The organism is Saccharopolyspora cebuensis, from assembly GCF_039542665.1.
Classification (GTDB): domain Bacteria; phylum Actinomycetota; class Actinomycetes; order Mycobacteriales; family Pseudonocardiaceae; genus Saccharopolyspora; species Saccharopolyspora cebuensis.
Genome location: NZ_BAABII010000002.1, coordinates 168,846 through 279,797 on the forward strand (window position 1 = coordinate 168,846; position 110,952 = coordinate 279,797).

At 73.7% G+C, this 110,952-nt stretch carries 115 protein-coding genes, 1 pseudogene and 1 riboswitch (2 of these 117 running past the window's edge); of the genes and pseudogenes, 67 read left to right on the forward strand and 49 right to left on the reverse strand.

Features of this window, described 5'->3' with window-relative positions:
• Positions 1–35: the beginning of a class II fumarate hydratase gene (locus ABD976_RS02040; RefSeq protein ID WP_345356115.1), read on the reverse strand. It extends 1,360 nt beyond the left edge of the window; 35 of the gene's 1,395 nt are visible here — the first part of the coding sequence; the start codon lies at positions 33–35; its stop codon lies off the left edge, out of view.
• A gap of 181 nt (positions 36–216) precedes the next feature.
• A complete protein-coding gene (locus ABD976_RS02045) occupies positions 217–990 on the reverse strand; it encodes a S1 family peptidase (protein ID WP_345356118.1) in 774 nt (257 codons plus the stop codon).
• 175 nt (positions 991–1,165) lie between these two features.
• On the opposite strand from ABD976_RS02045, the gene ABD976_RS02050 reads away from it, so the two are divergent.
• A complete protein-coding gene (locus tag ABD976_RS02050; protein WP_345356121.1) occupies positions 1,166–2,140 on the forward strand; it encodes an NAD(P)/FAD-dependent oxidoreductase in 975 nt (324 codons plus the stop codon).
• A 244-nt stretch (positions 2,141–2,384) separates the two neighbouring features.
• Complete coding sequence (locus ABD976_RS02055; protein WP_345356124.1) at positions 2,385–3,635, forward strand: bifunctional class I SAM-dependent methyltransferase/N-acetyltransferase; 1,251 nt, start codon at positions 2,385–2,387, stop codon at positions 3,633–3,635.
• Positions 3,636–3,987: 352 nt separating this feature from the next.
• Here the strand turns inward: ABD976_RS02055 and ABD976_RS02060 are convergent, their stop codons facing one another.
• Positions 3,988–4,734: a S1 family peptidase gene (locus ABD976_RS02060; RefSeq protein WP_345356127.1), complete on the reverse strand. Its 747-nt coding sequence runs from the start codon at positions 4,732–4,734 to the stop codon at positions 3,988–3,990.
• A gap of 317 nt (positions 4,735–5,051) precedes the next feature.
• Positions 5,052–6,095, reverse strand: a complete 1,044-nt coding sequence (gene glpX, locus ABD976_RS02065) for a class II fructose-bisphosphatase (RefSeq protein WP_345356130.1) — start codon at positions 6,093–6,095, stop codon at positions 5,052–5,054.
• A 166-nt stretch (positions 6,096–6,261) separates the two neighbouring features.
• On the opposite strand from glpX, the gene ABD976_RS02070 reads away from it, so the two are divergent.
• The gene (locus ABD976_RS02070) at positions 6,262–6,855 is read left to right on the forward strand and encodes a DUF4245 domain-containing protein (RefSeq protein ID WP_345356133.1); all 594 of its coding nucleotides are present in this window, start codon (positions 6,262–6,264) and stop codon (positions 6,853–6,855) included.
• An 11-nt stretch (positions 6,856–6,866) separates the two neighbouring features.
• Here the strand turns inward: ABD976_RS02070 and ABD976_RS02075 are convergent, their stop codons facing one another.
• The 4 genes from ABD976_RS02075 to ABD976_RS02090 all read right to left on the reverse strand — a co-directional run bounded on the left by ABD976_RS02075 (position 6,867) and on the right by ABD976_RS02090 (position 9,440).
• A complete protein-coding gene (locus ABD976_RS02075; RefSeq protein WP_345356486.1) occupies positions 6,867–7,109 on the reverse strand; it encodes an exodeoxyribonuclease VII small subunit in 243 nt (80 codons plus the stop codon).
• Between the two features lie 41 nt (positions 7,110–7,150).
• Positions 7,151–7,594, reverse strand: coding sequence for a hypothetical protein (locus ABD976_RS02080; RefSeq protein WP_345356136.1), 444 nt, complete (start codon positions 7,592–7,594; stop codon positions 7,151–7,153).
• 129 nt (positions 7,595–7,723) lie between these two features.
• A complete protein-coding gene (xseA, locus tag ABD976_RS02085) occupies positions 7,724–8,953 on the reverse strand; it encodes an exodeoxyribonuclease VII large subunit (RefSeq protein WP_345356489.1) in 1,230 nt (409 codons plus the stop codon).
• 28 nt (positions 8,954–8,981) lie between these two features.
• The gene (locus ABD976_RS02090) at positions 8,982–9,440 is read right to left on the reverse strand and encodes a lipid droplet-associated protein (protein WP_345356139.1); all 459 of its coding nucleotides are present in this window, start codon (positions 9,438–9,440) and stop codon (positions 8,982–8,984) included.
• A gap of 218 nt (positions 9,441–9,658) precedes the next feature.
• On the opposite strand from ABD976_RS02090, the gene ABD976_RS02095 reads away from it, so the two are divergent.
• Positions 9,659–10,675 carry a 4-hydroxy-3-methylbut-2-enyl diphosphate reductase gene (locus ABD976_RS02095; protein ID WP_345356142.1) on the forward strand — a complete coding sequence of 339 codons (1,017 nt, stop codon included), beginning with the start codon at positions 9,659–9,661 and terminating at the stop codon, positions 10,673–10,675.
• 71 nt (positions 10,676–10,746) lie between these two features.
• On the opposite strand, the gene ABD976_RS02100 is transcribed toward ABD976_RS02095, so the two are convergent.
• The gene (locus ABD976_RS02100) at positions 10,747–11,637 is read right to left on the reverse strand and encodes a DUF6542 domain-containing protein (protein WP_345356145.1); all 891 of its coding nucleotides are present in this window, start codon (positions 11,635–11,637) and stop codon (positions 10,747–10,749) included.
• Positions 11,638–11,958: 321 nt separating this feature from the next.
• Here ABD976_RS02100 and ABD976_RS02105 point away from each other — a divergent pair, with 321 nt between their 5' ends.
• The 4 genes from ABD976_RS02105 (at position 11,959) to ABD976_RS02120 (ending at position 18,358) form a co-directional block, all read left to right on the forward strand.
• On the forward strand, positions 11,959–13,524 hold the full coding sequence (locus ABD976_RS02105; RefSeq protein ID WP_345356147.1) for a sugar ABC transporter ATP-binding protein: 1,566 nt from the start codon (positions 11,959–11,961) through the stop codon (positions 13,522–13,524).
• On the forward strand, positions 13,521–14,549 hold the full coding sequence (locus ABD976_RS02110) for an ABC transporter permease (RefSeq protein WP_345356149.1): 1,029 nt from the start codon (positions 13,521–13,523) through the stop codon (positions 14,547–14,549). Before ABD976_RS02105 ends, ABD976_RS02110 begins: the two co-directional genes overlap by 4 nt.
• Before the next feature lie 20 nt (positions 14,550–14,569).
• A complete protein-coding gene (locus ABD976_RS02115; protein ID WP_345356151.1) occupies positions 14,570–15,574 on the forward strand; it encodes a substrate-binding domain-containing protein in 1,005 nt (334 codons plus the stop codon).
• Between the two features lie 336 nt (positions 15,575–15,910).
• Positions 15,911–18,358, forward strand: coding sequence for a glycoside hydrolase family 172 protein (locus ABD976_RS02120; RefSeq protein WP_345356154.1), 2,448 nt, complete (start codon positions 15,911–15,913; stop codon positions 18,356–18,358).
• Positions 18,359–18,392: 34 nt separating this feature from the next.
• Here ABD976_RS02120 and ABD976_RS02125 read toward each other — a convergent pair whose 3' ends face one another.
• Positions 18,393–19,385, reverse strand: a complete 993-nt coding sequence (locus ABD976_RS02125; RefSeq protein WP_345356157.1) for a LacI family DNA-binding transcriptional regulator — start codon at positions 19,383–19,385, stop codon at positions 18,393–18,395.
• 194 nt (positions 19,386–19,579) lie between these two features.
• On the opposite strand from ABD976_RS02125, the gene ABD976_RS02130 reads away from it, so the two are divergent.
• From ABD976_RS02130 to ABD976_RS02140, 3 genes are all read left to right on the forward strand, one after another.
• Positions 19,580–20,995: an L-fucose/L-arabinose isomerase family protein gene (locus ABD976_RS02130; RefSeq protein ID WP_345356160.1), complete on the forward strand. Its 1,416-nt coding sequence runs from the start codon at positions 19,580–19,582 to the stop codon at positions 20,993–20,995.
• 36 nt (positions 20,996–21,031) lie between these two features.
• Positions 21,032–22,519, forward strand: a complete 1,488-nt coding sequence (locus ABD976_RS02135; RefSeq protein WP_345356163.1) for an FGGY-family carbohydrate kinase — start codon at positions 21,032–21,034, stop codon at positions 22,517–22,519.
• A 229-nt stretch (positions 22,520–22,748) separates the two neighbouring features.
• Positions 22,749–23,678, forward strand: coding sequence for an alpha/beta hydrolase fold domain-containing protein (locus ABD976_RS02140; protein WP_345356166.1), 930 nt, complete (start codon positions 22,749–22,751; stop codon positions 23,676–23,678).
• Positions 23,679–23,942: 264 nt separating this feature from the next.
• Here ABD976_RS02140 and ABD976_RS02145 read toward each other — a convergent pair whose 3' ends face one another.
• The gene (locus ABD976_RS02145; RefSeq protein ID WP_345356169.1) at positions 23,943–24,872 is read right to left on the reverse strand and encodes a DNA recombination protein RmuC; all 930 of its coding nucleotides are present in this window, start codon (positions 24,870–24,872) and stop codon (positions 23,943–23,945) included.
• Positions 24,873–25,011: 139 nt separating this feature from the next.
• On the opposite strand from ABD976_RS02145, the gene ABD976_RS02150 reads away from it, so the two are divergent.
• From ABD976_RS02150 to ABD976_RS02160, 3 genes are all read left to right on the forward strand, one after another.
• On the forward strand, positions 25,012–26,190 hold the full coding sequence (locus ABD976_RS02150; RefSeq protein WP_345356172.1) for an exonuclease SbcCD subunit D: 1,179 nt from the start codon (positions 25,012–25,014) through the stop codon (positions 26,188–26,190).
• Positions 26,187–29,129: an AAA family ATPase gene (locus ABD976_RS02155; protein WP_345356175.1), complete on the forward strand. Its 2,943-nt coding sequence runs from the start codon at positions 26,187–26,189 to the stop codon at positions 29,127–29,129. Before ABD976_RS02150 ends, ABD976_RS02155 begins: the two co-directional genes overlap by 4 nt.
• 235 nt (positions 29,130–29,364) lie before the next feature.
• On the forward strand, positions 29,365–29,727 hold the full coding sequence (locus ABD976_RS02160; protein WP_345356178.1) for a nuclear transport factor 2 family protein: 363 nt from the start codon (positions 29,365–29,367) through the stop codon (positions 29,725–29,727).
• 39 nt (positions 29,728–29,766) lie between these two features.
• Here the strand turns inward: ABD976_RS02160 and ABD976_RS02165 are convergent, their stop codons facing one another.
• Positions 29,767–30,270 carry a methylated-DNA--[protein]-cysteine S-methyltransferase gene (locus ABD976_RS02165; protein ID WP_345356182.1) on the reverse strand — a complete coding sequence of 168 codons (504 nt, stop codon included), beginning with the start codon at positions 30,268–30,270 and terminating at the stop codon, positions 29,767–29,769.
• Positions 30,267–31,730: an AlkA N-terminal domain-containing protein gene (locus ABD976_RS02170; RefSeq protein ID WP_345356492.1), complete on the reverse strand. Its 1,464-nt coding sequence runs from the start codon at positions 31,728–31,730 to the stop codon at positions 30,267–30,269. The genes ABD976_RS02165 and ABD976_RS02170 overlap by 4 nt, the downstream gene beginning before the upstream one ends.
• Before the next feature lie 108 nt (positions 31,731–31,838).
• On the opposite strand from ABD976_RS02170, the gene ABD976_RS02175 reads away from it, so the two are divergent.
• Both ABD976_RS02175 and ychF read left to right on the forward strand, forming a co-directional pair.
• Positions 31,839–32,099: a hypothetical protein gene (locus tag ABD976_RS02175; protein ID WP_345356185.1), complete on the forward strand. Its 261-nt coding sequence runs from the start codon at positions 31,839–31,841 to the stop codon at positions 32,097–32,099.
• Positions 32,100–32,218: 119 nt separating this feature from the next.
• A complete protein-coding gene (gene ychF, locus ABD976_RS02180; protein ID WP_345356188.1) occupies positions 32,219–33,298 on the forward strand; it encodes a redox-regulated ATPase YchF in 1,080 nt (359 codons plus the stop codon).
• Positions 33,299–33,555: 257 nt separating this feature from the next.
• On the opposite strand, the gene ABD976_RS02185 is transcribed toward ychF, so the two are convergent.
• Positions 33,556–33,792 carry a hypothetical protein gene (locus ABD976_RS02185; RefSeq protein WP_345356191.1) on the reverse strand — a complete coding sequence of 79 codons (237 nt, stop codon included), beginning with the start codon at positions 33,790–33,792 and terminating at the stop codon, positions 33,556–33,558.
• Between the two features lie 130 nt (positions 33,793–33,922).
• Here ABD976_RS02185 and ABD976_RS02190 point away from each other — a divergent pair, with 130 nt between their 5' ends.
• The 4 genes from ABD976_RS02190 to ABD976_RS02205 all read left to right on the forward strand — a co-directional run bounded on the left by ABD976_RS02190 (position 33,923) and on the right by ABD976_RS02205 (position 35,846).
• Positions 33,923–34,396, forward strand: coding sequence for an RrF2 family transcriptional regulator (locus ABD976_RS02190; protein WP_345356194.1), 474 nt, complete (start codon positions 33,923–33,925; stop codon positions 34,394–34,396).
• Positions 34,397–34,489: 93 nt separating this feature from the next.
• Entirely contained in the window at positions 34,490–35,206 is a 717-nt protein-coding gene (locus tag ABD976_RS02195) for an SDR family oxidoreductase (RefSeq protein ID WP_345356197.1), read from the forward strand.
• An 85-nt stretch (positions 35,207–35,291) separates the two neighbouring features.
• Positions 35,292–35,549: a type II toxin-antitoxin system prevent-host-death family antitoxin gene (locus ABD976_RS02200; RefSeq protein WP_345356200.1), complete on the forward strand. Its 258-nt coding sequence runs from the start codon at positions 35,292–35,294 to the stop codon at positions 35,547–35,549.
• A 6-nt stretch (positions 35,550–35,555) separates the two neighbouring features.
• Positions 35,556–35,846: a type II toxin-antitoxin system RelE family toxin gene (locus ABD976_RS02205; protein WP_345356203.1), complete on the forward strand. Its 291-nt coding sequence runs from the start codon at positions 35,556–35,558 to the stop codon at positions 35,844–35,846.
• Between the two features lie 242 nt (positions 35,847–36,088).
• Here the strand turns inward: ABD976_RS02205 and ABD976_RS02210 are convergent, their stop codons facing one another.
• Positions 36,089–37,537 carry a glycosyltransferase family 39 protein gene (locus tag ABD976_RS02210; protein WP_345356206.1) on the reverse strand — a complete coding sequence of 483 codons (1,449 nt, stop codon included), beginning with the start codon at positions 37,535–37,537 and terminating at the stop codon, positions 36,089–36,091.
• A 125-nt stretch (positions 37,538–37,662) separates the two neighbouring features.
• Here ABD976_RS02210 and ABD976_RS02215 point away from each other — a divergent pair, with 125 nt between their 5' ends.
• Entirely contained in the window at positions 37,663–37,944 is a 282-nt protein-coding gene (locus ABD976_RS02215; protein WP_345356208.1) for an AbrB/MazE/SpoVT family DNA-binding domain-containing protein, read from the forward strand.
• A gap of 98 nt (positions 37,945–38,042) precedes the next feature.
• On the opposite strand, the gene ABD976_RS02220 is transcribed toward ABD976_RS02215, so the two are convergent.
• From ABD976_RS02220 to ABD976_RS02230, 3 genes are all read right to left on the reverse strand, one after another.
• Positions 38,043–38,186 (reverse strand): hypothetical protein, encoded by a 144-nt coding sequence (locus ABD976_RS02220; RefSeq protein ID WP_345356211.1) that lies wholly within the window; start codon positions 38,184–38,186, stop codon positions 38,043–38,045.
• A gap of 71 nt (positions 38,187–38,257) precedes the next feature.
• A complete protein-coding gene (locus ABD976_RS02225; protein ID WP_345356214.1) occupies positions 38,258–38,827 on the reverse strand; it encodes a Uma2 family endonuclease in 570 nt (189 codons plus the stop codon).
• 46 nt (positions 38,828–38,873) lie between these two features.
• The gene (locus ABD976_RS02230) at positions 38,874–39,275 is read right to left on the reverse strand and encodes a hypothetical protein (protein WP_345356217.1); all 402 of its coding nucleotides are present in this window, start codon (positions 39,273–39,275) and stop codon (positions 38,874–38,876) included.
• 159 nt (positions 39,276–39,434) lie between these two features.
• Here ABD976_RS02230 and ABD976_RS02235 point away from each other — a divergent pair, with 159 nt between their 5' ends.
• Positions 39,435–40,811: a helix-turn-helix domain-containing protein gene (locus ABD976_RS02235; protein WP_345356220.1), complete on the forward strand. Its 1,377-nt coding sequence runs from the start codon at positions 39,435–39,437 to the stop codon at positions 40,809–40,811.
• A 17-nt stretch (positions 40,812–40,828) separates the two neighbouring features.
• Positions 40,829–41,197, forward strand: coding sequence for a hypothetical protein (locus ABD976_RS02240; protein WP_345356223.1), 369 nt, complete (start codon positions 40,829–40,831; stop codon positions 41,195–41,197).
• Here ABD976_RS02240 and ABD976_RS02245 read toward each other — a convergent pair.
• Positions 41,178–41,927, reverse strand: a complete 750-nt coding sequence (locus ABD976_RS02245) for a pyrimidine reductase family protein (protein WP_345356226.1) — start codon at positions 41,925–41,927, stop codon at positions 41,178–41,180. The two genes, ABD976_RS02240 and ABD976_RS02245, sit on opposite strands and share 20 nt — an antisense overlap.
• A 135-nt stretch (positions 41,928–42,062) precedes the next feature.
• Here ABD976_RS02245 and ABD976_RS02250 point away from each other — a divergent pair, with 135 nt between their 5' ends.
• Positions 42,063–43,019, forward strand: a complete 957-nt coding sequence (locus ABD976_RS02250) for an FAD-dependent oxidoreductase (protein ID WP_345356229.1) — start codon at positions 42,063–42,065, stop codon at positions 43,017–43,019.
• Between the two features lie 250 nt (positions 43,020–43,269).
• Here the strand turns inward: ABD976_RS02250 and ABD976_RS02255 are convergent, their stop codons facing one another.
• Entirely contained in the window at positions 43,270–43,563 is a 294-nt protein-coding gene (locus ABD976_RS02255) for a 4a-hydroxytetrahydrobiopterin dehydratase (RefSeq protein ID WP_345356232.1), read from the reverse strand.
• Between the two features lie 81 nt (positions 43,564–43,644).
• Positions 43,645–43,754, forward strand: a riboswitch (TPP riboswitch).
• Positions 43,755–43,782: 28 nt separating this feature from the next.
• On the opposite strand from ABD976_RS02255, the gene ABD976_RS02260 reads away from it, so the two are divergent.
• The 3 genes from ABD976_RS02260 (at position 43,783) to ABD976_RS02270 (ending at position 47,542) form a co-directional block, all read left to right on the forward strand.
• The gene (locus ABD976_RS02260; RefSeq protein ID WP_345356234.1) at positions 43,783–44,817 is read left to right on the forward strand and encodes a thiamine ABC transporter substrate-binding protein; all 1,035 of its coding nucleotides are present in this window, start codon (positions 43,783–43,785) and stop codon (positions 44,815–44,817) included.
• Positions 44,817–46,400, forward strand: coding sequence for an ABC transporter permease (locus tag ABD976_RS02265; protein ID WP_345356236.1), 1,584 nt, complete (start codon positions 44,817–44,819; stop codon positions 46,398–46,400). The genes ABD976_RS02260 and ABD976_RS02265 overlap by 1 nt, the downstream gene beginning before the upstream one ends.
• A 128-nt stretch (positions 46,401–46,528) precedes the next feature.
• Positions 46,529–47,542: an ABC transporter ATP-binding protein gene (locus ABD976_RS02270; RefSeq protein ID WP_345356495.1), complete on the forward strand. Its 1,014-nt coding sequence runs from the start codon at positions 46,529–46,531 to the stop codon at positions 47,540–47,542.
• A gap of 112 nt (positions 47,543–47,654) precedes the next feature.
• On the opposite strand, the gene ABD976_RS02275 is transcribed toward ABD976_RS02270, so the two are convergent.
• From ABD976_RS02275 to ABD976_RS02285, 3 genes are all read right to left on the reverse strand, one after another.
• Positions 47,655–48,122: a hypothetical protein gene (locus ABD976_RS02275; protein WP_345356239.1), complete on the reverse strand. Its 468-nt coding sequence runs from the start codon at positions 48,120–48,122 to the stop codon at positions 47,655–47,657.
• Positions 48,119–48,421, reverse strand: coding sequence for an HC3 family zinc finger protein (locus ABD976_RS02280; RefSeq protein WP_345356241.1), 303 nt, complete (start codon positions 48,419–48,421; stop codon positions 48,119–48,121). The genes ABD976_RS02275 and ABD976_RS02280 overlap by 4 nt, the downstream gene beginning before the upstream one ends.
• 179 nt (positions 48,422–48,600) lie before the next feature.
• A complete protein-coding gene (locus tag ABD976_RS02285; RefSeq protein ID WP_345356244.1) occupies positions 48,601–49,809 on the reverse strand; it encodes a helix-turn-helix domain-containing protein in 1,209 nt (402 codons plus the stop codon).
• A 194-nt stretch (positions 49,810–50,003) separates the two neighbouring features.
• On the opposite strand from ABD976_RS02285, the gene ABD976_RS02290 reads away from it, so the two are divergent.
• Positions 50,004–50,429, forward strand: a complete 426-nt coding sequence (locus tag ABD976_RS02290) for a hypothetical protein (RefSeq protein WP_345356247.1) — start codon at positions 50,004–50,006, stop codon at positions 50,427–50,429.
• 145 nt (positions 50,430–50,574) lie between these two features.
• Here the strand turns inward: ABD976_RS02290 and ABD976_RS02295 are convergent, their stop codons facing one another.
• Positions 50,575–51,975, reverse strand: coding sequence for a sulfatase family protein (locus tag ABD976_RS02295; protein WP_345356250.1), 1,401 nt, complete (start codon positions 51,973–51,975; stop codon positions 50,575–50,577).
• Between the two features lie 87 nt (positions 51,976–52,062).
• Complete coding sequence (locus ABD976_RS02300; RefSeq protein ID WP_345356253.1) at positions 52,063–53,580, reverse strand: arylsulfotransferase family protein; 1,518 nt, start codon at positions 53,578–53,580, stop codon at positions 52,063–52,065.
• 248 nt (positions 53,581–53,828) lie between these two features.
• Between ABD976_RS02300 and ABD976_RS02305 the strand changes: the two genes are divergently transcribed.
• Positions 53,829–55,385: a trypsin-like serine protease gene (locus tag ABD976_RS02305; RefSeq protein ID WP_345356256.1), complete on the forward strand. Its 1,557-nt coding sequence runs from the start codon at positions 53,829–53,831 to the stop codon at positions 55,383–55,385.
• 288 nt (positions 55,386–55,673) lie between these two features.
• Complete coding sequence (locus ABD976_RS02310) at positions 55,674–57,218, forward strand: GMC family oxidoreductase (protein WP_345356259.1); 1,545 nt, start codon at positions 55,674–55,676, stop codon at positions 57,216–57,218.
• Between the two features lie 21 nt (positions 57,219–57,239).
• Here the strand turns inward: ABD976_RS02310 and ABD976_RS02315 are convergent, their stop codons facing one another.
• Positions 57,240–57,863 (reverse strand): alpha/beta hydrolase family protein, encoded by a 624-nt coding sequence (locus ABD976_RS02315; RefSeq protein WP_345356262.1) that lies wholly within the window; start codon positions 57,861–57,863, stop codon positions 57,240–57,242.
• Between the two features lie 47 nt (positions 57,864–57,910).
• Between ABD976_RS02315 and ABD976_RS02320 the strand changes: the two are divergent.
• From ABD976_RS02320 to ABD976_RS02330, 3 genes and pseudogenes are all read left to right on the forward strand, one after another.
• A pseudogene (locus ABD976_RS02320) lies at positions 57,911–58,048 on the forward strand (TetR family transcriptional regulator); the annotation flags it as partial.
• 104 nt (positions 58,049–58,152) lie between these two features.
• Entirely contained in the window at positions 58,153–58,992 is an 840-nt protein-coding gene (locus tag ABD976_RS02325; RefSeq protein ID WP_345356265.1) for an NUDIX domain-containing protein, read from the forward strand.
• A 355-nt stretch (positions 58,993–59,347) separates the two neighbouring features.
• Positions 59,348–59,668 (forward strand): YciI family protein, encoded by a 321-nt coding sequence (locus tag ABD976_RS02330; RefSeq protein ID WP_345356268.1) that lies wholly within the window; start codon positions 59,348–59,350, stop codon positions 59,666–59,668.
• Positions 59,669–59,880: 212 nt separating this feature from the next.
• On the opposite strand, the gene ABD976_RS02335 is transcribed toward ABD976_RS02330, so the two are convergent.
• On the reverse strand, positions 59,881–60,078 hold the full coding sequence (locus ABD976_RS02335) for a hypothetical protein (RefSeq protein ID WP_345356271.1): 198 nt from the start codon (positions 60,076–60,078) through the stop codon (positions 59,881–59,883).
• Between the two features lie 281 nt (positions 60,079–60,359).
• Between ABD976_RS02335 and typA the strand changes: the two genes are divergently transcribed.
• From typA to dapC, 7 genes are all read left to right on the forward strand, one after another.
• Positions 60,360–62,276 (forward strand): translational GTPase TypA, encoded by a 1,917-nt coding sequence (gene typA, locus ABD976_RS02340; protein WP_345356274.1) that lies wholly within the window; start codon positions 60,360–60,362, stop codon positions 62,274–62,276.
• A gap of 417 nt (positions 62,277–62,693) precedes the next feature.
• Positions 62,694–64,442 (forward strand): ABC transporter family substrate-binding protein, encoded by a 1,749-nt coding sequence (locus ABD976_RS02345; protein ID WP_345356277.1) that lies wholly within the window; start codon positions 62,694–62,696, stop codon positions 64,440–64,442.
• 302 nt (positions 64,443–64,744) lie between these two features.
• Positions 64,745–65,656 carry an N-acetyl-1-D-myo-inositol-2-amino-2-deoxy-alpha-D-glucopyranoside deacetylase gene (gene mshB, locus ABD976_RS02350; protein ID WP_345356280.1) on the forward strand — a complete coding sequence of 304 codons (912 nt, stop codon included), beginning with the start codon at positions 64,745–64,747 and terminating at the stop codon, positions 65,654–65,656.
• A complete protein-coding gene (locus tag ABD976_RS02355; RefSeq protein ID WP_345356283.1) occupies positions 65,653–66,018 on the forward strand; it encodes a hypothetical protein in 366 nt (121 codons plus the stop codon). The genes mshB and ABD976_RS02355 overlap by 4 nt, the downstream gene beginning before the upstream one ends.
• A 4-nt stretch (positions 66,019–66,022) precedes the next feature.
• A complete protein-coding gene (locus ABD976_RS02360; RefSeq protein WP_345356286.1) occupies positions 66,023–66,790 on the forward strand; it encodes a hypothetical protein in 768 nt (255 codons plus the stop codon).
• Between the two features lie 139 nt (positions 66,791–66,929).
• Positions 66,930–67,250 carry a ferredoxin gene (fdxA, locus tag ABD976_RS02365; RefSeq protein WP_345356289.1) on the forward strand — a complete coding sequence of 107 codons (321 nt, stop codon included), beginning with the start codon at positions 66,930–66,932 and terminating at the stop codon, positions 67,248–67,250.
• Positions 67,247–68,362, forward strand: coding sequence for a succinyldiaminopimelate transaminase (gene dapC, locus ABD976_RS02370; RefSeq protein ID WP_345356292.1), 1,116 nt, complete (start codon positions 67,247–67,249; stop codon positions 68,360–68,362). The genes fdxA and dapC overlap by 4 nt, the downstream gene beginning before the upstream one ends.
• Before the next feature lie 21 nt (positions 68,363–68,383).
• Here dapC and ABD976_RS02375 read toward each other — a convergent pair whose 3' ends face one another.
• The 7 genes from ABD976_RS02375 to ABD976_RS02405 form a co-directional block, all read right to left on the reverse strand.
• A complete protein-coding gene (locus ABD976_RS02375) occupies positions 68,384–69,436 on the reverse strand; it encodes a hypothetical protein (RefSeq protein WP_345356295.1) in 1,053 nt (350 codons plus the stop codon).
• A gap of 87 nt (positions 69,437–69,523) precedes the next feature.
• Positions 69,524–69,742 carry a hypothetical protein gene (locus ABD976_RS02380; protein WP_345356298.1) on the reverse strand — a complete coding sequence of 73 codons (219 nt, stop codon included), beginning with the start codon at positions 69,740–69,742 and terminating at the stop codon, positions 69,524–69,526.
• A gap of 213 nt (positions 69,743–69,955) precedes the next feature.
• The gene (gene dapD, locus ABD976_RS02385; RefSeq protein WP_345356300.1) at positions 69,956–70,945 is read right to left on the reverse strand and encodes a 2,3,4,5-tetrahydropyridine-2,6-dicarboxylate N-succinyltransferase; all 990 of its coding nucleotides are present in this window, start codon (positions 70,943–70,945) and stop codon (positions 69,956–69,958) included.
• Positions 70,946–70,989: 44 nt separating this feature from the next.
• Positions 70,990–71,313, reverse strand: coding sequence for a hypothetical protein (locus ABD976_RS02390; RefSeq protein WP_345356303.1), 324 nt, complete (start codon positions 71,311–71,313; stop codon positions 70,990–70,992).
• Entirely contained in the window at positions 71,310–71,765 is a 456-nt protein-coding gene (locus ABD976_RS02395) for an LppA family lipoprotein (RefSeq protein WP_345356305.1), read from the reverse strand. Before ABD976_RS02395 ends, ABD976_RS02390 begins: the two co-directional genes overlap by 4 nt.
• Entirely contained in the window at positions 71,762–73,447 is a 1,686-nt protein-coding gene (locus ABD976_RS02400) for an alpha/beta hydrolase (protein WP_345356308.1), read from the reverse strand. Before ABD976_RS02400 ends, ABD976_RS02395 begins: the two co-directional genes overlap by 4 nt.
• Positions 73,448–73,450: 3 nt before the next feature.
• Positions 73,451–73,762 carry a hypothetical protein gene (locus ABD976_RS02405; RefSeq protein ID WP_345356310.1) on the reverse strand — a complete coding sequence of 104 codons (312 nt, stop codon included), beginning with the start codon at positions 73,760–73,762 and terminating at the stop codon, positions 73,451–73,453.
• Between the two features lie 99 nt (positions 73,763–73,861).
• Here ABD976_RS02405 and dapE point away from each other — a divergent pair, with 99 nt between their 5' ends.
• From dapE to ABD976_RS02420, 3 genes are all read left to right on the forward strand, one after another.
• On the forward strand, positions 73,862–74,938 hold the full coding sequence (dapE, locus tag ABD976_RS02410; protein ID WP_345356313.1) for a succinyl-diaminopimelate desuccinylase: 1,077 nt from the start codon (positions 73,862–73,864) through the stop codon (positions 74,936–74,938).
• A gap of 237 nt (positions 74,939–75,175) precedes the next feature.
• A complete protein-coding gene (locus ABD976_RS02415; RefSeq protein WP_345356316.1) occupies positions 75,176–75,961 on the forward strand; it encodes an LOG family protein in 786 nt (261 codons plus the stop codon).
• Positions 75,958–76,515 (forward strand): LOG family protein, encoded by a 558-nt coding sequence (locus tag ABD976_RS02420; protein WP_345356319.1) that lies wholly within the window; start codon positions 75,958–75,960, stop codon positions 76,513–76,515. Before ABD976_RS02415 ends, ABD976_RS02420 begins: the two co-directional genes overlap by 4 nt.
• Before the next feature lie 15 nt (positions 76,516–76,530).
• Here the strand turns inward: ABD976_RS02420 and ABD976_RS02425 are convergent, their stop codons facing one another.
• A complete protein-coding gene (locus tag ABD976_RS02425; protein ID WP_345356322.1) occupies positions 76,531–76,815 on the reverse strand; it encodes a hypothetical protein in 285 nt (94 codons plus the stop codon).
• 229 nt (positions 76,816–77,044) lie between these two features.
• Here ABD976_RS02425 and ABD976_RS02430 point away from each other — a divergent pair, with 229 nt between their 5' ends.
• From ABD976_RS02430 to ABD976_RS02445, 4 genes are all read left to right on the forward strand, one after another.
• Positions 77,045–77,377: a PadR family transcriptional regulator gene (locus ABD976_RS02430; RefSeq protein ID WP_345356325.1), complete on the forward strand. Its 333-nt coding sequence runs from the start codon at positions 77,045–77,047 to the stop codon at positions 77,375–77,377.
• A 266-nt stretch (positions 77,378–77,643) separates the two neighbouring features.
• The gene (locus tag ABD976_RS02435; protein ID WP_345356328.1) at positions 77,644–77,976 is read left to right on the forward strand and encodes a DivIVA domain-containing protein; all 333 of its coding nucleotides are present in this window, start codon (positions 77,644–77,646) and stop codon (positions 77,974–77,976) included.
• 36 nt (positions 77,977–78,012) lie between these two features.
• The gene (locus ABD976_RS02440; RefSeq protein ID WP_345356331.1) at positions 78,013–78,462 is read left to right on the forward strand and encodes an SRPBCC family protein; all 450 of its coding nucleotides are present in this window, start codon (positions 78,013–78,015) and stop codon (positions 78,460–78,462) included.
• Positions 78,455–79,033, forward strand: coding sequence for a DNA-3-methyladenine glycosylase I (locus ABD976_RS02445; RefSeq protein WP_345356334.1), 579 nt, complete (start codon positions 78,455–78,457; stop codon positions 79,031–79,033). The genes ABD976_RS02440 and ABD976_RS02445 overlap by 8 nt, the downstream gene beginning before the upstream one ends.
• Here the strand turns inward: ABD976_RS02445 and ABD976_RS02450 are convergent.
• Positions 79,027–79,815, reverse strand: a complete 789-nt coding sequence (locus ABD976_RS02450; RefSeq protein WP_345356337.1) for an enoyl-CoA hydratase-related protein — start codon at positions 79,813–79,815, stop codon at positions 79,027–79,029. The genes ABD976_RS02445 and ABD976_RS02450 overlap by 7 nt on opposite strands.
• A 383-nt stretch (positions 79,816–80,198) precedes the next feature.
• On the opposite strand from ABD976_RS02450, the gene ABD976_RS02455 reads away from it, so the two are divergent.
• Positions 80,199–80,366, forward strand: a complete 168-nt coding sequence (locus ABD976_RS02455) for a DUF3117 domain-containing protein (protein ID WP_345356340.1) — start codon at positions 80,199–80,201, stop codon at positions 80,364–80,366.
• A 237-nt stretch (positions 80,367–80,603) separates the two neighbouring features.
• Positions 80,604–82,118: a leucyl aminopeptidase family protein gene (locus ABD976_RS02460; protein ID WP_345356343.1), complete on the forward strand. Its 1,515-nt coding sequence runs from the start codon at positions 80,604–80,606 to the stop codon at positions 82,116–82,118.
• Here the strand turns inward: ABD976_RS02460 and ABD976_RS02465 are convergent.
• Positions 82,108–83,028 carry a LysR family transcriptional regulator gene (locus ABD976_RS02465; RefSeq protein WP_345356346.1) on the reverse strand — a complete coding sequence of 307 codons (921 nt, stop codon included), beginning with the start codon at positions 83,026–83,028 and terminating at the stop codon, positions 82,108–82,110. The genes ABD976_RS02460 and ABD976_RS02465 overlap by 11 nt on opposite strands.
• A gap of 95 nt (positions 83,029–83,123) precedes the next feature.
• On the opposite strand from ABD976_RS02465, the gene ABD976_RS02470 reads away from it, so the two are divergent.
• Positions 83,124–84,338 carry an MFS transporter gene (locus ABD976_RS02470; RefSeq protein ID WP_345356349.1) on the forward strand — a complete coding sequence of 405 codons (1,215 nt, stop codon included), beginning with the start codon at positions 83,124–83,126 and terminating at the stop codon, positions 84,336–84,338.
• Here ABD976_RS02470 and tatB read toward each other — a convergent pair.
• The 4 genes from tatB to sigE form a co-directional block, all read right to left on the reverse strand.
• Positions 84,259–84,636, reverse strand: coding sequence for a Sec-independent protein translocase protein TatB (gene tatB, locus ABD976_RS02475; RefSeq protein ID WP_345356351.1), 378 nt, complete (start codon positions 84,634–84,636; stop codon positions 84,259–84,261). The two genes, ABD976_RS02470 and tatB, sit on opposite strands and share 80 nt — an antisense overlap.
• Positions 84,637–84,902: 266 nt before the next feature.
• A complete protein-coding gene (locus ABD976_RS02480) occupies positions 84,903–86,555 on the reverse strand; it encodes a trypsin-like peptidase domain-containing protein (RefSeq protein WP_345356354.1) in 1,653 nt (550 codons plus the stop codon).
• A gap of 128 nt (positions 86,556–86,683) precedes the next feature.
• A complete protein-coding gene (locus ABD976_RS02485; RefSeq protein ID WP_345356357.1) occupies positions 86,684–87,466 on the reverse strand; it encodes a zf-HC2 domain-containing protein in 783 nt (260 codons plus the stop codon).
• Positions 87,463–88,044, reverse strand: coding sequence for an RNA polymerase sigma factor SigE (gene sigE, locus ABD976_RS02490; RefSeq protein ID WP_345356498.1), 582 nt, complete (start codon positions 88,042–88,044; stop codon positions 87,463–87,465). The genes ABD976_RS02485 and sigE overlap by 4 nt, the downstream gene beginning before the upstream one ends.
• 394 nt (positions 88,045–88,438) lie before the next feature.
• Here sigE and ABD976_RS02495 point away from each other — a divergent pair, with 394 nt between their 5' ends.
• Complete coding sequence (locus ABD976_RS02495) at positions 88,439–89,038, forward strand: O-methyltransferase (RefSeq protein ID WP_345356360.1); 600 nt, start codon at positions 88,439–88,441, stop codon at positions 89,036–89,038.
• Between the two features lie 127 nt (positions 89,039–89,165).
• On the opposite strand, the gene ABD976_RS02500 is transcribed toward ABD976_RS02495, so the two are convergent.
• A complete protein-coding gene (locus tag ABD976_RS02500; protein WP_345356363.1) occupies positions 89,166–90,305 on the reverse strand; it encodes an Mrp/NBP35 family ATP-binding protein in 1,140 nt (379 codons plus the stop codon).
• Positions 90,306–90,446: 141 nt separating this feature from the next.
• On the opposite strand from ABD976_RS02500, the gene ABD976_RS02505 reads away from it, so the two are divergent.
• The 10 genes from ABD976_RS02505 (at position 90,447) to ABD976_RS02550 (ending at position 101,604) form a co-directional block, all read left to right on the forward strand.
• Positions 90,447–90,935: a MarR family winged helix-turn-helix transcriptional regulator gene (locus ABD976_RS02505; protein WP_345356366.1), complete on the forward strand. Its 489-nt coding sequence runs from the start codon at positions 90,447–90,449 to the stop codon at positions 90,933–90,935.
• 4 nt (positions 90,936–90,939) lie between these two features.
• Positions 90,940–91,326 carry an NUDIX hydrolase gene (locus ABD976_RS02510; RefSeq protein WP_345356369.1) on the forward strand — a complete coding sequence of 129 codons (387 nt, stop codon included), beginning with the start codon at positions 90,940–90,942 and terminating at the stop codon, positions 91,324–91,326.
• A 98-nt stretch (positions 91,327–91,424) separates the two neighbouring features.
• Entirely contained in the window at positions 91,425–92,381 is a 957-nt protein-coding gene (locus ABD976_RS02515) for an HpcH/HpaI aldolase/citrate lyase family protein (RefSeq protein ID WP_345356501.1), read from the forward strand.
• 146 nt (positions 92,382–92,527) lie between these two features.
• A complete protein-coding gene (locus tag ABD976_RS02520) occupies positions 92,528–95,950 on the forward strand; it encodes a patatin-like protein (protein ID WP_345356372.1) in 3,423 nt (1,140 codons plus the stop codon).
• 153 nt (positions 95,951–96,103) lie between these two features.
• Entirely contained in the window at positions 96,104–96,232 is a 129-nt protein-coding gene (locus ABD976_RS02525) for a hypothetical protein (protein ID WP_345356375.1), read from the forward strand.
• A 319-nt stretch (positions 96,233–96,551) separates the two neighbouring features.
• Complete coding sequence (locus ABD976_RS02530) at positions 96,552–97,064, forward strand: YflT domain-containing protein (RefSeq protein WP_345356378.1); 513 nt, start codon at positions 96,552–96,554, stop codon at positions 97,062–97,064.
• Between the two features lie 388 nt (positions 97,065–97,452).
• A complete protein-coding gene (locus ABD976_RS02535) occupies positions 97,453–98,697 on the forward strand; it encodes an ABC transporter substrate-binding protein (protein WP_345356381.1) in 1,245 nt (414 codons plus the stop codon).
• The gene (locus ABD976_RS02540) at positions 98,697–99,590 is read left to right on the forward strand and encodes a carbohydrate ABC transporter permease (RefSeq protein ID WP_345356384.1); all 894 of its coding nucleotides are present in this window, start codon (positions 98,697–98,699) and stop codon (positions 99,588–99,590) included. Before ABD976_RS02535 ends, ABD976_RS02540 begins: the two co-directional genes overlap by 1 nt.
• Positions 99,590–100,435, forward strand: coding sequence for a carbohydrate ABC transporter permease (locus tag ABD976_RS02545; RefSeq protein WP_345356387.1), 846 nt, complete (start codon positions 99,590–99,592; stop codon positions 100,433–100,435). The genes ABD976_RS02540 and ABD976_RS02545 overlap by 1 nt, the downstream gene beginning before the upstream one ends.
• Before the next feature lie 5 nt (positions 100,436–100,440).
• A complete protein-coding gene (locus ABD976_RS02550; RefSeq protein WP_345356390.1) occupies positions 100,441–101,604 on the forward strand; it encodes an ABC transporter ATP-binding protein in 1,164 nt (387 codons plus the stop codon).
• Here the strand turns inward: ABD976_RS02550 and ABD976_RS02555 are convergent.
• The 3 genes from ABD976_RS02555 to ABD976_RS02565 are packed head-to-tail and all read right to left on the reverse strand — an operon-like array spanning position 101,597 to position 103,422.
• Entirely contained in the window at positions 101,597–102,595 is a 999-nt protein-coding gene (locus ABD976_RS02555; protein ID WP_345356393.1) for a M56 family metallopeptidase, read from the reverse strand. The two genes, ABD976_RS02550 and ABD976_RS02555, sit on opposite strands and share 8 nt — an antisense overlap.
• Positions 102,595–102,957, reverse strand: a complete 363-nt coding sequence (locus ABD976_RS02560) for a BlaI/MecI/CopY family transcriptional regulator (RefSeq protein WP_345356396.1) — start codon at positions 102,955–102,957, stop codon at positions 102,595–102,597. The genes ABD976_RS02555 and ABD976_RS02560 overlap by 1 nt, the downstream gene beginning before the upstream one ends.
• Before the next feature lie 30 nt (positions 102,958–102,987).
• Positions 102,988–103,422 carry a hypothetical protein gene (locus ABD976_RS02565; RefSeq protein ID WP_345356399.1) on the reverse strand — a complete coding sequence of 145 codons (435 nt, stop codon included), beginning with the start codon at positions 103,420–103,422 and terminating at the stop codon, positions 102,988–102,990.
• Positions 103,423–103,528: 106 nt separating this feature from the next.
• Here ABD976_RS02565 and ABD976_RS02570 point away from each other — a divergent pair, with 106 nt between their 5' ends.
• Positions 103,529–104,566 (forward strand): C40 family peptidase, encoded by a 1,038-nt coding sequence (locus ABD976_RS02570; RefSeq protein WP_345356402.1) that lies wholly within the window; start codon positions 103,529–103,531, stop codon positions 104,564–104,566.
• Positions 104,567–104,801: 235 nt separating this feature from the next.
• Here the strand turns inward: ABD976_RS02570 and ABD976_RS02575 are convergent, their stop codons facing one another.
• The 3 genes from ABD976_RS02575 to ABD976_RS02585 form a co-directional block, all read right to left on the reverse strand.
• A complete protein-coding gene (locus tag ABD976_RS02575; RefSeq protein ID WP_345356405.1) occupies positions 104,802–104,987 on the reverse strand; it encodes a hypothetical protein in 186 nt (61 codons plus the stop codon).
• A gap of 164 nt (positions 104,988–105,151) precedes the next feature.
• Positions 105,152–106,228, reverse strand: a complete 1,077-nt coding sequence (corA, locus tag ABD976_RS02580; protein WP_345356408.1) for a magnesium/cobalt transporter CorA — start codon at positions 106,226–106,228, stop codon at positions 105,152–105,154.
• Between the two features lie 371 nt (positions 106,229–106,599).
• Entirely contained in the window at positions 106,600–107,028 is a 429-nt protein-coding gene (locus ABD976_RS02585) for an NUDIX domain-containing protein (protein WP_345356411.1), read from the reverse strand.
• A gap of 145 nt (positions 107,029–107,173) precedes the next feature.
• Between ABD976_RS02585 and ABD976_RS02590 the strand changes: the two genes are divergently transcribed.
• The 5 genes from ABD976_RS02590 (at position 107,174) to ABD976_RS02610 (ending at position 110,249) form a co-directional block, all read left to right on the forward strand.
• Complete coding sequence (locus ABD976_RS02590; protein ID WP_345356414.1) at positions 107,174–107,335, forward strand: hypothetical protein; 162 nt, start codon at positions 107,174–107,176, stop codon at positions 107,333–107,335.
• A gap of 26 nt (positions 107,336–107,361) precedes the next feature.
• Positions 107,362–107,931, forward strand: a complete 570-nt coding sequence (locus tag ABD976_RS02595; protein WP_345356417.1) for a PH domain-containing protein — start codon at positions 107,362–107,364, stop codon at positions 107,929–107,931.
• A 65-nt stretch (positions 107,932–107,996) separates the two neighbouring features.
• Positions 107,997–108,878 carry a PHP domain-containing protein gene (locus ABD976_RS02600; protein ID WP_369775723.1) on the forward strand — a complete coding sequence of 294 codons (882 nt, stop codon included), beginning with the start codon at positions 107,997–107,999 and terminating at the stop codon, positions 108,876–108,878.
• Between the two features lie 55 nt (positions 108,879–108,933).
• Positions 108,934–109,767, forward strand: a complete 834-nt coding sequence (locus ABD976_RS02605) for a RecB family exonuclease (protein WP_345356423.1) — start codon at positions 108,934–108,936, stop codon at positions 109,765–109,767.
• 35 nt (positions 109,768–109,802) lie between these two features.
• Positions 109,803–110,249 (forward strand): hypothetical protein, encoded by a 447-nt coding sequence (locus ABD976_RS02610; protein WP_345356426.1) that lies wholly within the window; start codon positions 109,803–109,805, stop codon positions 110,247–110,249.
• Positions 110,250–110,260: 11 nt separating this feature from the next.
• Here ABD976_RS02610 and ABD976_RS02615 read toward each other — a convergent pair whose 3' ends face one another.
• Positions 110,261–110,952, reverse strand: partial view of an Rv3212 family protein gene (locus ABD976_RS02615; RefSeq protein ID WP_345356429.1) — the 3' portion only. Its footprint extends 532 nt past the window's final position; 692 of the gene's 1,224 nt are visible here — the last part of the coding sequence; its start codon lies off the right edge, out of view; its stop codon occupies positions 110,261–110,263.

Genomic DNA, 110,952 nt, shown 5'->3' on the forward strand with positions numbered 1-110,952 from the left:
GTGTCGTGTTCGATCCGGTAGTCCTGTTCAGCCATGGCAGAAGTGTCCCGCTTCGGCGGCGGGCGGGTCAGTATGGGCCGCCCCACTCGTCGGGCGCTGGATCGATGAAGACCGCTGTCGCGTGGCGGAACCGCAGCGGCTGCCCGGGCACCGGATCCGGGAAGAACGCGCGGCCGCCCCGCTCGCGGGGAGCGGGGCGGCCGCGTCGACGCGGGGTCAGCCCGTGTGCTGCTGGATCCAGTCGGCGTAGGCGGTGGCGTCGGTGTAGATCGACGGCGCCGTGCCGCAGGCCGGGACCAGGCTGCCGAGCCTGCTGGTGACGCCGGTCAGCCGCCAGTCGCCCGGGGTGCCCTCCAACTGCGGGCCGCCGGAGTCGCCGAAGCAGGCGTTGGCCAGCAGCCCGCCGCCGGTGCAGATCTCGGTGCCGCCGTCGACGAAGCCCAGCGTGCACATGCTGTCCGGGACCACCTGGGTGTCGAGCTCCTGGAGCTGCACCGGGGGCTGCCCGCAACCGCGCACCGGGCAGGTCAGGCCCCAGCCGATGATCCGCGAGGCGGTGCCCGGCTCACCCGAGGTCTCGGCGAGCTCGATCGGCTCGTTCGGCACGGCCCGGTCCAGCTCCAGCAGCGCGATGTCGCCGCTCGGGGCGCCGGTGGCGTAGTCCGGGTGGACGACCACGGTGGCCACCCCCGCCTCGGTGCCGCCGGTGGTGTGGTCCGGGCTGCCGATGCGCAGGCCGAGCGCGGCGGGATCGGCCCCGTCCACGCAGTGCGCGGCGGTCAGCACCCAGCGCTCGTCGATCAGCGAGCCGCCGCAGCTGTGCTGCCCGGACTGCTGCAAGGAGGCCATCCAGTCGTACTGCTCGGTGGCGTCGTGGCCGCCGACGATGAGCGCGCCCGGGTCGTCGGCGGCCTGGGCCGCCCCCGTCGTCGCGGTCGCGCCGAGCAGCAGCGCCGCGGCGGCGCCGACGATCGCGGCTCGTTTTCTCACTGCATCCCCTCTCCCCGAACTGCGTTGCGGCGACGGTAGGAGCGCCCATCGGGGACCGGTACCGCCGTCTGCGGCGGCGGACTGGGTGAACCGGCGCAGCGTTCGGGCGATTCGCGGCCGGTTCGCCCGACTAGCCTGGTATGCGTCCACGGGCGCCGAGACGAGGTGGTGGACGATGACGTCGCACGAGGTGGACCTGCTGATCGTGGGGGCCGGACCGACCGGGCTGTTCGCCACCTACTACGCGGGATTCCGGGGCATGTCGGTGGCCGTCGTCGACGCGCTGCCCGAACCCGGCGGGCAGATCACCGCGATGTACCCGGAGAAGATGATCCTCGACGTCGCCGGATTCCCCGCCGTGCGCGGCCGGGACCTGGTGGGCGGGCTGGTGGAGCAGGCGGAGCGCTACGAGCCGCACTACCTGCTCGGCCGCGCCGCGGCGGAGCTGTCCGAACAGGACGGCGGCTTCCGGGTCGGCATCGGCGCGGCGGAATCGGTGCGCTGCCGGGCGGTCCTGGTGACCGCGGGGATCGGGGAGTTCACCCCGCGACCGCTGCCCGCGGGCGCGGAATGGCTCGATCGGGGAGTGGTGCACTTCATCCCGGAGCTGTCCGTCCACAGCGGTCAGGACGTGGTGGTGGTCGGCGGCGGGGACTCGGCGTTCGACTGGGCCGCCGCCCTGCACCCGGTGGCGCGCAGCGTGACCCTGGTGCACCGGCGCTCGCGGTTCCGGGCGCACGCCGGGCTGGTGTCCGAAGTGGCCGGTCTGGGCGTGCCGTTGATCACCCCGGCGGAGGTCGTCGAGGTCCGCGGCGACGAGCGCGGCGTGCGGGAGGTGGAGATCGAGGTCGACGAGCAGCGGCGGGTGCTGCCCGCGCAGGCGGTGGTGGCCGCGCTCGGCTTCACCGCCGACCTCGGGCCGATCGAGGACTGGGGGCTCGGCGTGGCGAAGCGGTCGATCCCGGTGGACAGCACGATGCGCACCGGCCGCCCCGGCGTGTACGCCGCGGGCGACGTGGCGTCCTACCCGGGGAAGGTGAAGCTGATCGCCACCGGGTTCGGCGAGGCGGCCACCGCGGTGAACAACATCGCCGTCGCGCTCGACCCCGGCGCCCACCTGTTCCCCGGCCACTCGTCCGACGCGGGCTGACCCGGCGGCAGGTCGCGCCGAAAAAACCGCGCGACCCGGCCGCGGCGCCGGTGCTAGCCTGGTGGGGCGCCTCACGTCGGGGCGCGATGTGCTGCGGAGGTGGGTTGATGACTGCGCGGAGTGCCGCCGTGCTCGGCGACCGTTTCGTCCCCACCTGCCCGTCCCTGGTCTGACCCGGCACCGCCGCGAGCGGTGCTCCCTCGGCTGATCAGGGCCCTCACCTCGAAGGGTGACCTCCTCAGCGATGACCGACGACGTCTTCGAATCCCTCTTCGCGCTCGGCCGCGACCTGCCCAGGCAGGGGCCCGGTTCCGACGCGACCACCCGGCGGCTGCTGGAGCTGGCCGGACCGCTCCCGGCGCGCCCGCGCGCGCTCGACCTCGGCTGCGGCCCCGGCCGGGCGTCGCTGGTGCTCGCCGACGCCGGGGCCGACGTGCTCGCCCTCGACGTGCACCGGCCGTTCCTCGACCGGCTCGCCGAGGCCGCCGCGGCGCGCGGCCTGCCGGTCCGCACCACCTGCCGCAGCATGGCGGACCTGCCCCACCCGGACGCCTCCTTCGACCTGCTGTGGGCGGAGGGTTCGGCCTACCTGATCGGGTTCGCCGAGGCGCTGCGGCAGTGGCGCCGGCTGCTCGCCCCGGGCGGCGCGCTGGTCGTCACCGAAGCGGAGTGGGCCGCCGCCGAGCCCTCGGCGGCGGCGCGGGAGTTCTGGGCGCAGCACGGCGGGCTGCGCACCGCGGCCGGGACGGTCGCGGCGGCGCGGACCGCGGGCTACGACGTGGAAGCCGCGCTGCCGCTGCCCGACCGCGACTGGTTCGACGAGTACTACGGACCGCTCGCCGAGCGGGTCGGGAACGCGGACCTGGACCGCCCCGGGATGCCGGAGGCGGTGGCGCGCACCAGCGCCGAGATCCGGCTCCGGCGCGAACACCCGGAGGACTACCGCTACACCGGGTACGTGCTCCGCCCGACCGCGCCGCGGCCCGGTCCACCGTGGACGGCGCGGGCCGAGGTCGACGCCGACCGGCCGCGGGTCCGGGCGGTGAACCTCACCGCGTTCCCCGGGGCGGCGGAGGCCGACCTGGTGGACGCGCTGCGCGCCGATCCGGACGCCTGGATCCCGGGGCTGTCCTGGGTGGCGACCTCGGCCGACGGCCGGATCGCCGGGCACGCGCTGCTGACCCGGTGCCAGGTCGGCGGGGCGCCCGCGCTGGCGCTCGCGCCGTGCGCGGTGCGGCCGGAGCACCAGCGGCGGGGCGCCGGGTCGGCGGCGATCCGCGGGGCGCTGGACGCCGCCCGGCGGCTCGGCGAGAACCTCGTCGTCGTCCTCGGGCACGCCGACTACTACCCGCGGTTCGGGTTCACCCCGGCCGCCGGGTTCGGCATCCGGGCGGGGTTCGAGGTGCCGGAGGAGAGCCTGATGGCGCTGGCCCTGGACCCGTCGCGCCCGGTGCCGACCGGCACGATCCGCTACCCGGCGGCCTTCGGCGTCTAACGCCTCAGGACCGCTTGCGCCCATGGCCTGCGCGGTGGAACCCCAGTGGCCTCCTCGCTGCGCCGATCGCCTCCTGATGTACCCACGGTCGGCCCTGTCCTCGCGAGGGGACCGCGGAGCGGTCACGTCCGAGCACGGGCCGCGGTGCGAGCTGCGTGCCCCACCGCATGCGGCTCCGCCGCGTCCTGGAAGGACCGAAGTGAGTGAGGGGCACCCTTGCCCGAGTTACTTGGACAAGGGTGCCCCTCACCTGGCGCACGCTCGGGTGAGACATCCCCCGGTCGGGTGCGGAGTGAGGGGCACCTGCATCCGGCTATGTCGGACAAGGGTGCCCCTCACTCCGCGATCGCGGTCAGGCGGCGGTGCGGATCCAGTCGGCGTAGGCGACGACGTCGGCGTAGATCGACGGACCGGTGGCGCAGGTCGGGTTCTCGTTGCCCGCGCGGCTCGTGGCGCCGATCAGCTCCCAGTTCCCCGGGGTGCCCTTGATCTGCGGGCCGCCGGAGTCGCCGTAGCAGGCGCCGGAGTCGCCGCCGGGGTTGTCGGTGCAGATCTCGTTGGCCCCGTCGATGCCGAGGCAGTCGGCGTCGGGGACGACCTGGGTGTCGAGTTCCTGCAGCGTGCGCGGGGCGGGACCGCAGCCGGGCTCGGCGCAGGTCTGGCCCCAGCCGATGATCCGGGTCGCGGTGCCGGGGTCGCCGGAGTCGTCGGCGATCGGGATCGGGGTGGCCGACACCGGGCGGTCCAGGGTCAGCACGGCGATGTCGCCGGTCGGGTGGGTCCGGATCGAGGCGACCCCGGCCTCCTCGCCGCCCGAGGTGTGGTCGTTGCTGCCGACCCGGACGGTGTACCCGGAGCCGCCGACGCAGTGCGCGGCGGTGACCACGCGGTCCTCGGCGATGAGCGAGCCGCCGCAGGCGTGCTGCCCCTGCTGCTGGAGCGACACCACGAACGAGTACTCCTCGGTGGCGTCGTGGCCGCCGACGATGAGCGGGCTCACCTCGGGCGGCGGCGCCGCGACCGCCGGGGCGGCGAGGCCGGGCAGGACGAACGCGCCGACCGCCGCGGCCGTCGCGAGCAGAACCGATCGCTTCCGCACGTCGAACTCCCTCCGTGTGGGTCGGCTCCGACGGCCGACCGGTACGGAAGGTAACCGTGATCACTCGAAAGGCGTACCCACGAAAGCATGAGCACGAGTGCGGTGCGCGCCACGCCGGGCGGAAAACCGCAGCGCGCTGGGGCCGTTCCGGCCGTGCCACCGGTTTTTCCCGGAATTCCCCCGCGAACCCGGTGACCCCGCCCCGGTCCGCCCCGCGCAACAGCACCCGGACGGGTGCGGAGTGCGGGGCACCTTCACCCGGCCATGTCGGATGAAGGTGCCCCGCACCAGGCTTGGACGGGGGTCTGGCGGTGGGGTCAGGGGAGCAGGCCGTGGCGGGGGCTGTCCGGCTCGCCGAAGTCCACATCGGAGTACTCGCGCAGCTTGGCCAGCCGGTGCGAGCCGTCGACCACCCGGACCGTGCCCGACTTCGACCGCATCACGATGGACTGCGTCGAGCACCGGTTCGCCCGGTAGTGCACGCCCTTGAGCAGCGCGCCGTCGGTGATGCCGGTGGCGCAGAAGAAGACGTTGTCCCCGCGCACCAGGTCGCCGGTGGTGAGCACCCGCGCCGGGTCGTGCCCCGCCTCGCGCAGCCGGGCGCGCTCCTCGTCGTCGCGCGGCCACAGCCGGGTCTGGATCTCGCCGTCCAGGCACTTCATCGCGGAGGCGGTGATGATCCCCTCCGGGGTGCCGCCGATGCCCAGCAGCATGTCGACGCCGCTGCTCGGGCGGGCCGCGGCGATGGCGCCCGCGACGTCGCCGTCGGAGATGAACTGGATCCGGGCGCCGGCGTCGCGCACCTCGGTGACGATCCGCTCGTGGCGCGGCCGGTCCAGGATGCACACCGTCACGTCCGAGACGTCGATCCGCTTGGCCCGGGCGACCCGGCGGATGTTCTCGGCGATCGGGGCGTCGAGGTCCACGCTGCCCGCCGCCTCCGGGCCGACGGCCATCTTCTCCATGTAGAACACCGCGGAGGGGTCGAACATGGTGCCCCGCTCGGCCACCGCGAGCACCGCCAGCGAGTTCGGCATCCCCTTGCTCAGCAACGTGGTCCCGTCGATCGGGTCCACCGCCACGTCGACCTCGGGGCCCTCGCCGTTGCCCACCTCCTCGCCGTTGTAGAGCATCGGCGCCTCGTCCTTCTCGCCCTCGCCGATGACCACCACGCCGCGCATCGAGACGCTGCCGATCAGCCTGCGCATGGCGTCCACCGCGGCCCCGTCGCCGGAGTTCTTGTCGCCGCGCCCGACCCAGCGCCCGGCGGCCATCGCCGCCGCTTCGGTCACCCGGACGAGCTCCATCGCGAGGTTGCGGTCCGGCGCCTCGTGCTGCTGGTCGGTGGTGGACGTGCTCATCGCGCCTCCCGGTAGTGGGCCTCGTCGCCCGAGTCCGGCGGAGCGGGTCCGCGCTCGGGGCTCGTCGGCCCGATCTTCGCATCCCGATGGTGCGTTCGGCGGTCCCACGTGGGGCAGCCCACTGCACCCCGGCCGCCCGCGCCGCTCTCCCGGTGCTGGTGAGAGCATGGGAGTCGTGGCCGAACCGCGCAACCAGCTACCGGAACAGCTCCGCAAGCGGACCCCGTCGGCGATGGTGTTCGCCATCCTGCCGATGGTGCTGGTCGCCCTCGGTGCGGCCGGGCTCATCTCGCAGTGGTCGTTCAGCCCCGGCGGGCCCTCGGTGGACGGCGCCTCGGTGCCGACCGTCGACGTGGCCGCCGAACTCGACCAGGCGGCCGATCGCGCCGGGTTCCCGGTCGTGGACCCCGCGCTGCCGCCCGAGTGGCGGGCGAACTCGGCGAACGTGACGACGCTGGCGTCCAAGGCGCAGGTCGTGCGGGTCGGCTGGTTGACCGGTGAGGCGCACTACCTGCGGTTGGCCCAGTCGACCGCCGCCGAGGCGGAGCTGGTCGCCGCCGAGACCCGGCGGGAGCCCGCGGCGCAGGGCGTCGTGCGGGCCGCCGGGCTGGACTGGGTGGTCTACCGCAGCGTGCGCGACGAGCGGGCGTGGGTCGGCGAGCGGGCCGGCGTCCGGCTGCTGATCACCGGCAACGGCACCGAGGCGGAGTTCCGCACGCTCGCCGAGGCCGCCGTCGCCGCGCCCCTGGTCCGGCCGTAGGGAGCGGAACCTCAGTCGCCGTCGGTTTCCCCGTCCTCGGCGTCGTCCTCGACGGCGGCCAGCGCGCGCTCGACGCGTTCCCGGGCCCCGGCGAGGTGGCCCTCGCAGACCGCCGCGAGCGCTTCGCCGCGTTCCCACAGCGCCAGCGAGTCCTCCAGCGACAACCCGCCCGCTTCGAGCCGCTTGACCACCGAGGCCAGCTCGTCGCGGGCCTGCTCGTAGCCGAGCTCGGCCACGTCGGGGTGGTCGGCCACCGGGTCGAAGTGCTCGTCGGAACCGGTCCGGTCGCTCGTGGTCACGGGGTGGGACTCTCCAGCCGTTCTCGTTCGGGAGCGCTGCGCACCGACACCACGGCGGTCGCCAGCGCCTGGTCGTAGCCGACGAACGCCTCGGCGAACTCGGCACCGTCGCCCTCGCGCACCGCGTCGTTGATGCGGAGCTGGGCTTCGGTGACCCTACGCCGGTGCGCCGACCCGCCGCCGAGCCACCAGGTGCGGCCGGTGTAGCAGGAGGCGGCCTCGGCCAGCGCCCGCAGCCGGGACGGCAGCTCCGCGCGCTCGGCCGGGTGGCAGCCGCCGAGCAGCGCGGCCCAGCAGCCCGCCGCGGCGGTGTCGGCGGCCTCGGCGCACCGCCGGACCTCCCCCGCGCGGGCGCGTCCGGGATCCTCGGGCGCGGACGCCGCCGTCCGCGACACGCCGATCGTCAGCGGGAGGAACGCGGGTTCCGGCGTCGGGTGCACTGCCTCAGTCCTTTCGGGAAGCGGCGGGGCCGCTCGCGGTGGGCGCTCGGCTGCACCGCCGCCGGGGTCGTCGCCTCGCGAGGGCGCCGGAGCGTCCGAGGTACCCGCGCGTCCGCGCCGGGGCGGTCCTCAGTCCTCGTCGGCCTGCCCGGGGACGACCACGTGGACGGCGCCGTCGGCGACCCGCACCCGCAGCCGGGTGCCCGGGGGCGCGTCGTCGACCGACCGGAGCACGCCGTCCACCCCGTCGACGCGCTGCACGATCGCGTAGCCACGGGCCAGCGTGGCCGCCGGGCCCAAGGTCGTCAAGCGCGATCTGGTCGCCGCCAGGGATTGCTGCTCGGCGGTGAGCACCGCGGTGATCGCCCGGCGGGACCGGTCGCGGAGCAGTTCGACCTGCTCAGCGCGCTGGTCCAGGGGGCCGTGCGGGTCGGCGAGGACGGGCCTGCTGCGCAGCGCGTCGAGCAGCCTGCGCTCCCGGTCCACCCAGCCGTGCAGGGCCCGCCGCGCCCGGTCCCGGAGCTGGTGGACGCGCTGGGTTTCCTCGGCCACGTCCGGCACGATCCGCTTGCCCGCCCCGGTGGGCGTCGAGCAGCGCACGTCGGCCACGTGGTCGACGACCGGGCTGTCCGGTTCGTGGCCGATGGCGCTGACCACCGGCGTCCGGCAGCGCGACACCGCCCGGCACAGCGCCTCGTCGGAGAACGGCAGCAGGTCCTCGACGCTGCCGCCGCCGCGCGCGAGCACGATCACGTCGACCTCGGGGTCGCGGTCCAGCTCGTCCAGCGCGCCGAGGATCTGCGGCACCGCGGAGGCGCCCTGCACGGCGACGTTGCGCACCTCGAACCGGACCGCGGGCCAGCGCAGCCGCGCGTTGGTCAGCACGTCGTGCTCGGCGGCCGAGGCCCGCCCGGTGATCAGCCCCACCCGGTTCGGCAGGAACGGCAGCGGGCGCTTGCGCGCGGCGTCGAACAGCCCTTCGGCGGCGAGCAGCTTGCGGAGCCGCTCGATCCGGGCCAGCAGCTCGCCGATGCCCACCGCGCGGATCTCGTCGACGCGCAGGCTCAGCGTGCCCCGGTTGACGAAGTACGAGAACTTGCCGTGCACCACGACCCGGCTGCCGTCGGCCAGCGGCGGGTCCATCCGGCGCAGCATCGCCGCCGAGCAGGTCAGCGTCAGCGACACGTCGGCGGAGGGATCGCGCAGGGTGAGGAAGGCGGTGGCGGCGCCGGGGCGCAGCGAGATCTGGGTGATCTGGCCCTCCACCCACAGCGCGCCGAGCCGGTTGATCCACTCGGCGATCTTGCGCGCGACCGTGCGTACCGGCCACGGCTCCTCGGGACTGGTGGGGGAACTCAGCTCGACTCCTCGATTCGGTCCGGCGGGATCACCGCGAGCGTAGGCGCTCCAGCCGGTTGGACAGCATCCGGACGAACTCGGGGCGCCGGCCGTGCGCCTGCTCGTGGGCGAGCAGCCGCTCCAGCTCGTCGGGGCCGAAGGCGCGCAGCTTCCCCCGGAGCTGGGGCAGCGTGAGGTCGTCGTACTCCGGCAGCACGTCGAGCTCCGAGGAGAGCACCTCGGGCTCCTCCGCCGGCTCCTCGGTCTCGTCCTCGTCGAAGGTCGCCCAGGACGGCTGTTCCTCGGCGCGCCGGAACCCGGCCAGCGCGGTGTCGCCCTTGATCGCCAGCTCGGTCACCTGCTGCTGGATCCGCATCGAGAGCTGGAGCGCCTCGCTGGCCATCGTGACGGGCAGTCCGACCAGGTGCCCGGGCAGGGCCCGGGCCTGCTCGACCGCGGTGGCCGCGACACCCGCGGCGACCCGGACCGGGAGGGGGAGCGATCGCATGGCCCCAGCCTGCCGCACGCGGGGGTCACCTGCCCAGGGCATGTCCGGAAGCAGCCCGGCCGTCCGGGACGGGGAAGTCTTCCCGCCGTCCGCGTGAACCGGCGGTGACCCCCGGTCGACGGGGTCCGACCGCTGCGCGGCGACCAGTGCTGACGTGCCGCAGGACCGCCGGTACGCCTGGGCTGACCGGAACCGGCGTGGTCCGTACCCTGGATGCCATGACGACCTCGCCCCAGGCCACCGACGCCGATCAGGGAACCCAGCCGACCAAGCGGGTCCTGCTGGCCAAGCCGCGCGGGTACTGCGCTGGTGTCGATCGCGCGGTGATCACCGTGGAGAAGGCCCTGGAGACCTACGGCGCACCGATCTACGTGCGCAAGGAGATCGTGCACAACAAGCACGTCGTCGAGACGCTGCGCGAGCGCGGCGTGATCTTCGTGGACGAGACCGACGAGGTGCCGGAGGGCGCGATGGTCGTCTTCTCCGCGCACGGGGTCTCGCCCGCGGTGCACGAGGAGGCGCAGCGGCGCAACCTGCGCACCATCGACGCGACCTGCCCGCTGGTGACCAAGGTCCACAAGGAGGTCAACCGGTTCGCCCGGGACGACTACGACATCCTGCTGATCGGCCACGAGGGCCACGAGGAGGTCGAGGGCACCGCGGGCGAGGCGCCGGAGCGGGTGCAGCTCGTCGACAAGCCCGAGGACGTCGACAAGGTCGAGGTCCGCGACCCGAACAAGGTCGTGTGGCTGTCCCAGACCACGCTCAGCGTGGACGAGACGATGGAGCGGGTGGACCAGCTCAAGGGCCGGTTCCCCGACTTGCAGGCGCCGCCCAGCGACGACATCTGCTACGCCACCTCGAACCGGCAGGACGCGGTCAAGGCGATGGCCGCCGAGTGCGACCTGGTGATCGTGGTCGGCTCGCAGAACTCGTCGAACTCCAAGCGGCTGGTGGAGGTGGCGCTGCAGGCGGGCGCGACGGCCTCGTACCTGGTCGACTACGCCGACCAGGTCGACCCGGCGTGGCTCGACGGCGTCGGCACCGTCGGGGTGACCAGCGGCGCGTCGGTGCCGGACGTGCTGGTGTTCCAGGTGCTCGACTTCCTCGCCGAGCGCGGCTGGGAGCACGTGGACGAGGTCACCACGGCCAACGAGAAGGTCACCTTCGCGCTGCCCCGCGAGCTGCGCAAGGACCTGGACGAGAACCCGCGCAACCCCAAGGGCGTGCGCTGACGCCGAGCTCGCCGCGAGACGTCGACGGCCCCGCGACCGGCTGCGGTCGCGGGGCCGTTCGTCGTCCCGGGTCAGCCTTGCGGGCCGTCGCGGCGCGGTCGGCGGGGCTGGCGCGGGTCCGATTCGGGCGGGCGGGGGCGGCCGGGCGTCTGCCTCGGCGGCGCGCCGCGTCCCGGGGCGGGCCTGCCGCGCTCGGGCTGGGGGCGTTCGGGGCGACCGCGTTCCGGTTGCGCGCGCTCCGGCTTGCCGCGCTCGGGCTGCCCGCGACCGGGCTGGGCGCGGCGCGGGCGCTCCTCGGCGGCGCGGGACTCGCCGCGCGAGCGCCCCTGCGGGGAGCGCCCGCGCTCGGCCTCGGCCGGGCGGGCGCGTTCCCGGGAGGACCGGTCCGGCTTGGCGGCGCGCTCGCCTTTGGCGGGCCGCTCGCCTTTGGCCGACCGCTCGCCCCGCTGCGGGCGTTCGGCGCGGGCCTTGGCGGGTCGGGCGTCCGGGTCGCGCCGGCGCGGGCTTTCCTCGCCGCTGTCGTCGCGGCGCTTCGCGGGCTTGCGCCGCTTCTTGGTCTCCGCGTCGCTTTCGGCGATCTCGGCGGGTTCGCGCGCGGACTCCCGCTCTGTAACGAACATGCGAACGAGTCCGATACCCAGGGCGATGGCGGTGGTGCTGGCCATGATCGGGAAACTGCTGATGAGCGGGTTCACCACCGCCAGCGCCATCCCGGTCAGCCCGCCGCTTCCGCCCGAGCCGACCAGCAGCATGACGATCGGCATCACCAGCACGAGCACCAGCGGCGCCTGCACCATCGGCCCGAACACGCCCCGGCGCCGCACCATCGCGACCGCGGTGAGGCTCCCCACGACGAACAGGGTGTTGAACAGCAGCCCGGGCTTGGACCAGATCAGGACGTCCAGCAGCGTCCCGAGGGCGGTCGCTCCGACGGGGACGAGCACGGCCCCCCACAGCGGCATTCCTCTGGTGCCGAAGGCGGAGCGTGCCGACCAGCGGGGCGCGCCGTGGCCGGGGTGAGGGGCGCTTCGGCTCTCGCGGGTAGCGGTCACAGGTTCCCACGGTAACGGTCTGGACCGGAGGCCGAGCCACCTCTCCGGAACTTCGGCGTCCGGAGCGGGTGAATTCCGGGCACTTCGGGCGACGGCGGATCGCCCCTTCGATTGGTGCGGCCGGCCGGATGCCGCTTCACTGGAGCCCGGGATGTGAGCCTTGACACAGGACGGCCACCCGTCCTAGCGTCCGGGCAATCGTTTTCTCGCGGCAGCGGGACGGGAGGCCTGATGAGCGCACTGGTCGAGATGGGCGGCATCACCAAGCGCTACGGCGGCGTCCTGGCCTGCGACGACGTGGACCTCTCGGTGGCGTCCGGCGAGGTGCACGCGCTGCTCGGCGAGAACGGCGCGGGCAAGTCGACCCTGATGAAGGTCCTCTCGGGGGACGTCACCGACCACTCCGGGACGATCACCGTCGGCGGCCGCCCGGTCTCCTTCGCCAAGCCGGTCGACGCGCAGCGCGCCGGGATCGCGATGATCCACCAGGAGCTCGACCTCGTCCCCGGGCTCACCGTCGCCGAGAACCTCTACCTCGGCCGCGAGCCGCGCACCGGCTACGGGGTGGTGGACCGCAGGCTGATGGCCGCGCGCACCCGGGAGCTGCTGCGGCGCACCGGCATCGACATCGACCCGCAGCGCCCGGTCGGCGGTCTGCGCGTCGGCGAGCAGCAGCTGGTCACCATCGCCCGCGCGCTCGCCCTGGACGCCCGGGTGCTCATCATGGACGAGCCGACCTCCGCGCTGTCCAACGCCGAGGTGACCCGGTTGTTCGGGGTGATCGCCGAACTGCGGCGCGCGGGCACCGGCATCGTCTACATCTCGCACCGGATGGACGAGATCGGCCGGGTCGCCGACCGGGCCACGGTGCTGCGCAACGGCCGGGTGGTCGCCGAGTTCGCCGCCCGGGAGCTGACCGCCGCCCAGGCCGCCGAGGCGATGGTCGGGCGCTCGGTGCCGGCCCTGCTGGAGGCCGAGCACCCGGAGCCGGGGCCGGTGCTGCTGGAGCTGGCCGGGTTCGGGATCACCCCGCGCCGCCCGCGGGTCGGCCGCCGCGAACCGGCGGGGGTCGACCTGACCGTGCGCGCCGGGGAGATCGTCGGGCTCTGCGGTCTGCTCGGCAGCGGGCGCACCGAGCTGCTCGAAGCGCTGTTCGGCGCCGGTCCGCCCGGGCGGTGGCACGGGACGGCGACCCTGTCGGGACGTCCGGTGCGGTCTGGGGGTCCGCGCCGGGCGTTGCGCCAGGGCATCGCCTTCGTGCCCGAGGACCGCCGGACCTCCGGGCTGGTGCTGGGCCATTCGGTGCGGGCCAACGCGGTGCTGTCGATCCTCGGCGAGCTGGGGATGGCCGGGCTGGTCCGGCGCCGCGCCGAGGTGGAAGCCACCGAGCGGACCGTGCGGCGGCTCAAGGTCAAGCTCGGCCACATCGCCGATCCGGTGGGCACGCTGTCCGGCGGGAACCAGCAGAAGGTCGTGTTCGGCCGGATGCTGCTCACCGAACCCGGGCTGCTGCTGCTCGACGATCCGACGCGCGGCGTGGACATCGGTGCCAAGGCGGAGATCTACGAGCTGCTCCGGGAGATCGCGGCGCGCGGCATCGGCGTGCTGCTGGCCTCCTCCGAGCTGCCCGAGCTCGTCGGCCTCTGCCGGCGCGTGGTGGTGCTGCGCGCCGGGCGCAGCGTCGCGGAGTTCGACACCGCCGAGGTCGGCGAGGCCGACCTGCTGGCGGCGGCGATGGGGGAGCCGGTGCACCCGGACGATCCGGGCCCGGTGGTCGGGAGCGGAGGTGCGCCATGAGCGACGTCGTCGAAGAACCCCGCACCGGGGGCCCACCGAGGCGGCCGGGCGTCGCCGAGACGCTGTTCCGGTTCCAGAGCTTCTTCGGGCTGGTGGCGGTCTTCCTGGCCGCGATCGTGTTCTCGCCGCGCGGCGACGAGGGGCAGGTCCTGTTCCTCACCAGCGACAACCTGTTCAACATCGTGCGCGCGGTCTCGGAGATCGGGATCATCGCGATCGGCCTGACCTTCGTGATCCTGATCGGCGGCATCGACCTGTCGGTGGGCTCGGTGCTCGGGCTGGCCGCGGTCGGCTCGGCGGTGCTCATGGTCCACGACGGCGTCGGCGTGTTCGGCGCGGTGGTGCTGGTGCTGGCGGTCGGGATCGTGTTCGGGCTGTTGCAGGGCACCGCGGTCGCGCTGCTGGGGGTGCAGGCGTTCATCGTCACGCTGGCCGGGCTGCAGATCGCCCGGGGGCTGGCCCGGATGTGGTCCGGCGGCGAGACGGTGCAGATCTCCTACGGCGAGGGTCCGGGGCAGGCGCCGATGCTGTTCTCGCTGCTGGGCGAGCGCACCTTCGGCGGGGTGGTGCCGATCCCGGCGCTGATCTTCCTGGCCGTCGCGGTGGCCGCGGTGCTGTTCCTGCGGGGCAGCGCGTTCTCCCGGCACCTGTACGCCATCGGCGGCAACGAGAAGGCGGCGCGGCTGTCCGGCGTGCCGGTGAACCGGACGAAGATCATCGCGTTCGGCATCGCCGGGTTCTGCGCCGCGCTGGCGGGGATCGTGCACGCCGGGCAGCTCAACGCGGGCAGCCCCAACGACGGGATCGCCTACGAGCTCGACGGCATCGCCGCCGTCGTGGTCGGCGGGACGAGCCTGGCGGGCGGCCGGGGATCGGTGATCGGCACCATCGCCGGGGCGCTGCTGCTGGGCATCCTCAACAACATCCTGAGCCTCAACAGCGTGAACACCGATCTGCAACTGCTCATCAAGGGGCTGGTGATCGTCGCGGCGGCGGCGCTGCAGCGGTTGCGGCCCGCGCCGTAGCGACTGGGAAGGGATGCACCATGCGCAAGACGACGAGGTCATTGTTCGCCATCGGGTGCGCCGTCGCGGCTCTCGGCGCGGCCGGGTGCGGCACGACCAGCGAGAACACCGGGCAGGCGCAGCCGCAGGACCAGTCCGCGCACTGCGGGGGTCCGGACCGGCAGTACACCATCGGCATGAGCCAGGCCAACCTCGCCGAGCCGTACCGGGTGCGGATGGACGAGGACATCCGGAAGGCGGCGGCGGAGGTCCCGCAGTTCGAAGTGGAATTCGCCGACGCGGCCAAGGACAACTCCAAGCAGGTCACGGACGTGGAGAACTTCCTGACCAAGCAGGTGGACCTGCTGATGATCTCGCCCAACGAGGCCGCGCCGCTGACCGATGTGGTCACCAAGGCCTACAACCGGGGCGTGCCGGTGATCCTGCTGGACCGCAAGATCGAAGGTGACGCCTACACCACCTACATCGGAGCCGACAACGTCGCGATCGGGAGGCAGGCCGGTGAGCACTTCGCCCGGACGTTGCTGCCGGAAGGCGGGAAGATCCTCGAAATCCAGGGACTTTCCGGATCCACTCCGGCCAAGGAGCGCGCCGACGGCTTCCGGCGGGGAATCCAGGGCTCCGGAATCGAGATCGTCGCCACCGCGGACGGGGAGTGGGAGCGCTCGGTGGCGCAGGAGAAGGCGGACGCGCTGCTGAAGTCCCACCCCGACGTGCGGGCGGTGTACGCGCACAACGACCCGATGGCCGAAGGTGCCTTCCTGGCGGCGCAGGCGGCGGGCCGCGACGACCTGATGTTCGTCGGCATCGACGGGCTGCCGATCCCCTCCGGCGGCATCAAGGCCGTGGAGGCCGGCCGGCTGGACGCGACGAACCTGTACCCGACCGGCGGTGAGGAAGCGGTCGCCGCCGCGAAGGCGCTGCTGATCGACTGCACCGAGGTGCCCAAGACGCAGACCCTGCCCACCGAGCTGATCACGAAGGACAACGCCGCGGCGGTCTACGCCCGGCTGAACGAGGGCTGATCCGGACGACGCGGGCGGCCCCGGCATTCCGGCCGGGGCCGCCCGCACCGCTGCGCGCGAATAATCCGAAGTGGACTCGAGTGCCACCGCAACGCCACCTGGATGGGGGTAGTCGAGGCCGGGAATTTCGGTGACCATCTGATCAGGTGAACCCGTCAAATCGCACGACACGCCCGAACGGCTCGGAGTGCCGACTCTTCACATTTTCGCCTGCGAACATCGAGTCGGTTTCTCCACGCGATGTGATCGCGAAATCGGAATTGTAATCGTGAACCGCTGTCGGAATGAATTCCCCGACCGCAGCGGCGAGTGGTGTGCGCAGGGAGGCGAGCATCGATGCTCAGGAATGGTGATCGGCGCGGTCCATCGCACCGGAGACGCCGAATTCCGTGGCGCCGGTTCGGCGCGGGAGCGGGGGTCGCGGCGCTCGCCGTCGGCCTCATCACCGCGGGTCCGGCCCACGGGCAGCCCGCCGAACCGCCGGGCGACGTCGCGGCCGAACGCGCCCGCGGCCCGGTCGGCTGGGAGACCTACCGGGACCTCGACGGCCTGGCCCGGTCGCGCACCGGTGAGGAGTCGTTGCAGTTCTCCAGCTACGACCGCACCGGCGGCAACGACGACGGCTTCAACGGCACCTACTCGTGCCTGCGGCAGTCCGGCCAGGGCTGCGTGATCGCCGAGCACACCGGGGCCGGGGAGATCTCGTCGATCTGGTTCACCCGCGAACCGCTCGGCGACGTCACCGCGACCGGCAACATCATCATCGAGCTGGACGGCCGGGTCGTGCTGGACGCACCGCTGGTCGACGTGGTCAGCGGTCGGCTCGGGGCGCCGTTCGCCTGGCCGCTGGTCGGCAACGCCGACGACACCGCGGGCGGCGCGGTGATCAAGGTGCCGATGCCCTACCGCGAGTCCATGCGGGTGACCGTGCAGAACAACCCGTACTTCTACCACGTCGGCTACCGGACCTTCCCGGACGCCAGCGGCGTGCAGACCTTCGACCCGGGCGATCCGGCGCGCGACGTGCTCGACCGGCTGCGCGCCTTCGGCGTCTCGGACCCGAAGCCGGCGGCCCCGGGGTCCGTGCCGGTCCGGCGCGACTTCGACCTCGCGCCCGGTGCCTCGACCACCGTCGCCGAGCTGACCGGGCCCGCCGCGATCGACCAGCTCCGGGTGCGGCTGCCGCAGGTGGTGGCCAGCCCGCAGGTCGTCGACGACGGCTACGCCTACGGCCCCGGCGGCGGCAGCTCGTTCCGGATGCGGGTGGACCCGGCCAACGACGGCATCCGGCTGATCCGCCGCTTCGACCCGCAGGTCGCCAACCAGGTCGCGGACGTGCGGGTGGACGGCGTGCACGTCGGCCAGTGGCGCAGCGGCGCGGCGGCCCCGGGCCGCTGGGGCGTGGAGATCATCGAGGTGCCCGGCACGATCACCGCGGGCAAGTCCGAGGTGACCATCGACAACCGGTTCGTCTCGGCGGCGGTGGACGTCAACGAGTTCCGCTACGACGTGCACAGCCGGGTCGGCGGCGAGTGGGAGCGCACCGACGTGCTCGACCTCGGCCCCTCGCACCCCGGTGAGCAGGCCGCGCACGGCTACCGGATCGACAACCGGGTGTTCGAGCGCACCAAGCTGGTCGGGCGCTACCCGACCGCGCAGCGCGACGTCACCGCCTCCGACGCGGTGCTCGAAGGCGCCCGGCTGCGGATCAGCTTCGACGGCCGCACGACCGTGGACGCGCCGATCGGGGAGTTCTTCGGTTCCGGGCTCGGCGAGCACGACGTGCGCAGCCTGATGAGCTCCATCGACCCCGGCATGGACGGCTGGTACACCTCCTGGTGGCCGATGCCGTTCCGCCAGGGCGCGACCGTCGAGATCGTCAACGGCAGCGATGTTCCGATCCAGGGCGCCACCGTCGAGGTCACCAGCGCGCCGACGCAGGTCGGCCCGGACACCGGCTACTTCCACGCCACGCACCACCACGGCCGGACCGTGCCCGGGCAGGACTGGAACTTCCTGGACGCCACCGGGGCGGGCACCTTCTACGGGGTCACGCACAGCATGCGCGGGCTGATCCCGCCGAACGCCACCGCCCAGACGAGCCAGCCGCTGTCGGACGAGCGGCCCGGTGCGCTCGCGCAGCCCCGCGCCGCCAACCAGCGCAACTACCTGGAGGGCGACGAGCGGTTCTACGTCGACGGCGCGTCCGAGCCGGCCTGGCACGGCACCGGCACCGAGGACTTCTACGAGTCGGGCTGGTACTTCCGGTTCGGCACCACGTTCTCGATGCCGCTGATCGGCAACCCGTCGCACGAGATGGCCAACGACGGCTGCCAGTACGACTGCACCGGCACCTACCGGCTGCTGGTCAACGACGCCGTGCCGTTCCGCACCGCGCTGCGGGCGGGCATCGAGCACGGGCCGGGCAACGACGAGCCGGGGATCTACAGCTCCACGGCCTACTGGTACGGCGGGTTCCCGGCGCAGCGGGTGCCGGACCCCGCGCCGCCCGCACCGGAGTCGCCGATCCCGCCGCAGGCCCCGTCGGAGCCGGTCCCCTCGGGGCAGGTCCCGCCGGAGCAGCGCCCGTCGGAGCCGGTGCCATCTGGCCAGGTCCCGTCCGAGCCGGTGCCGTCGGAGCAGGGGTCCTCGACCGAGCGGCCGGCGGCCGAGCCGCAGTCCGGTACCGCGCCGACCCCGGGTCCGGGGCCGCAGGTGCCGGAGGACGCCGACCGGTGGATGCCGGAGGCGATCCGCGAGCAGCTCGGGTGGCGCGATCGCTGACCGCCTGATCGCGGGGGTGGGCGCCGACCGGCGCTCACCCCCGCGTGCTGCTCCCGCGCGGCACCAGGTGCGCGGACAGCGTGCTGGTGGAGACCTCGCCGCGGGCGCCCGCGATCCGGTCCAGCAGCAGCCGGGCGGCCAGCGCGCCCATGTCGTAGGCGGGCTGGGCCACGACGGTCAGCGGCGGGTCGATCAGCGTGGTCCACGGCGCGTCGTCGAAGGCGACCACGCCGACGTCGCGTCCCGGCCGCCGACCCAGCTCGGCCAGCGCCGCCAGCACGCCCACGGCCATCGCGTTGTTGGCCACCAGCAGCGCGTCCGGCGCCGCCTCGGCCAGCAGCGAGCGGGCCGCGGCCTCGGCTCCGGTCGCCCGGAACTCCGAACGCCGCACCAGTTCGTCGGACCCGCCCAGCCCGGCGGCGCGCAGCCCGTCCCGGTAACCGGCGAGCCGGTCGTCGGCGGTGAGCACGCCGCGCGGACCGGTGAGGCAGCCGATCCGGCGGTAGCCCTGCTCGGCCAGGTGCAGCACGGCCTGCTCGGCGGCCCGCCTGCTGTCCACCAGCACCGCGTCCCCCGTCGAGTCGGGCAGCGGCCGGTCCACGGCGACCACCGGCAGCGCGTACCGGGCGAGCAGCTCGGCGCTGTCGGCGTCCCCGGTCGGGGTGAGCAGGATGCCCGCCACCCGCTCCTGGAGCGCCACGTCGATGTACTCGCGCTCCTTGGCCGGCTCGTCGTCGGAGTTGCACAGCACCAGCGAGTACCCGGCGGCGTGCGCGACGTCCTCCACGCCCCGCGCGACCGCGGTGAAGAACGGGTTCTCCACGTCGGAGATGATCAGCGCGAGCACCGCGGTGGCCTGCTTGCGCAGGTTGCGGGCCGGTCCGTTGGGGCGGTAGCCGAGCTCGGCCGCGGCGGACTGCACCCGCGCCGCCAGTTCCGGGTCCACCGTGCTCTTGCCGTTGAGCGCGCGGGACACGGTCGCGGTCGACACCCCCGCGCGGTGCGCGACATCGCTGATGGTGGCCACGTTGTCCTCCTCCGCTGGCCGCGTGATCGCGGCCCGCCCGCCTTGACACTCCACGCCAGACCAGAATAGCGTCCGGGAAAACGATTGCTCATACTCCCGTCGTGGCGTCTCCACGACTGCGGCGAGCCGGCCTCGAGCACGCCGCGGACGTCCCCAGCAGCCAACGCCGTCTGTCGCAGATCCAGGGAGGAACCGTGGCCCGCATCGGTGTCATCAGCATTTCCGACGGTCGAGACCACGTGCACGCGCGCAACGCGTCCTTCATCCAGTCCAAGCAGGACGGACTCGTGGCCTCGCTGCGGTCCGCCGGGCACGACGTGGTGGTGGGCCGCGAACTGGTCGCCACCAACGACCTGGCGACCTCGGTGGCGCGGGAGGTCGCCGCCGCCGACGTGGACGTCACCGTCCTGTACTACGCGGTCTGGGCGTTCCCGCACTTCACCATGCTCGCCGCCGACGCCACCCGGAGCCCGCTGGTGCTGGTGGCCTCCACCGACCCCACCGAACCCGGGCTGGTCGGGATGCTGGCCGCGGGCGGCGCGCTGGACCAGATCGGGCGCAGCCACGTCCGCGCCTGGGGCGCCCCCGACGACGCCGAGCTGGCCCGGCGGATCGGGGCGCGGGCCACCGCGGCCGCGGCCGTCTCGGCGCTGCGCGGGTCCACCTTCGGGCGCTTCGGCGGTCGCCCGATGGGCATGAACACCGCCGTGGCCAACACCGACCAGTGGATGCGCACCTTCGGCATCGACGTCGAGGAGATCGACCAGTACGAACTGGTGCTGCGCGCCGAGAAGGCCGACGCCGCGGAGGCCCGGGCGGCCCGCGAGTGGATCGAGCGGCACGCCGCCGGGGTGCACTACGACGGCGCGAAGCTCACCCCGGAGCTGCTGGAGCGCCAGATCCGCTCCTACCTGGCGATCCGGGACATCATCGCGGAGCGGAACCTGGACTTCTCCGGGATCAAGGCGCAGCCCGAGCTCACCGAGAACTTCGCGACGATGGACGTCACCGAGGCGTTCCTCAACGACCCCTACGACTGGAACGGCCCGAAGGAACCGCACGTCTGCGCCACCGAGGCCGACATGGACGGCGCGCTGACCATGCAGCTGTTCAAGTCGGTGGCGCGCACCCCGGTGCTGTTCGCCGACGTCCGGCACTACCACGCCGACCGCGACATCTGGGACCTGTGCAACTCCGGCCAGCACGCCACCTGGTACGCCGCGCGCAGCGACGACCCGGCGGAGAACCTGGCGAAGGTCAACTTCTACCCGGAGGTGTTCTTCTTCCCGGCGGGCGGTGCCTCGGTGCAGCACATCGCCGCGCCCGGGCGGATGACGCTGGGACGGCTCACCCGCGAGGACGGGCGCTACCGGCTCCAGCTCATGCTCGGCGACTTCGAGAGCTACGACGCGGCGACCAACCAGGAGCTCGTCGACCAGTCCACCCCGGAGTGGCCGCACGCGTTCGCCCGGCTGGACGCACCCGGCGAGCTGTTCCTGTCGAAGTTCGGCGCGAACCACATCCACGCCGTGCCGGGCGATCACCGCGAGGCGCTGCGGGCGGTCGCGGATCTGCTCGACATCCGCCTCGACGAGTGGACCCGGGGCTGAAAAGCTGTCCGCGACGACGACGAGGAGGCGGGGCGGATGGACCAGGTGCTGCTCGGCATCGACATCGGGACGTCGAGCTCGAAGGGGGTGCTGGTCGCCGCGGACGGCCGGATCATCGCCCGGGCGAGCCGACCGCACGAGACCTCCTACCCGCATCCCGGCTGGGTCGAGCACGACGCCGAGTCGGTGTGGTGGGCGGATTTCGTCGCGCTGGTGCGGGAACTGCTGCCCGCCGCGGAGGGCCGGCAGCTGGCCGGGCTGGGCGTCAGCGGCATCGGCCCGGTGCTGCTGCCCGCCGACGGCGCGGGGAACCCGCTGCGGCCGGCCGTCCTCTACGGGGTGGACACCCGCGCCACCGCCCAGATCGACGCGCTGAACGAGGAGCTCGGCGCCGAGGAGATCCTGCGGCGCGGTGGTTCGGCGCTGACCAGCCAGGCCGTCGGCCCGAAGATCCGCTGGCTGGCCGAGCGCGAGCCGGACGTCTACCGGCGCACCGAGATGCTGCTGATGTGCAGCTCCTACCTGGTGCACCGGCTCACCGGCCGGTACGTGCTGGACCACCACTCGGCCAGCCAGTGCGATCCGCTCTACGACCTGCACGAGCGGACCTGGTCGGCGAAGTGGGCGCCGGAGGTCGCCCCCGACCTGCCGCTGCCGGAGCTGGTCTGGTCCACGGAGGTGGTCGGCCGGGTCGGTGCCGAGGCGGCGGCCGAGACCGGGCTGCCGGAGGGGCTGCCGGTCACCGCGGGCACCATCGACGCCTGGGCCGAGGCCACCAGCGTCGGCGTCCGGGCGCCCGGCGACGTGATGCTGATGTACGGCACCACGATGTTCTTCGTCCAGGTGCTCACCGATCCCCGGCCGCACCCGGCGCTGTGGGGCACCTGCGGGGCGTTCCCGGACACCTACACGCTGGCCGCCGGGATGGCCACCTCCGGCGCGGTCACCGAGTGGCTGCGCGGGTTGTTCGACGGCGACTTCGCGCGGCTCGTCGCCGATGCGGGCGAGGTTCCGGCGGGCAGCCGCGGGCTCCTGCTGCTGCCGTACTTCGCCGGGGAGCGGACGCCGATCTTCGACCCGGACGCCCGCGGCGTGCTGGCCGGGCTGACCACCGCGCACGGCCGGGCCGAGCTGTACCGGGCGGCGCTGGAGGGCATCGGCTTCGGCGTCCGGCACAACCTGGAGGCGATGGCCGAGGCGGGCGGCGCGGCGGAACGGCTGGTCGCCGTCGGCGGCGGCACCCAGGGCGGCCTGTGGACGCAGATCGTCACCGACATCGCCGGGCGGGAGCAGCAGATCCCGGCGGAGACGGTCGGTGCCGCCTACGGCGACGCGCTGCTGGCCGGGGTCGCCACCGGCAGCGCCATCGACCCGGACGGCTGGAACCCGGTGACCTCGGTGGTGCGCCCCGACCCGGAGCGCAGCGAGCGCTACGAGCGGTTCTACGAGCACTACCGCGACCTCTACGAGGCCACCGCCAGGACGGCGCACTTCCTGGCAGCCGAACAACACGCCGCAGACTGACGCCCCTCAGTCGTTTCAGACGGCGTTGACGAGGTGAGGGGCACCCTTGCCCAAGTTACTTGGACAAGGGTGCCCCTCACTCAGTTCACGGACGGGTGACGGGAGCGTCGGGCCTCCGCGCTTCGCCGGTCGGCCCGCTGCGGGCGGGCGTGCCGAAACCGTGCCGGGGCTGATCCTGATCTTGTTAAGCTCACTTGATCGGGTGAAGTTCGGGTCGGGGAGTGCTGTGGTGCTGAGGCGGTTGGTGGCGCTGTGCGCCGGGCTGGCCGTGCTGGTCGCCACCGGGTGCTCCCGCGCGTCGAGCGCCGACGTCCCGGCCCCGCGCACCGCCGCCGCGGACCTCGGTGCCGCCGAGGTCGTGCGCGGTGCCGTCTACGCCGAGCGCGACTCCGGTCCGCTGGCGCTGGACCTCTTCCTGCCCGAGGCGAGCGGCGAACCGGTGCCGCTGGTGGTCTACGCGCACGGCGGCGGCTGGGACGCGGGCGAGCGCACCCTCGACGCCGATCGGCGCACCGCCGAGGCGCTGGCCGCCGAACAGTTGCTGGCGCGCGGGTACGCGGTGGCCACCGTGGACTACCGGCTGACCACGGTCGCCCCCGCCCCGGCGCAGGTGGTCGACGTCAGCGATGCGGTGCGCTGGTTGCAGCGCAACGCCGACCGGTGGGGGCTGGACCCGGACCGGGTGGCGCTGTGGGGCGCGTCGGCGGGCGGTCACCTCGTCGCGCAGCTCGGGGTGGCGACCGATGATCCGGCGGCGCCGGGCGGCGGGCTGACCGGGATCCGCGCGGTGCTGGACTGGTTCGGGCCGACCGACCTCAGCGCCGAGGCGCAGGCGAAGTACACCGAGCTGACGCCCTACGCCGAGAAGGTGATCGTGCGGCTGCTCGGCTGCCTGCCCGCGGAATGCCCCGAGCGCGCGGCGGCGGCCAGCCCGATCGAGGGCGTCTCCGGTGCCGAGCCGCCGTTCCTGATCCAGCAGGGCACCGCCGATTCCCTGGTGCCGCTGGAGCAGAGCCTCGACTTCGCCGCCGAACTCCGCCGCCGCGGCACCACCGTCCAGCTCCACCCCTACGAGGGCGTCGACCACGGATTCGGCCGCGGACGCCAGGCCGAACTCGCGGTGGACGCCCTCATCGCCTTCGTCGAAACCCACGTCTGACCGGCCACCCGAACCAAAGCGCCGAAGCGGCGAAGCCGCTTCCAGCCCACGCACGCGCCACCCGCAACCGCCGTCAGGCAAGCGGCGAAGCCGCTTCCGCCTTGCCCCACCTAAGCAGCTTGCACCGCCGCGGGTTCTCAGCGGTCTTCTCGCGAGGACGCCCTGACGCTGTGTACGTGGTTGGTACATGAGGAAGGGCGCCCGGAGCGAGAAGGCCGCTGAGGTTCCGCTACCGGCACCGCCACGCAACATGACCACGACTACTTAAGACTGCTGAGGCTCCGGAAGCGCTGCGTCGTCTTCTCTTCTTACTGCCCCCACCGACCCACTCCCCGCCGTCTCGGCCAGCGGCTGCACCGCGTTGCGGAACGTCTCCAGCGCGTCGAGTTCGCGCCGCCGGGCGGAGACGAAGCGCTGGAGGTGGGTGCTGGAGAGGTTCACCGCCTCCACCGCGCCCCCGGCCGCGCGCTGGGCCCGCACCGCCTGCGCCCGGACCTGCTCGATGTCCTCGGCCAGGGTGCGCTCGGTGGCGGCGAACAGGGCCGCCGAGGCCAGCACCGCGAATCCGGTGGGGCCGCACAGGAAGACGCGCTTGTCCAGCAGCCAGGACAGCAGTTGCGGGTCGGTGTCCAAGGCGGAGACGACGGCGGCGTCGGAGGGCACGAACATGATCGTCCCGTAGATCGCGTCGGCCCACCGCTGGTAGCCCTTGCCCGCGAGCTCGGTCGCGCGGGAGCGGATGTTGCGCACGTGGACGCGCAGCGCGTCGGCGCGCTCGGCGGGGTCGTCGGTCTCGACCGCCTCGGCCCACACCGCCAGGCTCGCCTTGGCGTCGACCGGCACCTGCCGCCCGCCGCCGACCGACAGCACCAGGTCCGGTCGGGCCGCCCCGCCGCCCGCGAGGTCGGTCTGGAGCGTGAAGTGGACGCCTTCGCGCAGCCCCAGCGACCGCGCGGTCTCCACCAGCACCTGCTCGCCGAGCTCACCGCGCCCGGTGATCGAGGCGAACGCGACTTCGTAGCGGCGCAGCGCGGCCTGCTGCGCGGCGCCGCGGGAGCGCTCGGCCTCCACCATGCGCAGCGCGTCGTCGGCGCGTCGCGCGCTGTCGGTGTAGAGCCGCCAGAGCAGCAGCAGCGCTCCGGCGCACAGCAGCACGAGCACGACGACGACGGCGATCAGCAGCCCGGTACCCACCGCACCATGATGGCCGATCCGCTGCGGCGCGGGGGAATCCGGTACTGCCCGTGATCGCGCGGCGCACCGCGCGTGATCGCCGCGCCCGACACGCGGGGGGTCGACCTGGTGATCTCCGGTCCTCGCTAGCGTGACCGGAATGCGGGTGCTGCACACCTCCGACTGGCACGTGGGCCGGACCTTCCACGGACGTGACCTGCTCGGAGATCAGGAGGCAGTCCTGACCGGGCTGGCCGACCTGGTCGTCGAGGAGCGCGTCGACGTGGTGGTCGTGGCCGGGGACCTCTACGACCGCGCGGTGCCCTCCGGGGAAGCGGTGCAGACCTGCGTGCGGGTGCTCTCGGCGATCCGCCGGGCCGGGGCGCGGCTGGTGATCACCTCGGGCAACCACGACTCGGCGGCGCGGGTCGGCGCCTTCGGCGAGTTCGCGGCGGCGGGCGGCCTGCACCTGCGCACCAGCCCCACCGAGCTGCACGAACCGGTGCTGCTCGACGACGAGCACGGTCCGGTGGCCTTCTACGGCATCCCGTACCTGGAACCCGATCCGGCCCGCCAGGCGTTGCGGGCCCGCACCGACGTGCCCGGCGCCTGCGCGGAGGTCCCGCGCGGGCACACCGGCGTGCTCACCGAGGCGATGAACCGGGTGCGCGCCGACCTCGCCACCCGACCCGGCGCGCGGTCCGTGGTGCTCGCGCACGCCTTCGTCACCGGTGGGACGGGCAGCGATTCGGAGCGCACCATCGCCGTCGGCGGGGTGGAGCAGGTGCCCGGCGCGGTGTTCGACGGCGTCGACTACGCGGCGCTGGGTCACCTGCACGGGGCGCAGCGGCTCGCCGAGCACCTGCGCTACTCCGGCAGCCCGCTGGCCTACTCGTTCTCCGAGGCGGCGCACCGGAAATCGGTCTGGCTGGTGGACCTCGACGCCGACGGGCTCGCCGAGGTGCGGCGCCGCGAGCTGCCGGTGCCGCGCCCGCTGGCCGCGATCGAGGGCGAGCTGGCGGCGCTGCTCGACGCGCCCGAGCACGACGCGGTGACCGACCACTACCTGTCGGTGACGCTGACCGACGAGGTCCGCCCGCTGGACCCGATGCGCCGCCTGCAGGAGCGCTTCCCGCACGCGGTGCACCTGGAGTGGAAGCCGGCGGGCGGCCGGGCCACCGCCGAACTCCGCTACGCCGAGATCACCCGGGGCCGGGACGACCACGAGCTCGCGGCGGGTTTCGTCGCGGACTGCCGGGGCAGCGATCCTGGCGACGGGGAACGCGCGCTGCTCGCCGAGGCGCTGCGCACCGCGAGCAGCGCGGAGGTGGCCCGATGAGGCTGCACTCGCTGCGCCTGAGCGGCTTCGGCCCGTATCCCGACGAGCAGGTGGTGGACTTCGACGCGCTGGGCGCCGACGGGTTGTTCCTGCTGCACGGCGACACCGGCGCGGGCAAGACCACGCTGCTCGACGCCATCGCGTTCGCCCTCTACGGCCAGGTGCCCGGGGTCCGCGACGACGCCAAGCGGTTGCGCTGCGACACCGCCGATCCCGGCACGCCCACCGAGGTCGAGCTGGAGCTCACGGTGCAGGGCCAGCGCCTGCGGCTGGTGCGCAGCCCCGAGTACCAGCGGCCGAAGAAGCGCGGCGAAGGCTTCACCACCCAGCAGGCCAAGGCGTCGTTGACCTGGGTCTCGGGGGCGCCGACCGGCGAGTCCCCGGACGGGCTCACCCGCATCGACGAGGTGGCCCGCACGGTCGAGCGCCTGCTCGGGATGACCGCGGTGCAGTTCACCCAGGTCGTCATGCTGCCGCAGGGCGATTTCGCGAAGTTCCTCCGGGCCGACACCGGGGAGCGGGAGAAGCTGCTGGAGAAGCTGTTCGGCACCCAGCGCTTCGGCGAGGTGGAGCGCTGGTTCGTCGAGCGCCGCCGGGAACGCCACCGCGAGCTGGAGCAGCAGTCGTTGCGGGTGCGGGACCTGCGGGCGCGGCTGGCGCAGGTCGTCGGGCACGAGCCGGTGGACGACGACGACCGCAACTGGCTGGAATCGGCGCAGAAGCAGGCGGTCCGCGAGCTGGAGGACGCCCGCGCCGAGCACTCCCGGCTGCGCCGCGAACGCGACGCGGCCGAGGCGGTGCTGGCCGAGCGCCGCGGGCTCGCCGACAAGGTGCGCCGGGTGCGGGACGCCCGCGCGGTGCTGTCCGAAGTGGACGACCAGGCGGCGGACGTCGAGGCGCGCCGGGCCGAGCAGGACGCCGCGCACCGCGCGGAACCGGTGCTCGCGGCGCGAACGGCGTTGCGGCGCGCCGAATCCCGGTTCGAGGAGGCCGCCGGAGGGCTCCGCGAGGCCGCCGCGCGGTGCACCGGCCCCGACGACCCGGTGGCGGAGCTGCGCGAGCGGGCCGGGCACGCCCGCGAGCGCGCCGGGGCGCTCGCCCAGCTCCTCCCCGAGGCGCGGCAGCAGGAATCCGACCGCGCCGCGCTGGCCGCGCTGGAGCGCGGCTCCACCGAGGACGAGAAGACCGAAGCCGGACTCCTCGACCGGCAGGCCGCGCTCCCGGAGCGGATCACCGCCGCCCGCGCCGCCGTCGACGAGGCCAGGCAGGCGCAGCCGAAGCTGGACCCGCTGGCCACCCGGCTGGTCGAGCTGGACGCGCTGCTGCGGACCGCGCGGGAACTCCCGGCCGCGCGGCGGGCGTTGCGCACCGCCGAGGACCGCGCGCAGCAGGCCGTGGACGAGCACCAGCGGGCCCGCGACCGGGCGCAGGAACTCCGGGAGCGGCGGCTCGCCGGGATGGCCGCCGAACTCGCCGCGGGGCTGGCCGACGGGCCGTGCCCGGTGTGCGGGGCGGCCGAGCACCCGGCCCCCGCCGAACCGGTCGCCGATGCCGTCGGCGCCGAGGACGAGGACCGCGCGCGGCAGGCCGAGCAGCGCGCCGCCGCGCACCGCGACGAGCTGGCCACCGCGCTGCACCAGGCCCGCCAGCACCACGACCGGCTCGCCGAACGCCTCGGCGAGCACACCGAGGAGCGGCTGGCCGCCGAGGTCGACGAGCGCACCGCCGAGCACGCCGCGCTGCGCGACCTGGTCGCCGCGCTGCCGGAGCGGGAGCGCGCGCTGGCCGACCTCGAAGCCGAGTCCGAACGGCTCACCGGCGAGCTCGGCGAGCTGCGCACCCGGCTGGCGCGGCGCCGCGCCGAGCGGGACGCCCTGAGCGCGACCATCGCCGACCGCGAGGAACGGCTGCGCGCGGCGCGCGGCGAGCACGACGGCATCGAGCAGCACCGCGCGGCGCTGCTGGACACCGCCGCCGCGCTGGACGGGCTGGTCACCGCCCGCACCGCCCACGCCGAGGCCGAGCAGCGGGTCGCCGAGCAGCGCGACGCGCTCACCGCCGCCGCTACCGCGGCCGGGTTCGACGACGTGGACACCGCGCTGGCCGCGCGCCGCGACGAGGACCGGATGGCCGCGCTCGCCGAGTTCCTCGACGGGGTGGCCGAGCGCGCCGCCGGGGCCCGCGCCGCCCTGGCCGATCCGGAGCTGTTCGGGGTCGAGGCCGACACCGAGGTCGACGTGGACGGCGCCGCCGGGACCGCGGCCACCGCGCGCACCGCCGCCGAGGACGCCGCGGCCCGGGCCCACCGCGCCGAGCAGCAGCACGCCGACATCACCCGGCTCGGCGAGCTGCTGCGCGAGGCGTGGACCCGGCTCGAACCCGTCGAGACCGCCTACCGCGAGCTCGACGCGCTCACCGACGTGGTCAACGGGCGCGGCCAGAACCGGCGCCGGATGTCGCTGCGCTCCTACGTGCTGGCCGCGCGGCTGGAGGAGGTCGCCATCACCGCGACCCGCCGGTTGCAGCGGATGAGCGGCGGGCGCTACTCGTTCGTGCACTCGGACGCGGCCGGGGCGCGCGGCACCCGGGGCGGGCTCGGCCTCGACGTGCTCGACGACTACTCCGGCAAGGTCCGCCCGGCCAAGACGCTCTCCGGCGGCGAGTCGTTCCTGGCCTCGCTGTCGCTGGCGCTGGGACTGGCCGACGTGGTAGCGGCCGAATCCGGTGGCGTGCTGCTGGACACGCTGTTCATCGACGAGGGCTTCGGCACCCTCGACGCCGACACCCTCGACCTGGTGATGGACACCCTCGACGAGCTGCGCGCCGGAGGCCGCGTCGTCGGCCTCGTCTCGCACGTCGAGGAGATGCGCCAGCGCATCGGCGTCCGCCTCCGGGTCCGCAAGTCCCGCACCGGATCCACCCTCGAACTCCAGACCTGAGCGCCCTCCCCGACCGCCCAGGCGACGAGCCACCCGAACGGGAACTGAGTGAGGGGCACCCTTGTCCGAGTATGTTGGGCAAGGGTGCCCCTCACTCACGTCCCGTACGGGTGACGACGCGGTGTGGACGCCGGGCGTGAGGCGTCCTCGGCATCGGCGGCGCTTCCGGTACCACCACGTCGCGGCGGCCGAAAATCCCGCGCCGATCGGGAGTTCCGCGTGCTACCACTGCGGGATGGACCCCGTGCTCGCCGAACTCGCCGAACTGGAGCCGCTGTTCCACCGGGGCACGACGCTGCCCGAGGTGGAGGCGATGATCGCGCCGGACTTCCGGGAGATCGGCGCCTCCGGCCGGACGTACTCCCGGGAGCACGTGATCGCGGTGCTGGCCGAGCGGTTCCGGAACCCGGTGCCGGAGCGCTGGGAGACCGACGACTTCCGCCGCCGCGAACTGGCGCCGGGCCTGCACCTGCTCACCTACGCGCTGCGCCAGGGCGACCGGCTCACCCAGCGGGCGACCCTCTGGCAGCGGACCCCCGACGGCTGGCAGGTCCGCTTCCACCAAGGCACCGTCGTCACCCGAACGGGAACTGAGTGAGGGGCACCCTTGTCCAAGTATGTTGGGCAAGGGTGCCCCTCACTCACGTCCCGGATGGGTCTCGTGGGCGAGGAGCCAGCGCTTGACGTCGAGGCCCCAGCGGAAGCCGCCGAGCGAACCGTCGGTGCGCAGCACCCGGTGGCAGGGCACGAACAGCGCGGCGGCGTTGCGGGCGCAGGCCGACGCGGCGGCCCGCACGGCGGCCGGACGTCCGGCCAGCGCGGCGAATTCGGCGTAGCTGACCGGCTCCCCGGCGCGCACCTCGCGCAGCACGTCCCAGGCGTGCTCCAGGAACGCGCCGGAGCGCTGCCGGACCGGGACTCCGTCGACCGCCCCGATCTCGCCGTCGTGGTAGGCGTGCACGGCGCGGGTCACCGGACCGAGGTCGGCGACCTCGGTGCAGTCCCCGCGCAGCGCGGGGGAGACCTGCGGCAGCAGGGCGTCGAGCCGGTCGGTCCAGCCGGAGGCCAGCACCGCCCCGTCGCCGTCGACGACGGCGGTGAACGGCCCCGCGGGGGTTCCGGTGGTGGACCAGGTGATCATGTCGTTCCTCCGATTCGTGGCGCGGTCGCCGTCCACAGCAGCATCCCGGCGTAGGAGCGCCAGGGCCGCCACCGCCGGGCGCGGTCGCCGAGGGCGGCGGGTTCGTCCGGGAGCCCCAGCGCCGCGGCGCCGCGACGCAGCGCGAGGTCGCCGTCGAGCAGCACGTCGGGTGCTCCGAGCACCCGCAGCAGGACGTAGTCGGCGGTCCACGGCCCGACCCCGGGCAGCGCCAGCAGGTCCCGGCGCAGCTCGTCGTGATCGCGACCCGGGTGCACCGCGAGCCCGCCGCCGAGGGCTTCGCCGATCGCGCGGACCGCCTCGGCCCGGCGGCGCGGACCGGGCAGTACGTCGCGGGCGTGCTCGGCCAGCGCCGCCGGGGTGGGGAACAGGGCGGTCACCGCCCCGTCCGGTTCGGCGAGCGGTTCGCCGAGCGCGGCGACCAGCCGTTCGGTGATGGTGCGCGCGGCGGCGACCGAGACCTGCTGGCCGAGCACCGCCCGGACCAGCATCTCGGTCGGGTCGACGCTGCCCGGCACCCGCACCCCGGGATGCCGGGCGAGCTGCGGGGCCAGCAGCGGATCGGCGCCGAGCACCTCGGCCACCGCCACCGGGTCGGCGTCCAGGTCCAGCAGCCCGCGCAGCCGGGACACCGCGCTGCCGAGGTCGCGCAGGTCGGACAGCCGCAGCGTGCAGGACACGTGGTCGGCCTCGGGCCGCAGCGTCGCGGTGCCGGTGCCGTGCGGGAGCCGCAGCGCCCGCGCGTAGTGCCCGGGCCCGACGTCCTCCAGCCCGGCGACGGCGCGCGCCCCGAGGAACGCCAGCACACCGGCGGCGTCGTAGGGCGCCCGGAACGGCAGCCGCAGCCGGATCGCGCCGGGAGCGGGCGGTGGGCCGCCGCGGCGTTGCGCGCGGGCCCGCATCAGGGTGGGCGTGGTGGCGAAGACCTCGCGGATCGTCTCGTTGAACTGCCGCAGGCTGGCGAACCCGGCGGCGAACGCGACGTCGCCGAACGGCACCGGCGTGGTCTCGATCAGGACGCGGGCGGAGTGCGCCCGGTGCGCGCGGGCCAGGCCGAGCGGTCCGGCGCCGAGTTCGGCGGTCAGCACCCGGGTGAGGTGGCGCGGCGAGTAGCCCAGCGCGGCGGCGAGCCCGGCCACGCCGTCCCGGTCGACCGCGCCGTCGTCGATCAGCCGCATCGCGCGGCCGGCCAGGTCGGCCCTCAGGTCCCACTCCGGGGACCCCGGCACGGCGTCGGGCAGGCAGCGCAGGCAGGCGCGGAACCCGGCGCCCTGCGCGGCGGCGGCCGTGGGGTAGAAGGCGCTGTTCGCGCGCTTGGGGGTGCGGGCGGGGCAGGAGGGGCGGCAGTAGATGCCCGTGCTGCGCACCGCGTGCACGAACCAGCCGTCGAAGCGCGGGTCCCGGGCGCTCACCGCCCGGTACGCTTCCTCGATTCCCACCATCACGACATCGATGCTGCCAGCGCCCCCGGCCCGGTTCTAGCGGGTATCGGACATCGTGCGGCGTCACCTGGTAGTGCGGCGGCGGCCGTTCGTCCCTATCGTCTCGGTATGACCCTGATCAGGAAGGCACGCGGATTCCGAATCGCGGGAGGCATCGCGGCGGCCGCGTTCGCGGTGACCCTCACGGCCGGGTGCAACGACCCGGCTCCGCCGCCCGAGGACCAGGAGCAGGAGCAGGAACAGCGGCAGGACCAGGAGCAACCACCGCCGAACGCGCCGGACGACGACGGCGGCCAGCAGGACGACCGCAACGACCAGCAGGACAACGACGACGACCGCCAGGACGACGGCGGCGGCCAGGACGACTGAACCAGGTGGGGGGCACCTTCATTCGACATGGCCGGATGGGGGTGCCCCTCACCCATGTCCCGGCGGGGCCGGTGCGACCGGGCCCGGGAGGGGCTCGGGCCAGCACCTAGACTCGGGGTGTGAGCCTCACCCTCGGAATCGTCGGACTGCCCAACGTCGGCAAGTCCACCTTGTTCAACGCCTTGACCAGCAACGAAGCGCTCGCGGCGAACTACCCGTTCGCGACCATCGAACCCAACGTGGGCGTGGTGCCGCTGCCGGACCCGCGGCTGGACCGGCTCGCCGAGATGTTCGACTCGGCGAAGACGGTGCCCGCCACCGTGTCGTTCGTCGACATCGCGGGCCTGGTCAAGGGTGCCTCCGAGGGGCAGGGCCTGGGCAACAAGTTCCTCGCCAACATCCGCGAGGCGGATGCGATCTGCCAGGTCATCCGGGTCTTCGACGACCCCGACGTGGTGCACGTCGACGGCCGGATCGATCCGTCCAGCGACATCGAGACGATCAACACCGAGCTGATCATCGCCGACATGCAGACGCTGGAGAAGGCGCTGCCCCGGCTGGAGAAGGAAGCCCGCACCCACAAGGACCGCCGCCCCGCGCTGGAGGCCGCGCAGCGGGCCAAGGAGATCCTCGACGAGGGCCGGACGCTGTTCGCCGCCGGGATCGGCAAGGACGACCCCGAGCTGCGCGAGCTGAACCTGCTCACCACCAAGCCGTTCCTCTACGTGTTCAACGCCGATGAGGGCGTGCTCACCGACGAGTCCCGGCGCGCGCAGCTGCGCGAGCTGGTCGCCCCGGCCGACGCGGTGTTCCTCGACGCCAAGGTCGAGGCCGAGCTGGTGGAGCTCGACGCGGAGTCCGCCGCCGAGCTGCTGGAGTCCATCGGCCAGACCGAGCCCGGGCTCGCCGCGCTGGCCCGCGCCGGGTTCCACACCCTCGGCCTGCAGACCTACCTCACGGCCGGGCCGAAGGAGGCCCGCGCCTGGACGATCCGCCAGGGCTGGACCGCCCCGCAGGCCGCGGGCGTCATCCACACCGACTTCGAGCGCGGCTTCATCAAGGCGGAGATCATCTCCTACGACGACCTCGTCACCGCGGGCTCGATGGCCGACGCCAAGTCGGCGGGCAAGGTCCGCATGGAGGGCAAGGACTACGTCATGTCCGACGGCGACATCGTGGATTTCCGCTTCAACGTCTGATCCGGGCCGGTCACCGCTTCGGCGGTGACCGGCGTTCGGCAGCAGCTCCGGACCCGCCCAGCACCGAGGGCCGATCTTGGCGGCTGCCGCGACATCGCCACCGCGGGCACGTCCCCCGACGGTGCGGTGGACCGAGCGCGTCCTCAGCAGGACGCGGACCTCGCCGAGCAGCGGTTCAGGTAGCAGCAGGGCCGGCACCCAGCAGCGCTGGTGCTCCGTCTCCGCGGTCGGCCATGATCGGACCAGTTCGACGACGATCACTCGGCGGTACTGCCACGACCACCGAGTTCGTCCCGAGCGATCTCTTCGGCCGGGCCGCCGGTGCCGGGCGGAGCCTGCCCCAGACCCGCGAAGCGGAACGCCCGACGCGGCCGCGCCTGGCCCGAGCCACGGCGACGGCCAACCAGGTGCCGCAGGTACTCACCGACCTGTTCCAGCTCCTCCGGAGGCACCTCGTCCACCAAGCGGTGCAGTTCGTCCCGCGTGATGCGCACGCTCGTACGTTACCCACCACGCTCTGCCTGCTCCCTGTTGACCGACCATGGCCGCCCCGACGAGGGCTTCGCGCGCTCAAAAAATCGTGGACATGAAAGATCTAGGATACGTAGGGTCCAGGAATGCGAAATGCGACAGGGCGTGGAGTGGGCGCTGCACTCGTGCGTGAACCTGGCCTGGGCCGGCGGACCGGTCCCGGCGAGTCGGCTCGCTGAGCTCTACGCACTGCCCGCCGCATACCTGAACAAGCAGCTGCAGTCACTGGTCCGCGCCGGGCTGCTGATCTCGGTTTCGGGACCGCAGGGCGGTTTCCGGTTGAGCCGGAGTCCGTCGACCATTTCGCTGCTGGATGTCGTCGTGGCCTTGGAGGGACCGGAGGACGCGTTCCGCTGCACCCGGATCCTCCGCAACGGCCCGGGTGGGGACCCGGATCTCGACTACCGGGACCACTGCGCGGTTTCGCTGAGCATGCGCCGGGCGGAGCTGGCCTGGCGACATGAGCTCGCCGCCCGCTCGCTGGCCGACATCGCCGCAGACGTCGAGCGCACCAATCCGGAGGCACCCCAGCGGGTGCGCGATGCGCTGCTACCCGGCCCATCCTGACCCGGCCGTACCGCGTGGAATGCCGTTCCGCGCCTGGCGAATCCCTGCCCCTCCAGACGCCACGCAACGATCACAGCGAAGGACGTGCTGCCCATGCGCATCGCCATCGCCGGAGCCACCGGTCTCGTCGGACGCAGCCTGGCGAGCAGGGCAAGGCAATCCGGCCACACCGTCGTCGAGTTGTCCCGGTCCTCCGGCGTTGACCTCCGAAGCGGGCCGGTCCCCGACCTCACCGGCGTCGACGCGGTCATCGATGTCACGAACTCGTCGAGCATGGAGCAGCACGAGGCAACGACGTTCTTCACCTCGGTCGCCGAGACGCTCGGACGTGCCGCGACGGCCGCGGGTATCCGGCGCACGGTCGTGTTGTCGATCATCGGGGTCGATCGGACACCTGAAGACGGCTACTTCGTGGCCAAGCTCGCGCATGAGCACGCCGTGAGCGAGCACGCTCCGGGCGTTCGAATCCTGCGCGCCGCGCAGTTCCACGATTTCGCCGACCAGATGCTCGGCTGGGTGCGGGACGGGAGCACCGCCACGATCCCCGACTGGCCCGTCCAGCCCGTCGACGTCGACGAGGTCGCCCGCCTCCTGCTGGAGCTCGCCACGCGCGAGGAAGGCTCCGAGTTGTCCGAAGTCGCAGGGCCCCGGCCCGAACGCTTGCCCGACATGGTCGCTCGAGTGGACCCGTCGGTGGCGGTCACCGACGGCCCGGTGAGTGACGCCATCGCCGGCGGTGCCCTGCTGGCGGGACCAGGCACGACCATCGCCGGGGACGGTTTCGCCGACTGGCTCGCGCGAAGCCGCTGATCGCACTGGCCCCCATGGGTCTCGGGTTCGGGGAGGTCGGCTGTGGTGCTGGCGCCGTGTCGTGCCGCAGGTGTACTTTTTGTACATGTCTTCGGAGATGTCCATCAGCGAGGCCCGTGCCGACCTGGGGCCGGTTACTTCGCGCGCATGCTTCGGCGGGGAGACGACGTACCTGACCAAGCATGGTCGCCGGGCCGCTGCGGTGGTTCCCGCGGAGGCGGCGGAGCTCCTGGAGGACCTCGAAGACCTCGTGGACGGCGAAGCGGTCCGGGAGGCCCTGGAGGCCAGGCGGGCGGGCACCAACGAGCCGGTGCCGTTCACGCGCCGCACCCCGTCCCAGTAGGCGCCGGTGCCCTACTCGGTCGAGATTCTCCGCGAGGCGGGGAAGTTCCTGGACAAGCTCGCCCACAAACAGCCCAAGACCGCAGCGGCCTTGGAGAACGCCATCGAAGAGCTGGCCGCCGATCCGAGGCGGCGGGGGAGCCTTCCGCTGACCGGCTGTCCGGGAGTTCTGCGGTACCGGGTGGGCAACTACCGGATCTGCTACGAGATCGATGACGGCCGAGTGGTGGTCCTCGTGATCACGATCAGCACGCGTGCCGACGTCTACCAGGTGCTGCGGCGCACTCTCGGGCGTTGAGCCGCGCACGTCGCGATGGGGTGCGGTCCCGTCGAAGCGCCAGGTAGCGCGCGTAGCGGATCGACCTCCGCGGACAGGTTCGGGAACCCGTCGCCGGAATACCTGCTGAGCTGCGCGCACCAGCTTCGCCGAGGTCCGCGGGGGCAGCTGCTCAACTACGGGATCAAGATCCTCGGAGTCCGGTTTCCCGGTCCAAGCGGTTGTTCCTCGCGACTCCGTCGTGGTCCAGACCGGCGCCCACCTCACCGGGGTGGTGTGCCGTGGTGTTCGACGTCGAGGGTGCGGAGGTCGGTCCAGACGCGCGTCCACGGGGTGTGCCTGCCGGTGACGAGCCAGACGGTGTTCGTCGGGGTGCCTGCCGCGATCAGGTGCGCGTCGGTGAAGTACGGGCGGAGTTCGTCGGGGTCGGCGCCCACGTAGACCGCCGCGTCGGCGCTCTCCGGCGGTGGCGGGAAGTAGCCGTAGCCGCGGTTGGTGCTGTGCGCCGGGGGCAGGTCGTAGCGCGTGGAGTACCCGTCGAGGTAGGCGGCGGCGATGTAGGGATCGCCGATGAGCGCGGTGCGCTCGCGCTGTTCCGGGGGCAGCGCGTGGTAAACGTCGGCGGCGCGGCGGGCGAGCGCGTCGCCCATCCGGTCGGAGACGTCGGCGACCGGCAGGGTCAGGATGCCCGCCGCGAGGGCGGCGCTGAGCGCGAAGGCGGGCCAGGCCACCCACCGCCGGCGCCCGCGTCCGGCCTCGCGCCGTCGTTGCAGGCCCAGCGCACCCGCCGCCGCGAGCACCGCGTAGAGGCCGCCGAGGTAGTAGGGGCGGCCGGGGGCGATCACGAACAGCGCGTAGAGCAGCGCGGTGGTCAGGGCGAGGAACCGGAGTTCGTCGGCCCGCGCCAGCCGCCACAGGCCGTACAGCGACAGCACCGTCCCGGCGAGCCCGGCCACGGCGATCATCCCGAACGCGACGCCGGGGCGTCCGCCGTACAGCGCTTCGGCCTCGGCGATGACGATGCCGCTCATCCGCAGCTGCGGCCACCCGTGGACGGCCTGCCACACCAGGGTCGGCGCCGCGAGCAGCCCGGCGATCCCGACGCCGGCCCACAGCAGCGGCCGGGCCAGCAGCTCGCGCGGCCCGAGCAGCAGCACGCTCAGCAGCAGCGCGGCGCACAGCAGGACGACCTGGAACTTGGTCATCGCCGCGATCCCGGCCACCGCGCCCAGCGCGAGCAGCAGGCGGTCGTCGCGCAGCCGGATCCAGCGGATCAGCAGCCAGAGCAGCAGCAGCCACTGGACCGGTTCCAGGGTGTACGGGGTCAGCCAGTGCCCGGCGAGGGTGATCCACAGCGCGGTGGCCTGCACGCCCGCCGTCATGGCCTGCGCCCGCCGGTCGCCGCCGAGCTCGCGGGCGATGAGGGCCGCGACGACCACCGCCGCGGTGGTGGCGAGCACGGCGGGCAGCCGCAGCGCGAGGACCGAACCCGGGGCGATCGCGTCCATCAGCCAGGCCAGCGCCGGGGTCATCGGCGGTTGGTCGGCGGAACCCCAGTCGAGGTGGTTGCGGCCGATGGCCAGCATGTAGACCTCGTCGAACCAGTACCCGCTGCGCGTCGCGGCCACGAGCTGCACCACCGCGACGGCGGCGGCGATCGGCAGCACCGCCCACCGCGCGAAGGGAGGCGGGCTCGGCGCGGTGCTCGTCATGGCGTTCTCCCCGGTGAGAGGTCTCGCGGACCGACCGTACGACCGCGGGCGCGGTTCGGCCGTCGCACGGGAGGTATGAAATGCAAAGCAAATCATACATGCCATGCGTGTGCGAGGATGGCGCAATGGCTTCCGGTGCGGACGAACCCCACTACGGCCCCGGCGGTCGCGGCTTCTACGGGGCGGTGACGGTGAGCGCGCGCGGGCAGGTCGTGCTCCCCGCGCAGGCGCGGCGCGACCTGGGCATCGAGGCGGGTACCAAGCTGCTCGTCCTCGGCGATCCGGAGCAGGGCCTCGCCCTCATGACGATCGACGCCCTGATGCGCAACCTGCAAGGCTCGTCGGCGTTGCTGGAGCAGATCCAGGGCCACGTCCGCCCGGGGCACCCCGACGACGAGCAGGGCTGACCGCCGCCGGTCGCGGGGCAGCGGGCCGGGGCGTCAGCGGTTCCGCCCTGTCCTCCTCGCGCAACCACGCCAGGACGCGGACGCTTCGAGCACCGCGTTCACGCCCGGTTCTGTTCGCGGGCCGCCTCGGAACGGCGGTCGTCGGCGAGTTCGTCGACGACCGAGCCGGTGCCGGTCCATTGCTGGGTGATCTCGCGGCGGATGTCCGCTGGGGTGCTCACCTGGCCTTGCCCGCTCGTCATGAACCCAGCATGACGAATCCAGGTGTCTGACACATCAGTTGTTCGCGTGACACGCAGGGGAGTGATGTGGCTCAGGGGAGGAGTGCGTCCAGGTCCAGGTCGATCGGGAACGGTCGCCGCAGCCGCGTCGCTCCCCGCAGGATCCCCGCGGGGGCGTAGGCGGCCGTCGGCCCGTCCAGCTCGTACGCGTGGAGGGCGGGCGACGTTCCCTCGGCTTCGATCCGCCAGTAGTGCGGGATCCCGGCTTCCGCGTACTTGCGCAGCTTCACCGTGCGGTCCCGGTGCGCGGATTCCGGCGACACCACCTCGACCACCAGCACCACGTCCTGCGGTGCGTACCAGGTGCGGTCGGGATCGTACGGCGCGGTGGTGGCCAGCAGGTCGGGCTCGGGCCGGTTGCGCGCGTCGAGGCGGACGGTCATCTCGCGCTCGACTTCGATGCCCCGGGGAGCCTGCTCGATGAGGGCGGACGTCAGCGAGGTGACGAGGCGACCGTGCGACGACCGCTGCGGGGACGTCATGAAGACGAGCGCTCCGTCGATCAGCTCCGTGTGGCGCGGCGCCTCGGGAAGGTGGTCGAGGTCTTCCGCGAACCAGCCTTCCGCGCGCGGTGGGCGCATCCAGCCGGGCAGCGCGGTCATGCCGCGACGGTAGCGACTCGGGGCCGCGGCGCCTACGTCGCACCGCTCAGCAGCCGGTGAGGGAGGTGGGGCGGATGGTGACCGGGCGGCGCAGGTCCATCGGGACGTGGCAGCCCGGTTCGGGGCGCAGCACCGCCAGCGGGGCGTCCGGTTCACCCGGGGGAGCGAGGGTGAGCACGGCGCGCAGGGTCCAGGCGGCCGGGGCGCGGTACTGCCAGCTCACGAGGTCGGGGGCGAACACGTCGGTGCTGGGCGTGATCGGGGCGCGGTAGGCGCTGGCGTCGTCCTCGGCGCGCAGCAGCACCACGTCGGCGCAGGTCGTCCAGTGGAAGGTGGCGGCGACGACCTCGGGCGCGCGCCTCGGTCCGAAGACGTAGAGCACCCACCGGCGGCGGCGCAGCTCGGTCAGCAGCTCGTCGACGTGCCCGGCGCGCGGATGGTCGGCCATCGCCGCCCCCTTCGACTCCGCACAGTGATTCACCGATCACGAAAGCGTGTGGAGGCGAGGTGGGTAAGGGTGTGGGAGCAAGTCCCACACGGCGGACCGTTCACCTGTTGAGCGCTCGTGGTTACTCTTGATGACCGAGCGGATACGTCTGCTGACACGATGGGGACCTTCATGGGGCGCAGGTCGGTGGCTGAAGTGGAGCTCCGCCGCGCCCTCGGGGCCTCCTTGGCCGCCTACCGCGAGGGCGTCCCGCTCAAGCAGGGCGACCTCGGCCGCCTGACCCACTACTCCCGGACCTCCATCGCGCACATCGAGGCGGGTCGGCAGTTCCCCGGCCGCGAGTTCTGGTCCACCGCCGACCGCCGGCTCGACGCGCGCGGTGCGCTGCTGGCCCACTACGACCGCGTCTGCCGGCAGGAGAAGCAGTGGCAGATCGCTGAGCTGCGGGGCGCGTCGCGGGACGGCGGGGAGCCGCCGGGGGCCCCACCGCGCGACGACGATTGGCGACGTGACGACGTGAACCGCCGTGAACTGATCCGCTTGATGACGCTGACCGGCACCCTGCTCGCGATCCCCGCGTCGGCGCTGGACGCCGAGCGCGTCGCCCACGCCGCCGCCCACCCCCGGCGCCTCGATCCGGCGGTGCTCACCGAGTACGAGCGGCTCAACGCGGCGCTGTGGCGGACCTACTCCGGCACCCGCACCAAGCGCGACGTGCTGCCGCTGGCCCGCCGCCAGGTGGCGCTGCTCAAGAAGTGCCTCGACGAGCCGCAGCGCGCCGAGGACCGCCGCCGCCTGTGCCTGCTCGCCGGCGACGTGTTCCAGCTCTGCGGCGAGATCTTCTTCGACGGTGGCGGGTACGCCGACGCCGCGCACTGCTACTCCATCGCCGCGCACGCCAGCAAGGAGGCCCGGGAGTACGACCTGTGGGCCTGCGCGATGACCCGGCACGCCTTCATCAGCATCTACGAGCGGGAGCACCGCAGCGCCGTGCCGCTGCTCGACGGCGCGGCCCGGCTGGCCGAGCGCGGTGATCCGGGGCGCGCCACCCGGTACTGGGTGGCCGCGGTGCGGGCCCAGGCCAGCGCCGGGCTGGGCGAGCTCGCGGCGTGCCGCCGCGCCCTGGACGAGGCCGAGGAGGTGGTGCACCTGCCCGCGCCCGAGCACACCGGCTGGTTGCGGTTCGAGAGCTCCCGGCTCGACGGTGAGCGCGCCTCCTGCTTCGTCGCGCTGGGGCGGCCGGACCTGGCGGAGGGGCCGCTCCACGCGCTGCTGCGGGCCGACATCTCCACCCGGCGCCGCGGCGGCGTGCTCACCGACCTGGCGGTGGTCGGGGCGCAGCGCCGCGACGTCGACCAGCTGCTGCTGCACGGCGCCGCCGCGCTGGACACCGTCCGCCAGACCGCCTCGGCCGGCTACGTCGGCCGCAAGCTCGACGACCTGCGCGGTCGGCTGGTGCCGTTCCTGGGCAACCGGCACGTGCGCTTCCTCGACGAGCAGATCCGGGCGGTCACGGCAGCAGCGCCCGAGCAGTGACACCGAGAGGAGCAGTCGTGGACGGAGGGAAGGTCTTCCGGGAGGCCTGGATCGCCGGGGTGCGCGCGCACTACCCGGGCGAGCCGAAACCGGGCTACGTCGTGCCGTGGGAGGACACGCCGACGTGGGAGCGGGAGAGCGCCGCGGCGGTGTTCGGCCAGGTGCGCGACTTCCTGCGCGCCACCGGTGGTGCGGCGTCCCGGCTCACCCGGGAGCAGAAGGGGCGGTTCGTCGCGCTGTGCTGGACCGGCCAGATCTACCGGCACGTCCCCGACCCCAAGCCGTCCTACGTGGCCGACTGGGCGGATCTGCCGGAGTGGCAGCGGGAAACCGACTCCGACATCTTCGAGCGCATCGAGCGCGAGATCAGCTCGCCGGGTTCGTGAGCAGGTAGCGCAGCAGCAGCGTGTCGTCCTCGGCCAGCGCCGAGGCCAGGTGCAGGCGCTCGGGTTCCAGGTGCATGCCGCTGGCGATGCGGCCCGCCGTGCCCGACACCAGCAGCGGGGACAGCGTGAGCCGCAGCTCGTCGACCACCCCGGCCCGCAGCATCGCGCCGAACAGCTCCGGCCCGCCGTCGCAGTGGATGCGGCCCAGCCCGCGCGCGGCCAGCGCGTCGACCGCGCCCACCAGGTCCACCTCGCCGTCGCCGAGGAGCTCGACCTCGGCGCCCGCCTCGGCCCAGGCCCGGCGCCGCTCGGCGGGGGCGGCGGAGCAGGTCAGCACGATGGTCGGGGTCAGCACGTCGGTGAGCACCGGCGGCGCGGGCGGCAGCGACTGGCCGGAGGTGACGATGGCGATCGGCGGCACCGGCGCCAGCCCGTGCCGGGCGCGCAGCTCGGCGACCTCGGCGCTGGGCTTGACCCCGGTGAACTCCTCGGTGATGGCCGTGCTGGACCCCACCAGCACCACGTCGGCCAGGTTGCTGCCCAGCGGGTAGACCTGGCGGTCCACCGGGTTGGACAGGCCCCGGGAGCGCCCGGAGATGTGCACCGCGCCGTCCGCGCTGGACACGAAGTTCACCGCGACCCACTTCTCGCGGTCCGGGTAGCCGTAGAGGCGTTCGAGCTCGTGCTGGTCCACTTCGCCCGCCGCTTCCGGCGGCCAGATCCGGTGCATCGCGCAATCCCCTGGGTCGGTGTCGCATTCCCCCGCGCCGGCGGGCGACGGGGCGAGCCTACCCGCGCGAGGCCCGCGGACCACCGGCCCGCGCGGACGTGTCCGCCGTCACGTCCGGCTGCTACCGTCGGTGGGGTGACCGCGTCCGCGAAACCGGTGCTGGTGATCGGCGCCGGGGTGCAGGGATTGACCTCGGCGGTGGTGCTCGCCGAGCAGGGCCGGGCCGTGCGGATCCGGACCGCCGAACGGCCGGGGGAGACCACCTCGGCGGCGGCCGGGGCGCTGTGGGGACCGGCGCTGCTGCGCCCCGCCGACAAGGTGCTGCACTGGGTCACCCGCTCGCACGCCGAGTTCACCGCGCTGGCTCGCGACGAGCGCACCGGGGTCCGGCTGGTGCCCGGCCGGATGGCCGCCCGCCACCCGCTCGGCGAGGCCCTGCCGCCGGAGGTGCACCTGATCCCCGACCTGCGCCGCTGCGACCGGGAGGAGCTGCCCGCCGGGTTCGTCGACGGCTACGCGGGCACCCTGCCGCTGATCGACATGCCCGGCTACCTCGCCTACCTCGTCGAACGGTTCCGCGCGGCGGGCGGTGAGATCGTCCTCAGCGGCGTGCCGTCGCTGGCCGACGCGACGGCCGAGGCCGACGTCGTGGTCAACTGCACCGGCGTCGGCGCCCGCGAACTGGTCGGCGACCCCGGCGTCCAGCCGGTGTGGGGCCAGCAGGTCGTGGTCCGCAACCCCGGCGTGCAGGACTACTTCATCGAGCTCTCCCGCGGCGGCGAGTTCGTCTCCTGGATGCCGCACGCCGATCGCCTGGTCCTCGGCGGCATCGCCGTCGACGGCGAGTGGAGCAGGGCCCCGCGCCCCGACGTCGGCGCCGCGATCCTGCACCGCTGCGCCGAGGTCGAACCCCGCCTGGCCGACGTCGAGGTCTCCGGTGACGTCGTCGGCCTCCGGCCCGGTCGCGAGCAGGTGCGGGTCGAGGCCGAGGAGTTCAACGGCGCCACGGTGGTGCACGACTACGGGCACGGCGGCAGCGGGGTCGCCCTCTCCTGGGGCTGCGCCTTCGAGGTCGCCGAGCTCATCGGCTGACCCCGGGCCACCCAGACCAGGCACCGGCGAAGCCACACACACGCCGAACGGAACTCCCGTCAGGCAAGCGGCGAAGCCGCTTCCGCTTTGCCCCACGCACGCAACTGGCACCGCCGCGGGTTCTCAGCGGTCTTCTCGCGAGGACGCCCTGACGCTGTGTACGTGGTTGGTACATGAGGAAGGGCGCCCGGAGCGAGAAGGCCGCTGAGGTTCCGCCACCCGCACCGCTACGCCAGGTGCTCCACAAAAACTAGCCAATCTCATCCGCAACCGCGTCGATCTCTTGGGCTAGTGAGGTGTCCTTTGCCGTGAGCCCACCCGCGGAGTGCGTGGTGCAGGAGAAGGTGACCGTGCGATAGCGGATGTCGATGTCCGGGTGGTGGTTCTCCGTCTCGGCGATCTCGGCGACCCGGGTGACCGCCTGGATGGCCACCGGGAAGCTCGGGAACCGGATCTCGCGGACGAGCGACTGGTCGGCCTGGCGCCACTCCGGCAGGTGTTGCAGCGCCTCGGCGACCTGGGCGTCGGTGAGCAGTTCCGTCATGGCCCCATGGTGGCGCGTGCCGCCGCCGATCGCGAGGTCCCGCGCCGTGCGGGTTGATCGCCGGATGCGGGCACGTAGACTCCGGGGTGCCACGGGAGTCCAGCGCGCTGGGCTGAGAGGAGGGGCGAGCCCCTCGACCGTCCGCACCTGAACCGGATCATGCCGGCGCAGGGAGGCGAGCGATCAGCCTGCTGCCGCGCGTGCGCATCGGGAGGATCGTTGAAACGCTCACGGCTGCTGGCCGGTGCCACCGCGCTGGTCGCGTTCACCACGGGGTGCTCGCTGATCGGGGACGAGGAGTCCGCGGGGCGTGCCGTCACGCTGGTCACCCACGACTCCTTCGCCGTCGACGAGGCGCTGCTGGCGCGGTTCGAACGCGAGTCCGGCATCGACGTGCGGGTGGTGCCCAGCGGCGACGCCGGGGAGCTCACCAACGAGCTGGTGCTGACCAAGGACGCGCCGATCGGCGACGTGGCCTACGGCGTCGACTCCACCTTCGCTTCCCGCGCGCTGCGCGCGGACGTGTTCGCGCCGCACCCCACCTCCGCCACCGGCCCGGAGCGCTACGCGCTGGGCGACGGGCAGCGGCTCACCGCCGTGGACGTGGCCGACGTGTGCGTCAACGTCGACACCGGCTGGTTCGCCGATCGCGGCATCCCGGCGCCCGCGACGCTGCGCGACCTCACCGACCCGCGCTACCGCGACCTGTTCGCGGTGCCCGACCCGTCCACGTCCTCGCCCGGGCTGGCGTTCCTGCTGGCCACCGTCGCCGAGTTCGGCGAGGACGGGTGGGCCGACTACTGGCGCGCGCTGATGGCCAACGGCGCGAAGCTCTCCTCGGGCTGGGAGGCGGCCTACGGGCAGGACTTCTCCGGGTCGACCGGGCAGGGCCCGCGCCCGATCGTGCTGTCCTACGCCTCCTCCCCGGCCGCCGAGGTCCGCCCGGACGGGACGCCGCGCACGAAGGCGCTGCTGGACACCTGCTACCGGCAGGTCGAGTACGCCGGGGTGCTGCGCGGCACCGACGATCCCGACGCCGCCGGTCAGGTGGTGGACTTCCTGCTCTCGCCGGAGTTCCAGGCCCAGGTCGCCGAGCGGATGTACGTCTACCCGGCGGTGACCGGCGTGCCGCTGCCGGACGGCTGGCAGCGCACCGCCCCGCTGCCGGAACGCTCCGCCGAGCTGCCGCCCGAGCAGGTCGAGCGCAACCGGGACCGCTGGGTGCGGGAGTGGCGGGAGGTCGTGCGCGGGTGATGCGGCGCGTCACCCTCGGGGTCGTCGGCGCGGGTGTGCTCGGCTTCCTCGGGGTGTTCTTCCTGTGGCCGGTGGTGGCCATCGTCGGCCGCGGCCTGGGCGCGGGCGGCTTCGCCGACGTGCTGGTCGAGCCGGGGACGTGGCGGCTGGTCGCGTTCACCTTCGGCCAGGCCGCCGCGGCCACCGCGGTCGCGCTGCTCGCCGGGCTGCCGGTCGCCTACCTGCTGGCCCGCTTGGAGGTGCCGGGCAAACCGGTGCTGCGGGCGCTGATCGCGGTGCCGTTCGTGCTGCCGACGATCGTGGTCGGGATGGCGTTCCGCGCGGTGCTGGGCGCCGACGCCGGGGTGTGGGCGATCGTGCTGGCCAACGCGTTCTTCAACGTCGCCGTGGTGGCCCGCACCGTCGGCGGGCTCTGGGCGCACCTGGACCGCCGCGCCGAGGACGCCGCCCGCAGCCTGGGCGCCTCCCGGTTGCGGGCCTTCGGCTCGGTGACGCTGCCCGCGCTGATGCCCGCGCTCGGGTCCGCGGCGGCGGTGGTGTTCCTGTTCTGCGCCACCAGCTTCGGCGTGGTGCTGGTGCTGGGCGGTGGCCGGTACCGGACCCTGGAGACCGAGATCTACCTGCGCACCGTGCAACTGCTCGACCTGTCCGGGGCCGCCGCGCTGTCGCTGCTCCAGGTCGCCGCGGTGCTGGCCGCGCTGCTGCTGGCGGCGGTGGCGCGGCGCAGGCGGGAGGCGGCGCTGCGGCTGCGCGCCGCCGAGGAGACGACCCGGCCGCCGCGCGGGGCGGAGTGGCTGGTCGTCGGGCTCACCGGGCTCGTCGTCGCCGGGCTGCTCACGCCGATCGTCGGACTGCTGCTGCGCTCGGTGTCGGGCCGGGACGGGTGGAGCCTCGCCGGGTGGCGCGGCCTGCTCGGCACCGGCGAGGACGGCACGTTGCAGGTCAGCGGCCTGGAGGCGGCGCTGAACTCGGTGCGCGCGGCGTTCGACGCCACCTGCCTGGCGCTGCTGGTCGGGTTGCTGGCCGCGGCGGTGCTGGTCGCCGCGCGCCGCCGGTTCGCCGAGGTGCTCGACGCCGCGCTGATGCTGCCGCTGGGGGTGTCGGCGGTGACCCTGGGGTTCGGGTACCTGATCACGCTGCACCTGCTGCCCGGTGACCTGCGGACCTCGCCGCTGCTGGTGCCGTTCGCGCAGGCGCTGGTGGTGACGCCGCTGGTGGTGCGGATGGTGCTGCCGGTGCTGCGGGCCATCGACGACCGGCTGCGGCAGGCCGCCGCGACCCTCGGCGCCGGGCCGTGGCGGGTGCGGCGGGAGATCGACCTGCCGCTGGCGCTGCGCTCGGTCGGGGCGGCGGCCGGGTTCGGGTTCGTGGTGGCACTGGGCGAGTTCGGCGCGACGAGCTTCCTGGCCCGGCCCGAGGCGGCGACGCTGCCGGTGGCCATCGCCCGGCTGATCTCGCGGCCGGGCGAGCTCAACACCCAGCTCGCCTACGCGGCGTGCGCGCTGCTGATGCTGGTGACGGTGCTGGTGGTGCTGGCGGTCGAGCGGTTGCGGGTGCGCGGCGGATCGCTGGGGGAGTTCTGATGCGGCCCGCACGTCCGGGTGGGGTTTTCCGAGTGAGGGGCCCCCTTGCCCAAGTAACTCGGACAAGGGTGCCCCTCACTCAGCACACTTCCGGGTGAGGGCGGGGTATTCGACGGATGGGCGATGAGATGGCGTTGCGGGTGTCCGGGCTCTCGGTGCGGTACGGCGCGGTGACCGCCGTGTCCGATGTGGACTTCGAGGTGGCGGACGGCGAGGTGCTGGCGCTGCTCGGGCCGTCCGGTTGCGGCAAGTCCACGCTGCTGCGCGCGGTGGCCGGGCTGGAATCCCCGTCGGCGGGGGAGATCCGCTGGGACGGCGCCGACCTGGCGCGCGTTCCGGTGCACCGCAGGCGGTTCGGCATGGTCTTCCAGGACGGGCAGCTCTTCCCGCACCGCGACGTGGCGGGCAACGTGGAGTTCGGGCTGCGGATGCGCGGTGCCGACCGGGCGCGGCGCCGGGAACGGGTCGCCGAACTGCTCGCGCTGCTCGGCCTCGACGGCTACGAGCGCAGGCGGGCCACCGAGCTCTCCGGCGGTGAGGCGCAGCGGGTCGCGCTGGCCCGCGCGCTGGCCGCCGACCCCGCGCTGCTGCTGCTCGACGAGCCGCTGAGCGCGCTGGACCGCACGCTGCGCGAGCAGCTCGCCGTCGACCTGGCCCGGTTGCTGGCCGCCGACGACGCCACCGCGATCGTGGTCACCCACGACCACGACGAGGCGTTCACCCTGGCCGACCGGGTGGCGATCATGACCGGCGGCCGGTTCCGGCAGGTCGACACCCCGCAGCGGCTGTGGCAGCACCCGGCCGACGAGGAGGTCGCCACCTTCCTGGGCTGCACCGCGGTGCTCCCGGCGGAGGTGCGCGGCGGGACCGCGACCTGCGCGCTCGGCGCGGTGCCCGTCGCGGCCCCGGACGGACCGGCCCGGCTGGGGCTGCGCGCGTCGGGGGTCCGCGCCGAACCCGACGCGGCCGGCGCGGGCGTGGTGCGCGAACGGGTCCACCGGCACGACCACGTCCGGCTCACCGTCGAGACCCCGGAGCTGCCCGAGCCGGTCGAGGCCACCGCGCGCACCGCCACCGCCCCGGGAGTCGGCGATCCGGTCCGGCTGGACCTCGACCCGGACGGCATCGCGCTGATCGGCTGAGGCGGGCGGTGGGTGGCCGACCGGCGATCGTGTCGGGGAAGGGGATCGCCGGTCGGCCGCGACCCGTCGCCGAGCAGCGCGTGCGGTCGGTGACGGGCCGGGTCGTGCTCCGCTACGCGCGGAGCCGGGTGCGCCGCGCGGCCGGCGTGGTCAGCGCGGGGAGCTGGTCGGTGTGCCAGGTCGACGGATCCGGCAGCCGGGTCGCCCGTTCGGCGGGTTCGGGGCGGCCCGAGGCTTCGACGGCTTGCGCGAAGTGCCGCTGCGTCCCGCCGACGGCCACGCATGATTCGCACGCCACGTGCGTACCGGGCCGGATGGCGGCCAGGCTGCTCGATCGAGTCCAGTTCCCGCGCAACGGGTGGCCGCACAGGGCCAGGTCGAGGTGCGCGCTCAGGTGCACCCGCGCCTGGTCCGGCGAGATCACCCAGAGCACGGCGGTCGCGCTGCGCTCGCGCGGGACCTCCGCCGGTCGGCGCGGTTCGGTGCGGCTGTCGTCCGGCGCGGAATCGCGGGTGGCCCAGAGCCCGACCGCGAAGATGAGCACCACCGCGCCGACGATCGCCCATTCCAGGACGCTCACCGCGGCAGGGCCGCGCCGCCGACTACCGGCGTGCCGCCCGTCGTCGGCCCGCGACGTCGAGGCACACCGGGCGGCATCGGAACGCCCGCCAACCGGTGCGCCTCGACGTCGCACGGCTCGCAGGTCGTCCACCACCACGCTTGGACGCTGTTGTCGGCGACGACGGTCGCGCCGCACAGCGCCACGACTTCGGCGCCGTGGCTCCACCGCCGCGTGGTCGTCGCGTGCCGCTGCTGGGCGCCAGGCGCCCAGCTGAACGGATGCGGTCGCCATTCCGCATCCGAGGATGTTGTTCCCATGCCCGGTACCTCCGTGTCGGAGCGGGCAGCACGAGGCCCCGCCCGCTCGGTCGGCGGCCGGGGCCTCGCAATGTCGACTTCCCCGCCCGCTGCGGCCGATCCGGGATCAGCTCGCGGCGATCACGCTAGGGACGGGGCGGGAAGCGGCGTATTCTCCGTGAATAGGTCGCCCGGACGGGTCAGACCCCGATTCCCATCCGATGTGCCATGCCGCGCAGTTCTCGTCCCGCGGCGTCGCGGTTCTGCCGCCGAACCAGGTCCGAGATGGTCTCGCGCACGAAGGGCATGTTGCGGACCCGTTGCGGGGCGAGGTCTTCGGCTTTCCGCAGCAGGCGGATCGCCTCGCCTCGGGTGCGCTTGTCGGATGCCAGCGACCGGCCGAGGTCCGACCAGTATTCGGCCTGCCGGGCGGGGGACGGGAGCACTTCGGGGCGGGAGCCGCGCGCCATCTCGACGACGCGTCCGCCGTAGCCGAACTCCGTGGCGAGGGCGATCTTCCAGATCTTCACGTTGGCCCGCCCGAACCACATGTACCCGAAGCCGCCGACGTCCGGCTGCTGCCGCTCGGCGAGCACCTCGGCTTCGCGGAAGTGCTCCCACGCGCCGGACTCGTCGTCCATCGAAGCACGGGCGAGCGCGGCGTTGAGGTGGAGCTGGCCGACCGCCTGCGCCAGTTCCGGGGTCATCGGCTCCCCGCCGACAGCGGTGATGGAACGGCGGGCCAGAGTCCCTTGACGTTCCCGGCCTCCGCCGCCGATCGCTTGGGTCCGCACCCACGCCGCGTGTGCGATCCATTCCGGCCGTCCGAGCCGGTCGGCGACGGTGACGGCGCGGTCGGCCGCGTGCTGGGCCACCCCCCGCACGCCCATCGACTTCGCGAGCATCGTGGCCGCGTGGTAGCACGTCGCGAGGCCGATCAGCGCGTCCGTGCGGTGTTCGCGGTCGGTGTTGTAGACGGCGTGCAGCTCGCTGATCAGGGGTGGCAGCACCGCGCCTTGGGCCGCGTAGTCGGCGCGCGGGCGGAGATCGGCGTTCAGCCGCGCGAGGTCCGCGCTGATCTCCGGCCAGGGACGCGGGACGGTCTCGACGGGATCGTCGAGCCGGAGGTCGGCCACGATCGCCTCCACCGCACCGACCGCCGCCCGGGCGCCCGCTGCGATGTCATCGGTCGGTGGGAACGGGGTTCCGGCCAGGTCAGCGGGGGAGACCGAGAGCGCGCGGGCGAGCGACTCCAGCGTCGACCGCTTGTCCACCCGTCTCCTGCCGTGCTCGATGTTGGAAAGGTGCCCGGGAGTGATCCCCGCCAGTTCGGCGACGACCTTGAGGCTGAGCCCGCGCCAAGCCCGGACTTCGCGCAACCGAAGCGCAATGCCTTCGTCGTGGTCCACGTTGCCTCCTTCGCACGATCACCTCCATGCTAGGCGGGTTCGGGCGCCGATGGATACAGCCGGTAGTCGGACGAAACGGCCGGTGTCCGCCCGGTCGTGGACGAGAAGCTGACCGCGCTCTACGACGGGGAGAACTGGTGACCCGCATAGCCATCACCGGACATCGCGGCTTGACGTCGCGAACGACCGAGGCCGTGACCGCTGAACTCCGCGAACTCGCCCGGGAGCACTCCCGGGCCGGAGCCGTGGTCGGGCTGAGCTGCCTCGCGGACGGGGCCGACACACTGTTCGCCCGCGTTGTGCTCGACGCCGGGGGCACTCTGGTCGTGGTCGTCCCCGCCGCCGAGTACCGCGATGGCTTGCCCGAGGAACACCACGCTGAGTACGACGCCCTGTTCTCCCGAGCCGGTGAGGTCGTCCGCCTTGACCACGTTGGCTCGACCTCCGAGTCCCACATGGACGCCAGCCTGGTCATGATCGAGCGAGCGGACCTGCTGATCGCCGTCTGGGACGGCGAACCCGCTCGCGGCCCAGGCGGAACCGCCGACGTGGTCGAGGCCGCTCGTGCCCGAGGGCTGCCGGTCACCGTGGTGTGGCCCGAAGGTGCCGCGCGGAGCTGAGCTGTGGCGCGATCATGACGTGGTGATCGGGTTCCCACGACCCGGGCTGATCGGCTGAAGCGGGCGGTGCTCAGCCGCGCAGGAGCACCACCGCGGTGCGGGACGCGCGCCGCCGTGTCGACCTGGCTGGTTCCGCGTTCCGCGGTCAGTTCCTGGTCCGCTGGACCGCCCGGGGGCGGTGCGCGGAGATCTCCCGGTCGAACCGGTGCGCGCGGGATTCGAGCTGCCGCACGATCGAGGGGTTGTCGCGGGCCAGGTCGTGCTCTTCGCCGGGGTCCTGCTCGATGTTGAACAGCGTGCCCCGCCTGCCGCGCCGCTTCGGTCGGTGGAGCTTCCACGGGCCGGACCGCATGGCCCGCAGGGACCAGCCCTCGAAGTAGTACAGCGCCTCGCGGGGCGGCATGGGCCCGCCGTGCAGGACCGGGCTGATGTCGATGCCGTCGATGGCGCGGTCGCCGGGCGGGGCGGCACCGGCCAGGCGCAGCAGCGTCGGCACCATGTCCAGGAAGGAGGCGGGGGCGTCGCAGACCGATCCCGCGCGCACCCGGCTCGGCCAGCGCAGGAAGAACGGTACCCGGACGCCGCCCTCGTACGACTGGATCTTGCGGCCGCGCAGCCCGCCCGTGCTGCCCACGAACCACGGTCCGTTGTCGCTGGTGACCATGACGATCGTGTTGTCGGCGAGGTCGTGCTCGTCGAGCGCGTCGAGCACCCGCCCGATGTGGAAGTCGGCGCCCTGGATGACGTCGCCGTACTCACCGGCGGCGGAACTGCCCTCGAATCGCGGTTCCGGGTGCAGCGGGACGTGCGGTGCCGTGTGCGGGAGGTAGAGGAAGAACGGCTCGTCGCGATGGCGTTCGATGAAGCCGATCGCCTCGTCGGTGTAGCGGCGGGTCAGCTGGCGCTGGTCCACTTCCTCGCGGAGCCGCTGCCGCCCCCGGTGGAGGTCCACGGGTTCCTGGTCGTTGCTGTGCAGCAGGCCGAAGTACTCGTCGAAGCCGTGCCGGGTCGGGTTGTGCTGCGGGCGGGAGCCCAGGTGCCACTTGCCGAAGAGGCCGGTGCGGTAACCGGTTCCGCGGAGCAGCTCGGCGATGGTCAGCTCGTAGTCCGGCAACCCTTCGCCCTGCCAGGGGTGCAGGACCGTGGGAAGTCCGACGCGGGCGCCGTAGCGCCCGGTCAGCAACGCCGCGCGGGACGGGGTGCACACCGCCGCGCCCGCGTACATCTGGTTGAAGGTCATCCCTTCGCGGGCGAGCCGGTCGATGTGCGGGGTGCGGATCGCGGACGTGCCGCGCGGACCGAAGTCGCCGTACCCGGCGTCGTCCAGCATCACGAAGACGATGTTGGGGCGCGGGTCGGACCGCCGCGGCCCGAGGCCGGGGTCCGGCCCGGGATCCGGCGCGGTGCGCCGGGGCGGATCAGCGGGGCTGCAGGCCGCCGCGCCGGCGCCCAGACCGGCGACGGCTCCGGTGGTCAGCAGGCGTCCGCCGAAGGACAGGACACCCCTGCGGGTCCACGGCTCCGCGCCGCCCGGAACAGTGCTCAATGCTCGCTCGCCTCGTCATCTCGGTTCGGGTCGATCGAAACCACTCGTACCCGCCGCAGCGGCCAGGTCAAGCCGGACGCCCGCGCTTCACCCCGCTTGGGACACCGGCACCACCGGCGAGGTGCCCAGCACGCGGCCCGTGCCGTCCAGCCCTTCGACGGCGACGTGGCCCACCCGGCCGGGCACCTCGATCCGGGTCTCGAACCCCGCGCGGGCCGCCTCCCGCGCGGGCCGGAGCGACCGCGGGTCCGGTCCGGTCAGCACGCGCCAGGCGGCGACCTCGGTGGCCCCGTTCCAGCTGGTGTGCACGACCGTGGTCCGCTCCGGCCCGGGCCGCGCCGTGACGGCGGGGGCGTCCGCGGGTTCGCCCGTCCACGGCATCCGGAACGTGCGGTACGAAGCCATGTCCTCCGGCAGCTTGCCGTCCAGGCGCACCGAACCGTCGGGACCGAACTCGGTGAAGCCGTCGGCACCGCCCCAGCCCGCGAACGCGTGCCCGTTGTCGAGGAGCTGGTAGTTGGCCATGTTCGGGCTCAGCGCCGCTTCCGGCCTGCGGTCCTCCCGCACCAGGTCCGCCGTGCGGGCGGCCTCGTCGACCCGCAGGACGAGCCCCCGCGAACGATCCTCGCCGGTGGCGGCCTCGCCGTTGTCGAAGACGGTGATCGTCCCGTCCGGTCGCCGCCGCGCGTCGTGCTGCCATTCGAACAGCGTGCCCGGTCCCATGCGGAAGTCGGTGAACTTGCCGCTGAGCCGCCAGACCACCGCCCCGGTGTCCTTCCGGATCTTGTACACCGCGTGGGTGTTGCGGGCCGAGATCAGGAGGGTGCCGTCGGCTTCGGGTTCCACCGAGTTGACGTGGAAGTAGTCCCACGGCTGGTTCGGGTCGGGCGGGGGAGCCTCCAGGGCCTCCACCACCCCGACGTGGTCGAGGCTGCGCCACTCGAACAGCACCGCACCGGTGGCGATGTCGACCTCTTGGACCACTCCCTCGAGGACGGCCCCGTCGGGCGGACCGCCGATGGGGCCGAGATCCGTCCGGACCTCGTGGTAGCTCATCAGCAGCGCGGTGTCCTGGGGCGTGATCACCAGGTCGTGCATGTCCGCGTGCAGACCAGCGCCGGTGCGGACGGTGGCGATGGTCCGGTAGGAGCGGTCGGCGATGTACCACTGCCCCTCCCCGTAGCCGGGCGGCGCGATCATCTCCCCGTTCCACCAGGTCAGCACGGGCTCGCCCCGGTACTGCTGGACCTTGAGGTCCATGCTCACGGTCCCGGGGGGATCCGGGGCGAACCACACCGGCTCGCCGCGGTCGTCGGCGATCAGCCGACCGGGCTGGGGCACGTCCTCCGCCTGCTCCGGCCTCGGCACCATGGCGCCCAGGATGATCCGGCCGGGCCCGGTGCCCCGTGCCGGAGTGCTGATCCGGAGCTTCGGCGGGTGCAGGTCGGGGCGCGTCACGAAGCGGTGCCCGTTGTCCGGTGCCGGGGAACACCCCGTGGCGGTGCCCACGACCCCGGCGGCGGCACCGCCGACGAGGAGACGTCCACCGAGGGACAGGACCTTCCTGCGGCTCCACGCCCCATCCCGAGCCGGTACGGCCGTCATTGTTCACTCCATGCAACTTCGGCGGACGTCTTTAACCCGAACGATGGTCGCACGAACGGGTGTATGGACGGAGGCGCCTCACGATTCCCGCCAGTGACCGGACAAACCCGGCGCGGTGCCGCTCGACCGGACCGCGGCCGCGTCGTCGCGCGATGCGGCGGGGACGACGTGCGGTCGCCGATGTCGCCGTAGCGAAACGGTGACGCGGTGATCGAGGGATGACGACCTCGGCCGCGCACGGTGGGTGCATGCGAAGTCGATCTCTGCTGCTCGGCGCCGTGCTGGCGCTGACCGCGCCCCTGCTGGGGGCGTTGCCCGCCCAAGCCGTCCTGGGCGGCACCGAATCAACCCGGGCATATCCGTTCATGGGCTCGTTCCAGCCGTCCTACCCGGAGTCGCCGCACCCGGACGGGCACGGCTGCGGGGTGATGGTGCTCGCGCCGCAGTGGGTGCTCACCGCCAGCCACTGCGCGGGCAAGAACCCGACCGGTGCGAAAGTGGGCGTCCCGCAGGGCTGGAAGGTGCGGGTCGGGTCGCTGGACACCGGCTCCGGCGGCGAGGTCGCCGAGGTCGACCACTACTACCGGCTGGCGACCGTCCACGACGAAGGCGGCTTCTGGGGCAAGGACATCGCGCTGCTGCACCTGAAGACCCCGGTCCAGGCCGAGCCCGTGAAGATCGCCTCGACCACACCGCCGGTCGGCACGCCCGTCCGCATCATGGGCTGGGGCATGACGTGCGGGAGCAGCGGGAACCCGGACTGCTTCACCACGCGGCTGCGGGAGGCCGACACCGAGGTGCGACCCGCCACGACGTGCTCGTCGGACCCGCGCGAGTCGGAACTGTGCATCGGCAGCCCGGACGGCACCGTCGCCTCCAGCAACATGGACTCCGGCGGGCCCGCGCTGGTCCGCGAGGGCGACGGGTGGGCCGTGGCCGGGGTGGTCAGCGGCCCCGCGGGCACCGACAAGCCGACCTGGTTCACCGACGTCACCCGCTACACCGACTGGATCGACGGCATCATCTCCGGCACCGACGTGCCGCCCGACAGCGTCATCCCGAACGTGGCAGGCACCGTGCAGCTCGAAGGCTGCACCGGTTCGGTGGTCCGCACCGCCGGCTCCCGGCCGCAGGACCCGGCGCTGATGCTCACCAACGGCCACTGCGTGCAGGGGCAGCGGCCCGCGCCCGGGGAGGCGCTGGTGGACCGGCCCGCCGACCGCGAGGCTCCCATCGTCGACCCCCAGGGCTACCCGGAGGTCACCGCCCGCGCCGAGCGGCTGGTGTACGCGACGATGACCGGCACCGACGTCGCGCTCTACCGCCTGGACCGGACCTACGGCCAGCTCGCGGAGGCGGGCGCGAAGGTCTTCGACCTGGCCACCACCCCCGTGCGCGCGGGCGACCCGCTGAGCCTCGCCCACACCAGCCGGCGCTTCGACTGCACCGCCGAAGCCGTGGTCCCGCACCTGCGGGAAGGCGGCTACCAGCAGGACGATTCGATCCGCTACGCCACCACCGAGGGCTGCGCCCCGTTCCCCGGCACCTCGGGTTCGGCGTTGCTGTCCCCCGACGGCGGGACGGTCGTGGGCATCCACAACACCCACAACCGCGACGGCGAGCAGTGCACCGACAACAACCCCTGCGAGGTGGACGCGGACGGCGACGAGACCGCCGTGCAGGGCCGCGCCTACGGCCAGCAGGTGCACCGGATCGCGGGCTGCCTGACCGAGGGGTCGCGGCTGGACCTGTCCCGCCCGGGCTGCACCCTCACCGGGGCCGCCCCGGCGACCGGCGCGCGTTGACCTGACCAGCACCACCGGCGGGCCCGGACCCACCACCGCGGTGGGCCCGGGCCCGCCCGTCGTGGGGTTGCCCGGCGAGCCGGGAAAAACCGCTGGCTTCCGGTGATCGCGCCCGGTTAGCCTGCTCGCATGTCGAGTCCCGAGGCGTCCAGATCCTGACCCCGCCCCCGCCGGTGGCCTGACCGTCGCGCGGCCTGCCACCGGTCGTCCCGCGCGTCCGCGACCCGCCCGGTCGCGCCGCGCTCGGCACCGCGCGCCCCGGGGCGCGCGCTGTTCTCAGGAGACTCGATGGGTTGGGATCTGATCGTCGTCGGAGCCGGATCGGCCGGGGCCGTGGTGGCCGCCCGCGCGGCCGGACGCGGCCACCGCGTGCTGCTGCTCGAAGCGGGGCCGGACGTCCGGCCCGCGACCTTGCCGGAGGTGTGGCGGTCGCCGAACCCGGTGCGCGCGCTGCGCGATCCGGCGGCCGGGACGCACCTGCTGCAACGCGGACTGCTGTCCCGCCGCACCGAGGCGCAATCCGCGACGCCGTACTTCCAGGGCCGGGGCACCGGCGGGAGCTCCAGCATCAACGGGCAGATCGCGATCCGCCCGCCGATGGCCGACTTCACCGACTGGGCCGCCGCCGGGTGCACCGGCTGGGCGCCGGAGGACGTGCTGCCGCACCTGCGGGGGCTGGAGGACGACGAGGAGTTCGGGGACGCGCCGTGGCACGGTCGCGGCGGTCCGATCCCGGTGCACCGCACCCCGCGCGAGCGGTGGGGCGCGGTGGACGCGGCGCTGTGCGACGCCGCCGTCGCCGCCGGGTACGGCTGGGCGCCCGACCTCGACGCGCCCGGGGCCGCCGGCGCCTCGCCGTACCCGGTCAATTCCCGGGGCGGGCGGCGGGTGACCACCTGCGACGCCTACCTCGAACCGGCGCGGGCGCTGCCGGAGCTGACCGTCCGCTGCGGTGCGGTGGTCGACCGGGTGCTGCTGTCCGGCAGCCGGGCGGTCGGCGTGCGGGTGCTCGTCGACGGGGCGATGACCGAGGAGTTCGCCGACCGGGTCGTGCTCAGCGCGGGCGCGGTGCACTCCCCGGCGATCCTGCAGCGCTCCGGCTTCGGCCCGGCGGAGCGGCTGCGGGCGCTCGGCGTCGACGTGGTGGCCGACCTGCCCGCCGGTCGCGGGCTCCAGGACCACCCGTCCGCCTTCGTCGGGATGCCGCTCCAGCCGCGCTGGGCGGCCGGGCCGGACGAACGCCACACCAACGTCTGCGTCCGGTGGAGCAGCGGCGCGGCGCCCGGTGACCTCATGTTCGTGGCCTGCAACCAGAACGTGCTGGCCCTGTCCCGCGCGGACGGCCGGGACGGTGCGGGGGCGCTGCTGGTGTGGGGCAACCAGGTGCACTCGCGCGGCGAGGTGCTGCTCGACTCGGCCGATCCGCTGGCCCAACCGGTGCTGGAGCAGCGGATGCTGTCCGACCCGCGCGACCGGCAGCGACTGCGCACCGGGGTGCGGGCGCTGCTCGACCTGGCCCGGGGCGACCGCGTCCGGGACCTCACCGACGGCACGTTCGACGAGGTCAACGCGGACCTGCTGGCGGCGGTCGACGACGACCGCGCGCTCGACGAGCACCTGCTGCGCACCGCCACCGACGCCCAGCACCTGAGCAGCTCCTGCCGGATGGGCGCCCCGGACGACCCGGACGCGGTGGTGGACCCGGACTGCCGCGTGCTCGCCGCCGAAGGGCTGCACGTCGCCGACGCCTCGGTGCTGCCGTCCTGCCCCCGCGCCAACACCCACTTCGCGACGATCGCGGTGGGGGAGGTGCTGGCCGACCGGCTCGGCTGAGGGTGCGGCACGCCCTCGGGCTTACTTGGACGTGACGCTGCCGAGCGGGTGCGGGTCGGCGGCCAGGGCGTCGCGCGCCGCCTGCCAGGCGGGGTTCCCGGGGTCGAGCGCGGTGCGGAGGTAGGCCGAGGTGAGCCGCCCGACCGCGGCGACCCGCTCGGGGTTCTCGTCGGTCGTCTCGGCGACGTCGTACCCGGAGATGCCGCCGAGGCCGTGCTCCGCGTCGAACAGGGTGAGCAGGCTCTTGGGCCCCGGCGCGAGGTGGTACGGGTCGGCGTGCCATTCCGCACCCCTGGTCGTCAGGTGGCCGGAGGTGTCCTTCTCCCCGGCGACCACGAGCGCGGGTGCGCCCATCGCGGAGAAGTCGGTGGTGGCCAGGAACGGCCAGTTCCGCGCCACGGCTTCGACGAGGGCATCGCCGCCCCGGCCGGGTGCGGCGAGCAGCACGCCCGCCCCGATCCGGGGGTCGGCCAGGTCCACCTCGGCTCCGTCGTGGGGGTCGGTGAGCCGGGCGCCGAGCAGCAGGCTCGCGGTGTGCCCGCCCATCGAGTGCCCGGCCACGGCGACCTTCCCGCGGTCCAGGCGGTCGCGGAGCGCGGGGACGGCGGCCTCGATCTCGTCGAGCCGGTCGAGGAGGCGCGTCATGTCCGCGGCCCGCGATCGCCAGTGCAGCGGGGCGCCGGGGGCGTCCGGCCGACGCCGGTGAGATCAGGTCCGGTGCGCAGGCGTACGAACTGATGCGCGGCATCGGCAACCTCTGCATCGGCAGCGACCCGCGCTACGACCCCCGCCGGTTGGTCGACCTGCTCCTCCGGGGGCTCCGGTCCTGACGCGAGCGCGTAGCGGCTTCCCCGGGGCTGGTCCGCCCGCCTCGCGCCGATCGGGGAGGTGCTGGCCGACCGGCTCGACCGGAGGTGCGGCAAGATGCCCGCACGTGTCGGTGTTGCGGACTACAGGACTGATCGACGCGCCGGTCGCCACGGTGGGCGCGGCGCTGCGGGACACCCGGCTCGCCGAGCGCGGGCTGCGCGCCCTCGGCGCCCACGGCCACGCCGCCACCCGGCCGTCCCCGCTGCTGGTGCCCGGCGACGAGATCGCGTTCCGGTTCCGGTTGGCCGGGCTGCCGGTGCGCCTGACCACCCGGGTCGTCCGCGCCGATGCCGACGCGCTGTCCTCCGTGCTCGTCTCCGGGCCGCTGCCGGAGCTGCGCCACGAAACCGTGCTCGCCGAGGCCGGGCCGCGCACCCTGCTGACCGACTCGCTGCACTGGACGTCGCCGCTGGGTCCGCTCGGCCGCCTCGTCGACGTCGCGGTGGTGCGCCGCTTCGTGCTGCGGGTGCTGGCGGCCCGCACGGCCGGGGTCCGGGAACTCGCCGAGGGCTGGGCGGCCCGGAAGGTCGTGGTCGGCACCGCCCTCGTGCACCGCGGCAGGCTGCTGGCCCAGCAGCGCCGGTACCCGGCGGCCGACGCGGGGCGCTGGGAACTGCCCGGCGGCCGGGTCGAACCGGGCGAGGACGAGCGGGACGCGGTGGTGCGCGAGTGCCGCGAGGAGCTCGACGTCGAGGTGCGCCCCACCGGCCGCGTCGGCTCCGACGTCCCGCTGCGCGACGACATGCTGCTGCGGGTGCACACCGCGGAGCTGGTCGACCCCGAAGCCGTGCCCCGGCCCGTCGAACACCGCGACCTGCGCTGGGTCGGGCGGGAGGAGGTGGAGGGGTTGGAGTGGCTGGAAGCGGACAAAGTCCTCACCCACTCATTGCGAGAGCTCTGTTGAAACCGGACTCGTCTTGCGGGGCGGTGCGGGTGGCGGAACCTCAGCGGCCTTCTCGCTCCGGGCGCCCTTCCTCATGTACCAAACACGTACACAGCGTCAGGGCGTCCTCGCGAGAAGACCGCTGAGAACCCGCGGCGGTGCGAGTTGCGAGGGTGGGGTAAAGCGGAAGCGGCTTCGCCGCTTGCCTGACGGCGGTGCCGTCGTGTGCGTGCGCGGTTACCGCTGGGTGTGTGCGTTTGCGCTTGTGGCTCTGGTCGACGGGTGGGGGCCGTGGGTCTTTGCGGGGGGCGCTGGGTTTCGGATGGGGCGTGGTGAGCGCTCGGCACCGGTTCCCGGGCGGCGTTACCGTGGGGAGATGTTCGTCGTTCTGCTGCACTACACCGCATCGGATGCCGACATCGAAGCCAGGATGGTGGACCACTACGACTGGCTCACCAGGCACTACGACGCGGGCGACTTCATCGCGGCGGGGAACCGCCAGCCGCGCACCGGGTCGGTGATCATCACCCGCGCCATGTCCCGGGGCAAGCTCGACGCGATCCTGGCGAGCGACCCGTTCGCGGTGGACCGGCTGGTCCGCCACGAGGTGATCGAGTTCCACGCGCTGCGGACCATCCCGGAGCTGGCGAACTACGCCGACCCGCTGACCGCCGCGGACGAACGCCCCCGCGGCTAAGGGGTCCTTTCAGAATGCGGCGGAAGCCGCATGCGGTGCGGCCGTCAACCGGCACCGCGGCCCGTGCTCGGACGTGACCGCTCAGCGGTCTTCTCGCGAGGACAGCGCCGACGCCGGGTACGTCGTGGGTACATCAGGAGGCAATCCCGCAGCGAGAAGACCGCTGAGGTTCCGCTACCCGCACCGCCACGCAAGCCATCCTGGAAGCGGTCCTAACCGGCGGGCTCGGCGCGCTCCCGCTCCTTCTTGGCGGCCTTCTTGGCCGCCTTGCGGGCCTTCTTCTCCGCTTCCTTCACCTCGGCGGCCTTGGCCTCCTTCAACGCCTTCCGCAGCACCACGATCGGACAGCTCTTGCAGGCCGGCGTCGAACGGCAGCACTTCTTCTTGACCTTGATGTAGTCTTTGCCCACGCCTGATGTCTCCGCCGTCGGGACAGGTCCTCCGCTCAGGTTAGGCAACCCTGACTTCCGGGTCCAACCTGATCACGCCCCGCGCCCGGTGTTGCGCTCAGCACGTGCCCGCCGGATGTGAAGGTGCTTGCACTAGGCTGGGAGGAGCCGCGCGTCGACCGCGCGCCCGGTGCCACGCCGGAGCGCCACCTGAGAGTTCCGCCGCGAGCGGCAGGCGGAGCCGCGGCGGAACGTCGACGGACCGCCGTGCCATCTTTCTTCGTCTACCCGGGAGCCCCCGCTTGTCCGCCACCAGCGTCACCACCCCGATCCGCAGCGACCTGCGCAACGTCGCCATCGTCGCGCACGTCGACCACGGCAAGACCACCCTGGTGGACGCCATGCTGCGGCAGTCCGGTGCCTTCTCCGAACGAGCCGAGCTCGTCGACCGGGTGATGGACTCCAACGACCTGGAGCGCGAGAAGGGCATCACCATCCTGGCCAAGAACACCGCGATCCGGCGGGAGACCCCGGACGGGGCGGTCACCATCAACGTGGTGGACACCCCCGGGCACGCCGACTTCGGCGGCGAGGTGGAGCGCGGCCTGTCGATGGTCGACGGCGTCGTGCTGCTCGTCGACGCCAGCGAGGGCCCGCTGCCGCAGACCCGGTTCGTGCTGCGCAAGGCGCTGGCCGCGAAGCTGCCGGTGATCCTGGTCGTCAACAAGGTGGACCGGCCCGACGCGCGCTGCGGCGAGGTCGTCGACGAGACCCACGACCTGCTGCTGGACCTGGCCACCGACCTCGACGGCGAGGTCGAGCTGGACATGGAGGCCATCCTCGACCTGCCGGTGATCTACGCCTCCGCGCGGGCCGGCCGGGCCAGCACCACCCGCCCCACCGATGGCGAGCTGCCCGCCGACGAGAACCTCGACGCGCTGTTCGACGTGCTGCTCACGCACGTCCCCGCCCCGCGCGCCGACGTCGAGGCCCCGCTGCGCGCCCTGGTCACCAACCTCGACGCCTCGTCCTTCCTGGGCCGCATCGCGCTGTGCCGGATCCACTCCGGCACCTTGCGCAAGGGCCAGACCGTCGGCTGGAGCCGCGAGGACGGCAGCGTCGAGAAGGTCCGGCTCACCGAGCTGCTGATCACCGAGAACCTGGACCGGGTGCCCTGCGCCGAAGCCTCGGCCGGTGACCTGGTCGCCATCGCGGGCATCCCGGACATCACCATCGGCGACACCCTCACCGACCCGGAGAACCCGGACCCGCTGCCCCGGATCACCGTCGACGCCCCGGCCATCTCGATGACCGTCGGCGTCAACACCTCGCCGCTGACCGGTCGCGGCGGCGGCACCAAGCTCACCGCCCGGCAGGTCAAGAGCCGCCTGGACGCCGAGCTGATCGGCAACGTCAGCATGAAGGTCGTGCCGACCGAGGCGCCGGACTCCTGGGAGGTCCAGGGCCGCGGCGAGCTGGCGCTGGCCGTGCTGGTGGAGACCATGCGCCGGGAGGGCTTCGAGCTCACCGTCGGCAAGCCGCAGGTGGTCACCCGCGTCATCGACGGCCAGCTCTGCGAGCCGTTCGAGCGGCTGAGCATCGACGCCCCCGAGGAGCACCTCGGCGCCATCACCCAGCTCCTCGCCGGGCGCAAGGGCCGGATGGAGACGATGGACGGGCACGGCACCGGCCGGATCAAGCTCGACTACGTCATCCCGGCCCGCGGGCTGATCGGCTTCCGCACCGAGTTCCTCACCGAGACCCGGGGCACCGGCATCGCCAACCACGTCTTCGAGGGCTACTTCCCGTGGGTCGGCGAGCTGCGCACCCGGCACAGCGGTTCGCTGGTCGCCGACCGCTCCGGCTCGGCCACCACCTACGCGCTGACCCAGCTCGCCGACCGCGGCACCTTCTTCGTCGAGCCCGGTGACGAGGTGTACGAGGGCATGGTCGTGGGCGAGAACCCGCGCGCCGAGGACCTCGACATCAACATCACCAAGGAGAAGAAGCTCACCAACATGCGCTCCGCCACCGGCGAGGAGCTGGAGCGGCTGGCCCGCGCCCACAAGCTCGCGCTGGAGGAGGCGCTGGAGTTCTGCTCCGCCGACGAGTGCGTCGAGGTCGCGCCGAACGCCATCCGGGTCCGCAAGATGACCCTGGACAGCAACCTGCGCGGGCGGGAGAGGTCCAGGGCAAAGGCCCGAGACAACAACGCCTGACTTTTTCGGTGTTGTGGTCGTTTTGCGTGGCGGTGCGGGTGGCGGAACCTCAGCGGCCTTCTCGCTCCGGGCGCCCTTCTTGATGTATGCCAATACACGGCATCAGGGCGTCCTCGCGAGAAGGCCGCTGAGAACCCGCGGCGGTGCCAGGTGCTTAGGTGGGGCAAAGCGGAAGCGGGCTTCGCCGCTTGCTTGACGGGGGTTCCGGGTCGCGCGTGCGTGGGGTGGAAGCGGCTTTCGCCGCTTGCCTGACGGGGGTTCCGTTTGGCGTGTGCGTTACGCGGAAGCGGCTTTCGCCGCTTGCGGTGTCGGGGGTGGAGTGGCCCCCCGGTGTCGCTGCTCCTAGCGGTAGGCGCAACGATGGAGGGCCTACCGCGCCCCGCCGGGGGCGGGTTCCACGGTGAGGGGAGGTCCGGCGTGCTCCAGCGACGCCGCCGTCGAGTCACGTCGGTCCCGTTGCTGATGTCCACCGCCGTCCTGGCGGCGGCCTGCACCAACGCGCCCCCGCCGCCGCTGGTCGAGGAACCTCCCACGCCGCCGCCCAGCTCCAGCTCCGCGCAACCGATCCCGCCGATGCCCACCGAGGTCGTCGTCGGCGTCGACGACCTCGACGGCGGGTTCAACCCGCACACCCTCGCCGACCTGTCGCCGACGAGCTCGGCGCTGGCCAACCTCATGCTGCCCTCGGTGTTCCGGCCCGCCGAGGACGGCACGCTGCAGCTCGACACCACGCTGATGGAGTCCGCGGAGGTGCTGCCGGACACCGAGAAGTTCACCGTGCGCTACCAGATCCGGCGCGAGGCGAGCTGGTCCGACGGGGCCCCGATCGCCGCGGAGGACTTCGTCTACCTGTGGGAGCAGCTGCGCTCCCAGCCCGGCGTCTCCGACCCGGCCGGCTACCAGCTCATCGAGGAGGTCAGCTCCGGCCAGGGCGGCAAGACCGTCGAGGTGACCTTCAGCGAACCCTTCGACGGCTGGCGGACGCTGTTCACCAACCTGCTGCCCGCGCACCTGCTGCGCGACGACCCGAGCGGCTGGGCCACCGCGCTCGACGACGGCTACCCCGCCTCCGGCGGGCCGTTCGCCATCCGGCAGGTCGACCTGGACCGCGGCGAGATCATCCTGGAGCGCAACGACCGCTACTGGGGCGCCCCGGCCGCGTCGGACCGGGTGGTGCTCCGGGCCGCCGACGAGACCCGGCAGGTCGACGCGCTGCGCTCCGGCGACACCCACCTCGCGGTCATCGACGCCGACGCCGCCACCCACCAGTCGCTGCGCGAACTCGGCGACGAGGTGCGGGTGACCACCCTGCCCCGGCCCGCCACCACCCAACTGCTGCTGCGCCCGGACAGCCGCGACCTCGACCAAGTAGGGGTGCGCGAGGCGGTGCTGGCCGCGCTCGACCGGCAGCAGCTCATCGCCGTCGGCACCGGCGGCGGCCCGGCGCAGCAGTTCCCGGCGCACGCCCAGGTGCTCGCCCCCTCCGAACCCGGTTACGCGCCAACCGAACCCCCGAGCCCGCCGGGACCCGACCCGGCGCAGGTGGAGCGGCTGCTCGGCGAGGCCGGGTACGAGTTCTCCGCCGGGGCCTGGGTGCGCGACGGCCGACCGCTGAACCTGGTCATCGCCGCGCCGTTCGAGAACGACAACTACGTCCGGATCGCCGAGGAGGCGGCCCGGCAGCTGCGCGCCCAGAACATCCAGGCCACCGTCATCACGCCCACCGGCGACCAGCTCTTCGGCGAGATGCTCGCCGCCAACCCGCTCTCCTCGGACAGCGGCGCCTCCGGGACCGTCGACATGGTCGTCGCCCCGCGGGCCGCGGGCGGGGACCCGGCCGCGATGATGGCGGCCAACTACGGCTGCCCCGCCGTGGTCGAGGAGGGCGAGCAGCCGTTCCCGTACAACGCCGCGGGCTACTGCGATCCGCTGCTCCAGCCCACCATCGACGCCGCCCTCGCCGGGGCCGTCCCGTACCCGGAGGCCGCCGCCGACGTCGAGGCCCGGATCTGGCGCGAGGCCATCGCGCTGCCGCTGTACCAGCAGGCGCAGGTGCTGGCCGTGAGCAGCGACGTGCAGGGCGTCTCGCCCGGCCACGGGTTCGCCGGGCCGTTCTCCAGCGCGGGCCAGTGGGTCGGCACCCCCGCCGACTCCTACGGCTACTGAGCAGGCACCACCGGAACCGCTCCGCCGACCCATCAGGGTGACGCCCGCCAGGTGAGGGGCACCCTTGCCCCAGTTACTTGGACATGGGTGCCCCTCACTCACCACGCTTCCGGGTGAGATCGGACCGGCGTCGTCGAGGTGAGGGCCACCCTTGCCCAGTTGTTCGGACACGCTCATCGCGCTTCCGGGTGGGCTGTTCGGTCTGGGTGGGTGGTGCGGGTGGCGGTGCGGTCGTTTCGGGCATTCGGGGCATCGCGGCTACCGTCCGCCGGGAGGGCCGAGGTGGCGATTACGCTGGTCTGGTGACGCTGACGGCCCCACCGCGGTTGCTGCTGGTACACGCGCACCCCGACGACGAAACGCTCTGGACCGGTGGCACGATCGCCCGCTACGCCGCGCGCGGCGTGCAGGTGGTCGTGGTGACCTGCACCCTCGGCGAGGAGGGCGAGGTGATCCCGGAGAGCCTGCGCGGTCTCGCCTCCGACCAGGCCGATCAGCTCGGCGGCTACCGGGTCGGCGAGCTGCGCTCGGCCTGCGCCGCGCTGCGGGTGGCCGACCACCGGTTCCTCGGCGGCATCGGGCGCTGGCGGGACTCCGGGATGCTCTGGGAGGAGCCCGGGCGGGCCGGCGCGCTGCCGGAGGCGCACCCGCGGGCCTTCGCCACCGGCGACCGGGCGGCCCAGGCCGAGGCGCTGGAGGCGGTCCTGCACGAGGTGAAGCCGCAGGTCGTGGTGACCTACGCGGCCGACGGCGGCTACGGCCACCCCGATCACGTCCGCGCCCACGAGATCACCGCGGCGGCGACCGCGACCGTCCCGGACGTGCAGCGGGTGTTCCACGCGGTGCCGTCCCGGGAGACGCTGCGCGCCGGGCTGGCCGAGCTCGCCGAGGACGGGGGCCAGCCGTTCGCGCTGCCGGAGGTCGACGAGCTGGCCCACGTCGACGACACCGCGATCAGCACCGTGATCGACATCACCGAGCACCTGCCCGCCAAGATCAGCGCGCTGCGCGCGCACGGCACCCAGGTCAAGACCTGGCTGGACCGCTGGGACAACGGCGCCGGGCTGGCCGCCTACGCGCTGTCCAACGGCGTCGCGCAACCGCTCGTCGGCACCGAGCACTACGTGCTGGCCGCCGGTGATCCGGCGGGCTGCGAGTCCGACCTGTTCGGCGGGCTCGGGGTGTTCGGCACCGAACCGGTGGCCGCCCGTTGAGGGCTGCGGACCGCCTCGTGCTCGGGTTCCTGCTGCTCGACGCCTTCCTGCTGGCGCTGATCGAGCTGCTGTTCCTGCCGTCGTACCTGGGCCCGGTGCAGTTCCCGATCACCGCGGCGGTGGCGGCGGTGACGACGCCGCTGCTGGTCGCCGAGGCGGGGCGGCTCGCGCCGCACCGCGGGGTGGCCTCGGCTCCGCTGCTGGTGTGGTTCGCCACCGTGTTCGCGGTCGGCATGTTCGGGCCCGGCGGCGACATCGTGCTGCCCGGCAACGACTGGCGGACCCTGCTGCTGATCGTCGGCGGGGCCCTGCCCGGAGCGATGATGCTGGGCATCGTGCTGGCCCGGCGGGCGCGGGGGTGACGGCGTGGCCGAGGTGCTGACCGACGAGCGGATCGCCGGGGTGCTCCGGCCGTTCGTGCGGGCGACCGGCCCGCTGCTCGTCGCGTTGCGGGAGGGCGATCCGCTGCGGCTGCGCGGCCGGTTCGACGACGCCGACGTGCCGGAATCGGAGGTCGGTGCGCTGCGCGGGGCGCTGCGGAAGCTGGACGCCATGCAGCTCCCGGGCAGCACCGCGTGGGACGCGATGAGCGTGGAGCAGCGCTGCGACTGGTGGGCGCAGCGGGTCGGCCGGGTGCTCGCCCTGATCGCCGGGCTGCCGCGGTTCGGCGGCGTGATCACCTCGCGGCTGCCGATCCGCAACGCGCTGGGCATCACCGGGCAGGGCCTGGTGCTGTGCGCCATCGCGGGGGAGCTGGGGGTGACCGACCCGGTGGTGCGGGTGCGGTTGCTGGCCGCGGTGCTGCTGGAGCGCGACCTGTCGCCGGAGGTCGCGGCGGGCCCCGACCCGGAGGCCGACGACGAGCGCGCCGCCGAGCTCACCGAGGACCTCGACGCCGCCGAACGGGAGCACGGCCGGGCCACGCCCAAGGCGGTGGCGCGCACGGTGTGGCGGATGGCGCGGGCGCTGTGGGAGATCGATTCCGAGCTGGACAAGCGCCCGCAGGGCCGCTTCTACCACGAGCTGATCGGCTCGGTGCCGGTGATCGGCGTGGTCGGCGGTTACCTGGGCGAACGCTCGGCGCTGCGCCGGATCGCCCGGCAAGGGGTGCGCTGGTTGCGTACTCAGCGGTAGTTACCGCAGGGCGCGGTTGTCAACAAGGCTCTCGGGCTGTGGGACCGGTTACGGCTGCGCGGCGCGAAGAGGGATACTGTGAGGAGTCGCGCCGGGAAATTCCCGGCGCAGGACAAACGCTTCGAGCGGGAGAGCAACCGTGACCTACGTGATCGCCGAGCCCTGCGTCGACGTGCTCGACAAGGCATGCATCGAAGAATGCCCTGTCGACTGCATCTACGAGGGTGGCCGGATGCTCTACATCCACCCGGATGAGTGCGTCGACTGCGGTGCCTGCGAGCCGGTCTGCCCGGTGGAGGCCATCTACTACGAGGACGACGTCCCGGGGGAGTGGGAGCCCTACACCAAGGCGAACGTGGACTTCTTCGACGACCTCGGCTCGCCCGGCGGTGCGGCGAAGGTGGGCAAGATCAACAAGGACGTCGAGCCCGTCACCAGCCTCCCGCCGCAGGGCGAATGAGCCCCGGCGGGAGCCCGGGCGCCGACGCGCCCGGGCCGCGGCTGCCGGACTTCCCGTGGGACTCGCTGGCCGGGCTCAAGGCGACGGCCGGGGAGCACCCGGACGGCATCGTCGACCTGTCCGTGGGCACCCCGGTCGACCCGGTGCCCGCGAACCTGCAGGCGGCGCTGTCGGCCGCGGCCGACCGGCCGGGCTATCCGGCCACCCACGGCACCCCGGAGCTGCGCGAGGCCGCCGTCGCCGCGCTGGACCGCCGCTTCGGCGTGCCGGACGTGCCTGCCGAGGCGGTGCTGCCGACGATCGGGTCCAAGGAGCTGGTCGCCTGGCTGCCGACGCTGCTGGGCGTGCGCCCCGGTGACGTGGTCGCCATCCCGGAGCTGGCCTACCCGACCTACGAGGTCGGGGCGACCCTGGCCGGGGCCGAGGTGGTCCGGCTCGCTCCCGGCGAGGCGCCCCCGGCGGGCACCGCGCTGGTGTGGCTGAACTCCCCGTCCAACCCGACGGGCCGGGTGCTCGACGCCGAGCAGCTCGCCGAGTCGGTCCGGCAGGCCCGCGCGGTCGGCGCCGCGGTGGCCTCCGACGAGTGCTACCTGTCGCTGGGCTGGGACGCCGAGCCGGTGTCGGTGCTGCACCCGTCGGTCACCACCGACCGCGCCGGTCTGCTCGCGGTGCACTCGCTGTCGAAGACGTCGAACCTCGCCGGGTACCGCGCGGGGTTCATCACCGGTGATCCCGAGCTGGTGCGCCGCCTGCTGGAGCTGCGCAAGCACGCGGGCATGATCGTGCCGCGCCCGGTGCAGGAGGCGGTCACCGCCGCCCTCGCCGACGACGTGCACGTGCGCGTGCAGAAGGAGCTCTACGCCGGGCGGCGCGCGGTGCTGCGGCCCGCGCTGGAGAACGCCGGGTTCACCGTGGAGCACTCCCAGGGCGGGCTCTACCTGTGGTCCACCCGGGGGGAGGACGCGTGGGAGACGCTGCGCCTGCTCGCCGAGCGCGGCATCCTCGCCGCCCCGGGCACCTTCTACGGCCCGGCGGGCGCCCGGCACGTGCGGATCGCGCTGACCGCCTCGGACGAGCGGATCGCGGCAGCGGCCAAACGCCTCGCGGGCTGACCGCGCGGTTCGCCCCGGGGTTCACCCGCCGGCGGTGGGCGTCAGGTAGCGCGGTCGGCAGAGGTCGTCGGACGCGAGCCCGTGCCGGTGGCACCACCGATCGGCCTCCTCGGGCCCGGAGAACGGCCCCGGATGGTAGGCGAAGCCGTCCGGGTGGAGGGCGACCTGGGCGTTGAGCCGGCTCCGCAGGTCCTGCACGGCGCTCTCCGGGGCCGGCCCGGAGTCGAGCGCCGCGACCCAGATGCCGTCGACCGGACCGGCGGCGCCCGCCGCCCGCAACCGGTCGTAGAGGTCGATCAGCTCCGGCGAGCGCGTCCCCGACCGCTGGACCGCCTGTTCGATGGTGCGCACGTTCTCGGCCAGGCACTGCCGGTTCCAGTGCCCCTGCGTGAGGGTGCCCGACACGACCTCGGCGAGCGCGGCCTCGCCCTGCCAGGGCTGCACCAGGACGAGGTCGGGCACGGTCAGCACCGCGCCGGAGTCCTGCTTGAGCAGCACGTCGACGGTGTGGATCGTCGGCCACGCGGTCGGTGTCGACCGCCCTTCCGGGCCGACGGACAGCAGGACCCGCTCGGTGGACTTGCCGTCCAGCGAGTAGAGCACCGGGTGGCGGACCGACCGGGCGGCGAGGTCGTCCGGGATCCGGATGTCGTACTCGGTGGTGATGCCCACGGCCCCGGCGCCCTGGCACACCCGCAGTTCGTCGACGTGCCGGACCACGACCTCGATCTCGGTGACCAGCGCGGGCTGGTCACCCCGGTTGGTCAGCACGAGGTCGATCGCGGCGGTGTCGGCCCGCAGCACCTCGGCACCTTCCTCGACGTGTTCCCACACCTGCCGGACGTCGGACTTGGTGGTGACCCGGTGCTCGGCCACCCGCAGGTCGGAGCCCAGCACCACGTCGTTGGCCCGCCGGGCTTCGTGCAGCGACAGGATCCCGGCCACGGCACCGGCAGCCGCCAGCACCGACCCGGCGCCGACGAGCATCCGGCGGAACCAGGGCCGCCGCTGTTCGGGCGAGGTCCGCGGCCTCCCGTGCCCGGCGATCTTCCGCCGTCGTCCTGGTCGCGCCACGCTCGCCCCCTCAGCCTCGGTCGGCACTCGGACGCCCGCGGCCCGGCGCCGGTTCCCGACCGGGCTCGGGACGTTCCGGCCGGCGCCTCAGGTCGTGAGCAGCTCGGCCGCCACGCCGAGCACCGGCAGCGCCGTGGCGGCGAGGAGGACGAGGGAGCAGCCCGCGCCGCTCCGCGTCCTGCCGCGTTCGATCCCGTGCTCGCGCTCGTACTGGGCCTGGTGGTACGCCATCCCGGCGGCGAGCCCCCAGCAGTACCCGCAGCCCTCGGAGTCCTTGAGGCGTCCGCACTTCGGGCACGTCTCCATCACCGCCACCTCTTTTCGGTTGTGCTCCCGCCGGCCCGGAGCCGGCCGAGTCTCCCCCGAGTCTCCCCGCGCGCCGGCCCCGGCGCGGCGGAACGGGCACCGAACCACCGTTCGGCCCAGTCGTCGCCGCGCCTCACCCGTTCGGGAAGACAAGCGAGGGGCTCCCCGACGCGGCTGTGCCGAGTCGAGGAGCCCCTCACCGAGGACGACGGGTCAGTTGGCGTGGAGGGCGGCGTTGAGCTCGACCTTGTCGCCGGTGCGCGGGGTGACCTCGACGGCGCCGGTGGTGGAGCTGCGCCGGAACAGCACGCCGTTCGAACCGGAGACCTCGCGGGCCTTGGTGATGGTGCCGTCCGGCAGCGTGACCTTGGTGCCCGCCGTGACGTAGAGCCCGGCCTCCACCACGCAGTCGTCGCCGAGCGAGATGCCCGCGCCGCCGTTGGCGCCGATCAGGCACCGCTCGCCGACGGAGATGACCTCCTTGCCGCCGCCCGAGAGGGTGCCCATGATCGAGGCGCCACCGCCGACGTCGGAACCGTCGCCGACCACGACCCCGGCGGAGATCCGGCCCTCCACCATGGAGGCGCCGAGGGTGCCCGCGTTGAAGTTCACGAAGCCCTCGTGCATGACCGTGGTGCCCGCGGCCAGGTGCGCGCCCAGCCGGACCCGGTCGGCGTCGCCGATGCGGACCCCGGAGGGCACCACGTAGTCGATCATCCTGGGGAACTTGTCCACGCTGTAGACGGTGACCGCGCCGCGCGACCGCAGCCGCAGCCGGGTCGCCTCGAAGCCCTCCACCGGGCACGGACCGTGGTTGGTCCACACCACGTTGGACAGCAGGCCGAAGATCCCGTCGAGGTTCTGGCCGTGCGGGCGCACCAGGCGGTGCGACAGCAGGTGCAGCCGGAGGTACACGTCGTGGGCGTCGGCGGGCGCGTCGGAGAGCCGGCCGATCCCGGTGCGGACCGCGACGACCTCCACCTCCCGGGCGTCGTCCCGGCCGAGCAGAGCCGCACCGGCCGCCCCGAGGGATTCGGCCGCCTCCTCGGCGGTCAGCCGCACCGAGCCCGCCCCGGTCCCGGCGTCGCCGAGCTTCACGATCGGGAACCAGGTGTCCAGGACGGTGCCGTCGTCGGTCACGGTGGCCAGGCCCACGCCGTGGGCGCCCGTGGCCTGCGGGTCGGGGATCTGCGTGCTGCTCATACCGCAAACGGTAATCGGGCGCGCCGCCCGCCCGCAGCCGAGGGTCAGCCCACGGCGGAGGTGGTGATCTGGAATACGGCCAGCGCCAGCAGCGGCGCCACCACCGCGCCGAGCACCCCGACCAGCACCGCGCGGCCGACCCCGCGCGACCGGGCCACCGGGAACCACAGCGCCACCGCGCCGATCAGCACCAGCGCGCAGGACACCGCCGTGGCCAGGCCCATCGGCCCGCAGGTGCCGTCGCCGCCGGGCGTGCAGGGCACGGCGAAGGACCAGATCCCGACGAAGGCCAGGAACGCCAGCAGCGGCACCGCGAGCAAGGTGCCGAGGACGGCGAAGACCAGCGAGGTGATCCGCGCCCCGCTCACGGCTCCACCACCAGGTGACAGCCGGTGCGCACGGCCAGCACGGTGCGCGCAGCGGTCCCGAAGTGCAGCCGCCCGCCGAAGCCGTCCCGGATCGCGACCTTGTGGTCGCCCGCCCGGTCGGTGATCACCTCCAGCTCGGAGAAGCCGTGCTCGGCGGCGACCGTCCCGGCGATCCGCACCGCCTCGGGCCACTGCTCGTCGGGGATGCCGGGGCGGCTCCAGCGCACCAGGTTGCGCTGCTCGGCGTCGGCGACCTCCGGGTGCCGCACGCACGCGGAGCGCACCGGCGCGCCCTCGCTGCCCCAGTCGCCGAGGCCGAGCTCGGCGGCCAACCGGTCCCGCACCTCCTGCTGCATCCGCTCGTAGCGGCCGGTGATCTCGGACATGGTCGGACGCTGCCGCAGCGCGGCTCGCGGGTCTTCCACGGTGCTCCCGTCGGACGGTCGGCTCATGAGAAGAACTCCTGGATGGCGTCGGCGGCCTGCTGGCCCTGGTGCGGCAGCCAGGAGATCACATCGCCCGCGCCGTCGGAATCGCCCGTGACGGCCTGCTCGGGCACGCCGGCGACCACGGTGGCGATGTTGTGCTGGCTGGTGGTGTCGCCGTCCAGGTAGTCGCTGTGCCCGGTGACGGCCGACCCGTGCTCGGACTTCTCGGTCGTGAGCTGGGTGAACCCGTCCATGTGCGAGGGATCACCGCCGAACCGGGAGAAGTCCGCGACCGGATCGTTCTTGGCCTCCAGCAGGTAGGCGTTGCCCTCCGGCACGCCGAGGTCGGACACGTCCTCGGTCCCCATGCCGGGCGAGCCGTACAGGACCACGTCGTCCACCCCGTGCCCGCCGCCCTGCAAGGCGTACCCGGTGGTGGTGGAGCCGTAGGAGTGGCCGATCGCGGTGAGGTGCGGATCGTCCTCCCGGGAGGCGTTGATGCCCTGGTAGAAGCTGTTCAGCGCGGCCCCGCCCTCCTTCGCCGGATCGGCCGAGGCGACCGACTCGTCGGGGTCCAGCATGGACATGTCGCGCTGCGGGGCCTCGTAGCCGATCCAGCTCACCGCCGCGACCTCGCCCTTCCCGCCGGAGCGCGACAGCTCCTCCTCGGACTCGGCGACCAGCGCGGCCATCTCGGCGTCCATGCCCTTGAGGGTGCCGTCGACGGTGGTGGTGAAGCCGGGGGTGAACACCGAGACGTGCTCGGCGGTGTCCACGTCGCCCACGGCGACCGCGGCCTTGACCCGCTCGCCGCCGGTGTCGAGCACCAGGAGCTGGCGCGGCGGGTCCTGGCGCGCGATGGTCTCCTCGACGGCGTCGATCGAGTCCAGCTTGGCGTCGATCCCGTCGATCGCGTCCTGCTCGTCGCCGGTGATGCCGCCGCGTTCCAGCTCCGCCTTCTCCTCCTCCAGCGCGGTCCGCTCGTCGTCGATGCGGGCGCGGTTGGCGGTGTCGCGGACCTCCGCCGGGATGCCGTCCATGCCGCCCAGCCAGGCGGGCGGGTCGGCGAGCAGCGCGGCGCGCTGGGCGTCGGACAGCGAGCGCCACCACTCGGCGTTCTCCTTCGGGCCGCCGTCCTCGGGGCGCTGCACCTCGGCGGCGGCCGCCGAGGCGAGCGTGCTGCCCTCGCCGGGGTCGCTCTTGTCCTGCTCGGCCGCCACCAGCGCCTCGGCCAGCGCCGCGTCGGTGTCCTCGGCGTCGTCGAGCACCTCGCCGACGAGCTGCGAGATCCGGTCCCGGGTCTGGCGGCGCTCGGCCTTGACCGACTCCAGCTCGTCGGCGGGCACGTTCTCCGGCGGTGCGACGTCCTTGACCCCGCCGTCCTCGGTGATCGCGAACCCGCTGCCCCCGGCCAGCTCGTCGGCCTCGGCGAGCTTGCGCTTGATCGCCTCCACCTCGTCGGAGGCGCGGGCGACGGCGCCGCGCACCTCGGTGATCTCGGCGACGATCCGGCGCATCCCGTCGACCAGCGCGCGGTGCCGCTCCGCCGAGGCGGTCGCGGCCTCGCCGGACCAGCCGTCCGGGTTGCGCGCCCCCGCCAGCTCCGCATCGAGCCCGACGAGCTCCTGCTGCCGGGTGCCGAGGGTCCGGTGGACCTGGTCGAGCGCGCCCGGCTGCCACCGGCGCACCTCGCTGAGCGAGACCATGGATCAGACCCCCTCGCCCAGTCCGGCACCGGCGGCGCCGATCCCGGCCGCGCTGCTCTCGTCCCCGGATTCGTACTCGTCGGCGCTGCCGCGCAGGGATTCCCCGTGCGCGCGGGCGTCGCGCGCCCAGTCCGCCAGCTCCTTCGCCCAGTCCTGCGCGAGCCGTTCCGCGGCGGGCGCCGCCTCGCCGCCGGGCATGGCCCCGGCGATCTCCCCGGTCGGCGGTGCCAGCCGGACGCCGCCGGCCACCTCACCCGCCGACGTCGCGTTCTTCCCCGATTTCCGCAGCGCCTCGGGGTCCGCCGTGAATCCCATCGCCGTGGCCACCTCCCTGGTCCGATCTCGCGAGCACCGCTGGGACGTCGCCGTGCCGCTTCCGGTTCCCGGCACCGCGCGCGAGTAACCTGTGCCCCCGTGACCGCACCGCTGGACCTCACCGCCGATCCCGTCGAGCTCACCGCCGCGCTGGTGGACCTCCCCAGCGTTTCCGGTGCCGAGCGGGCGCTGGCCGACGCGGTGGAAGCCGCGCTGCGCGCCCAGGCCCCGCACCTGGAGGTGCTGCGCAACGGTGACGCGGTGCTGGCCCGCACGGCGCTGGGCCGGGAGTCCCGGGTGGTGCTGGCCGGGCACCTGGACACGGTGCCGGTCAACGACAACCTCCCGCTGCGGCGCACCGGGTCCGGCGTCGACGAGGTGCTGCACGGCTGCGGCACCGTCGACATGAAGGGCGGCGACGCGGTGCTCCTCTCGACCGCCGCCGCGCTCACCGACCCGCGCCACGACCTGACCTTCGTGTTCTACGACTGCGAGGAGGTCGAGGCCGAGCGCAACGGGCTCACCCGGATCGAGCGGGAGATCCCGGAGTGGCTGGACGGAGACCTGGCCGTGGTGGGCGAGCCGTCGAACGCGGCCGTCGAAGCCGGGTGCCAGGGCACCCTCCGGGTCGAGGTGCGCACCACCGGCGTCCGGGCGCACACCGCGCGGGCGTGGATGGGCGACAACGCGATCCACGCGGCCGAGCCGGTGCTGCGGCGGCTCGCCGACTACCGCCCCCGGCAGCCGGTCATCGACGGCCTCCAGTACCACGAGGGCCTGCAGGCGGTGCGGATCTCCGGGGGAGTGGCCGGCAACGTCGTCCCGGACTCCTGCGTGGTCACCGTGAACCACCGGTTCGCCCCGGACCGGTCGCTGGCCGAGGCCGAGGCCCACGTGCGGGAGGTCTTCGACGGGTTCGAGGTGGTCGCCGTGGATCGGTCGGCGGGCGCGCTGCCCGGCCTGACCGCACCGGCCGCCGCCGAGCTGGTGGCCGCGTCCGGTGCCGAGCCGGTGGCCAAGCTCGGGTGGACCGACGTGGCCCGGTTCGCCGCCCGGGGGATGGCCGCGGTGAACTTCGGCCCCGGCGATCCCGCGTTGGCGCACACCCAGCAGGAGAACGTGCGGGCCGCCGACATCCGCCGCTGCGCCGAGGTCCTCCACCGCTTCCTGTCCTGACCGCTCGAACGGGTGATCTTCGGCCAGGTGATCCGGCTGCTCGGATGAAAGCGCCCCACACTCACCACCCTTCCGGGTGAAGTGGGGGTGGGCGGGAGGTGCCGGTGCGGGCTCGGGCGGTGGGTCGGCGACGGCGGTGGGACGCGTCGTGAACCGGGCGTGAACTGGGGTTTTCCGCCGAGGAGCGACGGGTGGTCGCCGATCGGGCGCGGACGGTGGCTGCGTACGCTCGGGCGCATGACAGTCGAAGGCCAGCCGAGGACGGGGGGCGAGGAGCCGCCCTCGCACGAGGAGCAGCGCGGTCCGGTCGTGCTGCGCAGGTCCGGCTCGCGGGAGTCGAGCACCACCGACCAGCGACTGCTGGATTCGCGCGGCCCGACCGACTGGGTGCACACCGACCCGTGGCGGGTGCTGCGCATCCAGGCGGAGTTCGTCGAGGGCTTCGGGGCGCTCGCCGAGGTCCCCAAGGCGGTCACCGTGTTCGGCTCCGCGCGGACCCCGCAGGACCACCCCGAGTACGCGATGGGCGTCGAGCTCGGGGCCGCGCTCGCCGAGGCCGGCTGCGCGGTGATCACCGGTGGCGGGCCGGGCACGATGGAGGCCGCCAACCGGGGTGCCTCCGAGGCGGGCGGGCTGTCCGTCGGGCTGGGCATCGAGCTGCCCTTCGAGCAGGGCCTGAACCCGTGGGTCGAGCTCGGCGTGAACTTCCGCTACTTCTTCGTCCGCAAGACGATGTTCATCAAGTACGCGCAGGCGTTCATCGCGCTGCCCGGCGGTTTCGGCACGATGGACGAGCTGTTCGAGTCGCTCACCCTGGTGCAGACCAAGAAGGTCACCAAGTTCCCGATCGTGCTGTTCGGCAGCTCCTACTGGCGGGGCCTCTACGACTGGGTCCGCGACACCATGCACGCCGAGGGCAAGATCGGCGACAAGGACCTCGCGCTGCTGCACCTCACCGACGACGTGGACGACGCGGTGAGCATCGTCCGGGAGGCCTACGAGGCGTGGGAGGCGACGCATTGAGCCCCGAACCGACCATCGCCGACGTCGCGGTCTGCGTGTACTGCGCGTCCCGCCCGGTGCCGCAGCAGCACCTCGACCTGGCCGCCGAGGTCGGGCGCGGGATCGCCGAGCGCGGCTGGACGCTGGTCTCCGGCGGCGGCCGGGTCTCGATGATGGGCGAGGTGGCGCGCGCCGCCCGCCGCGGCGGCGGGCGCACCGTGGGCGTCATCCCGCGCGCCCTGGTGGAGCACGAGGTCGCCGACACCGAGGCCGACGAGCTGCTCGTCGTCGAGACCATGCGCGAGCGCAAGGGCCTGATGGACGCGCACGCCTCGGCGTTCCTCGCGCTGCCCGGCGGCATCGGCACCTGCGAGGAGCTGTTCGAGGTGTGGACCTCGCGCTACATCGGGATGCACGCCAAGCCGGTCGTGCTGCTCGACCCCGAGGGGCACTACGAGGGGCTGCTCAACTGGCTGGAGGAGCTGGCCGGGACCGGCTTCGCCAGCAGGCACTCGCTGGAGGCGCTGATCGTGGCCACCGACGTGCGGGAGGCGCTGGACGCCTGCGCCCCCTGAGCCCCGCCGGGGTCGTCAGACCGCCGCGTTGATCAGCTCGTCGAGCCGCTGGATCGGCACGTCCGGGCGGACCTCGCCGAGGACCGGGGCCAACCGCAGCCAGCGGGACTTCACCCGGGGCGCGCTCGGCGGGGTCCGGTCCAGCTCCTCGACGAGCTCCTCCATCCGCCACTGCGCCTCGTCGCGCTCCAGGCTCGGCTCGGGGTGCTCGCGGACCACGTCGAGCAGCACGGCGGCGTAGGAGCGCAGCTCCTCCAGCGCCTGCGCGCGATCGGTGGCGACCTCGGGATCGTTGGCCACGTCAGCCGGCTCCTGACTGCTCGTGCGGACGACAACGGTTCCGAAGTGTGTCCGGTCCGCCCGATCGCGGGGCGGACGTGGAGCCGAACTCACCCGAAAGGCGCAGACAACTGGGAAAACCGGCAGCGGCTTGTGACGCACCTCATCGCCGTCGGGATCGGGACAGGACCTTGGTCCCCTTGCGGGAAATCGGTGACAGCTCCGGCGAATACCAGTAGAGTCACTACCCGTGAAGGCTGATGCGCTCCGCGGTCACCTGGACGCCCTCCTGCTGGCGACGCTCGACGGCAAGGCCATGCACGGGTACGCGATCATCGAGGCGCTGCAGGAACGCAGCGGTGGCGCCCTCGACCTGCCCACCGGCACGGTCTACCCGGCGCTGCGCAGGCTCGACGAGGCCGGTTGCGTGCAGAGCGCCTGGAGCACCGTCGGCGGCAGGCAACGCCGCACCTACCGGCTGACCGCCGCGGGCGAGCGGGCCCTCCAGGCCGAGCGGATCGCCTGGCGGGAGTTCACCGCGGCGATCGAGGGCGTGCTGGCGGGCACGGCCTCGCGGGCCTGAGGGGTCCTTTCAGCATGCGGCGGAGCCGCATGCGGTGCGGCCGTCAACCGGCACCGCGGCGGGTTCTCAGCTGTCTTCTCGCGAGGACGCCCTGATGCCGTGTATCGGCGATCCATCAAGAAGGGCGCCCGGAGCGAGAAGGCAGCTGAGGTTCCGCCACCGGCACCGCCACGCAGGCCATTCTGAAAGCAGTCCTACGCCCCGCTCCCGGCGGGAGGCGGGCACTCGGGGGACGGCGCTTCCGGGCACGTGCCACGATTGGCCGCGTGGCTAGTGCGCTCATCTACCTGCTGGTGGTCCTCCTGGTCGGTGCGGTGGTCTACCTGCTGGCCTCGCTGGTCTTCGGGCGGGGCGAACAGCTCGAACCGCTGCCGCCCGGATCGACCCCGACCCGGCTGCCCCCGGCGGACGTGGAGGGCGCCGACGTGCGCGCCCTGCGGTTCCAGCAGGTCGTGCGCGGGTACAAGGCCGCCGAGGTCGACTGGGCGCTGGACCGGGTGGCCACCGAGCTCGACGAGCTGCGCGGCCGGATCGCGGTGCTGGAGCGGCAGCTCGACGCGGCGGGCGAACAGCTCCAGCGCACCAGGGACCAGGACTAGATGCCCCGGCTTCGGCCGGAGAGAGGCCTGTCGAACGTGCGACGAGCGGAAGTGCGGGTCAGCGTGCCGGTGGCGGCCGACCCGGAGACGGTGTGGGCGGTGGCCACCGACTGGCCGCGGCAGGGCGAGTGGATGCTGGGCACCGAGGTCAGCGTGCTCGGCGGCTCCGGCGGCTCGGGCACCGAGCTGCTGGCCGTCACCGGGTACCGGGGCGTCGGCGCGGTGGACCGGATGCGGGTCGTGGAGTTCGAGCCGCCCCGGACCTGCCGGGTCCGCCACGAGGGCGGGCTGATCGTCGGCGAGGGCGGGTTCGAGGTGGTGCGGTGCGGCAACCTCGCCTCGACCTTCGCGTGGTGGGAGCGGCTGGAGCTGCCCACCGGGACCGGGCCGCTGTGGCCCGCGGTGCGCCCGGCGCTGCGCTGGGGCCTGCGCCGCTCGCTGCGCACCTTCGCCGAGCTGTGCCGGGCGGAGGGCGATCGTGGCTGACGCCGGAGCCGCCGTGCCCGGGCCGGACGGCCGGCCGCGCTGCCCGTGGGGCGCGGGCCCGCCGGACTACCTCGAGTACCACGACGCGGAGTGGGGGGTGCCGCTGCGCGGCGAACACGCGCTGTTCGAGCGGATCACCCTGGAGTCGTTCCAGTCCGGGCTGTCCTGGCTGACCATCCTGCGCAAGCGCCCGGCGTTCCGGACCGCCTTCGCCGGGTTCGACCCGGAGCGGATCGCGGCGTTCGGCGAGGCGGACCGGCAGCGGCTGCTGGCCGACGCGGGCATCGTCCGGAACCGGGCCAAGATCGACGCCGCGATCGGCAACGCGCGCGCGGCGGTGGCGCTGGACCGGCCGCTGGACGAGCTGCTGTGGTCCTTCGCCCCGCCGCGCACCGGTTCCCGGCCGCACACCCACGCCGAGGTGCCCGCCACGACGCCCGAGTCCACGGCGATGGCCCGGGACCTCAAGCGGCGCGGCTTCACCTTCGTCGGCCCGACCACCTGCTACGCGCTGATGCAGGCCACCGGGATGGTCGACGACCACCTGGTGGACTGCTTCCGCGCTCAGTGACCGGTGAAGCGCGGTGACCGCTTCTCGACGAACGCGCCGACCGCCTCGCGGTGGTCGGCGGTGGCTCCCGCCTCGGCCTGCGCCCCGGCCTCGACCTCCAGCGCCTCGGCGAGCCCCTCGGACGCCGCGGCCAGCATGGTCTCCTTGATCCGGGCGTAGGCGCTGGTGGGGCCGGTGGCCATCCGCCCGGCCAGCTCGCGGGCGGCGTCGGCGGCCTGGCCGTCGTCGACGACCCGGTTGACCATGCCGATGCGCAGCGCGTCCTCGGCCGCCACCGGCTCGGCGAGCAGCAGCATCTCCATCGCCCGGCCGTAGCCGATCAGCCGCGGCAGCGTCCAGGACGCCCCGGAGTCGCTGGACAGGCCCGCGTTGGCGAAGGCCATCAGGAAGCTGGCCCCGGAGGCGGCGATCCGCAGGTCGCAGGCGTAGGCCAGGGAGGCGCCCGCCCCGGCCGCCGAGCCGTTGACCGCCGCGATGACCGGCTTGGGCATGGTGGTGACCGCGTGCACGATCGGGTTGTAGTGCTCCTCCACGGTGCGCAGCGGCGCCGGATCGCCGGAGTCGAGCAGCCCGGCGTGCTCCCGGAGGTCCTGGCCCGCGCAGAACGCCTTCCCGGCGCCGGTGATGACCACGGCGCGCACGGCGTCGTCGGCGGCGGCCTCCCGCAGCGCCGCGATCAACCGCTCCTTGAGCTCGGCGTTGAGCGAGTTGTACGACTCGGGGCGGTTCAGGGTGAGCGTGCGCACACCACCAGCGTCGTCGATCAGCAGTACGTCGGTCACTCGGGCGCTCCTTCGCTCGGAGTCCGCTGCGGTGGGCCCGCGGGCCGCCGCAGTTCTTCCACAGTGGACGTCGCGGTGCGGGCGCGGTCCCGGGTGGACGGCGTTGTGGCTGGTAGCCGCCGCGCCCGGCGATCAGCCCGCCCCCCGGCGCGCAACACGCCGGGGCACCAGCCCGATCGGGGGCCTCGGAACCGGCCCCGCGGTAGCCGTGGAAATGCCCGCACGGAGCCCGAGTCTGCCAGCTCCTGACGGCATTCGACCAGCGCACGGCGGAGGCGAGTTGATCGGTTCGGTTTCGTCCCCGCCTCGGGATGGGGGAGAATGGGGAGGACCCGAGCTGGTTGTGGCGACCAGCGGGGGAAGATCCACGGAGGGAGCACGCTATGGCGGCCATGAAGCCCCGGACCGGTGACGGTCCCCTCGAGGTGGCGAAGGAGGGTCGCGGCATCGTGATGCGCGTCCCACTTGAGGGCGGTGGGCGGCTCGTCGTCGAGATGTCGGTCGAGGAGGCGAAGAACCTGGGCGACGCCCTGGGAACGGCCACCGGCTGAGGTCGCCAGCGGCGACCGGCGGGCTCCAGCGCCGCGCTGCCGGTCGCCGAGGAGCCGCCTCCGGTCGCGGAGGCGGCAACGCAGACGCCGACGGGCCCCGGCGCGCACGTGCCGGGGCCGCTGTCGGCTCCACCGATCGTGCGGGTGGCGAACCCGTGCAGGAAGGGTCTTCTCGTGCCCGGTGCGTCAGTGTTCCGCTCCCCGCAGCAACCCCCGGCCGAGGAATCGGCACTCCCCGTGATCCCGCAGTCGCCGGTCGAAGTGGACGTCGCGACGAAGTGGCTGGACGGCGTGCCCGGCGCGGTCCCCGTGTTCGACGGCGCGGACGGCCCGGACCTGGCGGCGGCCGCCGAACCGTTCGATGTGGACATCGCGGTCCTGCGCGCGGTCGGCGCCTCGGCGGGCGCCGGTGACGTGCGGGCGCTGCCGCTGCCCGACGGCGGCTACGGCTGGCTCGTCGGCGTCGGCGCCGGACGCCCCGAGCAGTGGCGCGCCGCCGGGGCCGGGCTGGCCCGCGCGGTGCGCGCGCGGCTGGACGAGTCCGGCCAGGACGTCGACGAGCCCGAAGACCTCGGCGATGCCTCCGACGCCGACTACCTGCAGGTCCGGCTGCCCGCCGGGGCCGAGCCCGAGCAGGTCCGCTCGCTGGCGCTGGGCCTGGCGCTGGGCGGCTACCGGTTCCGGGTGACCGGGCGCCCGGCGCCCGTGCGGCTGCGCAAGGTCCTGCTGGTCACCTCCGGCGCGGAGGCCGAGGCGCTGCGCGAGCGCGTCCGGCGGGCCGCCGAGTGGGCATCGGCCACCGCGCTGACCCGCGACCTCGCCAACGCGCCGTCCAACGTCAAGGACCCCGCGTGGCTCACCGGCAAGGCCGCCGAGCTGGCCGCCTCGGTCCCCGGTCTGCACGCGGTGGTCCGCGACGAGAAGTGGCTCGCCGACCGGGGCTTCGGCGGTGTCCTCGCCGTCGGCGGCGGCTCCGCGCGCCCGCCCCGGCTGCTGGAGCTGCACCACCACCCGGCGGAGGCCACCGGCCCGCACCTGGTGCTGGTCGGCAAGGGCATCACCTTCGACACCGGCGGCATCTCGATCAAGCCCGCCGACGGGATGCACCTGATGCGCACCGACATGGCCGGGGGAGCGGCGGTGATCAGCGCGCTGCTGTCGATCGCCCGGCTGCGGCTGCCGATCCGGGTCACCGGCCTGGTGCCCGCCGCCGAGAACCACGTCTCCGGCAGCGCCTACCGGCCCGGTGACGTGGTGCGCCACTACGGCGGCACCACCACGGAGGTGGCCAACACCGACGCCGAGGGCCGGATGGTGCTGGCCGACGCCCTCGCCTACGCCGTGGACCAGCTCGAACCCGGCCTGCTGGTCGACGTGGCCACCCTCACCGGCGCGATGAAGGTCGCGCTGGGCCTGCGCACCGGCGCCCTGTTCGCCTCCGACGACGCGCTGGCCGACGAGCTCGCCGCCGCCGGGCGCCACGTCGGCGAGTCCTGGTGGCGGATGCCGCTGCCGGACGACCACGCCGAGGACGTGCGCGGCGACCTCGCCGACGTCAAGCAGGCCCCGCCCGGGCCGGGCGGGATCACCGCGGCGCTGTTCCTGCGCGAGTTCACCGGCGGGCTGCCGTGGGCCCACCTGGACATCGCCGGACCGGCCCGCGCCGACCGCGACTACAACGAGGTCGTCAGCGGGGCCACCGGCTTCGCGGCCCGCACCCTCGTCGAGCTGGCCACCGGGCTCAGCCGCTGACCGACCGCCGGCCGAGCGCGTGTTCGCGGAACGCGCGCACGGCCGGCGCCGTCGGTGCCACGTCGGGCCAGGCCAGCGCGATGTCGCGGTGCGCGGCGGGCCGCAGCGGCACCTCGGCGGTGCCCGGCACCGGCCCCCGGTCGTCGGGCGGCAGCACCGCCACCCCGAGGCCCGCCGCGACCAGCCCGCGCACCGTGTGGATCTCCTCGGCCTCGAACACGACCCGGACCGCGAACCCGGCCCGCGCGGCGAGGTCGTCGAAGATCCCCCGCATCCCGTAGCCGCTGCGCATCACGACGAACCCCTCGTCGGCGAGCGCGGCCAGCTCCACCTCGGCGCGGCCCGCGAGCGGGTGCCCGGTGGGCAGCAGCGCGACCAGCGGTTCGGTGCGCAGCACCGCGTGCCGCCACGGCGGCCCGGGCGGCGGGGACACCAGGCCCAGGTCCACCGCGCCGGACCGCATCCGGGCCAGCACCTCGTCGCGGGAGCCCTGCACCAGCTCGAACCGCACGTGCGGGTGCGACCGGCCGAAGCCGCGCAGCAGCTCCGGGACCAAGGTGCCGCCCATCGTGTGCTGGAAGCCGAGCACGACGCGGCCCCGCTCCGGGTCGACCTCCGCCACCACGGCGCGGCAGCCCACCTCCAGCGGCCCCAGCGCGGCCGCCGCGGCTTCGGCCAGGAGCTCCCCGGTCCGGGTGAGCCGGATGCCCCGTCCGCGCTTGGCGATCACCGGGGCGCCGACGTGCTCGGCGAGCCGGGCCAGCGCGCGGCTCAGCGTCGGTTGCGGGACGCCGAGCACCTGCGCCGCGCGGGTGAGGTGCTGTTCGGCGGCCACCGCCCGCAGCGCCGCCAGGGTCGGCGCGAGGTGCTGGGCGAGTCGGGCGGCGTCGTCTTCGGCGTCGGGCAGCACGGGACCGATTCTGCCCGCGATCCATGCGATGCCGCATGGATCGTGCGGTATCCAGCATTGGACGCATCGGTCGGTCGCTGCCTAGCTTCGGCGACGTGGATGACGCCCGGCTCCGGGGCGCCCTGCTGTGCGGGGCGCTGGCCCTGTTCGCGCTGCTGTACGCGCCGCAGCCGCTGCTGCCCCGGCTCGCCGAGGAGCACGGGCTCGCTCCCGGGACCGCCGCGCTGGTGATCTCGGCGGCGACGTTCGGGCTCGCGGTGGCGGCGATCCCGCTGGGCACCGTCGCGCAGGCCGTCGGCCGCCGCCGGATCATGATCGGTGCGGTGCTGCTCGCCGAGGCCCTGGCGCTGGTGCTGCCGTGGCTGCCGTCGTTCCCGCTGCTGGTCGGCGTCCGGCTGGTGCAGGGCGTGGCCGTCGCCGGCGTCGCCGCGCTGGCCACCGCGCACCTCGCCGAGGAGTCCGGTGGGCGCGGGATCGGCACCGCGATGGGGCTGTACGTGGCGGGGTCCGCGCTCGGGGGGATGACCGGGCGGATCGTCGGCGGGGTCGTCGGCGACCTCGCCGGCTGGCGCGGTGGGCTGCTCGCCGTGGCGGGGCTGTCGGCCGCGTTCACGGCGCTGTTCGTCGCGCTGCTGCCCCCGGAACGCCACCACCGGCGGCAGCCGTTGCGCTGGCGACCGCTGCTCGGTGGGCTCGGGGCCGCGCTGCGCGACCCCGAGCTGCGCGGCCCCTACGCGATCGCGCTGCTGGGCACGGGCGCGTTCGCCACCGTCTTCACCGCCCTGCCGTTCCGGTTGACCGCACCGCCGTTCCTGGTGCCGCCCGCGCTGGCGGCCCTGGCGTTCCTCGCCTACACCGCCGGGACGGCGACCTCCGCGCTGGCCGGCCGGGTCGCCGACCGCTGGGGCCGGCTGCCGGTGCTGCTCGGCGGGCTGGTGCTGTGCGGCGCCGGGCTCGGGCTGATGCTCGGCGACGTGCTGGCGCTGGTGCTGGGCGGGCTGGTGGTGTTCACCGGCGGGTTCTTCGCCGCGCACGCGGTGGCCGGGGCCTGGGTCGGCGCCCGGGCGCCCGAGGCGGCGCGGGGTCAGGCCGGGGCGGTCTACCAGTTCACCTACTACGTCGGGACCAGCCTCGGCGGGGTGCTCGGCGGCGCGGCCTACGGGACGTGGGGGTGGACCGCCACCACGGCGCTGCTCACCGGGTTCCTGCTGCTGGCGGCGCTGGCCGCGCTCAGGTCGAGTCCGGGTCGTAGGGCGGGCGCTCGTTCGGTTCCAGCGGGCGGTGCTGCTGCGGGGCGGACGGCGGGGTGAACTGGTTCGGGTTCGCGCTCTGCTGCGCACCGTCGTCGCCGAGCAGGTGCTGGGTGACCGCGGTGCGCGGGTTGAAGTTGCGCAGCTCGCGCAGGTCCTCCAGCGGCTTGCGCAGGTCGTCGAACTCGGGGCCGATCTCGGACTTGATCTGCTCGCGGGCCCCGGTGGCGTAGTCGCGGACCTTGCGGACGGTCCTGCCCAGCCACGCCGCGCCCTCGGGCAGCCGATCGGGCCCGAGGATGAACAGGCCGGCGACGATCAGGACCAGGATCTCACCCCAGCCGATGCTGTCGAACACCCGACTACCTCCGGTCCCAGGACACCGCTCGTCGGCGTCCACACTACCTACCGCCCGGCGCGACGAGGAGGGGTGACGTCGACCGTCCGGTCGCCGACCCACGTCGGACACCCCGAGGACACCACCAAGTCACCCGTTCGGCCCACCAGCACCCGCCATCACCCGATGGTGAGCTGAGTGAGGGGCACCCTTGCCCAAGTAACTGGGACAAGGGTGCCCCTCACCTCGAAACCACATCGAGCGGTTGTCGCCCGGGCGGATGTGGGTCAGTGGAGGGTGACGTCCAGGACCAGTTCCCGGCCTTGGCGGACCAGGGTCACCGGGACCGTGTCGCCGACCCGGTGGCGGTCGACCGCGACGATCAGCTCGTCGGCGCTGCGGACCTCGCGGTCGCCGACCTGGATGATCACGTCGCCCTCGGCGATGCCCGCGCCGGCCGCCGCGCTGCCGTCCTGCACGTTCTGCACCTGGGCGCCGTCGGCGAGGCCGTCGCTGACCGACTTCGCGTTGACGCCGAGGTCGGCGTGCTGGACGTGGCCGGTGCGGATCAGCTCCTCGGCGATGCGCCGGACGTCGTCGATCGGGATCGCGAACCCGAGGCCGATGGAGCCGCCTTCCCCGCCCGCGCCGAGCGTGCGGATGGCGCTGTTGATGCCGACCACCGCGCCGTTGCCGTCCACCAGCGCACCGCCGGAGTTGCCCGGGTTCACCGCCGCGTCGGTCTGGATGGCGTCGATCACCGCGTTGGTGTCGGTGCCCTCGCCCGCCAGCCGCACCGGGCGGTGCACCGAGCTGACGATGCCGGTGGTGACCGTCCCGGCCAGGCCGAGCGGCGACCCGATCGCGATGACCTGGTCGCCCACGGCGAGGCTGTCGGAGTCGCCGAGCTGCGCCACCGTCGGGTTGGCCACTTCCACCTTGAGCACCGCGAGATCGGTCTTGACGTCCCGGCCGACGATGCGCGCCGGGGCCCGGGTGCCGTCGTGGAACACCGCCGAGATCTCCGCGTTGGGCGTGTCCACGGCCATCGACACCACGTGGTTGTTGGTCACCACGTAGCCGTTGCCGTCGATCACCACCCCGGAGCCGCTGCCGCCCTGGGCGCCGACCCGCACCTCCACGGACACCACCGCGGGCACCACCCGCTGCGCGACCGCCGCGACGCTGCCGTCGGGCCGGTCCGCGCCCGCCTGCACCTCGGCGAGCGTGACGTCGGGGTTGATCAGCGGGTTGCCCTCCTCGGCGGTGACCCGGCCGATGAACCCGCCCGCGATGCTGACCACCAGCGCCGCGACGCCCAGCAGCGCCAACGCCTTCGGGTGCACCCGGCGGCCGAACAGCACTTCGCGGGCGCTGAGCAGCGGGCCCGCGGTGGTCGGCGAGGTGGCGGCCGAGGCCTCGGCCGCGGTGGTCGCCGGCGGCCCGAGCACCGCGGCGGCGGACGGGTCGCGCCACGGATCGCGGACCGAACCGGATTCCCACAGCACCGGGTCGTCGGCGGGTGCGGTCGTCGGTTCCGGCTCGCCGGGGGTGCGTTGCAGCACCTCGCGGCTGCCCGCCGGACGTCCGAACGCCTGGTTCAGCGACTCGGGCGGCGGCGGGAGCTGCTGGATGCCGCGCGGGGCGAGCCCGGAACGCGAGTGCGCGTCGAAGCTGCCCCGAACCCCGCGCGGTCGGCCGAAGGCCGTGGCCTGCGCCGGGTCCACCGACGGGCGGTGCAGCGGGCGGGGCGGGAGGCGCGGCGGTTCGCCGCCGCGGGGCGCCGACCCGCGCGGAGCGGCCGCGCTGCCGGGTGCGGGCGGGTTGCCGGGTGCGGGCGCGGTGCGGCCTTGCTCCTCGCCCGGGTACCGCTCGCGCCGCGCGGACGGGTCCTCGCCGGCGCCGGGACCCGGCGCGGGCGTTCCTGGCTGCTGGCTCATCGCTCCCCGGTCATGCGGCTCGTCACTCCACGAGTGGATCACACGTTTCGCTGCACCGGGTCACCGGCGCCGGGCCAATTGTGCCGTGCCGGGGGTGAAGTCCGCGTGGTCTCCGGTGCGGCGCCGGATCAGGGCAGCGGCGCGGCGGCCGGGCTGGTGGCCAGCGGGGTGGGTGACGCGGAGGTCGACAGGAGCGGTTCCGGCACCGCCGAGGCGTCCGCGCTCGGGGCGGGTTCGGCGGGCAGCGTCCCCGCGACGGACGCCGGGATGACTCCGCTGCCGCCACCGCCGGGGAGCGGAGGCGCGGTGGTGTCCTGCGGCCAGTCCTCCTCGGAGGTGGGCAGGTTCATGAAGGCCAGCGCACCCAGCACGAGGCCGGAGAACACGACTCCGGCTCCCTGGCGGGTGCGGCGGCCGACACCGCGGGATTCGCGCGGCGGCGCGGCGTCCTCGGGGGACTCACCGAGGGCGGCCGGGTCGCCCAGCGGCCGGGAGCCGCCGAGGGTGCCGCGCACCGAGCTGCCGAGCGGCTGCTGCGAACCCCCGAGGGGGCGGCTGCTGCCCAGCACCGGTCCGGTGCCGAAGCGCGCCCGGTTCGGCCGGGACATCGCGACGAGCTGCCCGTCCTCGGTCAGCGCCAGCCCGTCGGGCTGCGCCGGGATCTCGGCGTGCGACGGGATCGATTGCAACGCCTGGAGCAGCGACGGCGAGACGGACGGGGTGCCCGCCGCCTGGACGGCCGCGCGGGCCTGCCGCTGCGCCGCCGCGTCCGACGCGCAGGCCGGACACCCGGCGAGGTGGGCGGACGCGCGATCCCGCGCGCTCGGGCCCAGCTCGCCGTCCACGAACGCCACGATCGCCTCGAGGGCCAGGTGCTGCTCGGGCAGCGACCAGCCTCGCAGAACCGTCATCCGCGAACCTCCTGGGTCTGCTTGCGACGAGTTTCCAAGGTGGCCTTCAGCATCTGCCGACCGCGATGGATCCTGCTGCGCACAGTACCCAGCTTCACCCCCAAAGTCGCCCCGATCTCCTCGTAGGAGAGACCTTCGACGTCGCACAGGACGACCGCCGCGCGGAACTCCGGCGGCATCTCGTCGAGCGCGGCCTGCAGGTCCGGGTCGAGGTGGGTGTCGTGGAACACCTGCTCCGGGGTGGGGCCACCGCCGGGCAGCCGGTCGGTGTCCTCGGGCAGGCCCTCCATCCGCAGGCGCGACCTGCGGCGGGCCATGTCCAGGAACAGGTTGGTCGTGATGCGGTGCAACCACCCCTCGAACGTGCCCGGCTTGTACGACGCCAGCGACCGGAACACCCGGATGAAGGTCTCCTGGGTGAGGTCCTCGGCGTCGTGCTGGTTGCCGGTCAGCCGGTAGGCCAGCCGGTACACGCGGTCGGCGTGCTGGCGGACCACCTCGTCCCAGGACGGCGGGGTCCAGGGTGCTTCCCCGGCCGCGGGGACGGTGGTCTGCTGTTCGGTGGGGACCACACTCATCGGCTGAGTTGCCATCGGGCGAAAAGCCACCTCCTGCGTGGTTGCACCTGTTGAACGAACGACCGGGGGCGGTTGTTCCCGACCGTGGGCGGCGTCGCCCGTGGCCCTGCGCCTCGAGGTCCGGTCCGGCTGCGCCCCGCCTGGACGGCGGAGTGCGCCGGGACGGATTTCCCGATGGGTGGGAAGATCGCTGGGGTCCATCGGTTCGCGGTGTTCCTGATTCGGTCCTGATTCGGGTACTCCTGTTGACGCTTCCACTGTGGTACCCGCTGGTGAGGTGGGGATGATAGGCGCCTGAGAACTCGCTGAGAACCGCGCGGCGCCGGAAACGGGCGCCTAACGAATTCGGCCTTGCCGTCCACCCCGCGCGGCGCCGCCGATAACCTTGCGCGTTGTGATACCCGAGACCCCGTTGGGCGCCGGTCCCGCGGGCCAGGACGAGGCGCACCGCTCGTCGAGCGGTCCCGTGGACGCCTCGATCGCGGCGGCACCGCTGCACGTCCTGCGCTTCCTGGCGGCGGCGCTGCGCGCGAAGGCCGTCGTCGAGGTCGGCACCGGTTCGGGCGGCAGCGCGCTGCACCTGCTCGGCGGGATGGTCCCGGACGGGGTCCTGACCTCCATCGACGTCGACCAGATGGCGCAGCGCGAGGTCCGGGAGGCGTTGCGGGAGGCGGGGGAGCCCGCGTCGCGCACCCGGTTGATCGCGGGCCGACCGGTCGAGGTGCTGCCCCGGCTCGCCGAGGGCGCCTACGACATGGTGGTGGTGGCCAGCGCCACCACCGACCACGCCACCTACCTGGCGCTGGGCACCCGGCTGCTGCGGCCCGGCGGCGTGATCGTCTTCGCCGGGGTGCGCCCCGACGCCGACCGCGACCAGCGCAGCGCGACCGCGCTCAGCCTGCGCGAGCTGGTCCGGGTGGTCCAGGCGGACGAGGACCTCATCGCCGTCACCCTGCCGGTCGGCCCGGGACTGCTCGCCGTCACCAAGCGCTGACCGCCCCTCGCCATCACCCGTTCGGGACGTGAGTGAGGGGCACCCTTGTCCCAGTAACTTGGGCAAGGGTGCCCCTCACTCCGCGTTCTCCCGGGGGACGGGCGGGTGCGCGGGGCCGCCGGGGGGCTCAGGCCGGGGAGACCGACAGGAGCTTGCCCGCCAGGCCCCTGGCCCGCTTCGACAGCCGTCCGGCGATGCCGTCGAGCACCGCGGCGGCGGGGGACTCCGGGTCCTCGATCACCAGCGGGGTGCCGCTGTCGCCCGCCTCGCGCAGCCGGGGGTCCAGCGGGACCTGGCCGAGCAGCGGGACGTCGGTGCCCATCGAGCGGGTCAGCGACTCGGCGACGATCTGCCCGCCGCCGGAGCCGAAGACCTCCATCCGCTGCCCGTCGGGCAGCTCCATCCAGGACATGTTCTCCACGACGCCCGCCACCCGCTGCCGGGTCTGCATGGCGATCGCCCCGGCGCGCTCGGCGACCTCGGCGGCGGCCTGCTGCGGGGTGGTGACCACCAGGATCTCGGCGTTCGGGATGAGCTGGGCGGTGGACAGCGCCACGTCACCGGTGCCGGGCGGCAGGTCCAGCAGCAGCACGTCGAGGTCGCCCCAGAAGACGTCGGAGAGGAACTGCTGGAGCGCGCGGTGCAGCATCGGCCCGCGCCAGACGACCGGGGTGTTGCCCGGGGTGAACATGCCGATCGAGATGACCTTCACGCCGTGCGCCTGCGGCGGCATGATCATCTTCTCGACCTGGGTGGGACGGCCGTCGGCGCCCAGCATCCGCGGCACCGAGTGGCCGTAGATGTCGGCGTCGACCACGCCGACGGACAGCCCGCGGCGCGCCATCGAGGTGGCCAGGTTGACCGTCACGCTGGACTTGCCGACGCCGCCCTTGCCGGAGGCGACGCAGTACACGCGGGTCATCGAGCCCGGTTCGGCGAACGGGATGCGGGGTTCCTCGGCGCTGCCGCGCAGCTTCTGGCGCAGTTCGGTGCGCTGCTCGTCGCTCATCACGTCGAGCTCGACCGACACCGAGGTCACGCCGTCCACCGCGCCGACGGCGTCGGTGACCCGCTGGGTGATCGTCTCGCGCATCGGGCAGCCCTGGACCGTCAGGTACACCTCGACCCGGACCGCGCCGGCGTCGCCGACGGCCACCGACTTCAGCATGCCCAGCTCGGTGATCGGCTTGTGGATCTCGGGATCCTCGACCTGGGTGAGGGCCTCGCGGACGGCCTCTTCGGTTGGGGTGGACTGCGTGCTGGTCACAGTTGCCTGACACCGACCTTTCTGCGCTGGCGCTGCGCCACACCATGCTACGGACCGGTAGCGGGGCGGGAACAGGTGCGCTCCACGTCGAGCCGGGGGCGCTGCGCGGTCGGATGAACGCGGACCGTAATATCCCGCGGCGTGGCCGACACGGGGCTTGAGCGATTACCGACCAGGAGCGAACTGCTGGCGTACCGCTGCTTCCTCCGCGCGCACGCACGCGTGACCCGCTGCCTGGAGGGCGACCTGATCGCCGAACAGCGGTTGACGCTGGCCGCCTACGACGTCCTCGAAGCGCTCGCCGAAGCGCCGGGCCGCCGCCTCCGGATGACCGAACTGGCCGATGCGGTGCTGCTCTCGCGCTCCGGGGTGACGCGCCTGGTCGACCGGCTGGAGCGGCTGGAGCTGGTGCAGCGGGTCCGGGTCGATTCCGACGGGCGCGGGGTGCAGGCGGTGATCACCGAGCGTGGTGAGCGGCGGCTGCGGACGGCCGCGGCGACCCACCGCAACGGCATCGCGCGGTACTTCCTGGCCGCCACCGCCGAGGAGCTGGAAGCGCTGGTGCGCACCTGCCAGCGGCTCGCCGACGGGGGTGTGCCCTCGCCCCCGGGCAGCCGTGCGCAAGCATGAGCGGGTGCCCGAAACCATCGAGGTCGTCGCGCTGGTCCGCTGGGAGGCGGGTCGCCTGCTGCTGGTCCGCGCCGACTACCAGACCGCGTTCTACCTGCCCGGCGGCAAGATCGACCCGGGTGAGACCCACGAGCAGGCGCTGCACCGCGAGGTCCGCGAGGAGCTCGGCACCGGGGTCCGCGACGTGCGGTTCCTGGACCGCTACGTCGCCGACGCGGTCGGGCAGGGCGAGGGCGTGCGGGTCGGGCTGAACTGCTACACCGGCGAGCTGGTCGGCACCCCGGCGCCCGCGGCCGAGATCGCCGAGCTGGCCTGGATGTCCCGCGCGGAGTACCTGGACCAGCGGGCGACGGCCCCGGCCATCGTGGCGCTGTACGCGGACCTGGGCTGAGCCGCACCGCCGCTGGTGTGCCGCCGCGCACGTGCGGGCTCCGGGAGGCGATCAGCGTGGTAGACACTGCACGGCCCCCGGCTGTCGAGGAGGAGATCGTGGTCGACCGGCAACGCGCCCGCCGGAGCTGCCTGGCGGTGCCGGGCTCCAGCGCGAAGATGATCGACAAGGCCCGCGGCCTGGCCGTGGACCAGTTCTTCCTCGACCTGGAGGACGCGGTCGCGCCGCTGGCCAAGGCCGAGGCGCGCGAGCGGGTCGTGGCCGCGCTCAACGAGGGCGGCTGGGCCGGCAAGACCCGGTCGGTGCGGGTCAACGACCTGACGACCGAGTGGACCTACCGCGACGTGGTGGACGTGGTGGAGGGCGCGGGCGCGAACCTGGACACCCTGGTGCTGCCGAAGGCGAGCGGCCCGGAGCACGTCCGCTGGCTGGACCTGACGCTGACCCAGATCGAGCGCGCGACCGGGCTGGAGGTCGGCCGGATCGGCATCGAGCCGCAGCTCGAGGACGCCGCCGGTCTCGCCGCCGCCGAGGCCATCGCCGCCGCGAGCCCCCGGGTCGAGGCGCTGGTCTACGGGCCGGCGGACTTCATGGCCTCGATCAACATGCGGTCGCTGGTGGTCGGGCACCAGCCGCCCGGCTACGACGTCGGCGACGCCTACCACTACGTGCTGATGAAGCTGCTGATCGCCGCCCGCGCGCACGGCGTGCAGGCGGTGGACGGTCCTTACCTGCAGATCAAGGACGTGGACGGGCTGCGGGCGGTGGGCGGCCGGTCGGCGGCCCTGGGTTTCGACGGCAAGTGGGTGCTGCACCCGGCGCAGGTCGACGCGGTGAACGAGCTGTTCTCGCCGCGCCAGGAGGACTACGACCACGCCGAGAACATCCTGGACGCCTACGACTGGCACACCTCGGCGGCGGGCGGTGCGCGCGGCGCGGCGATGCTCGGCGACGAGATGATCGACGAGGCCTCGCGCAAGATGGCGCTGGTGATCGCGGGCAAGGGGCGCGCGGCGGGGATGTCGCGCACCGACCGCTGGACCCCGCCCGCCTGAGCGGTCCGCCGCCTTTCCCGGAGCGACCGGTTCCGAGGCGGGGACCGGCGCGTGCCTGCGGTGCGCCCTGCGGGGATCCGGGTCCGCGCCTCCGGTCAGCACGGTAGTTTCCGGGAGCACCCGGCGAGACCGACCGAAGGGGCGACGTGACCGCTGCCGGAGCGGACAACGAGCAGGAACTGCGGCTGGCGCTGGCGATGCGCGGCGGCACCAGCATGGCGGTGTGGATCGGCGGCGCGGTCGCCGAGATCGAGCACCTGCGCACCGCGATGGCGGGCAACGACGACGCGCGGGCCACCCACCCGTGGGCGGCGCTGGCCCGGCTGGCGGGCTTCGACTCGGTGACCGTGGACGTCATCGCGGGGGCCTCGGCGGGCGGGGTGAACGCGACGCTGCTGTCCGCCGCGCTGATCTACGACCGCCCGTTCGAACGCACCCGGCGGATGTGGGTGCGGCTGGCCGACGTCGAGGCGCTGGCCCGCCCGCTGCCCCGGTTCTGGCAGCAGGCGCCGCCGTCGCTGCTGGAGGGCGACGGCTACTTCCGCGACGAGATGGTGAAGGTGCTCACCGACACCCCGGGGCGCGAGGACGCCGAGGCGCCGTCGCGCGCGGAGCTGCTGCTCACCGCGACGCTGCTCGACCCGGTGGTGGAGCAGCACTTCGACGGCCGCACCGGCTCGATGCTCCAGGAGCGCAGGCGGGCGTGGTTCCGGTTCCGGCACCTGGGGCGGGCCGGTGATCCGATGTCGGACTTCGGCGCGGGCGAGGACCTGCCGGACACCGCGCTGAAGCTGGCGCACGCCGCCCGCGCCACCTCGTCGTTCCCGTTCGTCTTCGAACCGGCGCAGGTGCACGCGCGGGAGCAGGCGCCGCCGCCGGACGAACCCGCGATGCTCGGGCTGTTCTCCGAATCCGGCGACGGGCCGTACGGGGTGATCGACGGCGGGCTGCTGGACAACATCCCGGTGGAGGCGGCGGTCCGGGCCATCGCCGAGGCGCCCGCGGACCGGCCGACCTGCCGCTGGCTGCTGTACCTCAACCCGGACCCGGCGGTGGCGCAGGGCCGCCCGCCCGAGGCGGCCCGGGCGGTGCCGGTGGCCGCCGCCGCGCTGCAGACCAAGATGGCGCAGGAATCGCTGCTGGAGGACATCCGGGCGCTGGACGCGCACAACCGCGTGGTGGAGCGGAACTCGTTGCGCCGCAAGGCGTTGTTCGCCCCGCTGCACGCCGCGCCGGAGACCGAGCGGCCGGCGCTGCTGGACCGCCTGGTCGACATGGTCGAGGCCGATCACGCGGTGGTGCGGGCCGAGCTCGACGCGCTCGCGGTGCACCGGCTGCTCACCGAACCCGCCGGGATCGAGGCGGGCACGCTGCTGCCGCCGCCGGTCGGCGACCCGCTGGCGGGCTGGTCGGCGCAGGCCCGGGAACAACTGCCGGAGCGGCTGTCGGCCGGGCTGTCGGCCGCCGCCACCGGCGAGGTCTTCGACGACGTGCGGGGACTGCTCGCCGGGATCCAGCTCTGCCTGGAGTGGGCGTGGGACCTGGACCGGCGGGCCGCCGACACCGCCGAGATCGGCCGCTGCAAGGCCGTGCTGTACCGGCTGCGCACCTTCGGCGAGCTGCTGGAGGGCCACACCGACCGGTACTGGATCAGCGGGGCGGTGCTGGAACCGCTGGTCCAGGTCGCCGAGCTGGACGACTGGGTGCGCCGGGTGCTGGCCCGCAGGCACCGGTTGCAGCACGCGCTGCCCTCGCCGATCGACCCGCTGCTGGGCGAGGTGCTCACCGCGGTCGAGCAGGGCACCGACCTGCAGCAGGCGCTCGTCGAGTTCGCCCGGGAACTGCGCTCCACGGTGGACTCCTCCGGGGCCGACGCGGCGCCCGGCGCCGAAGGCGTCGATGCGGTGGCGCGCGGGACCGAGGTGCTGCACCGCGTCGCCGACCGGCTCGCGGCGGTGGCGCCGCCGCGCACCGAGGCCACCGAGCCGGAGCAGCTCGGCTTCGCGCTGCTGGAGCGCTCCGGCCGCCGGGCCGAGGTGGTGCGCGAGCTCGTGGTGCTCAGCGCGCCCCTGGACGTCTGCCGGGAACCGGGCTCGCGGATCAACTTCCTGCGCGTGGCCAGCGACGAGCAGAGCCCGCTCCCGTTCGACGCGCTGCGCCGCTCCCCGGACGCCCCGCTGCGCATCCGGGACAAGATCCGCGGCGTCGAGCTGAACAACTTCGGCGCGTTCCTGTCGGCCAAGTGGCGGGCCAACGACTGGATGTGGGGCCGCATGGACGCGGCGGCCAGCCTGGTCGGGCTGCTCACCGATCCGGTCCGGCTGACCCGGCGGCACGGCGGCTCGGAGGCGCTGGGCGATGCGTTGCAGGCCATCGTGAGCCGCCCGACGACCGCCGAGCTCGGGGACCTGGACGAGCGGGAATCCGCCCGCTGGCGGGAATTCCTGGCCGGGCTGTGGGCCCGGCACGCCGCCGAGGTCCGCGCCGAGCTCGACGCGCTGTTCGCCGCGCCCGACGACCGGCACGGGCTGCCCAGGACCCGCGCCCTGCTCACCGAGCGCCTGCAGTGGACGATCGCGGCCGAGGAGATCCCGTTCGTGGCGACGGTCCCGGTGGGCGCCGATCCCGAGGACGGCGCGAGACCGCCGGTGCCGGAGCCGGAGCGGCTCGAAGCCGAGGTGCGCCGCTACGACGTCGGCAGGCAGCGGTTGCCGGACCTGGGGGAGCGGCGCAGGTTGTCGGTGGTGACCCGGCTGGGGCTGCTGGCCTACCGGGCCGCCCGGCCCGCCGGGCGGGGTGCGCTGCCCTGGCTCGGCCGCCGGTTCATGACGCTGCTGAAACCGCTGCTGCTGCTCATCGGCTACGCGGTCGCCGCACCCCGGCGGACGGCGGCGGTGGCCTTCCTCGGCGCCGCCGCGATGGCGTTCACCGGCTTCGAGGAACCGCGCGAGCCGCACCTGCCGGACCAGGAGATCTCCGCCGCGCCGCTGTGGGGCGAGAACGCGCCAACGACGACGCGGCAGGACTGCGGGGGCGGCACCGAGGACGGGTACGTGCTGTGCTGGACCACCGCGGTGAAGGTGGTCGATCCGCTGGCGTGGACCACCATCCTCGACTTCGGCGGCGCCTCGGCCGGGTTCAGCGCGCTCGTCGGCGGACTGCTCGCGGTGGTGTTCGCCTGCTGGCTCGGCTGGCGGGTCGGCGGTGCGTTCGGGCGCGGCCGGGCCCGCATCGCCCCGGCGCTGGCGGTGGTCGTCGGCCTGCTCGGGCTGCTGTTCTGGGGCCTGACCTACGAGGTCCGGCTCGGCCCGCTCGGTCTCGCCCTGGTGGCCGCCGCGCTCACCTGGCCCGCGGCGGTGGTCTACCGCACCCCGGTGCGGGTGGTCGCGGTGCTGATCACGCTGGTCTCGTTCATCGTCACGCTCTGGCTCGGCGGCCCACTGGTGGCCATCGGCGGCAACTGGATCACCTTCGCGATCGTGGTCACCGCCTACGCGCACATGGTCCTGCTGGGCACCGTCGACGTGCTGGCCCCGCGCCCCCGCCCCCGAGGCGTGACCACGGCCTAGCCCGCCCGCACCCGTTCGGGAACCTCCCGGGTGGCCGCGCGGCTCGTCGGCTCCGGGCGTGATCGACGGAGGCCCTTGATTTCACAGGTCTGTGAACTTATGGTCCGAGACGGAACTTCACAGATCAGTGTAATGGAGGGTGCTGTGCAGCTCATGCGGGAACTTCTCGGGCTCGTCCGCGATTTCGTCGCCGGGATCCACCTCGGGCACGGCATCCGGCACCGCGTTCCGGTGCCGGGGCGCGGCCGGGAACTGCCGACCGGTTGCGGGCTCCGGGGGTGAACGGTCGGCGGGGCGGGTCCGCACTCGTGGCCGGGCTCGCCCCGCCGGGCCGGGCGACGCGGTCGGTCGGCGGCGGTGATCCCCGGCCTGCTCACCTGGGGTTTCGCGCTGCTCTCGCTGGCCGCGCCCGGATGTGCTGTCCTGACGTTCGCGGTGGTGCGCCGCGCGGTCCCGCGGTGGGGTCGCGGGGTGCGCGCCGCCCGGCGGGCGACATGATCTCCGCTGGGTCAGACGGGTAACCTTGAAGGGACAACCGGTCGGAAACCGGGCCGCGCGGCGCGGTCGACCGGGAGTGCACGTTCCACTGGAGGTGTCAGCGGTGTCCAGTCCATTCACCGGCTCCGGCCGAGCGACGCCGGGCGCACCCAGCCTGCCCACCCCACCGACCGGCTGGCCGATCGGGTCCTACACGACCTACGCCGAAGCCCAGCGCGCCGTCGACCACCTGGCCGACAACGAGTTCCCGGTGCAGGAGGTGACCATCGTCGGCGTGGACCTGATGCTCGTCGAGCGGGTCACCGGACGGCTCTCGTGGGGGCGCGTGCTCGGCGGCGGTGCCGCCTCGGGCGCGTGGTTCGGCCTGTTCGTGGGCTTGGTCCTCGGCATCTTCACGCCCCAGGGCAACTGGTTCGGGCCGGTCCTGGTCGGCCTGGGCACCGGCGTGCTCTTCGGGCTCATCTTCGCCGCGGTCGGCTACGCCTCCACCCGAGGCCGCCGCGACTTCTCCTCGGCCAGCCAACTGGTGGCGGGCCGCTACGACGTCCTCACCCAGCCGAGGCATGCGGAGCAGGGGAGGGACATGCTGGCCAGACTGGCCATGCGCCCTCAGTAGTTCTCTTTCTCCGCGCTCGCCTTGCGTGGCGGTGCGGGTGGCGGAACCTCAGCGGCCCCCTCGCTGCGGGATCCGCTCCTGATGTACCAAGCGCGTACACGGCGTCGCGGCTGTCCTCGCGAGGGGGCCGCTGAGAACCCGCGGCGGCGCAAGCTGCGTGCGTGGGGCAAAGAGGAAGCGGCTGCGCCGCTTGCCTGACGGTGGCCGGGTGGCCCGTGCGCCCGAGTTCACGTATTGGCAACAAGCTTCGCACCGGTCTTGCCCGGGCGTGTCCGGCGCGCCTAGGTTCGCCTGCACCGGTCGCCGGTGACGGCCGGTGGTGGCGGTGCGACGGAGCGCGGCATCCTTCCCGTCCTCGCCGCGGGTCAGCGACGGGGGAGGGCTCGACGTGCGGAAGGCTCGCGCGGTCGCGGTGCTCGGAGCGGTGTGCGCGTCGGTGCTGGCGGCGTGCGCGCCGCCGCCGGACGGCCGCACCGTGAACCTGTACTACGCGCCCGAGGAGAACCTGCAGGCGGTCGTCGACCGCTGCAACGAGCGGGCCGCCGGGCGGTACCGGATCGTCTACCACAAGCTGCCGCGCGAAGCCGACGGGCAGCGCGAGCAGATGGTGCGCCGGCTCGCCGCCGGGGACGCCGGGATGGACGTGCTCGGCCTGGACGTCACCTGGACCGCCGAGTTCGCCGAAGCCGGGTGGATCCGGGAGTGGACCGGTGCGGCGCAGCGGTCGGCGTCGGCGGGCACGCTGAGCGGTCCGCTGGAGACCGCGACCTGGGAGGGCCGCCTCTACGCGGCGCCGAAGAACACCAACGTCCAGCTCCTCTGGTACCGGAAGGACCTGGTGCCCGAGCCGCCCGCCACCTGGGACGAGATGATCGCCGAGTCGCAGCGGCTCGCGGGCGAGGGCAAGCCGCACTGGATCTCGTTCAGCGGGGCCCAGTTCGAAGGGCTGTTCGTGCACTACAACTCGCTGGTCGAATCGGCGGGCGGGCGGATCGTCAGCGAGGACGGCAAGCGCGCCGTGGTGGACGCCGGTGCGGTCCGGGCGCTGGAGGCGCTGCGCGACTTCGGCACCGCGGGGGTCACCAGCGCGGCGATGAACAACGCCATGCAGGACGACGCGCGCCGGGAGTTCGAGACCGGCCAGGCCGCCTTCCAGCTCAACTGGCCGTTCGTCTACCCGTCGTTGCAGGAGAACACCCCGGAGCTGGCCCGCGACGTCGGCTGGGCGCGGCTGCCCGGCGTGGTCCCGGGGGTGCCCAGCAAGTCGACCATCGGCGGCTACAACCTCGCGGTGAGCAGCCACTCCACCAAGCCCGACCTGGCGTTCGAGGCGGCGCTGTGCCTGCGCAGCCCGGAGCACCAGCTCTTCTCGGCGATCAACGACGGGGTGCCGCCGACCGTCGAATCCGTCTACGAGCACCCGTCGATGGCCGAGGAGTACCCGATGAAGGACGCGATCCTGGAGGCCCTCAAGGACCCCGGGGTGCGCCCGGTGACCCCGGCGGCGCAGAACGTCTCCACGGTGCTGACCAACCTGCTGGCGCCCGTCGCCGAGATCGACCCGGCGGCCACCGCCGAGCGGATGCGCACCGAGGTGCAGAACGCGCTCGACTCGAAGGGTGTGATGCCGTGATGGCCGCGGCCACCGAGGGCGAGCGCGCCCAGCGGCGGCTGGGCTGGCTGCTGTGCGCTCCGGCCGCGCTGGTGATGCTCGCGGTCACCGGCTGGCCCATCCTCTACGCGGTGTGGCTGTCGTTCCAGCGCTTCGACCTGAAGTACCCGGACCAGCGGGAGTTCGTCGGGCTGGACAACTACCTCACGGTGCTCGGCAACGGCTACTGGTGGACCGCGTTCGGCGTGACGGTGCTGATCACCGTGGTGTCGGTGGCGATCGAGCTGGTGCTCGGCATGGCGCTGGCGCTGGTGATGCACCGGGCGCTGGTCGGGCGCGGGCTGGTCCGGACGGTGACGCTGATCCCGTACGGCATCGTCACCGTGGTCGCCGCCTTCAGCTGGCGCTACGCCTGGACGCCGGACACCGGTTACCTGGCCGAGCTGATCACGCCCGGCGGCGCGCCGCTGACCGGGACCGGCAGCTCGCTGGCGATCATCATCGTCGCCGAGATCTGGAAGACCACGCCGTTCATGGCGCTGCTGCTGATGGCCGGGCTCGCGCTGGTGCCCGAGGACCTGCTCAAGGCCGCGGCGATGGACGGCGCGGGGCCGTGGCAGCGGTTCGTCAAGGTGATGCTGCCGGTGATGAAGCCGGCGATCCTGGTCGCCCTGCTGTTCCGCACCCTCGACGCGTTCCGCGTCTTCGACCACATCGTGGTGCTCACCTCCGGTGCGCAGGACACCTCGTCGGTGTCGGTGCTGGCCTACAACAACCTGATCAAGGGGCTCAACCTCGGCATCGGCTCCACGATGTCGGTGCTGATCTTCCTCGCGGTCGCGCTGATCGCCTGGATCTTCGTGAAGCTGTTCGGCACCGCCGCGCCGGGCGGCGACGACGGCGGGAGGCGCTGATGGCGGACGTGGGCGGCGCCGCGACCCGGGCGCGCAAGGTGAAGTGGACGGTGCTCGACGTCGTCGTGGTGGTCTACGCGCTGCTGCCGGTGCTGTGGATCGCCTCGCTGTCGTTCAAGACCGAGGCGACGCTGGGCGACGGCCACCTCATCCCGCGCGAGTGGACGCTGGAGAACTACGCGACGATCTTCAGCACCGACGAGTTCACCCGCGCGCTGGTGAACTCCATCGGCATCGCGCTGATCGCCACCGCGATCGCCGTGGTGCTGGGCGCGATGGCCGCCTACGCCATCGCCCGGCTGGAGTTCCCCGGCAAGCGGCTGCTGGTCGGCGCCTCGCTGCTGATCGCGATGTTCCCGCAGGTCTCGCTGGTCTCCCCGCTGTTCGAGATCGAGCGGGTGCTGGGGCTTTTCGACACCTGGCCGGGCCTGATCCTGCCCTACACCACGTTCTCGCTGCCGCTGGCGATCTACACCATGTCGGCGTTCTTCCGGGAGATCCCGTGGGAGCTGGAGAAGGCCGCCACGATGGACGGCGCCACCCCCGGGCAGGCCTTCACCAAGGTGATCGCGCCGCTGGCCGCGCCGGGCGTGTTCACCACCGCGATCCTGGTGTTCATCTTCTGCTGGAACGACTTCCTGTTCGCGATCTCGCTGACCTCGACCGAGGCGTCCCGGACCGTCCCGGTCGCGTTGCAGTTCTTCACCGGCGACTCGCAGTTCGAGGACCCGACCGGCTCGATCTCGGCGGCGGCGGTCGTGATCACGGTGCCGATCGTGGTGTTCGTGCTGCTGTTCCAACGGCGAATCGTCTCGGGGCTCACCTCGGGCGCAGTGAAGGGGTGACCGACGTGTCCGACATCGTCCTGGACGGGGTGACCAAGCGGTACCCGGACGGCTCGCTCGCGGTGCGGGAGATGGACCTGGAGATCGCCGACGGCGAGTTCGTCATCCTCGTCGGCCCCTCCGGCTGCGGCAAGTCCACCACGCTGAACATGATCGCCGGGCTGGAGGACATCAGCACCGGGGAGCTGCGCATCGGCGGGCAGCGGGTGAACGAGCGGGCGCCGAAGGACCGGGACATCGCGATGGTGTTCCAGTCCTACGCGCTCTACCCGCACATGACGGTGTTCGAGAACATGGCGTTCCCGCTGCGGCTGGCGAAGGTGGACGCCGCCGCGGTGCGCGCGAAGGTGGCCGAGGCGGCGGCGGTGCTGGACCTGGACCGGCACCTCGACCGCAAGCCCGCGCAGCTGTCCGGCGGGCAGCGCCAGCGGGTCGCGATGGGCCGGGCCATCGTGCGCAGCCCCCGGGCGTTCCTGATGGACGAGCCGCTGTCCAACCTGGACGCCAAGCTGCGGGTGCAGATGCGCACCTCGGTGTCCAAGCTGCAGAAGCGGTTGGGCACCACCACGGTCTACGTCACCCACGACCAGACCGAGGCGATGACCCTCGGCGACCGGGTGGTGGTGATGCGCGGCGGCGAGGTGCAGCAGATCGGCCCGCCGCAGGAGCTCTACGACACCCCGGCGAACCTGTTCGTCGCCGGGTTCATCGGCTCACCGGCGATGAACTTCGTCCCGGCCCGGGTCGAGGACGGCCGGATCGCCTCGGCGCTCGGGTCGTTCCCGCCGCCGGACCGGGTCCGGCGCGCGCTGGAGGGGGCCGACGCGCCGCGCGAGCTGGTCCTGGGCCTGCGCCCGGAGCACTTCGAGGACGCCGCGCTCGCCGACGACGCCACCGGTGTCACCTTCACCCACGAGGTCGACGTGGTGGAGGCGATGGGTTCGGACAAGTACGTCTACTTCACCCTCGACGACGGCGAACCGCGCGGCGCCGGGCTCGACGAGCTCGCCGCCGCCAGCGGCGCGGCGGAGGTGCCCAGCGCCGCGGGCCAGGTCGTCGCCCGGCTCGCCGCGCGGTCCGCGGCCCGGGAGAACGAGCGGCTCACCGTCCGGTTCGACCCGGCGAAGATCCACCTGTTCGACCCGGAGACCGGCCGCGTCCTCACCTGAGCTCGGCGACGACCCCCGGGCCCGCGCACAACGGGGTCGGGTCGGCGGTGGCCGACGGGACCACCAGCGCGGTCGCGGCGGTGAGTGCCAGCAGCGGCAGCGCGAGCGCGACGGCGATGCGCCAGTGCGCCGACCGCGCCGGCGGCCGGGGGCGCAGCAGGCGCTCGACCCGCTCCGGCACGTCCGATCCGGCGGCGGCCAGCGCCGCCCGCGGGGCCGGTGCCCGCGGGTGGGCGGCGGTGGCCATCGCGGCGAGCGCCCGGGCGACGGTGCGGCTGCCGTGGTCGCGACCGGCCCGGTCGTCGGCGATCCACTCCACCAGGCGCGCGACCTCCGGCACCGCCGCCCGCAGCACGGGCACGAAGGGGAAGGACTGCGCGAGCACCGCGACCCACCCGGCGCACAGGTGGTGCTTCCCGCGCAGGTGCGCGGCCTCGTGGGCGAGCACGGCCGCGAATTCCGGCGGGCGGAGGCGGCGCACCGCGCCCCTGGTGACCACGATGGCCGGGACGCGGCCGGGCAGGCAGTACGCCGCGGGTTCCGCCGCGTCGACGACGGTGATCCACCGCCCGTGGTGCAGCAGGTTCCGGGACAGCCCGCGGACCGCGCGTCGGTGCGCCCGCCGGTGCCGCCGGGTCCTGCGGGCGTGGCGTGCCGCGACCGCGGCGAGCCGGAGCAGGAAGGCCAGCGAACCGATCAGGGCGAGCGCGGCGGGCACGTCGGACGGGTGGTGCACGCCGAGGACCACCTGCACCGCGTGCAGGCACGCGTGCAGCAGCCCGGCGAGCCCCAGACCGCCGGAGAGCGCGGCGATGGCGGCGAGACCGAGGCTGAACACCGCGACCACCCACGAGGTCGGCAGGGCGATCCAGAGGGCCAGGCCGAGCCGCGGCGCGGCGCCTTCCCAGCGCCGGCAGGCGCGCACGAGGCGCGGGCCCAGCACCGCGACGATCGCGGCGTAGAGCGACAGCACCACCAGCAGCGGGGTCATCACCGCTCCGGCCGCGCGGACTCGTCGAGCAGCTCCCGCAGCACGGCGGCGTCCTCCTCGCTGATCTCGCCGACGAACTTGAGGAACGTGGCGCGGGGGCTGCCGCTGGTCGCCAGCGCCTCCCGCATCAGGGCGGCGGCGTGCTCGCTGGCCTGCACCCGCGGCCGGTAGAACCACACGCGGCCGAGCCGTTCGCGGTCGACCCACCGCTTGCGGTGCAGGTTGTCCAGGACCGTGGCCACCGTGGTGTAGGCGAGGTCACGATCGAGCAGGCCCTCGACCACCTGGCGCACGCTCAGGGCGTCGTCGGCCTCCCAGAGCAGGGCCATCACCGCCGATTCCAGCGGACCGAGGTTGTGCACCGGCTGTCTCCCTTCGCGTCGCAGAGCTGATCATGCCGCGACCGGGGACGGGCAGGCGGAGGTGGTGCGCAACCGGGCGCGCAGCGCGAACCCGAGCAGCGCCAGCGAACCGATCGCCAGCACGGGTTGCACCGGGCCGAACCAGTTGAGCGCCCCGTTCGTGCCCAGCGCCAGCACCACGAGCTTGTTGCACGTCGGGCAGCCGATGGCGAGGAAGGACAGCACCGTCCCGACGACTCCGCGGCGGGTCCGCTGCTGCTCGGTGCGGGGACCCGCGTAGGTCCCCACCAGCAGCCCGGAGAGCACCGCGGCGGCGAGCCAGACCGGGTAGCTCCACCACGGAGCCTCGATCATCCGCGTGAAGACGGGGTTCGGGATGAGTCCCGCGACGGTCCCCGTGATCGCCGCGATGACCACCGCCGCGACGGTGGCCCACAGCCAGTGGCGTGCCGTCCAGCTCCGCACGGTGCCTCACTTCCTCCGGGGACCGGGTGCGCGGACCACTCTACTATCGCCCGTAGGAGATCTACTACCTTGCTTAGAAGAACCGGTGAGGAGTGAGGACACGAGCATGCGCAACCGCACCACCCGCACGACGAACACCGCGCTGGTAGCCGCGACCGCGCTCTCCACCGCGCTCATCGCGGGAGTGCCCGCCACGGCCCAGCCCGAGGAACCGGGCTCGGCGTCCGACGCCGCGCAGCGGCTCCGCGAGCTGTCCCGGGAGGCCGAGGTGGTCACCGAGGACTTCAAGAAGGTCCAGGACGACCACGCGGCCCGGCAGCGGGAGCTCGACGCGTCCACCGCGGCGGCGCACCGCGCCGACCAGGCCGCCGAGCAGGCCCGGCGCGAGGAGGAGCGGTTCCGCGGCGAGGTCGACGAGCTGACCGCGGCGTCCTACCAGGGGGCGCGGATGAACACGCTGTCCGCGCTGCTCACCGCCGAGTCGCCCGAGTCGTTCCTGGACCGCGCCTCGGCGCTGGACGCGCTGGCCCGGGACAACAACCAGGCCGTGCACGCGGTCGTCACCGCGACCCGGCGGGCGGAGTCCGCGCAGCGGCGCGCGGCCGAGGAGCGCGCCCGCGCCGCCCGGGCCGAGGCCGAAGCAGCGCGCCTGCAGCAGGAGTTCGCGGTCCGCAAGGAGGAGATGGACGCCCGGGTCGCCGAGGTCAAGGAGCAGTACGACCAGCTCAGCGCCCAGGAGCAGGAGGCGTTGTCCGGTGACGACACCGACGTCGGCCCGGTCTCCGGCAGCGGCACGGCGATCGCCGCGGTGAACGCGGCGCTGAGCAAGCAGGGCTCGCCCTACGTGTGGGGCGCCAAGGGGCCGAACCAGTTCGACTGCTCGGGGCTGGTGCAGTGGTCCTTCGAGCAGGCCGGGCTGTCGCTGCCCGCCTCGACCCGGACGCAGGTCTCGACCGGCACGAGCGTGACCGAGAGCCAGCTCAAGCCGGGCGACGTGATCTTCTTCTACGACTCGGCGAGCCACAACGGGATCTACATCGGCGGCGGCAACGTCGTGCACGCGCCGACCGAGGGCCAGAACGTCAAGGTCGAGAAGTACGACTACATCGGCGACGTCCACTCGATCCGGCGGATGACCGGCTGACCTCGCGCGCCCGGCGCGGTGTCGCCGCGCCGGGCGATCCCGGGTCCCGTCCCGGGAGGGGAGCGGTCCTCAGGCCTGGGCGATGAGGACGAAGAGGGTGACGATCCACCCGGCGATCAGGGTCACCAGCACGGTGAGCTTGTTCGTCATCAAGCGGGTCATAACGGCGCCTCCCGGCGTGAAGTACGAAGCCTGCGGGGGATTCGCTCCACGATGCGGTCGGCGACCGGGGGCCTCAGCGCGCGTCGACGGCGCGCGGCGCGGTGGTCGCCTGCCGCATCGCGCCGGGTTTTCGCTCGATCCACGCGGTGTGCCGGAACTGCTGCTCGGCGACGTGCCGGTGCGAGACCGGCGTCCGGCGCAGCGCCGCGGAGGCGCGCCGGTGGTGGCGGCGCCCGAGGAGCGGCGACGTCCAGTGCATGACGACCTCCTCACGTGCTCGCGATGTCGCGGAAAAGGCGGTGGGTGAGTACCCGATCGGCCGAGGGCCACCACGTCGGGGCGCGGGGCGGGATCCGCCGGGACCGGCAGCGGCGCGGTCCCCGTGGAGGCTATCGCCGACCCGATCGGAATCGTTACACCGGGTCACAACCACTTGTTCCGCCGGAAGATGTGGAACAGCACGACGCAGGCCAGCAGCATCACCAGCAGCACCAGCGGATACCCGAACTTCCAGTGCACCTCGGGCATCTGGTCGAAGTTCATCCCGTAGATCCCGGCGATCATCGTGGGCGTCGAGATGATGGCGACCCACGCCGAGATCTTGCGCATGTCGGTGTTCTGCTGGAGCGTGATCTTGGCCAGCGTCGCGTCGACCAGCGTGGTGAGCAGCTCGTCGAAGGAGCCGACCTGCTCGGAGACCTTCGCCAGGTGGTCCTCGACGTCGCGGAAGTAGGAGCGGACCTCGTCGGGCACCATCGGCAGGTAGCCCTCGGCGAGCCGCTGCAACGGCTTGGTCAGCGGCATCACCGCCCGCTTGAGCTCCATCGCCTCGCGCTTCATCAGGTAGATCTGCGGCGCGTCGATCTTGGTGCGCGGCGCGAAGACCTCCGCCTCGATCTCGTCGATGTCCTCCTGGAAGGCCTCGGTGACCTCCAGGTAGGTGTCGACGACGTGGTCGGCGATGCCGTGCAGCACGGCGGAGGGGCCCAGCGCGAGCTGCTCCGGGTCGGCCTCCAGCCGGCCCCGGACGGTGGCCAGCCCGCTGTACCTGCCGTGCCGGACGGTGATCACGAAGTCCCGCCCGGCGAACACCATCAGCTCCCCGGTCTCGACCAGGTCGTCGGCGGCGGAGCGCAGCTCGGTGGCCAGGTAGCGGACGGTCTTGAGCACCATGAACAGCGTGCTGTCGTAGCGCTCCAGCTTGGGCCGCTGGTGGGCGTGCACGGCGTCCTCGACGGCCAGCTCGTGCAGCCCGAAGGTCTCGGCGATGCCGTTGATCTGGGCCGCGGTGGGTTCGTGCAGGCCGATCCAGACGAATCCGGAGCCGCGCTCGCGCACCTCCTCGACGGCCTCGTCGTGGGTCCACGTGCCGGGCAGCCGCCTGCCGTCGACGTAGACGGCGCAGTCCACGACCGACGCGGACAGCGGGGTCTGGGTGCGGTGCGGGGTGCGGGCGCGGCCGTTGCGGGAGCGCAGGCCGAGGGAGGGCAGGCTGGGCACGGCGAACCTCCAGGGTCCGGGAAGGCGGGCAGCGGATCGTCTCGCTGGGCGCGCATCCCGGCCGGTGCGTCGGCACCGCGTGCGTCGCTAGCGGCGACGGACCTTCCCGGCGGGGATGCGGCCGGTACTACTCGGAGGCGCGCTGTCGGCACTGCTGTCCACGATCCCTCACCTCCTGGAGGTCATCCACCACCGCGGGTGGCCGGCTCGGCCAACGGCTCAGCGTACTCCGCCCGGACGGCGCCGCGGCACCGGATGGCGGGAAACGTCACCAACGGCGGAATACGGTGAATTGTGCTCAGGGCGAAACGGACTACTATGGGGTTCTCGCCGAAAGTGTGCGCCGGGGGGCGTTCTGCGGCTTTCGGGTGTCACCCCGTCGTGGGTTCTGCACCCCACGAGCGCAAGACTTCTGCCAGACCCTCCGTGAGTTCACCCGCTCGGTCCAATGTGGTGAAAGTCGCACCGTCCACCCACGCCGCCGCGTCCGCGTCATCGCCCGCGGACGGAGCAGCGCCGTTGCTCCGGCAGGCGTAGTCGTGGATCTCGTACGTTCCGCCCACCCCCGGCCGCAGGACGGTCCCCAGCAGGGCTCCGACCTCGACGGACAGGCCCGTCTCCTCCAACAGCTCGCGGCGCACCGCCGCGTGGTCGGACTCGCCCTGCTCCACCCGGCCGCCGGGCAGCGACCACTTCCCGGCCGCGGGCGGGCGTCCGCGCTTGACCAGCAGCAACCGGCCGCGGGAATCGTGCACCACCGCGCCGACGCAGCGGATCGAGGAGTTCTCCGATACGATCATCACCACGGAACGTAGTTGATCCGGGGCCGCCCGGAACCGACTGACCCAAGTGCGGTACAAAGCTGCCGTAAACCGGCGAAGTACGGTACAACGGATCAGCAGGCGCCTGCGCTAATCAGTGGCATTTCGGACGGGGTGCGTCACAGTGAACTTGAAGAAGATCCTCACCTGGACCTTGGTCGCGTTCCTTCTGTTCTTCTTGATCTCGTCTCCCGACCAGGCCAGCAACGTGGTGACAGGCATCCTGGCGAGCCTGCGCTCGGCGGCCGAAGCCGTCATCACGTTCATGCAGAACCTCTTCGTGTAAGCGCCGAGCCGCGGGAGGCGGGTGCCGTGTTCCACCCCAAGGACCCCGACGAGTACCTGCTGGACTCCGAGCGCCGGGTGATCCGCGTCCGGCGGCACTGGGCCTGCCTCGTGTGGGACCTCTTCGAAGCGGTCGGGCTGCTCGTCGGGCTCGTGATGGTGTCGTACCTGCTGCCGCAGGACAACGCGGTGTTCCAGAACGTCCTCTGGTACGCCGGTCTGGTCGTGCTCGTCCGGTTCACCTACCAGATCCTCGACTGGTACGTGGAGCGGATCGTCGTGACGGACAAGCGGTTCCTGATGACGACCGGCATCTTCACCACCAACGTGGCGATGATGCCGATCACCAAGGTCACCGACCTCACCTTCGCGCGGACGCTGCTGGGCCGGGTGCTCGGCTACGGCACGCTCGTGGTCGAGTCCGCCGGTCAGATCCAGGCGCTCAACCGCATCGAGTACGTCCCGAACCCGGACGAGGTGGAGGACGCCATCTCCCACCTCGTCTTCGGCGACAAGAAGAACCAGCAGGACCGGTTCTCGATGCTCAAGGCGCGGCGCGCGGCGGTCGGCAAGCGCAAGGCGCAGAAGGTCTCCTGAGACCTGGCCGCGGATCCGCATCGCACGGCGGTGCGGATCCGCGGGCCCGCCGGGCATCGGTCACACTGATGGGTGTGCGAATCGACCTGCACACCCATTCCACCGAGTCCGACGGGACGGACACGCCCACCGAGCTCGTCGCCACCGCGATCGACGCCGGGGTGGACGTGATCGCGCTCACCGACCACGACACCACGGCGGGCTGGGCGGAGGCCGAGCGCGCCGTGCGGGAACGGTCCCCCTCGGGTCGGTTCCGGCTGGTCCCGGGTGCCGAGCTGTCCTGCTCCAGCCCGGACGGGCGGGGGCGCGACGTGACCGTGCACCTGCTGGCCTACCTCTTCGACCCGGCCTCGCCCGCGCTGGTCGCCGAGCAGTCCCGGCTGCGCGCCGAGCGCCGCGCCCGGCTGCGCGAGATGGCCTCCCGGATGGCCGCCGACGGGTTCCCGGTCGACCCGGACGCGATCATGGCCGGGCTGCCGCCGGATTCGCCCGGCGGTCGCCCGCACCTGGCGCGGGCGCTGGTCCGGGCCGGGCGGGTCGCCTCGGTGGACGAGGCGTTCGCCCGCTACCTCGGCGCGACCTGCCCGTACTACCTGCCGCGCACCGACACCCCGGTGCACCGCGCGATCGACATGATCGCCGACGCCGGTGGGGTCACCGTGCTGGCTCACCCGTTCGCCACCAGCCGCGGCCAGGACGTCACCCCTCCGGTCGTCGCCGAGTTGGCTGAACATGGGCTCACCGGGATCGAGGTCGACCACCCGGACCACGACCCGGCGGCCCGGGCGCGGACCCGGGAGCTGGCGGCCGAGCTGGACCTGGTGCCCACCGGCAGCAGCGACTACCACGGCACCAACAAGACCATCGGCATCGGCCAGGAGACCACCGCGCCGGAGGCCTTCGACCGGCTGGTCGCCGAAGCGGTCGGCGCTGTCGTCGTGGGCTGACCCGCGCCGCGGGGGCGCACGCGGTGCGTGCCGCTCCGTGCGTACTGTGGTGGGCGTGCAAGGTCAGCTGAGCCTGGAGGGCGTTCCGGCCGAACTGGTGCGGGTGACCCCGGCGCGGCTCGCGAACTGGGCGAAGTGCCCCCGGAAGTACCGGATGACCTACGTCGACCGGCCGACGCCGAGCCGGGGCGGCGCCTGGGCGAACAGCACGCTCGGCGCCGTCGTGCACAACGCCCTGCGCGCCCACTTCGGCCTCCGCCCCGCGCGGCGGAGCCCGGAGCGCGCGGCCGCGCTGGTCCGCGAGCACTGGAAGGGCGACGGGTTCGCCGATGCCGCCCAGGCCGCCGAGTACCTGCGGCGGGCGCAGGGGTGGGTCCGCGACTACGTCGCGGCGCTGGACCCGGAGTTCGAGCCGGTCGCCGTGGAGCGCTGGGTCTCCGCCCCGCTGGGCACCATCATCGCCGAGGGGCGGATCGACCGGCTCGACGACCGGGGCGGCGAACTCGTCGTGGTGGACTACAAGACCGGGCGGCACGGGTTGCGCGTCGACGACGCCCGCGATTCCCTCGCCCTCGGGCTCTACGCGCTGGCCGCCGGAGCCCGGCTCCGCCGCCCGTGCCGGCGGGTGGAGCTGCACCACCTGCCGACCGGAGGGGTCGCGGCGTGGGACCATGCGGACGAGTCGCTGGCGGCGATCCGGGCCCGCGCGGAGGAACTCGCGGGCGAGTTCCAGGACGCGGTGGCGGCGCTGGACGCCGGTGGCGACCCCGAGCGGCTGTTCCCGCCCCGCACCGGGCGGCACTGCTCGTGGTGCGAATTCCGGGCGCACTGCCCGGAGGGCCGGGAGGCCGCCCCCGACCTCCCGCCGTGGGGCCTGCTGGGGGACTGACATGCGATCGACGGGACCGGCGGAAAGAAGGTCCGATGCCGCCCAGGCAGCACCGAGCACGTACCAGCGAAGCGCAGGCGGGCCCGCGCGGCGCGCACCGGGCGCCGCCGCGGCGCCGCGTGCCGGAGCAGCAGAGCAGGTCGCGCCGCGCGCCCGACCCGGAGCCGATCCGGCCGCAGCCCGCCGCTGCGCCGCGCCGGTCGACGACCCGGTCCGGGCGGCTGCTGCGCGGGTTGAGCGGATCGCTGGCCCTGGGTTCGCTGCTGCTCGCGCTGGCGCTGATCGGCGTGCAGATCTGGGCGGTCCAGCAGGGTTACCGGGGGCCGGGCGCGGCGTCGGTGGTGTCGCAGTCGCTGGTCGCCCTGGTGGCGCTGTTCGCCCAGTCGATCGCCGACCGCCGCCGGGACCGCGTCGGCGCGCTGTTCGCGGCCGGCGCCCTCGTCCTGGTGCTCGGCTCGCTGTGGTTCTGGTGGTGGTGGTGACCGCGCCGGGGTCAGCGCGGGCGCAGCGCGACCAGGGTGTCCCCGCGCTGCTCCAGGAGCACCTGCCCGACCGGGCTCAGCCGCACCGGTCCGCGGTGATCCCCGCGGTCGACCGGTAGGAAGCCCTGCCGGGCCCCGTTGACCGGGTCCAGCACCAGCAGGCCGCCGGGCACCGGGACCAGCCGGTGCCCGCCGTGGTCGACGCCCGGGCCGAGGGCGTCCGGGGCGGTCCACACCGGCATCAGGTTCAGCGGGTCCAGCGCGACGGTGTCGACGCCGGTGTGCCAGAACAGGCGGGAGCGCTCGCCGTCGCCGGTGTCGACCCGCTCGACGGTGACGTTGCCGGAGGTGTCGGGCTCGCCGAAGCGCACCGGGAAGCTGCCGGTGACGATGCCGCCGAAGTTGTAGACCACGACCTCGCCCCGGTCCCGCTCCGCGACCGCGACCCGGGTCTCGGTGACCGCGACGACCGAGGCGTGCTCGCCGCCCAAGGCCCGGGTGAGCAGCACCTCGGGTTCCTCGTCGTCCTCCGGCTTGGCCTCCAGGACGGTGATCCGGTCGCCCGGCTCGCGCGGGCACTCCTCGACCACCGCGACCCGGGACTCGCCCGCCGCGACCGAGGAGTAGCTGCACTCGGGGCGTTCGATGTTGTTGTCCGGGTTCTTCAGCGCGGGCGGGATGCCGTACTGCTGGGTGCGGACCA

Bases quoted from the DNA above. Each gene is read 5' to 3' on its own strand.
- ABD976_RS02330 (WP_345356268.1), top strand. From the start codon at position 59,348: ATGTTCGTCGTTCTGCTGCACTACACCGCATCGGATGCCGACATCGAA.
- ABD976_RS02525 (WP_345356375.1), top strand. From the start codon at position 96,104: ATGCGGGAACTTCTCGGGCTCGTCCGCGATTTCGTCGCCGGGATCCAC.
- ABD976_RS02280 (WP_345356241.1), bottom strand. From the start codon at position 48,421: ATGGGAACAACATCCTCGGATGCGGAATGGCGACCGCATCCGTTCAGC.
- ABD976_RS02195 (WP_345356197.1), top strand. From the start codon at position 34,490: ATGCGCATCGCCATCGCCGGAGCCACCGGTCTCGTCGGACGCAGCCTG.
- sigE (WP_345356498.1), bottom strand. From the start codon at position 88,044: ATGAGTGTGGTCCCCACCGAACAGCAGACCACCGTCCCCGCGGCCGGG.
- ABD976_RS02210 (WP_345356206.1), bottom strand. From the start codon at position 37,537: ATGACGAGCACCGCGCCGAGCCCGCCTCCCTTCGCGCGGTGGGCGGTG.
- ABD976_RS02160 (WP_345356178.1), top strand. From the start codon at position 29,365: ATGGACCCCGTGCTCGCCGAACTCGCCGAACTGGAGCCGCTGTTCCAC.
- dapD (WP_345356300.1), bottom strand. From the start codon at position 70,945: ATGAGCAGCACGCAGATCCCCGACCCGCAGGCCACGGGCGCCCACGGC.
- ABD976_RS02610 (WP_345356426.1), top strand. From the start codon at position 109,803: ATGCCGCCCAGGCAGCACCGAGCACGTACCAGCGAAGCGCAGGCGGGC.
- ABD976_RS02400 (WP_345356308.1), bottom strand. From the start codon at position 73,447: ATGGTCTCGCTCAGCGAGGTGCGCCGGTGGCAGCCGGGCGCGCTCGAC.
- ABD976_RS02455 (WP_345356340.1), top strand. From the start codon at position 80,199: ATGGCGGCCATGAAGCCCCGGACCGGTGACGGTCCCCTCGAGGTGGCG.
- ABD976_RS02165 (WP_345356182.1), bottom strand. From the start codon at position 30,270: ATGATCACCTGGTCCACCACCGGAACCCCCGCGGGGCCGTTCACCGCC.
- ABD976_RS02115 (WP_345356151.1), top strand. From the start codon at position 14,570: ATGCGCAAGACGACGAGGTCATTGTTCGCCATCGGGTGCGCCGTCGCG.
- ABD976_RS02405 (WP_345356310.1), bottom strand. From the start codon at position 73,762: ATGGGATTCACGGCGGACCCCGAGGCGCTGCGGAAATCGGGGAAGAAC.
- ABD976_RS02050 (WP_345356121.1), top strand. From the start codon at position 1,166: ATGACGTCGCACGAGGTGGACCTGCTGATCGTGGGGGCCGGACCGACC.
- ABD976_RS02540 (WP_345356384.1), top strand. From the start codon at position 98,697: ATGGCCGCGGCCACCGAGGGCGAGCGCGCCCAGCGGCGGCTGGGCTGG.
- ABD976_RS02395 (WP_345356305.1), bottom strand. From the start codon at position 71,765: ATGAGCCGACCGTCCGACGGGAGCACCGTGGAAGACCCGCGAGCCGCG.
- ABD976_RS02070 (WP_345356133.1), top strand. From the start codon at position 6,262: ATGGGAGTCGTGGCCGAACCGCGCAACCAGCTACCGGAACAGCTCCGC.
- ABD976_RS02230 (WP_345356217.1), bottom strand. From the start codon at position 39,275: ATGGCCGACCATCCGCGCGCCGGGCACGTCGACGAGCTGCTGACCGAG.
- ABD976_RS02170 (WP_345356492.1), bottom strand. From the start codon at position 31,730: ATGGTGGGAATCGAGGAAGCGTACCGGGCGGTGAGCGCCCGGGACCCG.
- ABD976_RS02415 (WP_345356316.1), top strand. From the start codon at position 75,176: ATGACAGTCGAAGGCCAGCCGAGGACGGGGGGCGAGGAGCCGCCCTCG.
- ABD976_RS02255 (WP_345356232.1), bottom strand. From the start codon at position 43,563: ATGACGGAACTGCTCACCGACGCCCAGGTCGCCGAGGCGCTGCAACAC.
- ABD976_RS02300 (WP_345356253.1), bottom strand. From the start codon at position 53,580: ATGACGGCCGTACCGGCTCGGGATGGGGCGTGGAGCCGCAGGAAGGTC.
- ABD976_RS02265 (WP_345356236.1), top strand. From the start codon at position 44,817: ATGCGGCGCGTCACCCTCGGGGTCGTCGGCGCGGGTGTGCTCGGCTTC.
- ABD976_RS02310 (WP_345356259.1), top strand. From the start codon at position 55,674: ATGGGTTGGGATCTGATCGTCGTCGGAGCCGGATCGGCCGGGGCCGTG.
- ABD976_RS02150 (WP_345356172.1), top strand. From the start codon at position 25,012: ATGCGGGTGCTGCACACCTCCGACTGGCACGTGGGCCGGACCTTCCAC.
- ABD976_RS02190 (WP_345356194.1), top strand. From the start codon at position 33,923: ATGCGACAGGGCGTGGAGTGGGCGCTGCACTCGTGCGTGAACCTGGCC.
- ABD976_RS02480 (WP_345356354.1), bottom strand. From the start codon at position 86,555: ATGAGCCAGCAGCCAGGAACGCCCGCGCCGGGTCCCGGCGCCGGCGAG.
- ABD976_RS02305 (WP_345356256.1), top strand. From the start codon at position 53,829: ATGCGAAGTCGATCTCTGCTGCTCGGCGCCGTGCTGGCGCTGACCGCG.
- ABD976_RS02215 (WP_345356208.1), top strand. From the start codon at position 37,663: ATGGCTTCCGGTGCGGACGAACCCCACTACGGCCCCGGCGGTCGCGGC.
- glpX (WP_345356130.1), bottom strand. From the start codon at position 6,095: ATGAGCACGTCCACCACCGACCAGCAGCACGAGGCGCCGGACCGCAAC.
- ABD976_RS02100 (WP_345356145.1), bottom strand. From the start codon at position 11,637: ATGCCGCTGTGGGGGGCCGTGCTCGTCCCCGTCGGAGCGACCGCCCTC.
- ABD976_RS02315 (WP_345356262.1), bottom strand. From the start codon at position 57,863: ATGACGCGCCTCCTCGACCGGCTCGACGAGATCGAGGCCGCCGTCCCC.
- ABD976_RS02575 (WP_345356405.1), bottom strand. From the start codon at position 104,987: ATGCACTGGACGTCGCCGCTCCTCGGGCGCCGCCACCACCGGCGCGCC.
- ABD976_RS02055 (WP_345356124.1), top strand. From the start codon at position 2,385: ATGACCGACGACGTCTTCGAATCCCTCTTCGCGCTCGGCCGCGACCTG.
- ABD976_RS02555 (WP_345356393.1), bottom strand. From the start codon at position 102,595: ATGACCCCGCTGCTGGTGGTGCTGTCGCTCTACGCCGCGATCGTCGCG.
- ABD976_RS02135 (WP_345356163.1), top strand. From the start codon at position 21,032: ATGGACCAGGTGCTGCTCGGCATCGACATCGGGACGTCGAGCTCGAAG.
- ABD976_RS02235 (WP_345356220.1), top strand. From the start codon at position 39,435: ATGGGGACCTTCATGGGGCGCAGGTCGGTGGCTGAAGTGGAGCTCCGC.
- ABD976_RS02155 (WP_345356175.1), top strand. From the start codon at position 26,187: ATGAGGCTGCACTCGCTGCGCCTGAGCGGCTTCGGCCCGTATCCCGAC.
- ABD976_RS02090 (WP_345356139.1), bottom strand. From the start codon at position 9,440: ATGCGATCGCTCCCCCTCCCGGTCCGGGTCGCCGCGGGTGTCGCGGCC.
- ABD976_RS02200 (WP_345356200.1), top strand. From the start codon at position 35,292: ATGTCTTCGGAGATGTCCATCAGCGAGGCCCGTGCCGACCTGGGGCCG.
- ABD976_RS02270 (WP_345356495.1), top strand. From the start codon at position 46,529: ATGGCGTTGCGGGTGTCCGGGCTCTCGGTGCGGTACGGCGCGGTGACC.
- ABD976_RS02120 (WP_345356154.1), top strand. From the start codon at position 15,911: ATGCTCAGGAATGGTGATCGGCGCGGTCCATCGCACCGGAGACGCCGA.
- ABD976_RS02380 (WP_345356298.1), bottom strand. From the start codon at position 69,742: ATGGAGACGTGCCCGAAGTGCGGACGCCTCAAGGACTCCGAGGGCTGC.
- ABD976_RS02245 (WP_345356226.1), bottom strand. From the start codon at position 41,927: ATGCACCGGATCTGGCCGCCGGAAGCGGCGGGCGAAGTGGACCAGCAC.
- ABD976_RS02220 (WP_345356211.1), bottom strand. From the start codon at position 38,186: ATGACGAGCGGGCAAGGCCAGGTGAGCACCCCAGCGGACATCCGCCGC.
- ABD976_RS02585 (WP_345356411.1), bottom strand. From the start codon at position 107,028: ATGATCGTATCGGAGAACTCCTCGATCCGCTGCGTCGGCGCGGTGGTG.
- dapC (WP_345356292.1), top strand. From the start codon at position 67,247: ATGAGCCCCGGCGGGAGCCCGGGCGCCGACGCGCCCGGGCCGCGGCTG.
- ABD976_RS02105 (WP_345356147.1), top strand. From the start codon at position 11,959: ATGAGCGCACTGGTCGAGATGGGCGGCATCACCAAGCGCTACGGCGGC.
- ABD976_RS02095 (WP_345356142.1), top strand. From the start codon at position 9,659: ATGACGACCTCGCCCCAGGCCACCGACGCCGATCAGGGAACCCAGCCG.
- ABD976_RS02485 (WP_345356357.1), bottom strand. From the start codon at position 87,466: ATGACGGTTCTGCGAGGCTGGTCGCTGCCCGAGCAGCACCTGGCCCTC.
- ABD976_RS02570 (WP_345356402.1), top strand. From the start codon at position 103,529: ATGCGCAACCGCACCACCCGCACGACGAACACCGCGCTGGTAGCCGCG.
- ABD976_RS02225 (WP_345356214.1), bottom strand. From the start codon at position 38,827: ATGACCGCGCTGCCCGGCTGGATGCGCCCACCGCGCGCGGAAGGCTGG.
- ABD976_RS02110 (WP_345356149.1), top strand. From the start codon at position 13,521: ATGAGCGACGTCGTCGAAGAACCCCGCACCGGGGGCCCACCGAGGCGG.
- ABD976_RS02545 (WP_345356387.1), top strand. From the start codon at position 99,590: ATGGCGGACGTGGGCGGCGCCGCGACCCGGGCGCGCAAGGTGAAGTGG.
- ABD976_RS02175 (WP_345356185.1), top strand. From the start codon at position 31,839: ATGACCCTGATCAGGAAGGCACGCGGATTCCGAATCGCGGGAGGCATC.